92 protein-coding genes (1 of these 92 running past the window's edge) are annotated in these 115,343 nt (G+C 64.5%); 34 read left to right on the top strand and 58 right to left on the bottom strand.

All coding sequences use genetic code 11. The features are described from left to right. The 3 genes in view from V7E26_RS03565 to V7E26_RS03555 are tightly spaced (each overlapping or abutting the next) and all read right to left on the bottom strand, a layout consistent with a single transcriptional unit that may run on beyond the window. Positions 1-2,358: the 5' portion of an error-prone DNA polymerase gene (locus V7E26_RS03565; RefSeq protein ID WP_324413545.1), read on the bottom strand. 1,125 nt of this gene lie to the left of the window's left edge; 2,358 of the gene's 3,483 nt are visible here — the first part of the coding sequence; its start codon is at positions 2,356-2,358; the stop codon falls past the left edge of the window. Next, positions 2,355-4,079: a Y-family DNA polymerase gene (locus V7E26_RS03560; protein WP_442893348.1), complete on the bottom strand. Its 1,725-nt coding sequence runs from the start codon at positions 4,077-4,079 to the stop codon at positions 2,355-2,357. Before V7E26_RS03560 ends, V7E26_RS03565 begins: the two co-directional genes overlap by 4 nt. Beyond that, entirely contained in the window at positions 3,970-4,761 is a 792-nt protein-coding gene (locus V7E26_RS03555; RefSeq protein WP_324413542.1) for an ImuA family protein, read from the bottom strand. Before V7E26_RS03555 ends, V7E26_RS03560 begins: the two co-directional genes overlap by 110 nt. 163 nt (positions 4,762-4,924) lie before the next feature. Between V7E26_RS03555 and V7E26_RS03550 the strand changes: the two genes are divergently transcribed. Together V7E26_RS03550 and V7E26_RS03545 are read left to right on the top strand one after the other, a co-directional pair. Further along, on the top strand, positions 4,925-6,163 hold the full coding sequence (locus V7E26_RS03550) for a putative DNA modification/repair radical SAM protein (protein ID WP_324413540.1): 1,239 nt from the start codon (positions 4,925-4,927) through the stop codon (positions 6,161-6,163). 11 nt (positions 6,164-6,174) lie between these two features. Then, positions 6,175-7,638, top strand: a complete 1,464-nt coding sequence (locus tag V7E26_RS03545; RefSeq protein WP_324413538.1) for a UdgX family uracil-DNA binding protein — start codon at positions 6,175-6,177, stop codon at positions 7,636-7,638. 356 nt (positions 7,639-7,994) lie between these two features. Here the strand turns inward: V7E26_RS03545 and V7E26_RS03540 are convergent, their stop codons facing one another. Both V7E26_RS03540 and V7E26_RS03535 read right to left on the bottom strand, forming a co-directional pair. Next, positions 7,995-9,167: a M20 aminoacylase family protein gene (locus V7E26_RS03540; RefSeq protein WP_324413536.1), complete on the bottom strand. Its 1,173-nt coding sequence runs from the start codon at positions 9,165-9,167 to the stop codon at positions 7,995-7,997. A 148-nt stretch (positions 9,168-9,315) separates the two neighbouring features. Then, on the bottom strand, positions 9,316-10,488 hold the full coding sequence (locus V7E26_RS03535) for a M20 aminoacylase family protein (RefSeq protein ID WP_324413534.1): 1,173 nt from the start codon (positions 10,486-10,488) through the stop codon (positions 9,316-9,318). A 175-nt stretch (positions 10,489-10,663) separates the two neighbouring features. Between V7E26_RS03535 and V7E26_RS03530 the strand changes: the two genes are divergently transcribed. Further along, on the top strand, positions 10,664-12,283 hold the full coding sequence (locus V7E26_RS03530) for a GMC family oxidoreductase (RefSeq protein WP_324413532.1): 1,620 nt from the start codon (positions 10,664-10,666) through the stop codon (positions 12,281-12,283). A 49-nt stretch (positions 12,284-12,332) separates the two neighbouring features. On the opposite strand, the gene V7E26_RS03525 is transcribed toward V7E26_RS03530, so the two are convergent. Next, the gene (locus tag V7E26_RS03525) at positions 12,333-13,745 is read right to left on the bottom strand and encodes an amidase (protein ID WP_324413530.1); all 1,413 of its coding nucleotides are present in this window, start codon (positions 13,743-13,745) and stop codon (positions 12,333-12,335) included. Positions 13,746-13,962: 217 nt separating this feature from the next. Here V7E26_RS03525 and V7E26_RS03520 point away from each other — a divergent pair, with 217 nt between their 5' ends. The 4 genes from V7E26_RS03520 to V7E26_RS03505 all read left to right on the top strand — a co-directional run bounded on the left by V7E26_RS03520 (position 13,963) and on the right by V7E26_RS03505 (position 16,647). Next, positions 13,963-14,901: a metallophosphoesterase family protein gene (locus V7E26_RS03520; protein ID WP_324413528.1), complete on the top strand. Its 939-nt coding sequence runs from the start codon at positions 13,963-13,965 to the stop codon at positions 14,899-14,901. 15 nt (positions 14,902-14,916) lie between these two features. Continuing rightward, positions 14,917-15,240, top strand: coding sequence for a cupredoxin domain-containing protein (locus tag V7E26_RS03515; protein ID WP_324413526.1), 324 nt, complete (start codon positions 14,917-14,919; stop codon positions 15,238-15,240). A 91-nt stretch (positions 15,241-15,331) separates the two neighbouring features. After that, the gene (locus tag V7E26_RS03510) at positions 15,332-15,892 is read left to right on the top strand and encodes a sigma-70 family RNA polymerase sigma factor (RefSeq protein WP_324413524.1); all 561 of its coding nucleotides are present in this window, start codon (positions 15,332-15,334) and stop codon (positions 15,890-15,892) included. Next, positions 15,889-16,647 carry an anti-sigma factor family protein gene (locus tag V7E26_RS03505; protein ID WP_324413522.1) on the top strand — a complete coding sequence of 253 codons (759 nt, stop codon included), beginning with the start codon at positions 15,889-15,891 and terminating at the stop codon, positions 16,645-16,647. Before V7E26_RS03510 ends, V7E26_RS03505 begins: the two co-directional genes overlap by 4 nt. Before the next feature lie 257 nt (positions 16,648-16,904). Here the strand turns inward: V7E26_RS03505 and V7E26_RS03500 are convergent, their stop codons facing one another. Together V7E26_RS03500 and V7E26_RS03495 are read right to left on the bottom strand one after the other, a co-directional pair. Continuing rightward, complete coding sequence (locus V7E26_RS03500) at positions 16,905-18,377, bottom strand: amidase (RefSeq protein ID WP_324413520.1); 1,473 nt, start codon at positions 18,375-18,377, stop codon at positions 16,905-16,907. A gap of 41 nt (positions 18,378-18,418) precedes the next feature. Further along, positions 18,419-19,486, bottom strand: coding sequence for a Bug family tripartite tricarboxylate transporter substrate binding protein (locus V7E26_RS03495; RefSeq protein WP_324413518.1), 1,068 nt, complete (start codon positions 19,484-19,486; stop codon positions 18,419-18,421). Positions 19,487-19,545: 59 nt separating this feature from the next. Here V7E26_RS03495 and V7E26_RS03490 point away from each other — a divergent pair, with 59 nt between their 5' ends. Further along, on the top strand, positions 19,546-20,442 hold the full coding sequence (locus tag V7E26_RS03490; RefSeq protein ID WP_324413515.1) for a LysR family transcriptional regulator: 897 nt from the start codon (positions 19,546-19,548) through the stop codon (positions 20,440-20,442). A gap of 11 nt (positions 20,443-20,453) precedes the next feature. Here the strand turns inward: V7E26_RS03490 and V7E26_RS03485 are convergent, their stop codons facing one another. Beyond that, positions 20,454-20,861: a GFA family protein gene (locus tag V7E26_RS03485; protein ID WP_324413514.1), complete on the bottom strand. Its 408-nt coding sequence runs from the start codon at positions 20,859-20,861 to the stop codon at positions 20,454-20,456. Positions 20,862-20,985: 124 nt separating this feature from the next. After that, positions 20,986-22,377, bottom strand: a complete 1,392-nt coding sequence (gene hpnO / locus V7E26_RS03480; protein WP_324413512.1) for an aminobacteriohopanetriol synthase HpnO — start codon at positions 22,375-22,377, stop codon at positions 20,986-20,988. A 103-nt stretch (positions 22,378-22,480) separates the two neighbouring features. Here hpnO and V7E26_RS03475 point away from each other — a divergent pair, with 103 nt between their 5' ends. Continuing rightward, positions 22,481-23,155: a DUF2147 domain-containing protein gene (locus V7E26_RS03475; protein ID WP_324413510.1), complete on the top strand. Its 675-nt coding sequence runs from the start codon at positions 22,481-22,483 to the stop codon at positions 23,153-23,155. Here the strand turns inward: V7E26_RS03475 and V7E26_RS03470 are convergent. Then, positions 23,123-25,711 (bottom strand): MMPL family transporter, encoded by a 2,589-nt coding sequence (locus V7E26_RS03470; RefSeq protein WP_324413508.1) that lies wholly within the window; start codon positions 25,709-25,711, stop codon positions 23,123-23,125. The genes V7E26_RS03475 and V7E26_RS03470 overlap by 33 nt on opposite strands. A 447-nt stretch (positions 25,712-26,158) precedes the next feature. On the opposite strand from V7E26_RS03470, the gene ispH reads away from it, so the two are divergent. Next, positions 26,159-27,088, top strand: a complete 930-nt coding sequence (gene ispH / locus V7E26_RS03465; RefSeq protein ID WP_324413571.1) for a 4-hydroxy-3-methylbut-2-enyl diphosphate reductase — start codon at positions 26,159-26,161, stop codon at positions 27,086-27,088. Positions 27,089-27,155: 67 nt separating this feature from the next. Beyond that, positions 27,156-28,313 carry an adenosyl-hopene transferase HpnH gene (gene hpnH, locus V7E26_RS03460; RefSeq protein ID WP_324413506.1) on the top strand — a complete coding sequence of 386 codons (1,158 nt, stop codon included), beginning with the start codon at positions 27,156-27,158 and terminating at the stop codon, positions 28,311-28,313. Between the two features lie 110 nt (positions 28,314-28,423). On the opposite strand, the gene V7E26_RS03455 is transcribed toward hpnH, so the two are convergent. From V7E26_RS03455 to V7E26_RS03430, 6 genes are all read right to left on the bottom strand, one after another. Continuing rightward, positions 28,424-29,173, bottom strand: a complete 750-nt coding sequence (locus V7E26_RS03455; protein ID WP_442893347.1) for a phosphorylase — start codon at positions 29,171-29,173, stop codon at positions 28,424-28,426. Further along, positions 29,170-31,149 (bottom strand): squalene--hopene cyclase, encoded by a 1,980-nt coding sequence (shc, locus tag V7E26_RS03450; RefSeq protein WP_324413504.1) that lies wholly within the window; start codon positions 31,147-31,149, stop codon positions 29,170-29,172. The genes V7E26_RS03455 and shc overlap by 4 nt, the downstream gene beginning before the upstream one ends. A 67-nt stretch (positions 31,150-31,216) precedes the next feature. Further along, a complete protein-coding gene (hpnE, locus tag V7E26_RS03445) occupies positions 31,217-32,470 on the bottom strand; it encodes a hydroxysqualene dehydroxylase HpnE (protein WP_324413502.1) in 1,254 nt (417 codons plus the stop codon). Then, a complete protein-coding gene (hpnD, locus tag V7E26_RS03440; protein WP_324413500.1) occupies positions 32,470-33,309 on the bottom strand; it encodes a presqualene diphosphate synthase HpnD in 840 nt (279 codons plus the stop codon). Before hpnD ends, hpnE begins: the two co-directional genes overlap by 1 nt. Further along, a complete protein-coding gene (gene hpnC, locus V7E26_RS03435) occupies positions 33,306-34,184 on the bottom strand; it encodes a squalene synthase HpnC (RefSeq protein ID WP_324413498.1) in 879 nt (292 codons plus the stop codon). Before hpnC ends, hpnD begins: the two co-directional genes overlap by 4 nt. A gap of 179 nt (positions 34,185-34,363) precedes the next feature. Beyond that, positions 34,364-34,603, bottom strand: coding sequence for a cysteine rich repeat-containing protein (locus V7E26_RS03430; RefSeq protein ID WP_324413496.1), 240 nt, complete (start codon positions 34,601-34,603; stop codon positions 34,364-34,366). A 440-nt stretch (positions 34,604-35,043) separates the two neighbouring features. Here V7E26_RS03430 and V7E26_RS03425 point away from each other — a divergent pair, with 440 nt between their 5' ends. After that, positions 35,044-35,547: a hypothetical protein gene (locus V7E26_RS03425; RefSeq protein WP_324413494.1), complete on the top strand. Its 504-nt coding sequence runs from the start codon at positions 35,044-35,046 to the stop codon at positions 35,545-35,547. A gap of 81 nt (positions 35,548-35,628) precedes the next feature. Here V7E26_RS03425 and V7E26_RS03420 read toward each other — a convergent pair whose 3' ends face one another. The 7 genes from V7E26_RS03420 to V7E26_RS03390 form a co-directional block, all read right to left on the bottom strand. Continuing rightward, positions 35,629-36,687, bottom strand: a complete 1,059-nt coding sequence (locus V7E26_RS03420; RefSeq protein WP_324413492.1) for a hypothetical protein — start codon at positions 36,685-36,687, stop codon at positions 35,629-35,631. Between the two features lie 58 nt (positions 36,688-36,745). After that, the gene (locus tag V7E26_RS03415) at positions 36,746-39,136 is read right to left on the bottom strand and encodes an efflux RND transporter permease subunit (RefSeq protein WP_324413490.1); all 2,391 of its coding nucleotides are present in this window, start codon (positions 39,134-39,136) and stop codon (positions 36,746-36,748) included. Positions 39,137-39,492: 356 nt separating this feature from the next. Then, positions 39,493-41,508 carry an acyltransferase family protein gene (locus V7E26_RS03410; RefSeq protein WP_324413488.1) on the bottom strand — a complete coding sequence of 672 codons (2,016 nt, stop codon included), beginning with the start codon at positions 41,506-41,508 and terminating at the stop codon, positions 39,493-39,495. A 90-nt stretch (positions 41,509-41,598) separates the two neighbouring features. Then, positions 41,599-42,372, bottom strand: a complete 774-nt coding sequence (eutC, locus tag V7E26_RS03405) for an ethanolamine ammonia-lyase subunit EutC (RefSeq protein WP_324413486.1) — start codon at positions 42,370-42,372, stop codon at positions 41,599-41,601. Positions 42,373-42,378: 6 nt separating this feature from the next. Next, complete coding sequence (locus V7E26_RS03400; protein WP_324413484.1) at positions 42,379-43,968, bottom strand: B12-binding domain-containing radical SAM protein; 1,590 nt, start codon at positions 43,966-43,968, stop codon at positions 42,379-42,381. A gap of 152 nt (positions 43,969-44,120) precedes the next feature. Further along, positions 44,121-45,503, bottom strand: a complete 1,383-nt coding sequence (locus tag V7E26_RS03395) for an ethanolamine ammonia-lyase subunit EutB (protein ID WP_324413482.1) — start codon at positions 45,501-45,503, stop codon at positions 44,121-44,123. Between the two features lie 115 nt (positions 45,504-45,618). Beyond that, positions 45,619-46,218, bottom strand: a complete 600-nt coding sequence (locus tag V7E26_RS03390) for a hypothetical protein (RefSeq protein ID WP_324413480.1) — start codon at positions 46,216-46,218, stop codon at positions 45,619-45,621. Between the two features lie 481 nt (positions 46,219-46,699). On the opposite strand from V7E26_RS03390, the gene V7E26_RS03385 reads away from it, so the two are divergent. Continuing rightward, the gene (locus tag V7E26_RS03385; protein ID WP_324413478.1) at positions 46,700-48,406 is read left to right on the top strand and encodes a methyl-accepting chemotaxis protein; all 1,707 of its coding nucleotides are present in this window, start codon (positions 46,700-46,702) and stop codon (positions 48,404-48,406) included. Between the two features lie 9 nt (positions 48,407-48,415). On the opposite strand, the gene V7E26_RS03380 is transcribed toward V7E26_RS03385, so the two are convergent. From V7E26_RS03380 to hpaR, 7 genes are all read right to left on the bottom strand, one after another. Next, complete coding sequence (locus tag V7E26_RS03380; protein ID WP_324413476.1) at positions 48,416-49,294, bottom strand: transglutaminase family protein; 879 nt, start codon at positions 49,292-49,294, stop codon at positions 48,416-48,418. Beyond that, positions 49,291-51,798 carry a circularly permuted type 2 ATP-grasp protein gene (locus V7E26_RS03375; RefSeq protein WP_324413474.1) on the bottom strand — a complete coding sequence of 836 codons (2,508 nt, stop codon included), beginning with the start codon at positions 51,796-51,798 and terminating at the stop codon, positions 49,291-49,293. Before V7E26_RS03375 ends, V7E26_RS03380 begins: the two co-directional genes overlap by 4 nt. Before the next feature lie 70 nt (positions 51,799-51,868). Beyond that, the gene (locus V7E26_RS03370) at positions 51,869-55,126 is read right to left on the bottom strand and encodes a transglutaminase family protein (RefSeq protein ID WP_324413472.1); all 3,258 of its coding nucleotides are present in this window, start codon (positions 55,124-55,126) and stop codon (positions 51,869-51,871) included. Between the two features lie 163 nt (positions 55,127-55,289). Continuing rightward, entirely contained in the window at positions 55,290-56,816 is a 1,527-nt protein-coding gene (locus V7E26_RS03365) for a UxaA family hydrolase (protein WP_324413469.1), read from the bottom strand. Between the two features lie 111 nt (positions 56,817-56,927). Beyond that, a complete protein-coding gene (locus tag V7E26_RS03360; RefSeq protein WP_324413467.1) occupies positions 56,928-57,707 on the bottom strand; it encodes an HpcH/HpaI aldolase family protein in 780 nt (259 codons plus the stop codon). A gap of 51 nt (positions 57,708-57,758) precedes the next feature. Next, complete coding sequence (locus V7E26_RS03355) at positions 57,759-58,844, bottom strand: malate/lactate/ureidoglycolate dehydrogenase (RefSeq protein ID WP_324413465.1); 1,086 nt, start codon at positions 58,842-58,844, stop codon at positions 57,759-57,761. A gap of 210 nt (positions 58,845-59,054) precedes the next feature. Further along, entirely contained in the window at positions 59,055-59,594 is a 540-nt protein-coding gene (gene hpaR / locus V7E26_RS03350; protein ID WP_324413463.1) for a homoprotocatechuate degradation operon regulator HpaR, read from the bottom strand. 144 nt (positions 59,595-59,738) lie between these two features. On the opposite strand from hpaR, the gene hpaH reads away from it, so the two are divergent. The 7 genes from hpaH (at position 59,739) to V7E26_RS03315 (ending at position 66,837) form a co-directional block, all read left to right on the top strand. Beyond that, positions 59,739-60,545: a 2-oxo-hept-4-ene-1,7-dioate hydratase gene (hpaH, locus tag V7E26_RS03345; RefSeq protein WP_324413462.1), complete on the top strand. Its 807-nt coding sequence runs from the start codon at positions 59,739-59,741 to the stop codon at positions 60,543-60,545. A gap of 30 nt (positions 60,546-60,575) precedes the next feature. Continuing rightward, positions 60,576-60,974 (top strand): 5-carboxymethyl-2-hydroxymuconate Delta-isomerase, encoded by a 399-nt coding sequence (locus V7E26_RS03340; RefSeq protein WP_324413460.1) that lies wholly within the window; start codon positions 60,576-60,578, stop codon positions 60,972-60,974. Next, positions 60,967-62,502, top strand: coding sequence for a 5-carboxymethyl-2-hydroxymuconate semialdehyde dehydrogenase (gene hpaE / locus V7E26_RS03335; protein WP_324413458.1), 1,536 nt, complete (start codon positions 60,967-60,969; stop codon positions 62,500-62,502). Before V7E26_RS03340 ends, hpaE begins: the two co-directional genes overlap by 8 nt. 102 nt (positions 62,503-62,604) lie before the next feature. After that, a complete protein-coding gene (gene hpaD, locus V7E26_RS03330; RefSeq protein WP_324413455.1) occupies positions 62,605-63,588 on the top strand; it encodes a 3,4-dihydroxyphenylacetate 2,3-dioxygenase in 984 nt (327 codons plus the stop codon). Positions 63,589-63,592: 4 nt separating this feature from the next. Further along, positions 63,593-64,462: a fumarylacetoacetate hydrolase family protein gene (locus V7E26_RS03325; protein ID WP_324413453.1), complete on the top strand. Its 870-nt coding sequence runs from the start codon at positions 63,593-63,595 to the stop codon at positions 64,460-64,462. 29 nt (positions 64,463-64,491) lie between these two features. Next, a complete protein-coding gene (locus tag V7E26_RS03320; protein ID WP_324413451.1) occupies positions 64,492-66,126 on the top strand; it encodes a thiamine pyrophosphate-dependent enzyme in 1,635 nt (544 codons plus the stop codon). Between the two features lie 261 nt (positions 66,127-66,387). Beyond that, the gene (locus V7E26_RS03315) at positions 66,388-66,837 is read left to right on the top strand and encodes a hypothetical protein (RefSeq protein WP_324413449.1); all 450 of its coding nucleotides are present in this window, start codon (positions 66,388-66,390) and stop codon (positions 66,835-66,837) included. Positions 66,838-67,016: 179 nt separating this feature from the next. Here the strand turns inward: V7E26_RS03315 and alkB are convergent, their stop codons facing one another. The 6 genes from alkB to V7E26_RS03285 form a co-directional block, all read right to left on the bottom strand. Continuing rightward, positions 67,017-67,670, bottom strand: a complete 654-nt coding sequence (gene alkB / locus V7E26_RS03310; RefSeq protein WP_324413447.1) for a DNA oxidative demethylase AlkB — start codon at positions 67,668-67,670, stop codon at positions 67,017-67,019. A gap of 12 nt (positions 67,671-67,682) precedes the next feature. Then, entirely contained in the window at positions 67,683-68,423 is a 741-nt protein-coding gene (locus tag V7E26_RS03305) for a 2OG-Fe(II) oxygenase (protein WP_324413446.1), read from the bottom strand. A gap of 106 nt (positions 68,424-68,529) precedes the next feature. Further along, on the bottom strand, positions 68,530-69,216 hold the full coding sequence (locus tag V7E26_RS03300) for a DUF2848 domain-containing protein (RefSeq protein ID WP_324413444.1): 687 nt from the start codon (positions 69,214-69,216) through the stop codon (positions 68,530-68,532). Further along, complete coding sequence (locus V7E26_RS03295; protein WP_324413442.1) at positions 69,209-70,558, bottom strand: amidase; 1,350 nt, start codon at positions 70,556-70,558, stop codon at positions 69,209-69,211. Before V7E26_RS03295 ends, V7E26_RS03300 begins: the two co-directional genes overlap by 8 nt. 21 nt (positions 70,559-70,579) lie before the next feature. After that, the gene (locus V7E26_RS03290) at positions 70,580-70,900 is read right to left on the bottom strand and encodes an AtuA-related protein (protein ID WP_324413440.1); all 321 of its coding nucleotides are present in this window, start codon (positions 70,898-70,900) and stop codon (positions 70,580-70,582) included. 2 nt (positions 70,901-70,902) lie between these two features. Continuing rightward, positions 70,903-72,243, bottom strand: a complete 1,341-nt coding sequence (locus V7E26_RS03285) for an acyclic terpene utilization AtuA family protein (protein WP_324413438.1) — start codon at positions 72,241-72,243, stop codon at positions 70,903-70,905. 203 nt (positions 72,244-72,446) lie between these two features. On the opposite strand from V7E26_RS03285, the gene V7E26_RS03280 reads away from it, so the two are divergent. From V7E26_RS03280 to V7E26_RS03265, 4 genes are all read left to right on the top strand, one after another. Next, on the top strand, positions 72,447-72,860 hold the full coding sequence (locus V7E26_RS03280; RefSeq protein ID WP_324413436.1) for a Zn-ribbon domain-containing OB-fold protein: 414 nt from the start codon (positions 72,447-72,449) through the stop codon (positions 72,858-72,860). 5 nt (positions 72,861-72,865) lie between these two features. Beyond that, positions 72,866-74,005 (top strand): thiolase C-terminal domain-containing protein, encoded by a 1,140-nt coding sequence (locus V7E26_RS03275; protein ID WP_324413434.1) that lies wholly within the window; start codon positions 72,866-72,868, stop codon positions 74,003-74,005. Positions 74,006-74,134: 129 nt separating this feature from the next. Then, positions 74,135-75,049 carry an SDR family oxidoreductase gene (locus V7E26_RS03270; protein ID WP_324413432.1) on the top strand — a complete coding sequence of 305 codons (915 nt, stop codon included), beginning with the start codon at positions 74,135-74,137 and terminating at the stop codon, positions 75,047-75,049. A gap of 396 nt (positions 75,050-75,445) precedes the next feature. Then, a complete protein-coding gene (locus V7E26_RS03265) occupies positions 75,446-76,381 on the top strand; it encodes an SMP-30/gluconolactonase/LRE family protein (RefSeq protein WP_442893349.1) in 936 nt (311 codons plus the stop codon). A gap of 1,267 nt (positions 76,382-77,648) precedes the next feature. On the opposite strand, the gene V7E26_RS03260 is transcribed toward V7E26_RS03265, so the two are convergent. The 3 genes from V7E26_RS03260 to thiD all read right to left on the bottom strand — a co-directional run bounded on the left by V7E26_RS03260 (position 77,649) and on the right by thiD (position 82,728). After that, positions 77,649-78,530 (bottom strand): hypothetical protein, encoded by an 882-nt coding sequence (locus tag V7E26_RS03260; RefSeq protein WP_324413428.1) that lies wholly within the window; start codon positions 78,528-78,530, stop codon positions 77,649-77,651. Positions 78,531-79,007: 477 nt separating this feature from the next. Beyond that, positions 79,008-81,803 (bottom strand): phosphoenolpyruvate carboxylase, encoded by a 2,796-nt coding sequence (gene ppc, locus V7E26_RS03255; RefSeq protein WP_324413426.1) that lies wholly within the window; start codon positions 81,801-81,803, stop codon positions 79,008-79,010. 124 nt (positions 81,804-81,927) lie between these two features. Then, a complete protein-coding gene (thiD, locus tag V7E26_RS03250; RefSeq protein ID WP_324413424.1) occupies positions 81,928-82,728 on the bottom strand; it encodes a bifunctional hydroxymethylpyrimidine kinase/phosphomethylpyrimidine kinase in 801 nt (266 codons plus the stop codon). A 145-nt stretch (positions 82,729-82,873) separates the two neighbouring features. Here thiD and V7E26_RS03245 point away from each other — a divergent pair, with 145 nt between their 5' ends. The 3 genes from V7E26_RS03245 (at position 82,874) to V7E26_RS03235 (ending at position 85,345) form a co-directional block, all read left to right on the top strand. After that, a complete protein-coding gene (locus tag V7E26_RS03245) occupies positions 82,874-83,119 on the top strand; it encodes an Lrp/AsnC ligand binding domain-containing protein (RefSeq protein WP_029583462.1) in 246 nt (81 codons plus the stop codon). A 65-nt stretch (positions 83,120-83,184) separates the two neighbouring features. Continuing rightward, complete coding sequence (locus V7E26_RS03240) at positions 83,185-84,261, top strand: Ldh family oxidoreductase (protein WP_324413414.1); 1,077 nt, start codon at positions 83,185-83,187, stop codon at positions 84,259-84,261. Between the two features lie 304 nt (positions 84,262-84,565). Continuing rightward, a complete protein-coding gene (locus V7E26_RS03235) occupies positions 84,566-85,345 on the top strand; it encodes a J domain-containing protein (RefSeq protein WP_324413412.1) in 780 nt (259 codons plus the stop codon). A 30-nt stretch (positions 85,346-85,375) separates the two neighbouring features. Here the strand turns inward: V7E26_RS03235 and V7E26_RS03230 are convergent, their stop codons facing one another. From V7E26_RS03230 to V7E26_RS03190, 9 genes are all read right to left on the bottom strand, one after another. Beyond that, positions 85,376-86,302 (bottom strand): c-type cytochrome, encoded by a 927-nt coding sequence (locus V7E26_RS03230; protein ID WP_324413410.1) that lies wholly within the window; start codon positions 86,300-86,302, stop codon positions 85,376-85,378. Positions 86,303-86,464: 162 nt separating this feature from the next. Continuing rightward, positions 86,465-86,917 carry a c-type cytochrome gene (locus V7E26_RS03225; RefSeq protein WP_324413408.1) on the bottom strand — a complete coding sequence of 151 codons (453 nt, stop codon included), beginning with the start codon at positions 86,915-86,917 and terminating at the stop codon, positions 86,465-86,467. A 101-nt stretch (positions 86,918-87,018) separates the two neighbouring features. Continuing rightward, a complete protein-coding gene (locus V7E26_RS03220; RefSeq protein ID WP_324413407.1) occupies positions 87,019-89,328 on the bottom strand; it encodes a xanthine dehydrogenase family protein molybdopterin-binding subunit in 2,310 nt (769 codons plus the stop codon). Between the two features lie 52 nt (positions 89,329-89,380). Then, positions 89,381-89,542 (bottom strand): hypothetical protein, encoded by a 162-nt coding sequence (locus V7E26_RS03215; RefSeq protein WP_324413405.1) that lies wholly within the window; start codon positions 89,540-89,542, stop codon positions 89,381-89,383. A 37-nt stretch (positions 89,543-89,579) separates the two neighbouring features. Beyond that, positions 89,580-91,124 (bottom strand): murein biosynthesis integral membrane protein MurJ, encoded by a 1,545-nt coding sequence (gene murJ / locus V7E26_RS03210; RefSeq protein ID WP_324413403.1) that lies wholly within the window; start codon positions 91,122-91,124, stop codon positions 89,580-89,582. A gap of 36 nt (positions 91,125-91,160) precedes the next feature. Then, positions 91,161-92,312, bottom strand: coding sequence for a DegT/DnrJ/EryC1/StrS family aminotransferase (locus V7E26_RS03205; RefSeq protein WP_324413401.1), 1,152 nt, complete (start codon positions 92,310-92,312; stop codon positions 91,161-91,163). A 28-nt stretch (positions 92,313-92,340) separates the two neighbouring features. Beyond that, positions 92,341-93,357, bottom strand: a complete 1,017-nt coding sequence (locus V7E26_RS03200) for a Gfo/Idh/MocA family oxidoreductase (protein ID WP_324413399.1) — start codon at positions 93,355-93,357, stop codon at positions 92,341-92,343. Between the two features lie 165 nt (positions 93,358-93,522). Continuing rightward, the gene (locus tag V7E26_RS03195; RefSeq protein WP_324413396.1) at positions 93,523-94,935 is read right to left on the bottom strand and encodes a mannose-1-phosphate guanylyltransferase/mannose-6-phosphate isomerase; all 1,413 of its coding nucleotides are present in this window, start codon (positions 94,933-94,935) and stop codon (positions 93,523-93,525) included. 7 nt (positions 94,936-94,942) lie between these two features. Continuing rightward, the gene (locus tag V7E26_RS03190; RefSeq protein ID WP_324413394.1) at positions 94,943-95,932 is read right to left on the bottom strand and encodes an NAD-dependent epimerase; all 990 of its coding nucleotides are present in this window, start codon (positions 95,930-95,932) and stop codon (positions 94,943-94,945) included. A gap of 176 nt (positions 95,933-96,108) precedes the next feature. Between V7E26_RS03190 and V7E26_RS03185 the strand changes: the two genes are divergently transcribed. Continuing rightward, positions 96,109-97,068, top strand: coding sequence for a lysylphosphatidylglycerol synthase transmembrane domain-containing protein (locus tag V7E26_RS03185; protein WP_324413392.1), 960 nt, complete (start codon positions 96,109-96,111; stop codon positions 97,066-97,068). 23 nt (positions 97,069-97,091) lie between these two features. Further along, positions 97,092-98,114 carry a glycosyl transferase gene (locus V7E26_RS03180; protein WP_324413390.1) on the top strand — a complete coding sequence of 341 codons (1,023 nt, stop codon included), beginning with the start codon at positions 97,092-97,094 and terminating at the stop codon, positions 98,112-98,114. Here V7E26_RS03180 and V7E26_RS03175 read toward each other — a convergent pair. The 6 genes from V7E26_RS03175 to rfaD form a co-directional block, all read right to left on the bottom strand. Further along, positions 98,111-99,307: a glycosyltransferase family 4 protein gene (locus V7E26_RS03175; protein ID WP_324413388.1), complete on the bottom strand. Its 1,197-nt coding sequence runs from the start codon at positions 99,305-99,307 to the stop codon at positions 98,111-98,113. The two genes, V7E26_RS03180 and V7E26_RS03175, sit on opposite strands and share 4 nt — an antisense overlap. A 47-nt stretch (positions 99,308-99,354) precedes the next feature. Further along, entirely contained in the window at positions 99,355-101,271 is a 1,917-nt protein-coding gene (locus tag V7E26_RS03170) for an SDR family NAD(P)-dependent oxidoreductase (protein ID WP_324413386.1), read from the bottom strand. Between the two features lie 80 nt (positions 101,272-101,351). Further along, positions 101,352-102,614 carry an O-antigen ligase family protein gene (locus V7E26_RS03165; RefSeq protein ID WP_324413566.1) on the bottom strand — a complete coding sequence of 421 codons (1,263 nt, stop codon included), beginning with the start codon at positions 102,612-102,614 and terminating at the stop codon, positions 101,352-101,354. Between the two features lie 44 nt (positions 102,615-102,658). Next, positions 102,659-103,918, bottom strand: coding sequence for an O-antigen ligase family protein (locus tag V7E26_RS03160; protein ID WP_324413564.1), 1,260 nt, complete (start codon positions 103,916-103,918; stop codon positions 102,659-102,661). 17 nt (positions 103,919-103,935) lie between these two features. Next, positions 103,936-105,408: a D-glycero-beta-D-manno-heptose-7-phosphate kinase gene (gene rfaE1 / locus V7E26_RS03155; RefSeq protein WP_324413384.1), complete on the bottom strand. Its 1,473-nt coding sequence runs from the start codon at positions 105,406-105,408 to the stop codon at positions 103,936-103,938. Between the two features lie 18 nt (positions 105,409-105,426). Beyond that, positions 105,427-106,404 (bottom strand): ADP-glyceromanno-heptose 6-epimerase, encoded by a 978-nt coding sequence (gene rfaD / locus V7E26_RS03150; RefSeq protein ID WP_324413382.1) that lies wholly within the window; start codon positions 106,402-106,404, stop codon positions 105,427-105,429. A gap of 172 nt (positions 106,405-106,576) precedes the next feature. Between rfaD and waaF the strand changes: the two genes are divergently transcribed. Continuing rightward, positions 106,577-107,641 carry a lipopolysaccharide heptosyltransferase II gene (gene waaF / locus V7E26_RS03145; RefSeq protein ID WP_324413380.1) on the top strand — a complete coding sequence of 355 codons (1,065 nt, stop codon included), beginning with the start codon at positions 106,577-106,579 and terminating at the stop codon, positions 107,639-107,641. On the opposite strand, the gene V7E26_RS03140 is transcribed toward waaF, so the two are convergent. Next, on the bottom strand, positions 107,623-108,681 hold the full coding sequence (locus V7E26_RS03140) for a glycosyltransferase family 4 protein (protein WP_324413378.1): 1,059 nt from the start codon (positions 108,679-108,681) through the stop codon (positions 107,623-107,625). The genes waaF and V7E26_RS03140 overlap by 19 nt on opposite strands. A 114-nt stretch (positions 108,682-108,795) precedes the next feature. On the opposite strand from V7E26_RS03140, the gene galE reads away from it, so the two are divergent. The 4 genes from galE to V7E26_RS03120 all read left to right on the top strand — a co-directional run bounded on the left by galE (position 108,796) and on the right by V7E26_RS03120 (position 112,935). Beyond that, complete coding sequence (gene galE, locus V7E26_RS03135) at positions 108,796-109,809, top strand: UDP-glucose 4-epimerase GalE (RefSeq protein WP_324413376.1); 1,014 nt, start codon at positions 108,796-108,798, stop codon at positions 109,807-109,809. A 103-nt stretch (positions 109,810-109,912) separates the two neighbouring features. After that, positions 109,913-111,721 (top strand): ABC transporter ATP-binding protein, encoded by a 1,809-nt coding sequence (locus tag V7E26_RS03130; RefSeq protein WP_324413374.1) that lies wholly within the window; start codon positions 109,913-109,915, stop codon positions 111,719-111,721. 40 nt (positions 111,722-111,761) lie between these two features. Beyond that, positions 111,762-112,463: a fumarylacetoacetate hydrolase family protein gene (locus V7E26_RS03125; RefSeq protein ID WP_324413372.1), complete on the top strand. Its 702-nt coding sequence runs from the start codon at positions 111,762-111,764 to the stop codon at positions 112,461-112,463. A gap of 154 nt (positions 112,464-112,617) precedes the next feature. Continuing rightward, a complete protein-coding gene (locus tag V7E26_RS03120; protein ID WP_324413370.1) occupies positions 112,618-112,935 on the top strand; it encodes an EthD family reductase in 318 nt (105 codons plus the stop codon). Between the two features lie 333 nt (positions 112,936-113,268). Here V7E26_RS03120 and V7E26_RS03115 read toward each other — a convergent pair whose 3' ends face one another. Together V7E26_RS03115 and V7E26_RS03110 are read right to left on the bottom strand one after the other, a co-directional pair. After that, positions 113,269-114,735: a flavin-containing monooxygenase gene (locus V7E26_RS03115; protein WP_324413369.1), complete on the bottom strand. Its 1,467-nt coding sequence runs from the start codon at positions 114,733-114,735 to the stop codon at positions 113,269-113,271. Between the two features lie 185 nt (positions 114,736-114,920). Continuing rightward, positions 114,921-115,343 (bottom strand): adenosylhomocysteinase (locus tag V7E26_RS03110; RefSeq protein WP_324413368.1); only part of this gene is annotated, 423 nt, incomplete at its 5' end.

The raw sequence follows: 115,343 nt of genomic DNA, 5'->3' as shown, positions 1-115,343 counted from the left end.
CTGCGCGGGGGCGTAAAAGCCCATCGGCTGCGAGTTGAGCAGGCCGCAGCAGAAGGCGTCGGGGTGATAATGCTTCAGCCATGACGAGATATAGACGAGCTGGGCGAAGCTCGCGGCGTGGCTTTCCGGAAAGCCGTAGGAGCCAAACCCCTTGATCTGGTCGAAGCAGCTCTTGGCGAATTCGCCATCGTAGCCGCGCGCGATCATGTTGCCGATCATCTTGTCTTCGAACTTGCCGATGGTGCCGACATTGCGGAAGGTCGCCATCGCGCGACGCAGCCCGTTGGCTTCCTCGGAGGTGAATTTCGCCGCCTCGATCGCGATCCGCATCGCCTGCTCCTGGAACAGCGGCACGCCGAGCGTCTTGTGCAGCACGCGGTACAATTCATCCGCCGGACCTTGCCCGGGCGCCGGCGACGGGTAGCTGACTTTTTCCTTGCCGTTCCGCCGCCGCAGATAGGGATGCACCATGTCGCCCTGGATCGGACCGGGACGGACGATCGCGACCTCGATGACGAGATCGTAAAACGTCTTGGGCCTCAACCGCGGCAGCATGTTCATCTGCGCGCGGCTTTCGACCTGGAACACGCCGAGCGATTCGCCGCGGCACAGCATGTCGTAGACCGGCTTCTCGTCCTGCGGGACGGTGGCAAGCTCCCAGCGCTCGCCCTTGTGGCCGGCGATCAGATCGAAGCATTTGCGGATGCAGGTCAGCATGCCCAGCGCCAGCACGTCGACCTTCATCATGTGCAGCGCGTCGACGTCGTCCTTGTCCCATTCGATGAAGGTGCGGTCGTCCATCGCGGCATTGCCGATCGGCACATAGGTGTCGAGCCGGTCCTGCGTCAGCACATAGCCGCCGACATGCTGCGACAGATGGCGGGGGAACTCGATCAACTCGGTCGCGAGTTCGACGGCAAGCTCGACCATCGCATTCTGCGGATCGAGCCCGGCCTGGCGGACCTGCATCTCGTTGAGGCCCTTGCCCCAGCTTCCCCACACCGTGTCGGCCAGCGCGGCGGTGACGTCCTCGGTCAGCCCGAGCGCCTTGCCGACGTCGCGGATCGCGCTGCGCGGCCGATAATGGATGACGGTCGCAATGATCGCAGCGCGGTGGCGGCCGTAGCGGCGGTAGACATATTGCATCACCTCCTCGCGCCGCGAATGCTCGAAATCGACGTCGATGTCGGGCGGCTCCAGCCGTTCCTTGGAGATGAAGCGCTCGAACAGCAGATCGACCTTGGTCGGGTCGACCGAGGTGACGCCGAGCACGTAGCACACGGCCGAATTCGCCGCCGATCCTCTGCCCTGGCAGAGGATGTTCTGGCTGCGCGCATACTGCACGATGTCGTGCACGGTCAGGAAATAATGCGCGTATTTCAATTCGGCGATCAGATCGAGTTCCTTGCGCAGGGTGGCGCGCAGGGTGTCGTCGATCACCCCGCCGAAATAGGTGTCGACCCCGGCCCAGGTGAGGTCTTCGAGATGCTGCTGCGCGGTCTTGCCCGGCGGCACCGGCTCGTCCGGATACTGGTATTTGAGCTGGTCCAGCGAAAACGAGATGCGCCCGGCAAAGCGCATGGTTTCCGCGATAGCCTCGGGCAGATCGCGAAACAGCCGCGCCATTTCATGGGCCGGCTTCAAATGACGCTCGGCATTGGCCTCGAGCCGGCGGCCGATGGCATCGATCGTGGTCTTCTCGCGGATGCAGGTCAGCACGTCCTGCAGCCGGCGGCGGGCGGGATGGTGGTACAGCACCTCGTTGGTGGCGAGCAGCGGCACTTTTGCCGCAAGCGCGATATGATGAAGTTGCGCGAGGCGGCGCCGGTCGTCGCCGCGATACAGCAGGCTGGCGGCAAGCCAGACGCCGTCGGCGCGGCTTTCCTTCAGGCGTTGCAGAATTTCTTGCACGCTGTCAGCGTCAAAACGATGCGGCAGCGCCAGCACCAGAAGCTGGCCCTCGGCAAAGTCGATGAGGTCATCGAACCGCAGATGGCATTCGCCCTTCTCGATCCGCGTGATGTCGTTGCCGCGCTTGCCGCGGGTCAATAGCTGGCAGAGCCGGCCATAGGCGGCGCGGTCGCGCGGATAGACCAGGATGTCGGGCGTGCCGTCGATGAAGACGATCCGCGCGCCGATCAGCAATTTGGGTTTATGGGTGACCTCTGGATTGTCGAGCTCCTTGTAGGCGCGCACCACGCCGGCCAGCGTGTTGTGGTCGGCGATGCCGATCGCGGAAATGCCGAGCCGGCTTGCCTGATGCACATAGGCGCGCGGATCGGAGCCGCCGCGCAGGAACGAGAAATTGCTGGTGATGCCGATCTCGGCATAGTCAGGTATTGGCTTGACGCCTTTCATGCGAACAGCCCGTGCACGAACCATCTGACCGGCGCGGGTTCGCCTTCGTCGTCCGCCGGCTCGCTTTCATAGAGCCCATCGCGAAAGATCCAGAAACGCAGACCCGCTGCATCCTCGATGCGGAAATAATCCCGCGTCGGGCCGTCGCTATTCTGCTTCCACCATTCCATCGCGATGCGTTCGGGCCCTTCCACCCGCACCACCGCGTGCGTGACGCGCCGCCAGGTGAACTGGTGCGGCGGGCCGTCGGGCACGGTCGCGAACGGCACCTTGATCGGCTCCGGCCTGTCGAACAGCCGCAGCGGCCGCAGCGGCGGCTCGGCCTCGATGCGCTCCGGCCAGGCCGCCTGCGCGGCGGCCGCCAGATGATGCTGTGCGGCGACAGCCCGCACCGTGCGTTCAGGGATGTGGGTATCCTCGGGCAGATGCACGACGACGCGCTTGCCGCCGATCCGCGCGGCGATGCGGTCGATCAGCGCTGATAATTCGTCATTGTCATGGATGTTGGCGTCGAGGTCGCGCTGCTGCTGCACCACGATTTCGGTGCGGCTGGCGGAAAGCCTGATCAGATCGAAGCCGAAGCCGGGATCGAGCGGATCGTTGAGCGCCTCGAGCCGCTCGCGGAACAGGCGGTCGATCATCTCCGGCTTGGTTACCGGGCGTCCGGTTTCGACCGATATCGTCCGCACCGCGCCGTCGGTGCGGAAAAATCTCGCTTCCAGCTTGCGCGCGCCCTTGCCCTGTCTGTCCATCGCCGTGACCAACATGGCAGCGAGCGCCGAGAGGTTCATCGCGATCACGGTGTCGGTGGCGATGGGATCGGGAAAGCGTTTCTCGACGATGTAATCCGGCAGCGGCTTTCGTGGGCTGATCGGCCCGTCGCCCTGCCCCAGCGCCTGCTGCAGCAATGCCGTAAAGGACGCGCCGAACCGCGCGGTGATTTCATGCGGTGCGCGCGAGGCGACATCGCCGATGGTCTTGAGCCCGGCGCGGCGCAGGCCGGCGGTGATGGCGTCCTCGGTGCCAAGCGCCGTGACCGGCAAGGGAGCTGTCGCTTCCGCCTCCTCGCCATCGGCGACGATCTTTCCGCAAGCGTGCCGCGTCAGCGTGCGGGCGCAGACCGCGGTAGCCGCGATCGCGGCGCTGACGGCAAAGCCGCGACGGCTCAGCGCGCCGACGACGATCTGCAGCAGCGCCCGCTCGCCGCCGAACAGATGGGCGCAGCCGGTGATGTCGAGATAGAGCCCATGCGGCGGATCGAGCGCCACCGATGGCGTGAAGCGGTCGCACCAGTCGGCGATGTCCTCGAGCGTCTTGCGGTCGGCGACCTCGTCGGCGTCGTACACCGTCAGTTCGGGGCAGATCGCGCGGGCGTTGGCGAGCGGCAGGCCGATCGAAAGGCCGGCGCGGACGGCTGCCTCGTCGAGGGAATGAATCAGGATGGCGTTGTGCTGCCTGATGACGACGACGGTGGGATAGGCATCGAAAGATGCGATGCGGGTGGGGGAAGCTCTCTCCACACGAACAGCAGGACTCGCAGTGAGACCCCCACCCCGCCCCTCCCCCGCGAGCGGGAGAGGGAGCACAGCGGCCGTATCGAGAGAATTCTGCTCACGCGCTTCGTCTGAAAGCGCCATGAGCCGCCGCTTGATGCGGTCGACGGGCAGGCGTGGCAGCCACAGGCTGAGAATACGCCGCCGGTTCGTTGAAGTGACACCCATCGCATTTCCATTCCATGATCCAGCGGCCGACCGGGCCATGACGGTTACGAACGAGTTGCGCGTCGAACACCGGCGCACCCCAGGCATTCCACTGATCCGACGGCGGCGAATGCGCCGCGCGCACAATCCATCTGGTTTCCGCCGTCGAGGGCCGCGGCTCCGCCGCCACCCGCAGCAGCAAGGCGGTGACGCCGGAGGCCTGGGCGGCGAGCGTGAGCTTGCGGCTGGCGACGAGGTCGAGCTGGCGCGCCTCGCCCCAGACTTCCAGCACGACGGCGCCGAGCGCATCGCAGGCCAGCGCGTCGGCCGCCGTGCGCAGCGCGGCGTCGGTATCGGTGGCGCGCACGGTGACGAGCAGCCGCGGATCGAGGCCGAGTTCGCGTAGCCCGCGCATCGACAGCGCGCCGGCTTCGATTTCCGAAAAATCCTGCCGCACCCAGACCAGCGGCCGGCGCGGCGATACCCGTCCCGCGAGCCCTGCGATGAAGCCCGTTGCCGTCGCGCTCTGGTGGCCCTCGGCGAACACTTCATGGACCGCCGAGCGCGCAAGCCCGCCCTGCAACACAGAATCCGCGGCCGCATGGCCGAGCGCAACCTTGTTGAGGTCATGCGCCGCGCCCTGCTCCAGGCGCTCGATGCTTCCGCGCAACGTCGCAAGCGTGTTCGTGCGTGCGGTGCTCATCCGCCGCTCCTTCAGGAAATTGGGCCTTGCCGCTTCTTCCCGAGTGAACCCGCGGCTAGCTCATTTGTTCATGATATGTTCTAATATAAAGCTAACAGGCCACGCCGAGTCAATCGGGATTGTCACTCCGGTGATTCATGAGTGGAATCAAAGGGATTCAATGATGGACGTGCAACGCAAGCTGGAAATCCTGGCCGATGCCGCGAAATACGATGCTTCCTGCGCCTCTTCCGGCACGGAAAAACGGGATTCCAGCGACGGCAAGGGCCTCGGTTCGACCGCGCCCGGCATGGGCATCTGCCATTCCTACGCGCCGGATGGACGTTGCATCTCGCTATTGAAGGTGCTGCTCACCAACGCCTGCAATTACGATTGCCTATATTGCGTCAACCGCACCTCCTCGAACGTGCCGCGCGCCCGCTTCACCGTCGATGAAGTCGTGAAGCTGACGATCGACTTCTATCGCCGCAACTATATCGAGGGCCTGTTTCTCTCCTCCGGCATCATCCGCAGCGCTGATTACACCATGGAGCAGGTGGTGAGCGTCGCGCGCAAGCTGCGCGAGGAGCATCACTTCCGCGGCTACATCCATCTGAAGACCATTCCCGAAGCCGATGACGCACTGATCGCGGAAGCCGGCAGATATGCCGATCGTCTCTCCATCAACATCGAAATGCCCATGGAGAACAGCCTCGCCAAATTCGCGCCGGAGAAGGACGTGCGCGCGATCCGCCGCACCATGGGCCGGTTGCGGTTGAAGCTCGACGAAGCCAAGGAGAACAGCCAGACCGCGACGAAGGCAAAGCCGCCGCGCTTTGCGCCGGCCGGCCAGAGCACGCAGATGATCATCGGCGCTGACACAGCCGACGACAAGACCATCCTCGACACCAGCGCCAATCTCTACGGCTCCTACCGCCTGAAGCGCGTCTATTATTCCGCCTTCAGCCCGATCCCGGATGCCAGCCGCGCGCTGCCGCTTGTCGCACCACCGCTGGTTCGCGAGCACCGGCTCTACCAGGCCGACTGGCTGATGCGGTTCTACGGCTTTGACGCCGGCGAGATCGTCGACGAGGCCAAGGGCATGCTGCCGCTCGATATCGATCCGAAGCTGGCCTGGGCGCTGCGGCATCGCGACCGCTTCCCGCTCAATGTCGCAACCGCCAGCCGCGAGGAACTATTGCGCGTGCCGGGCTTTGGCACCAAGGCGGTCGACCGCATCATCGCAACGCGCCGCCTGACCTCGATCCGCCTCGCCGACCTGGCGCGATTGCACATTCCGCAGAAGAAGGTGCTGCCGTTCATCGTGCTCGGCGATTTCAGCCCCTCGCCGCGCCTGCTCGACGGAGCGGGGCTCATGGAACGATTCAAGCCGAAGGCAACGCAATTGGGATTTGGGTTTTGAGTAGCAACGTCATGCACCACATCACCCTCGACAGCGAGACCGATTTCGACGGCTGGCGCGAGGCGGCGCGGGCGCTGGCGCTGAACGATGTCAGGCCATCCGACGTGAGCTGGCGCGTGGCCGGCGGCGCGCCTGAACTGTTCGAGCCGACGGAACAGTCGCTCGAACCGCCGCACGGTCCGTCACCCCAAGCCACCTTCAACGTCCCGGCCAGATTCGTCGAACTGGCCGAGATCGCGATCTTGCATCGCAATCCGGAACGGTTCGCCCTGCTCTACCGTCTGCTCTGGCGGCTGCGCAGCGACCACGACCTGCTGGAGATCGCGACCGATCCCGACGTGGCCGAGGTCGCCACGATGGCGAAGGCGGTGCGGCGCGACGAGCACAAGATGCACGCCTTTGTCCGCTTCCGCGAAGTCGGCCGCGAGCACACGTCGCACTTCGTCGCCTGGTTCGAGCCGGAGCACCACATCGTCGGGCTCGCCGCCCCGTTCTTCGCGCGTCGCTTCGCCGACATGCCGTGGTCGATCCTCACCCCCGATGTCTGTGCGCATTGGGACGGCCACGCGGTCACGTTCACGCCAGGTGTCGCCAAAAGCGAAGCCCCGACCGCCGACCGGCTGGAGGAGACCTGGCGAAGCTATTACGCCAGCATCTTCAATCCGGCCCGGCTGAAGGTTCAGGCCATGCAGAAGGAGATGCCGCGGAAATACTGGCGGAACCTGCCGGAGGCTTCCCTGATTAAGCCCCTGATCGAAAGCGCGGAACGCACCGCCAGCGCGATGATCGCGAATGAAGCGACCGAACCGCACAAGCCACAGAAACGGCTGGAACCGGCCAACAAGGCGGAAGACATGGCACGCAAACGCGCCGACGATATTGAGGCACTGCGCGAGGAAGCCGCCGATTGCCGCGCCTGCCATCTCTACCAGCAGGCGACCCAGACCGTGTTCGGCGAGGGCCAGCAGACGGCGCGGATCATGCTGGTCGGCGAGCAGCCCGGCGACAAGGAAGACCTCGCCGGCAGACCGTTCGTCGGCCCCGCGGGGCAGATGCTCGACCGCGCGCTGGAGGAAGCCGGCATCGACCGCCGCAAGGTCTACGTCACCAATGCGGTCAAGCACTTCAAGTTCGTGCCGCGCGGCAAGATCCGCCTGCACCAGAAGCCGAATACGCTGGAAATCAAGGCATGCAGGCAATGGTACGAACGCGAACTGGCCGCAATCAAACCCGAACTGGTGGTGGCGATGGGCACCACCGCCGCGCAAAGCGTGCTGGGCAGGATCACCCCGATCAACAGGAATCGCGGGCACCTGATCGATCTCGCGGATGGAACCCGGGCACTGGTGACGGTCCATCCATCCTATCTGCTGCGACTGCCGGATGCCGATGCGAAGGCGCGCGAATACCGCCGCTTCGTCGAGGACCTCAAAATCGCCGCCGATGTGCTGCGAAAATCACTGCGTGCGGCCTGAATCCCGCCAATCCGCTCCTCGCAATTGCTGGTAAAATATAACAGGAAAAATTGACAATTCGATCCACAACCATTAATTGATATAAGACCTAATCGCATTCTCAAGGGAATGTGGGACGTCTGGTCACGCCATGACGCTCCCATATGGTCGACGCGCTGCGCGGTACCCCTCAGCCCCGGCACCGTGCAGCGCTCGACCCACTTCCCCCGTCAAACGCCTCTCAGCATCAGCCTACATCGCTGCTTCGTTCCGGCGCGATGTGCAAACCCAACAGAAAATAACGAAGGCCCGCATTGGAGATACGGGCCTTCTTTCACATGTCATCGAACTTCAGGTGCAATCGAAGTTGAAGAACCTCATGCCGCCGCGAGCTTGTTCTCGACCAGCTTGATCCAGTACGAGGTGCCGTAGACGATCGCTTCGTCGTTGAAATCATAGGCGGGGTGATGGAGGCCGGCGCTGTCGCCGTTGCCGCAGAAGATGAACGCGCCCGGCCGCGCTTCCAGCATGTAGGAGAAGTCTTCCGCGCCCATCAGCGGCGGCATCTCGTGGACGTTCTGCGCGCCGGCGACATCCTTGGCCACCCTTGTGGCGAACTCGGTCTGGTCGGGATGGTTCTTGGTGACGGGATAGCCGCGCTCGTAAACCAGGTCGATCCTGGCGCCGGTCATCCTGGCGACGCCCTCGCAGACCTCGCGCACCCGCCGCTCGACCGTCTCGCGGACCTCGGGGGTGAGGGTCCGCACGGTGCCGCGGAGTTCGGCGGTCTGCGGGATGACGTTTCGCGCGTTGCCGGCGTGGAACTCGCAGATCGAGATCACGGCCGAATCCAGCGGATCGATGGTCCGCGAGACGATGCCCTGCAGCGCGGTGATGAGCTGCGAGCCGACCAGGACGGAATCGATGCACTTGTTCGGACGCGCGGCGTGGCCGCCGAGGCCCTCGATCATGATGTCGATCGAGTCGGTCGCGGCCATCACCGGGCCGGAGCGGATCGCGAAGGAACCGATCGGAATCCCCGGACCGTTGTGCATGCCATAGACCTGCTCGATGCCGAACCGGTCCATCAGACCGTCCTTGATCATGGCGTCGGCGCCGGCCCCGCCCTCCTCGGCCGGCTGGAAGATCACGACCGCATTGCCGGCAAAATTCCTGGTTTCGGCGAGATATCGCGCGGCCCCAAGAAGCATCGCGGTGTGGCCGTCATGGCCGCAGGCGTGCATCTTGCCGGGGGTCTTGGAGGCGTGCGGCGCGTTGGTTTCTTCCTGGATCGGCAGCGCATCCATGTCGGCGCGGAGCCCGATCACGTTGATCTCGCCCTTGCCGGGCTGCTTGCCCTTGATGACGCCGACGACGCCGGTCTTGCCAAGGCCGGTGGCCACCTCGTCGCAGCCGAACTCCCGCAGGCGGTCCGCCACGAATGCTGCAGTGCGGTGGACATCGTAGAGCAGTTCGGGGTTTTCATGAATATCGCGACGCCAGGCCTGAATATCGGGTTGCAGATCGGCGACGCGGTTGACGATGGGCATGGGTTTTCTTGAGCCTCAGGTTTGGAATGCTGGAGCCTGTCTAGCATGCAAGCGGCGGTCCGCCCAATACGCTGCTTCACACTCCCATCCATCCGGGAGATTGCCCGACCGGGGGGTCACCTCCCGAGCGGCGGCTATTCCCTGGGGATCACGCGGCCAGCGTGTTCTCGACCAGCCTGATCCAGTAGGACGTGCCGAACACGATCGCCTCGTCGTTGAAATTGTAGGCGGGGTGATGCAGGCCGGCGCTGTCGCCATTGCCGCAGAAGATCAGCGCACCCGGCCGCTGCTCCAGCATGTAGGCGAAATCCTCGCCGGCCATCAGCGGCGGCATCACCTCGACGTTGGCATCGCCGGCGATCTCGCGCGCTGCCCGTGTCGCGACATCGGTCTGCTCGGCATGGTTGACCGTCACCGGATAGCCGTGGACGTAATCCAGATCGATCCTGGCGCCCGTGGCCAGCGCCACGCCGGCGACGACCTCGCGGACCCGCTCCTCGACCATCTTCCGCACCTCGCTGTTCAAGGTGCGGACGGTGCCCTTCAGTTCCGCGGTTTGCGGAATCACGTTGCGGGCGTGGCCGGCGTGAAATTCGCAGATTGAGATCACCGCCGATTCCAGCGGATCGACGCTGCGCGACACGATCGACTGCAGCGCCGTGATCAGTTGCGCGCCGACAAGAACGGAATCGATGGTGTTGTGCGGCTGCGCGGCGTGCCCGCCACGCCCCTCGATCCTGATCAGGACGGCATCGCCCCCGGCCATGATCGGACCGGGCCGCAATGCGAACGAGCCGATCGGAATGCCCGGACCATTATGCATGCCGTAGACCTGCTCGATGCCGAAACGGTCCATCAGCCCGTCCTTGATCATCGCAACCGCACCCGCGCCGCCCTCTTCGGCCGGCTGGAAGATCACGACCGCACGGCCGGCGAAGTTGCGGGTCTCGGCCAGATAGCGCGCCGCCCCCAGCAGCATGGCGGTGTGGCCGTCATGGCCGCAGGCGTGCATCAGGCCCTTGGTTCTGGAAGCGTAGGGCAGATCGGTCGCCTCCTCGATCGGCAGCGCATCCATATCCGCCCGCAGCCCGATGACCTTCACGTCCCCCTTGCCGGCAGGCCTGTTGCCGTTGATGACGCCGATGACGCCGGTGCGGCCGATGCCGGTAACCACCTCGTCGCAGCCGAACTCTCGCAACCGCTCCGCCACCAATGCCGCAGTGCGGTGCACATCGTAGAGCAATTCGGGATGTTCATGGATATCCCGGCGCCAGGCCTGGATGTCGGGTTGAAACTCGGCGACGCGATTGACGATGGGCATGGAGGTAACCAGCTTTCCGAACTTTGAGCGCTTCTGCCCTGTAGCATGCAAGGGACGGTCCACCCAACGGAACTGAGCGCCGGGGTGCCATCCTGCCATGGCCGGGCTTGTCCCGGCCATCCACGTCTGACTAATAACGAAGCAAGAGGAAGCATCTCAGGCGGAAACTCGAACAATGCCGAAGCGGCTTGAAGGCGATTTCGACTACATCGTGGTGGGCGCCGGAACGGCCGGCTGCATTATGGCCAACCGGCTGTCGGCCGACCCGAAGAAGCGGGTGCTGATCCTGGAGGCCGGCGGCAACGACAACTGGATCTGGTTTCACATCCCGGTCGGCTATCTCTTCGCGATCGGCAATCCCCGTTCGGACTGGATGTTCAGGACCGAGGCGGAGCCCGGCCTCAACGGCCGGTCACTGGCCTATCCCCGCGGCAAGGTGATCGGCGGCTGCTCCGCCATCAACGCCATGATCTCGATGCGCGGGCAATCCGGCGACTACGATCACTGGCGGCAGCTCGGCCTGACCGGCTGGAGCTATGACGACGTCAAGCCGCTGTTCAAGCGCCTGGAAGACCATTTCCTCGGCGAGAGCGAACATCACGGCGTCGGCGGCGGCTGGCGCATCGAGGCGCCGCGGCTGTCCTGGGAGGTGCTCGACGCGGTCGGTGATGCCGCCGAGGAAATGGGCATCAGGCGCATTCCCGATTTCAACACCGGCGACAATGAGGGCGTGAGTTATTTCCACGTCAACCAGAAGCGCGGCCGGCGCTGGTCCTCGGCGCGCGGCTTCCTCAAGCCGGTTCTCGACCGCGCCAACCTGCGGCTGGAAAAGAACGTGCTGGTCGACCGCCTGATCGTCGAGAACGGCCGCGCCGTCGGCGTGCGCTTCCAGCAAGGCAATGAAGTGGTCGAGGCCCGCACCAGGGGCGAAGTCATTTTGTGCGCGGGATCGATCGGCTCGACACAGGTGCTGCACCGCTCCGGCATCGGACCCGCCGACTGGCTGTCGCCGCTCGGCATCGAAATGGTGCTCGACAAACCGGGTGTCGGGCGCAATCTGCAGGACCATCTGCAGCAGCGCGCGATCTACAAGGTCGAGGGCGTGCGAACGCTGAACGAGACCTACTGGTCGCTGATCCGGCGCGGCATGATGGGGCTCGACTACGCCTTCCGCCGCCGCGGGCCCCTGACCATGGCGCCGTCGCAGCTCGGCATCTTCACCCGCTCCGATCCGCGCCGCGCGCGCGCCAACATCCAGTTCCACGTCCAGCCGCTGTCGCTCGACAAGTTCGGCGATCCCCTGCACCGTTTCCCCGCCATCACCGTCAGCGCCTGCAATCTGCAGCCGACCTCGCGCGGCACGGTGCGCATCCGCTCGGCGAAGCCTGATGAAGCGCCCTCGATCGCGCCGAATTATCTTTCGACCGACGACGACCGCCAGGTCGCGGCCGATGCGATCAGAACCACGCGGCGGCTGATGCAGCAGAAGCGGCTCGAGCGCTACCACCCGCAAGAATATCTGCCTGGCCCCGGCGTCGGCGACGACGAAACGTCATTGGCAAAGGCCGCCGGCGATATCGGCACCACGATCTTCCACCCCGTCGGCACCGCGAAGATGGGCACGGCCAACGATCCGATGGCCGTCGTCGACGAACGGCTGCGCTTTTACGGCATCGGCGGCCTGCGTGTCGTCGACGCCTCGGTGATGCCGACGATCACGTCAGGGAATACCAACACGCCCACGGCGATGATCGCGGAGAAAGGGGCCACGATGATCCTGGAGGATGGGCGCTAGGCCTTTTGCTCCCGCGCCGCCGAACCAGCCGCGACACGCCGGACGCCGTTCAGCGCACCGGATCAATCGGCGTAGCCAAACCGAGACGCGCCTCGATCGCCTCGGCCGCCTCCAGGCACAAATCCTCCCGAAGCCGGCGGCCGGTGACGAGCACACCGATCGGCAGGCCCGTCGCCTCATCGCGGCCAGCCGGCACGCAGGCCGAGGGCAACCCCAGCACGTTGGCGGGGACCACCGGCCGCATCAATTCCATGGTCGCCGCGGTGCCTTCGGGCGCGGCCGAGTCAAAGCCGTGCGCGAACGGCAACTGCGTCCAGGTCGGCGACAGCAGCAGCGGCCTCTCCGCCATGAAGGTCGACCAGGCGCGCGCGACGCCATCGCGTTCGACCATCAGGTGCGACCACGCCGTGGCGTCGGCCAGCGGCGGTACGCTCTGGTTGGCGGTGTTGAGGAAGGCGACCGCGTCAGCACCCATCATCGGCTGCAACAACCCCAGCACCGAATTGAAGTCGCCCATGATGAACCGCGCCCAGCAGCTGATGGCGTCTTCGTATCGCGGCGGGCAAACCTCTTCCACGACGTAGCCGGCATCGGCCAGCGCCTGCGCCGCGCGGCGCACCGTCGCTGCGACCTGCGGATGCGTGCTTCCACCGGGCGGCTCGGCCACCACAGCCACGCGGATCGGCCGGCCCAATGATTTGCCTTCGAAGGGAGCATCGATAGACCACGGATCGCGCGGATGCGCGCCCATCAGCACACGCAGGCCAAGGCGTACATCGGCCACGCGACGGGCCATCGGGCCCTGCACATTCATCAACTGCACGGCCAGCAGATGGTCTTCGACCGGGATGTAACCTGCATCAGGCACCCGGCCGGCAGAAGGACGGATCGAGGCGATGCCGCAAGCATTGGCCGGGTTGCGCAGCGAACCGCCGATATCGTTGCCGAGACCGATGGGACTCATGCCGCTGGCGAGCGCAGCCGCCTCGCCGCCGCTCGAGCCGCCCGCGGTACGCTCGGGATGCCAGGGATTTCGCGTGAGCCCATGCAACGAGCTCGTCGTGTGAATGCGCAGCGCCATGTCAGGCAGATTGGTGCGGGCAATCGGTATCGCGCCGGCGGCGCGCATTCTCTCGACAACCGGCGCATCGACCGGCGCCACCGCTTGCGCCAGCGCCGGCACGCCCCACGTCGTGGGCAGGCCGGCCATGTCGATGTTCTCCTTCACCGTGAAGGGCACTCCGTGCAAGGGGCCCATCTGTTCGCCGGCGGCCAGCATTCGATCTGCAGCGACCGCAGCGGCGCGGGCCTCATCCGCCAGCACCCGCACCACGGCGTTCAACGCCGGATTGACGGCATCGATCCGCGCCAGATGCGCATCCACCACCTCCGCTGAACTGAGCTGCCGGTCTGCAATGCGCTGCGCCAATTCAGTCGCTGAGAGTTGCCAAATCTCGGTCATCGTGAACTCCTGCATGGCCCGCATGGCCGTACACAACCATCCAGCGCCATGCCAGCGGATGCAAGGCAGGTTTGATTGCAACCGCAATAGAGCATGGTCTCTTTCGCTCACGAAAACGTCATCCCCTGCGACCGCTGACGCCGGACTTCCGGGAATAAACCCCGCCCCGCCCGATCACGTCCCTGCAAGCCCAATCACGGGCTCAGGGAGATTTGCCATGAGCGATCACGACCATCACGATGACGGCGTCAGCCGGCGCCGCGTGCTGGAATGCATGACCTGGGCAGGCACCGGCGTGCTCTGGACGGTTGCGGGCGGCGTGCCGCGTTCGCTCGGCATTGTCGATTCAGCGCAAGCGGCCGAGCCCGCCGGGATGACGTTCCTGCAGATCAGCGACAGCCATGTCGGCTTCGACAAGCCGGCCAATCCCAATGCGATCGGGACGCTGGAGGAAGCGATCAACAAGGTCAGGGCGATGCCGAAGAAGCCGTCGTTCATGATCCACACCGGCGACATCACGCATCTGTCGAAGGCCAAGGAATTCGACGACGCCGACCGCATCATCTCGCAGGCCAAGCTCGACGTGCATTACGTGCCGGGCGAGCACGATTTCATCGACGAGGAAGTCAAGCTCTACAAGGAGCGCTATGGCCGCGGCACCCAGGGCGCCGGCTGGTATTCGTTCGACGCCGGCGGCGTGCACTTCGTCGGTCTCGTCAACGTCGTCGACCTCAAGGGCGGCGGCCTCGGCAATCTCGGCAACGAACAGCTCGACTGGCTGGAGAACGACCTGAAGGGACGTTCAAAATCCACGCCGGTTGTGCTGTTCGCGCACATCCCGCTGTGGACGGTCTATCCGCAATGGGGCTGGGGCACCGAGGATGGCGCGCGGGCGCTGGAATACGTCAAGGGCTTCGGCTCGGTCACCGTGCTGAACGGCCATATCCACCAGGTGATGCAGAAAGTCGAGGGCAACGTCACCTTCCACACCGCGCGCTCGACCGCCTTCCCGCAGCCGGCGCCGGGCACGGCCCCCTCGCCGGGACCGATGAAGGTCGAGGACAGCAAGCTTCGCAGCCTGCTCGGCGTCGCCAGCATCAACTTCAAGCAAGGCGATCAGCGTCTCGCGATCATCGACGAACCGCTGCAGGGCTAACAGGGAATCACCGCAATGCATTCGATCAATCGCCGCGACTTCAGCCTGCTCGTGGTCGCGGCCGCGCTGCTCCCGGCCGGCACCGCGCACGCCGAGGATATCGCTGTTCATATCGACAATTTTGTATTCGAGCCGGCCCAGCTCACGGTGAAGGTGGGCCAGACCGTGACCTGGACCAACCGCGACGACATTCCTCACACCGTGGTGTGCGCCGGAAAATTCAGGTCGAAGACCATGGATACCGACGGCACCTTCTCGTTCACGTTCACGTCAGCGGGCGAATACAAATATTTTTGTTCGCTGCATCCGCATATGACGGGGGTGGTCAAGGTTGAGTAGCGTGGCAAACCCAGGCATCACCCCCCTGCCCGGCCGGTGGACGACGCCCGGCCGGGTAGAATCCTGTTCTGCAGCAGCCGGGCAAAAAGCGATGCCGATCAAAGCATCCGAACAAGATCCCGAAAAGGCGCGGCGGTTTCGCGAGGCCGCGCTGCCCTATCTGAACGACGCCTATACGCTGGCGCGCTACCTGCTTCGCAACGCCGCCGACGCCGAGGACGCGGTGCAGGAATGCTATTTGCGGGCGTTCAGGCATTTCGACAGCTATCGTGGCCCGGCGATGAAGCCCTGGCTGTTTGCGATCCTGCGCAATGTCTGCCGTGCCGAATATGCCCGCCGCGCCGCGACACCGACCAGCGCGGTCGAGGACGTGCCTGAGAGCGCCGAGCAGACGCCGCTGTGGCACGAGGCCGAGCAGACGCCCGAGACGCAGCTACAGCGCCGCTGGGACTCCGATACCATCCGCCGCCTGGTGGCGGCGCTGGCCGAACCGTTCCGCGAGACCTTCGTGCTGCGTGAAATCCAGAACCTGTCGTACCGCGAGATTGCCGATGTCGCCGAAGTGCCGGTCGGCACCGTGATGTCCCGTCTCGCGCGCGCCCGCGCCATGCTGCGATCGGCGTGGCTGGCGGAAGAGGAGCAACAGAAATGACCTGCGACGAGGCTGAAGTTCTGCTTCACGCACTGATCGACGGCGAGCTCGACGCCGGACACGCGCGCGAGGTGGAAGACCATATCGCCGATTGCCCGCGCTGCGCGGCGGCGCTGCGCGATTATCGCGAGATGAGCAAGGCTATCGCGGAAGCCGGGGTGGCGTACACCGCCCCCGCCGCCCTGCGTCAGCGGATCGAGGCGGCGTTGCCGCAGCCGCGCCAGGCACCGAACCGCCGCGCCGTGCTGCGCGGTTTTGCGATGGGCTCGGCAGTATCGGCTTTGGCCGCGACCGGCCTGGTCGCGATCGTACTGCGCAACGACGATATCGAGCGCATCCAGTCGGAGGTCGTATCGGCGCATCTGCGTTCGCTGCAGGCCGGACACCTCACCGACGTGGTCTCCACCGACCAGCACACCGTCAAGCCGTGGTTCAACGGCAGGCTCGACGTCTCGCCGCCGGTGATCGACCTCACCGCACAGGGCTTTACCCTGATCGGCGGCCGGCTCGATTATGTCGACGCCCGCGCCATCGGCGCCGTGGTCTATCGCCGCCGCCAGCACGTCATCAACCTGTTCGTGTCGCAGACATCGAGCACCGAACGACGCGCGGCGAAGACCGACACGATCCAGGGCTTCAACATCCGCCACTGGAGCGATCGCGGGCTCAACTTCTGGGCGGTCAGCGACATCGCAAAGGACGAGCTTGCGGATTTCAGCGAGAAATTCGAGAGCGCGATGCGCTCACCGGGATAGCGCAGCGCGGGTGCGCTGATGCACCCGCCCCTGCGCAACAGGCATCAAGCGACTTTCCTTATCGTGCCTTGCGATGGTGGCGTGGCGCGATCTGCTGTCGGTCGCGCGACGGCCCAACCTCGCTGTAATGGACATAGGCGTTCGGCAGAGCTGTGCGCGCGAGGCGCAGCGCTCTGAACCGGGGAGGATAATCGTCGGCCCGCCCTGACGAATAATCTCACTGATCCGCCAGCTCTTCCGACGTGTTGCGTCAAATCTCAAGCTGAAAATCTGCCGGGCGGAGCAACGAAGCGCCTCCAGCCTTTTTCAAGCAAGCCGGCAAAGGCGATCGTCGTCTTGTCCGCATATTGGGCTCCCATGATCTGCACTCCGATCGGCAAGCCATCGGATGCAACGCCGAGCGGCGCGACGCTGGACGGCAGCAGATACAATCCGGCGATGCCGGCCCAGAACATTTGATCTGTCTGGGGCACGGCGTGGCCATTGACCTCGATCGAGCGTTGCCAACGCTCGCCGCGCTGGTCGTGCTTCTGCGCCGGGCTGGCGGCCGGGGGGCAAAGAAACAGGTCCCACTCCGAAAAAAAACGCGACCAGACGCGCCGCATCCGATGCCGTGTTTCGTTGGCACTGAGGAATGCGCTGTGCGACATGCTCAGGCCGCGCATGGCGTCGGCGTAGTAGCTGTGATCGTCGCCAGGCAGGTTCGCTGCTTCGTGTCGCGCCTTCGCGGCAGCGGCCGGATCGATGCGGGTGCTGGTGGTTGCGCGCAGCATCTGAATATAGAGACTGTGGCCAAGGGTCAGGTCGAAGTCCGGTCGGGCCTCGAAACTAACGATTGCGCCTTCGCGCACCAGGAACGAGCCCAACTCGTGCAGGGCTGACACGATCGAGGTATCGACCTCGGACAATGGATGGTCGGTCATGATGGCGACGCGTAGCCCGCGGAAACCGGCGACGCGCGGCGGCGGCAAATCCAGTCTCCATGCCGCGTCGATCGCTTCCGGCCCGGCCATCACGTCAAGCGTCGTCATGAGATCGCCGGCCGAGCGAGCCATCGGCCCGATGACCGAGATGTCGGCGGCCGCGACCGCGCCGCCGAGGCCATGCCCGAACGGCGGGCAAATGCCCCAGGTCGGCTTGTGACCGAACACGCCACAGTAATGAGCCGGATTTCGGATCGATGAGCCGATGTCGCTGCCGACCTCCAGCGCGCAGAAGCCGGCCGCAAGCGCAGCCGCGGCCCCGCCCGATGATCCACCGGGAGACAAGGCAAGGTCCCAGGGATTGTTGGTCGTGCCGTAGATCGGATTATAGCTTTGATAGTCGGTGAGCATCACCGGCACGTTCGTCTTGCCGAGGATCACCGCACCTGCTTCGATCAGGCGATCAACGGCAAGCGCATTGGCCGAAGCGACCGAGTTTCGAAATCGCTCGCTTCCCCATGTTGTGGGGAGGCCCTCGACGTCGAAGCTTTCCTTGACCGTCATGGGGACGCCAAACAGCGGTATGGGGGCCTCGCCGCCGGTCTGGTCCAGAGCGAAGGCGCGCCGGCGTGCCCGCTCGAAGTCGCGGACCACGACGGCGTTGGTCAGATCATCCAACCGCTCGATCCGTTCGATATGGTGGTCGAGCAGTTCAAGACAACCGATTTTTCGCGCACGCGTGAGGGCCGCGAGCTCCAGGGCCGACTTGAAGTGCAGGTCCACAGCGCTCTCCGCAACAAAGCTCAAGACGTCTCGCTGCGTTACCCAGGTCGGGTCGTGGCAATCGTTCAATCAGGCTTGAGCGCAGCCTTTTGCAGCACCGGGGACCAGCGGCGATGCTCTGCCTCGATCAGGTCGGAAAACGTCGCCGCCGCGAGCTGGGCTGGGAGCAAGCCGAGCGCGTGAAGCCGGGATGCCGTAGCTGCGTCGTCCATGACGGCCTGAATTTCCCGCGCGAGGATCGCCGAAACTTCCGCTGACAGACCCCGTGGGGCAAACAATCCCATCCAGGATTCGCATTCGGCGCTCTTGAAGCCCGCTTCGGCAAGCGTCGGCGTCTCCGCCAACGCGTCGGTGCGACGGGCCGCCGTTCCGACGATCGCGCGCAGGGCGCGGTCGCTTACCTGAGGAGCGAGGATGGTTGGCCCGTCGATAATCAACTGTACGTCGCCTCGGATGGCCGCGGTAAGCGCCGCCGGTCCGCCGCGAAACGGGACGACGGTCGCGCTGAGCCCTGTTTCCTGCATCATCAGCACGGCCGCGACGTGCGGCGGGGAGCCGGATGCCGGGACGCCAAGCATGAGCTTGCCGCTCTCGCGCTTCGACAGATCGATCAACTCGGACAGCGAGGCGGCTGCAACCGATGGGTGGCTGGCGAGGACAAACGAGGAGGTGACCAGACGGGCGAGCGGCAGCAGATCCCGGCGCGGGTCGTAGGCAAGGCTTGGGAAGACGTAGCTGTTGAATACCGCTTGCGAAATGGTCCCAAGCCCGAGCGTGTAGCCATCCGGCGCGCTTCGCGCCAACTCCTGCATGGCCACGATACCGCCGGCACCAGGACGATTGTCGACCGCGATCGGCTGTCCAAGACGCCTGGCGAGCGCTTCGCCCACGACTCGCGCCAGCGCATCAGGCACGGAGCCGGCAGCGGCCGGGACAATCAGCCGGATGTTTCGCGTTGGCCACCCCTGAGCCAAAGACGGTGTCGCGACGGTCAGACCGATGCCGGAGGCAAGCGCGCCGGCGATCGCAGCTCTGCGGCTGATGGTTGGCTGCATGTGGGCCCCCTGTAGATGACGCAGGCAGGTTAGCCAGCGCTCAAGGGCCGAAAAAGATCGAAGTTCGAACTTGATCATTTCCGTTTTGCGAACAATCGTGAAGCCCCGCGCGCCCGCCGCAAAGGGGGATACACCAGGTGGACAAGCTCAAGGCTATCAAGTTCTTCTGCCGCGTCGCGGAGACCCGCTCTTTTGCCGCGGCGGCCAAGGACCTCGACGTGGTCCCATCCGTCGTCTCGAAAGCCGTCGTGCTGTTGGAGGCGGAGGTGAAGTTTCGGCTGCTCAATCGCACAACGCGACGTGTCTCGCTGACCGAAAACGGCGCCGTGTATTACGAGCGCTGCAAACGGCTCGTCATGGAGCTGGAGGAAGCGGAGATCATGACCCGCGCGGGCATGGATCGACCGACCGGGCGGCTCGTCGTCGGGGTCCATCCTGCCATCAGCCGAGTCGTGATGGCCCGTTCGGCGGATTTCATTTCCGACTTTCCCGGGATTGCGCTCGACACGAACGTGACCAGTTCGGTCTCGACCATGATCGACGACAAGCTCGACGTACTGATCGCGGTGGGTCCGATTAATTCGTCGGGCCTCGTCATGCAGACGATCGGAAGGACGAAGCTCTCGGCCTTCGCCTCGCCGGTCTATCTGCAACGCTTTGGCCGTCCCGACGCGCCGGACGACCTAGTCGATCACCACATACTCATTTCAGGTCGGCGCGATAGTCCGCCCTATACGCGATGGACGTTCAGCCGGGACGGCAGGCAGGAAACGATCTTCGTGACGGCAAACATCATATGCCGCGAGGGAGTACACATCCAGGAGGCCTGTCTGAGCGGGGCGGGAATCGCGCGGCTATTCGATGTCTCGGTCAAGGATCACGTCGGCAACGGCGCGCTGAGAGCTATTCTGCCGAGTTGGTCGCTGGGAGACATGCCGATAGCCGCCGTGTATCCGAGCCGCGACAGTATCTCCGCGAAGGTCAAGGCTTACGTCAGGTTCGTTCGCTCAGTGCTCGCCGCGGGAAGCCGATAAGAACTCCGCCGCTACGTCTGCGGCGGATAGCGTTCGAAGCTGGGCAGTTCGTGCGCGCTCTCCATCCAGCGCAGCCGCTCCGCCGTCTGGATATGGATCATGGCCGGCACAGCTTCGGGATCGTCATAGGTCGCGCTCTGGATGTCGACGATGCCGGGCAGGATGTTCGCGTTGACGTAGAACAGCCCGGTGCCGCAGTCGGCGCAGAATTGCCGCCGGCCATGTTCGGAGGATGCGTACAGCTTCGGCGTTCCCTTCGTCACCTTGAGCGCTTCTTCTGGATACATCGACCAGCCGACCATGGGCGCGCCGGCATGACGGCGGCAATCGGTGCAGTGACACAGCGCGTGAACGATGGGCTCGCCCGCGATCTCGTAGCGGATCGCGCCGCAATGACAGCCACCGGTGACGTTGACCATGCTCTCCTCCGAGAAGATTGTAGCCCGGATGGAGCGCAGCATAATCCGGGACCAACTCCCTCGGCGGCCGAGACGCTCCCGGATTGCGCTGCGCTCCATCCGGGCTACGACCTTGGTGTGTGGGCTACGCCGACTTCCTGACAGCGTTGTCGACCAGCGTCTTGCCGAGCGACCAGATCGCGCCGGGCACCTTGTGGCTGGCGGCGATGACGTCGTCGAACGCCTTTTCGATCCAGTTGCAGTCTTCTTCCGTCAGGACCAGCGGCGGCAGCAGCTTGATGGTGTGGCTGCCGTGGCCGGAGACCTGCGTCAGGATCTTGTGCTCCTTGAACAGCGGCACGGTGATGAGCTGGCAGAACAGGCCCTTGTTGGCGGTCTCCAGCAGATTCCACGACGCCTTCAGCTTCAGCGATTTCGGCGGGCCGAACTCGATGCCGATCATCAACCCCTTGCCGCGCACTTCCTTCAGCAGTTCATAGCCCGGAACCATCCGCGTCAGCGCGAGGCGAAGCTCGGCGCCGCGCTTGGCGGCCTGCTCGACCAGTCTTTCCTGCTTGATGACGTCGAGCGTCGCGATGCCCGCGGCCATCGCCAGATCGTTCTTCGAAAACGTCGAGCCGTGCACGACCGCGCGGTCCATCTGGCTGAAAATCTTGTCGAAGACCGACTTGCGCGTCAGCAGCGCGCCGACCGGCACATGGCCGCCCGACAGCGCCTTGGCGAGCAGCACCATGTCGGGCTCGACATTCCAGTGCTCGACCGCGAGGAACTTTCCGGTGCGGCCGATGCCGGTCTGGATTTCGTCGGCGACGAAGATCGAGCCGTATTTCTTGCAGAGCGCGGCGGCGCCCGGCAGATATTCATCCGAGGGCATGTTGACGCCCTTGCCCTGGATCGGCTCGACGATGAAGGCCGCGACCTGGCGCGAGGACAATGCCCGCTCCAGCGCCTCGAGATCGTTGAACGGAACCTGGGTGCATCCCGGCAGCAGCGGCTCGAAACCGCTGCGGAAGTTCGCATCGTCCATCAGCGACAGCGCGCCGTAGGACAAGCCATGGAACGAGTGGGAACAGGACACGATGCCGGGACGGCCGGTCGCGCCGCGCGCGAACTTGATCGCGGCCTCGACGGTTTCGGCGCCGGAATTGGCAAAGAACACCTTGTCCAGATATGGCACATGCTCGAGCAGGCGTTCCGCCAGCACGCCGGCGAGCGTGGAAACATCGAGTTGCACCAGATTGGGAAAATCGGCATCCAGCACGCTTTTCAGCGCATAACGCAGCGCCGGATGATTGCGGCCAATCGCAAAAACGCCAAATCCGCTGAGTAGATCGAGATAGCGGGCCCCCTCACGATCGAAGAGGTATTGACCTTGACCCTTCTGAAAGCCCACATCGTAGCCGATGGTCTTCAGCACCCGCACGAGCTGCTCGTTCAGGTGGCGTGCATGCAGGGAACTGCGCTGCGCCTGCCGGTCTGCAAACAGCCCGGAAACATCTAGATATGAGTCTGACATTGGCTACATACGTCGGTTGATGGCTGTCTCGTCAACTGAAAACACTGAATGCGGCGTTTTGACCCCCGCTTTGGCTCCATCTACTTAAACATAGGTTGCACCCATGTTGCACTGCCCAAGAACTGTCGCGCGTACAATAGTTTATTCGGGAATCTTTTTGGCCACAGGTCTTAATGCGGCGCTCGCCGCCGATCCGACCGGTGACTGGAAAGTAGCCGATGGCGTGGCCAACATCCGTGTTGCCCAGTGCAGCGGCAGCATGTGGGGTGTCGTCGCCTGGGAAAAGCAGCCGGGCGGCAAGGACAAGAACAATCCCGACGCAGCCAAGCAGAGCCGGCCGACGCTCGGCATGCCGATCCTGATCGACATGAAGAAGAAGGCCGGCACCGAGGCCTGGGAAGGCCAGGTCTACAACGCTAAGGACGGACAGCTTTACTCGTCGACGATCAAGCCGGTCGGCACCGATCAGCTCGAGATCCAGGGCTGCGTGCTCGGCTTCCTCTGCGGCGGCGAAACCTGGACCCGCGTCGGACCGCCGATTCCCTCGAGCCCCGTCAACAGCATGGCCAAGGGTGCGCCGAAGGGTACGCCCGGCGCCGCGCCGAAAAGCACGGCAGCGCCGGCGACGCCAGCCCCTGCGCCGAAGACCACCGGCAACGCACACCCCGCCCCTGCTGCGCCGAAGGCCGCGCCGGGCCAGAAGCAGGCCGCCGCGGCTCAGCCCGCCGATATCGGCGACATCTGCCTACTTCCCGACATCGCGCGGTTTGCCCATTAGCGCGGGCTGGAACAGCAGCACCGCCATCAGCGTGATGACGAACGACATCGCCAGCAATTTACCCATGCTGGCGGTGCCGGGATGGCTGGACAGCCAGAGACTTCCGAACGCGGTCGCGGTCGTCAGCGCCGAGAAGAAGATCGCGCGCGTCAGGCTCGACTGCAGCAGGTTGGTTCTGCCCTCTCGCCAGGCCACGACGTAGTAGATCTTGAAGGCGACGCCGACGCCGAGCAGCAGCGGCAATGCGACGATGTTGGCGAAGTTGAGCGGCAGCCCGATCAGGACGCAGACCTCCAGCGTCACCGCGCCCGCCACCAATAGCGGCACCATCGTCATCAGCACGTCGCTGATCCGCCGCAGCGTCAGCCACAGCAGCAGGCTGATCAACAGCAGCGCCCAGATGCCGGCGTGGATGAACGCCCGCACGATGGTATCGCCGGATTTGAGGATCGACACCGGCCCGCCGATCGCGTTCGGCTCGGCGGCCAGCACCGCATCCGCGAAACGACGGAGATTGTCGTTGTCGTTGGGATCGCCCTTCGGCAATGCCTCGACGCGGATCAGGCCGTCCTTCGACTTCCAGCTGTTCAGCAGTTCCGGCGGCAGCGTCTTCAGCGTCACGGGGCCGGCCTGAATCGTGTTCCTGAGCTGGTCGAACACGATCTTGAGCGGCGTGATGAAGACGGCCTGCGCCTTGTCGCGCGTCGCCTGGTCGCTGGCGGCAAGCCTGGACAGCGCATCCGCCAGCCGCCGCGAGGCCACCGCGCCCGGGCCCTTGCCCTCGCCGGCGGTCTTGCGCAGCGCTTCGACCGAACTCTTCAGCGCCTCGACGTTCTCTTCGTCCGTCGGCGCGGCGTCGACCGAGTCAGGGTTCAGCGCGGGTCCGACCACCTTCGCCGCCTTCGCGATCAATTGCAGCTTCGCCGGCTGATCTTCCGGCACGAAGCTGTCGATCGACATCACGCGCAGGACTTCCGGTACCTTCGAAAGCCGCTCCTCGATCTTCCTGGCTTCGGCCTCTGAATTGGTCAGCACGTTGATGGCATTGGCGCCGGTGTTGGGATCCTTGCGCAGGTCGAGGAAGGTCGCGATCGATTCGGCGTGCGGGTTGCGCAGGTTGATCGGGTTGAAGTCGAACTTCATGAAATAGAGCAGCGGCAGGCCGGCGATCACGAGAGCCAGCGTGCCACCTACGATGATGACGCGGTGGCGCTCGAGGAATTCGTCGACCGGCGCCAGGAAGGCGTAGCCGACCGGCTCGCTTTCGCCGGGCGGGTGCAGCAGCTTCAGCATCGCCGGCAGCACCGTGATGCTCGATATGAACGCGATCAGCATGCCGGCGCCGGCGATCTTGCCGAGCTCGGAAATGCCCTTGTAGTCGGTCGGCAGGAAGCACAGGAAGCCGGCCGCGGTCGCCATCGCGGCGAGCGACAGCGGCACCGCCGAACGGCTCGCCGCGCTCTCCAGCGCTTCGGCGAGATTTTCGTTCTTGAAACGCTCGGAACGGTAGCGGACGCTGAACTGAATGCCGAAATCGACGCCGAGGCCGACGAACAGCACGGCAAAGGCGATCGACAACAGGTTCAGCGACCCCACCATCATCAGGCCGACCGCGGTGGTGAGCGCAAGACCGATGAACAGATTGACGAAAACGGCGAAGATGATCTTCGCCGAATGCAGCGCCATCCAGAGAATCACGAGGACGATCAGCACGGTCGCAACGCCGTTGACGATCGCGCCGTCCTGCACGGTCGAATATTCCTCGTTGGCGATCGGAACCGGGCCGGTCAGCCGCACGCGCGCGCCGTACTGGCCGGCGAAATTGAGGTCGACCGCGGCCTGGCGGATCGCGTCGGTGGCGTCCTTGCCCGGTTCGAGCGCGTTGTAATCGAGCTTCGGCTTGAACTCGATGAAGGCGCGGCGGTCGGAATCGGTCAGAGGCTTGTCGCTGACGAGCTCGCGCCAGGAGAACGTCGCGGGCTTCCTGTTGACGACGTCCTCGACCGTCTGGCTGATCAGGTTGAAGGGGCGCTCGGCATTGTCGAGCTTGACCTGCCCGCGCTTGACGCCGGCAAGGCCGGTCTCCAGCGCACCGGTGAGGCCGCGGATCGAGGGATCGCCGGCCATGATTTCAATCAGCGGGCCTGCGGCCTCGAGCTGGCCCGCGACCTTGCCGACTTCCTCCATCGGCAGGAACAGCAAGCCGTTCTTTTCGAAGAACTCGCCGGAGCCGAGCGGCTGCACGGATTCGAAATGTGTGGTGTCGCCGGAAAGCTTTGTCGCGAGCGCCCTGCTCGCAGCGCTCGCCATCTCGGGCGTCGACGCCTCGACGACGGCGAGGATCAGCTTCTCGCGGTCGAAGGCGTGCTCGAACTGGTTGTCGCGCTTGCGCCAGTCGAGGTCGGGCGAGATCAGCGTGTTGATGTCGGTGTTGATGGCGAAATGCCGGGCGGTGTAATAGCACGCCCCCACCGCCAGAAGCAGGGAGACAACGACGACGAGAGTAGCAAACCGCGTACAGGTTCTGACAATCGAGACAACAATGCTGGTCAGCACTTCGTTTCTTTCTGAATCTCAAGGAGAGCTGGGCGAAAACGCCCGCTGTCTAGCGGAGTTCCCCGAGCCGATCTAATGTTGTTTTGGCGACTTCCCAGAGGGTTCATTGCGCGGCGGCCCAAGCCACGGGACGGGCAGCCAAGGGCGCCGGTATAGTCCTTTCCAGAGGGCGATAAAGTGACGAACCGGTGAGGAACCGCCATTCACGAAGTGCATAAGATGGTATTTAGTTACCATAATCTTGGTAACCATTGCGCGATGCATCTTTTCCAGCCGCACGATTTTTGACACATAGTCCTGCGCTTCCATCTACTTGGAGTGGGGATTGCCTGCGGTTCCGATCGTGGTGCGGATTTTGCTAATCCGAATGTGACCGGCTGCACGGAGACCCTCGGGCGGATTTGCGAATTATGTACCAGGTGCAACAACTTGCGTAATGGACATGCCATGGAAGTGTATTTAGCGCAGCCCCGCGGATTTTGTGCGGGCGTCGTACGCGCCATCGAAATCGTTGAGCGCGCGCTCGAGAAGTACGGTCCGCCGGTCTATGTCCGGCACGAGATCGTGCACAACAAATACGTCGTTGAGAGCCTCAAGGCCAAGGGCGCGATCTTCGTCGAGGATCTGTCCGAGGTTCCACCGCGGGCTGTGACCGTGTTCAGCGCCCATGGCGTGGCCCGGAGCGTCGAGGAGGAGGCAGCCGCCCGTGACCTGCCGGTCCTCAACGCCACCTGCCCGCTGGTCACCAAGGTCCACAACCAGGGCAAACGCTACATGTCCAAGGGTCGGGCCCTGGTCCTGATCGGGCATGCCGGCCACCCGGAGGTCGAGGGAACCATGGGTCAGGTTCCAGGCCCGGTCCTGCTGGTCCAGAGCGTGGACGACGTGGCGTCCCTGACGCTGCCGACCGACGCCCCGGTGGCCTATATCACCCAGACCACTCTGAGCGTGGATGACACAAAAGACATAATTTCCGCCCTTCAGGCCCGTTTTACAGATATTCAAGGCCCCGACATAAGAGATATCTGCTATGCGACACAGAACCGCCAATCTGCGGTAAGGGACCTCAGCAAGCTGGTGGACGTCATCCTCGTGGTGGGGGCCGCCAATAGTTCCAACTCCAACAGGCTTCGCGAAATTGGCACTGAGGTCGGGGTCCCGAGTTATCTCATTGCTGACGGAAGCGAGCTAAACCCGGACTGGTTGAAGGAAGCCAAAGCCGTCGGCATTACCGCAGGCGCATCGGCGCCCGAAGTTTTGGTCGACGACGTCATCGAGGCGTTGAGACGAATCGGACCCGTCAAGGTGTCGGTGCTTCCCGGCCGGGAAGAGAACATCGAGTTCCGGCTTCCAGCCGAACTGGCCAAGGCGGGCTGATCCAACTCATGATTCCAGGCCCGGGCTGCCCAGCCCGGACTCCAAGTCCAGAAAGAAATCCTCTCAAATGGCAATACCGTTCTTCAAGGAAATGCGTATCGGCGGCTATCTGATGAAGCAGAAGCTGCTTGGCCGCAAACGCTATCCGCTCGTGCTGATGCTGGAACCGCTGTTCCGCTGCAACCTCGCCTGCGTCGGCTGCGGCAAGATCGACTATCCCGATGCGATCCTCAACCGCCGCATGAGCGCGCAGGAGTGCTGGGACGCCGCCGAGGAATGCGGCGCGCCGATGGTGGCGATCCCCGGCGGCGAGCCGCTGATCCACAAGGAGATCGGCGAGATCGTGCGCGGCCTGGTGGCGCGCAAGAAGTTCGTCTCGCTCTGCACCAACGCGCTGCTGCTGGAGAAGAAGCTCGACCTGTTCGAGCCCTCGCCGTACCTGTTCTTCTCGGTCCATCTCGACGGCCTGAAGGACCACCACGACAAGGCGGTGTCGCAGAAGGGCGTGTTCGACCGCGCGGTATCCGCAATCAAGGCGGCGAAGGCGCGCGGCTTCACCGTCAACGTCAACGCCACGATCTTCGACGGCCATCCGGCGGAAGAGATCGCAAAGTTCCTCGACCTCACCACCGAGCTCGGCGTCGGCGTGTCGATGTCGCCGGGCTACGCCTATGAGCGTGCGCCGGACCAGGAGCACTTCCTCAACCGCACCAAGACCAAGAAGCTGTTCCGCGACGTCTTCGCGCTCGGCAAGGGCAAGAAGTGGAATTTCATGCACTCCAGCCTGTTCCTCGACTTCCTCGCCGGCAACCAGGAATATGAGTGCACGCCGTGGGGCATGCCCGCGCGCAACATCTTCGGCTGGCAGAAGCCCTGCTATCTGCTCGGCGAAGGCTACACCAAGACCTTCAAGGAGCTGATGGAGACCACGGACTGGGACTCCTACGGCACCGGCCGCTACGAAAAGTGCGCCGACTGCATGGCGCATTGCGGCTATGAGCCGACTGCCGCCACCGCGGCGCTCAACAATCCGCTGAAGGCCATGTGGATCGCGCTCAGGGGCGTTCGCACCTCGGGCCCGATGGCGCCCGAGATCGATCTTACCAAGCAGCGCCCGGCGCAGTACATCTTCTCCGAACAGGTGCAGAAGAAGCTTTCGGATATCCGCCGCGACGAGGCAGCGGCCGCTGCCGCGAAGCAGCAGAAAGCCTCCACCGCCGCCTGAGCGGTGTCCTGAAGCAAAAGAATTGGGCCCCGGTTCTGAAACGAACCGGGGCCCATCCTTTTCGTTTGACGCCCTTCAAGTTCGGAAAGCCTGTTACGGCCTCGCGCGGATCAGATCTCCGCGGTCGCGAGCGCGCTCTCGCCGCTGTGCAGGAAGCCGCGGCAGCCGCGCAGCGAGCGCAACGCGCGATTGAAATCGATTCCCGTCGACACCAGCGCGCGTAGTGTGGTCGGATTGCGGGCAACCCCGCGCAGCACCTTGCCGAGATCAATGTCGCCGTTCGGCTTGATCGCGTTCTTGGCGATCGCCGGAAGCGCGCGGCTGGCTGGATCGGAGATCACCCGCAGCGCGGCGAACGGCAGGCCGGCCTCGGCCGCATAGGCGGCGGCAATATGGCTTTCCATATCGACGGCCGCAGCACCGGTCTCCAGATGCAGCGCGGCCTTGCAGGCGGTCGCTGCGATCACCCGCTCCACGCCGGCGAGGCCGCCGCGGACCACGCGCCTGCGACGCAACGCCGCACGCGCGATCATTTCCTCATTCAGCGCCAGACCAGCGAGGAAGCGCGTATCGCCCGACAGGACCTCGGTCGCCACCACCACGTCGCCCGACTTCAGCGAGGGATCGAGCCCGCCGGCAACGCCGAACGAAATGACACCTCTGAACGTGGTGGAATCGAGCGTTGCCAGCAGCGCGCGCAACTGCCGCGGATCACTGGAGCTGCAGATGACGATCATGCCGGGCCCGGCCGCGATGCGGGCTTCCTGCACCAATCCTGTAACGATCAATACCGGCCGCGGATCGATTGAACTACGATCAATCAGATTATCCCCCGCGGCGGCCTCAGCCCCCAAAGTCACATCCCGACCCCTACCACCCTGCTGTTGGTGCTTCTCAAATTCCGGTACCGCGCCATTGCCCAGAGCGGAAAGAACTTCGAGTAGCCATGATAACGCAAATAAAACACCCTCGGAAACCCTGTAGCCGTGTAACGGGCCTCATCCCAAAGCCCTTTTTCCGTCTGTGTGGTTTTTAGGTACTCCACGCCACGCACCACTGCCGGGTTCTCGACCTCCCCGACCGCCATCAATCCAAGCAAGGCCCATGCCGTTTGCGACGAAGTCGACGGCGCGACCTCATATCCCTTGTAATCGAGTCGGTAGCTGACCGCATCCTCGCCCCAGCCGCCGTCCTTGTTCTGCACAGACAACAGCCAGTCCACGGCTTTGCGAATCATCGGGTCCTGATGATCGACGCCCGCGGCATTCAGCGCGCACAGCACCGACCAGGTCCCGTAGATGTAGTTGAGGCCCCAGCGGCCGTACCAGGACCCTTCGGCGAGCTGGGTGCGGCGCAAATAGGCAATGCCGTCCGCGAGCGCCTTGCTGGTCTGTGCGGTCTCGCCAAGCTGCGCCAGCATCGAGATGCAGCGCGCGGTGACGTCCTCGGTCGGCGGATCGAGCAGCGCGCCATGATCGGCGAACGGAATGTTGTTGAGGTAATATTCGAGGTTGTCGGCATCGAACGCGGCCCAGCCGCCGTCGACGCTCTGCAATCCAAGAATCCATTCCTTCGCCCGTGCGATCGCCTCGTCGTATTTTGCCGTGCCGTCCATCCGGCGCACGCGGTCCATCGCCATCACCACAACGGCGGTGTCGTCGAGATCGGGATAATGCGCATTGTTGTACTGGAACGCCCAGCCGCCCGGACGGACATCGGGCGCCTTCACCGCCCAGTCGCCCTTGAGGTCGAGCACCTGCCGCGGCTTCAGCCAGTCGAGGCCCTCTTTCATTTTCGCAAGCGTGTCCTCGCCGCCGGCTTCCGCCAGCGCGTGGCAGGTCAGCGCGGTATCCCACACCGGCGAGACGCAGGGCTGGCAATAGGCCTCGTGCTCGCCGATCACGAGCAGCTTGTCGATGCCCTTGCGGGTGATCGCGCGCGGCGGAAAATCCGGCCCCTTGCCGAGCGCGTCGTACATCATGACGATGTTGGCCATCGGCGGATAGATCGCGCCCATGCCGTCCTCGCCGTTCAGCCGTTCTTCGGTGAACTTGAGCGCGGCGTCGATCGCGCGCTGGCGCAGCTTCTTCGGAAACAGCGGCTCGACGACACGCAGCACCTTGTCGAGCGTAGAGAACAGCAAGTACCAGCCAAAGCTCTGGTGCGGCGCCTTCTTGTTCATGCCAACCGTCTTGGGATCCTGCAGGAACAATTCGTCAATGCCGACGCCCCTCGGATTCCTTGCCTGCGGCTTGAGCGCCGCCAGCACCATCAGCGGCACCATCGTGGTGCGCGCCCAGTAGGAAATCTTGTTGATGTGGAACGGCGACCACATCGGCAGCAACATGATCTCGATCGGCAGCACCGGCACGGCACGCCAGCTCAACACGCCATAGAACGCCAGCAGGAACCGCGTGAAGACGTTGCTGCCTGCCGCGCCGCCGCGCGCGCGGATCGCTTCGCGCGCCCGCGCCATGTGCGGCGCATCGATGGACTCGCCGATCATCTTCAGCGCGAAATAGGATTTGACGCTGGCGCTCATGTCGAACGGACCGTCCTGCACCAGCGCCCAGCCGCCGTGATCGCCTTGCGTGCGGCGCAGATAATTGGCGATCTTGGCTTCGAGCTCGCTGTCGACGGGTTCGGCGAGATAGTGGCGCAGCAGCACATATTCGGACGGAATCGTGCTGTCGGCCTCCAGCTCGAACACCCAGTGTCCGTCGGATTGCCGATAGCCGAGCAGCGCTTCGGTCGCAGAAGAGATGCTCTTCTGCAGCGCGACGGGATCGACTGTCGCGGTAGCATCGACTGCAATTGTCTTGTCTATTGAAAGCATGTGCTAAACATCCCTCTATTCGCGACCGGGTTCTGTGAAGCCGGTCACGCAGCTGTCCCGGCGGCTACTAACGCCTCGCCAGGACCAGATCGGCGGCGCGATCACCCGACCGCACCGATCCCTCGATTGTTGCCGGCAGCCCGGTATCGGTCCAGTCGCCGGCGAGAAACAGGTTTTTGAACGACGTCACCGGGCCCGGCCGCAGCGCGTTCTGCTCCGGCGTCGCCTCGAAGGTGGCACGGCGCTCGCGCACGATCTGCCAGGGCGGCAATGCCGGCTCGCCCGGCAGCCCCGCAGCCTTGCAGACGTCGTGCCAGATCGCCAGCGCAAGCTCTTCGCGCGGCATGTCGACGAGCCGGTCGCCATTGCTGATGGTGACGGAAAGACGCTGCGGAAAGGCGAACAGCCATTCCACGAGACCGCCGATGACGCCGAGGAACGGCGCGGCATCCTTGGGCGGATCGAAGCGGAAATGCGCATTGACGATGGCGCGGAATTTCGTCGGCGTCTTCAGGCCCGGCAGCAGCGACGCGGCGGGACGCGGCGGCACCGCGAGCACCACGACGTCATCGGCGCCGAGCGCGATGGTGTCGGTCCCGAATTTCAATTCGCCGACGGCCTCGCCCTTGCCGGTGAATTCACGCAGTTCGTGGCCGAGCTGGACCGAGGCGCCCTTCTCCTGCAGCAGCTTGATCGCGGGATCGACCAAGACCGCGCTGAGCCCGTCATGTGCGATCAAGGGACGGCAGGCATCGCCGCCGGCGAGCAGCGTCTCCCGCACGATTGCGCCGGCAAGGCCCGCCGAGCCCTCGGGCGGATCGACATTGAGCGCGGCGAGCAATAGCGGCTGCACCAGCCGCTGGTACAGCGCGCCGTCGCAGCGGATCGTCTTGCCCACCCGCCTGTCGGTGCCCGCCCAGATCAGCGGCATCAATCCGAGATAGTCCAACAGCCTGGTATCGGGGACACGGCGCGCCGCGTCGAACACCCAGAGCGGCAATTTGCCCTCGCCGAGGTCGAGCAGCCAGCGCTGGCCGGTCGTGATGTCGACGAACGGAAACTGCGCGGCCTTCGGCCCGACAAGCCCGGCCTCGGTGCCGATTGACCGGGCATAGGCCCGGGCATGACTGTTGCCGGACAACATGAGATGGTTGCCGTTGTCGATGGTGAGATTGGTGGCCGCGTCGAAATAGGAGCGGCAGCGGCCGCCGGCTTGCTGCGTCGCCTCGTGGACGTGCACACGGTAGCCGGCGTTGGCGAGCCGCACGGCTGCAGAGAGGCCGGAAATGCCGGCACCTATGATATGAGCGTTTTTCTGCATCAGATGATCGCGTAACGGAGAAGGATGGCGATCTTCGCCCATTTATGGACGCGGACCGGCTCGCGCGGCGAGGCAAAACCCCGCGCCAGCAGCAGGTCCAGAATCGCGCGGTAATATTTCGACATGATGCGCGGCGCGCGCACGAGGCGGCGCGAATTGCGTTTCATGATCTCGTCGGCCTTTTCGAAATGCTTTTTCGCCCGCTCGGCCAGCGGCAGACAAACCTTCGGCAGCGCGCGTTCGGCGATCACCTTCTGCGGATTGTCGCTGGTGATGCCGGCGAGCAGCAGGCTTTCGCGCGGCAGATAGAGCCGGCCGAGACCGGCGTCCTCGTCGATGTCGCGCAGGATATTGGTGAGCTGCAGCGCGCGGCCGAGATGGTGCGCGAGCAGGATGCCGTCGTCCTCGGGCATGCCGAACACCCTGACGGAGAGACGCCCGACGGCGCTGGCGACGCGGTCGCAATAGAGATCGAGGGTGGCAAGGTCGGGCGCGCGGATATCCTGCGGCACGTCCATCTCCATGCCGTCGACGATGGCGAGGAAATCCTCGCGCTTGAGGCCGAAGGTCTTCACCGAGGCGGCGTAGTCCCGCAGGCGCGGCGGCGGATTGCCCCGGTAGAGCGCGTCGATATCGTCGCGCCATTGCTGCAGCGCGGCCAGCCGCTCGGGCCGCGGGCCGTCGGAATCGGCGATGTCATCGACCTGCCGGCAGAAGCTGTAGATCTGGAACATCGCCTCGCGCTGACTGCGCGGCAGGATGCGCATCGCGGCATAGAATGAACTGCCGGACGCTGCCGTACCGTAATCTGCGTTGGCCGCCGCCGTCTGGATCGTCATGCGCCCGCCGCCGGTTTTGCCAGCGGACGCCGTCCCGCCGCGCGGCTGATCATCTCGCCCGCAACGGCACCGAGGCTCTGTCCGAGCAATTCGAGCTTGCTGAGATGGACGCGCTCGCTGAGCGGGTCACGCACCTTGAGCATGCCGACGATCTTGTCGGCGAAGGCCTGGATCACTGAAATCTCGAGCCCGAGCCGGAAATCCCTCACCTCGGCGCCGAGCGACTTGCTTTCATTGAGCAGCGTTTCGGTCCTGACCGCGAGAGCCTGCAGACATTGCAGCAGCGCCGGCGGCGACCTTGACTCGCCCAGCATCTCCACCGATGCGCCGGAGGCGGCCAGCGCGTCGCGCGGCAGATAGACGCGGTTGAGATTTTTGTAGTCCTTGGCGCAGTCCTGCAGGTGGTTGTTGATCTGCAGCCCCGCGCAAAGCGCATCCGACGCCGCCCAGGTCGAGGTGCTCTCGCCGTGGACGTCGAGCATGAAGCGCCCGACCGGCATCGCCGAATACCGGCAATAGTGGATGACGTCGTCCCAGTTTTCGTAGCGAAGCTTGGTGACATCCATGCGGAACGCGACCAGCACGTCGAGGGCATGGCGCGGAGCCATCGAACGCTCGGCCAGCGCCGCGCGCAGGCCGACCGCCTCCTTCTGGGTGTCGCCCTTGCCGAGCAGTTCCGCCTCCAGGAGGTCGAGATAGCGCAGCTTTTCGTCCGCACTCAGCGTCGCGTGGTCGGCGATGTCGTCGGCGGTCCTGACGAAATTATAGAATGAAAGGATCAGCGCCCGGTGACGCGGGTGGATGATCCACGACGCGACGGGAAAATTCTCGTCGCGGTGGGTCTTTCCGGATCGCAGGTCGCTCGCGGTGGTCATCAACTGGCTACATCATCAGGGATTGGCGGCATGCGCCGATGCTTGGGCGCATGCCGAGTGATTGCGGGCCCCATATAGGGGAATCCGCAGCCAAAACCAATGCTATATGGGCTGATTAGCCCCGCCCGTGACGCGCGTCATAGAGCCGGAAAATGGCCTTGTCGCGAGGATTAACGGACTTATTGGCCGTTGTTCTTGAGAACCTGGTTGCAGGCGGCGCTGATCTTGGGGCGGTGCTCCTTGAGGCACGCCAGGATGGTCAGGTCGCCCTGGTCGATGACCGGCCGACAAAACTTCTGCACGTCGCGGGTGCAGGCCTTCTGCTCCTCCGCCGTTCCGCTGCGCTGTTGCTGCGCGAAGGCGGCGGTCGACGAGACCGCAATCGACAACAAGGTGAGGGCGAGGAGAGATTTACGCATCTTGTTCCTTCATTTCGGCAGCAAGAAACCCTGTTCCCGATTAGCGCTCGGCATCGCCGGAACGGATTTGTCTGGATGGGCAGGCGCCGCGTAGCGCAGCAACGAGTAAAGGACAAGCATGGCAAATGCGGTCAAATTTACGGCGGCATCCCGAGCGACTTCAGCACGTTAAATAACCACCTGATATCTAAAGTGTATTTTTGCCACAGATGTCCCGTAATTGGATGTTGCGGGCAATGAGACGCAAAGTTAGATGCTGCTTCAGCGGAGCCGATGTGGGCAATTGATTCCATTCGGTCGCAGGTGCGAGTTTTTTTCTCGCCTGAACCGGTTGGAAACGGCACACCGTCATTTGAACCTAGGATACTGCGGGGACACTAAATCTTCGATGCGGCGAGACGTATCTTTGCAGAAGCGTCTATTTTGATGGGAAAATCACGATGAAACTCTTTGGTTCCAGCTTGCTCGGTCAGGCCATGGCAGCGGCCGGCGTCGGCGCCGCGCTGATGTTGTCGGCCACCGCCAGCCACGCCCAGGCCGGCGGGCCGTTTGCCGGCTTCGATGGAAACTGGAGCGGCACGGGGACGGTCGCGCTCTCCAACGGCACCACCGAGAACATCCGCTGCAAGGCCGACTACAAGGTCAACGCCAGCGGGCTTGGCCTGAAGCAGAATCTGCACTGCGCCAGCGACAGCTACAAATTCGACCTGTCGAGCGACGTCACCAGCCAGGGCGAGCGTATCTCCGGCAACTGGAGCGAAAAGAGCCGGAATATCTTCGGCAACCTGCAGGGCACTGCCGGCGGCGGCCAGATCGACGTGTTTGTCGAGGCCTCCGGTTTCGCCGCCAACCTCAATCTGCGCACCACCGGCAACAAGCAGGTCGTGCAGATCGACTCCAAGGGTGAGATCCGCGGCGTCAAGATCACGATGAACAAGACCTGATACGCCGCCCTTCCGGAACAGTTTGAAAGGCAGCGCTTCCAGGGCGCTGCCTTTTCCATTTTGCGATCGGCGATTGCCGGATCAGCCGAATTTCCACTGCCAGCAGGCATCGCCGCGATCGCGGCGCTCGACCACCTCGACGCGCATGAAGCGGTCGTGCGCGAGGGCGGCGCCGACCCACAATTCGTTCCAGGCGTCGAACACCGAAGGCGACAGCGCCTCACGCTCCGCCATCAGCCGCCACGAGGTCTGCCGTACGGTTGCGCGTGAGCCTTCCACCTGCAATTCCGCGTCATCGTCCTGACCGCGGGCCAGGCGAACGAAGGCCCTGGCAAAGCCCACCGCGCCCGCTTCGACGCCGCCCAACAGGGAGGCAACTTCGTCAAAGGTGTGCATGCCGACCAGCCGCGCCGCCGCTGCGGCGAGATGACCGCCCTCCTCCGGGCCGAGCAGGTTGATCGTCTCCGGCACGATCGAGGTGACGTACTCCATCGCATAATTGCGCAGCACCTTCTGCAGCCGCTCCTCCGGCCAGGTGTTCGCCGCGAGCTGCGGCGCAAGCTCGGCGCGGAACGGCGGACAGCGCTCGCCCGGCGAAAACTGCAGCCGCTCCTCGGGCGCGAGGTCGCGATCCCATTCCTTGTAGTATCCCTCGAGGCCCGGCTGGCCATCGACGGTCTGTCCGGTGCAGACGAAGCCGAGCCGGGGATTGCCGAGGACTATGCCGTTATTGGCGTGCCATCCGCGCAGCATCGCCCGCGATACTTCCGAGGGAATGCCGCAGATCGCCGTGCCCGACCAGATCCAGCGCGGCGGCGGATAGCGCACCCAGGCCTTGGTGTCGCTTTCATGAACGTACTCGACCTTCACGCCGCCGACCTGGTTCGACAGGTAGTGATATTGCGCGCAGGCGACCGCATGCGGCAGCCGGTCGAGGCCGAGCTTCTGCAGTCCCGGCAGGAAGCGCGCCAGTTGCTGCCGGCGGAAGGTGCGAAACACAACTTCCGCCGCGCGCGGCGCGCCGGCCCGCGAGGCCAGCATCAGGATCAGCCCGGTGAGATAGGAATGGTAGATGTGTTCGACCGCGCGGTAGGCGGCGGCATCGGCCGCCGGACGTTTGGCTGGTCCCGCAGACGTCATTCCCCACCCCCTTGCGGCGGCCGTTGATCGGCCGCCCTTGATCGTTCGGCAGCAGCAGCTAGCCGGCCGGCTTGTTCTCCGCCGCCTTGCCGTGGTCGACGCCGCGGATCTTTTCCGACAGGTTGATCAGGAACATCGAGGTCGGCCGCAGGATGAAGAGGTCGGCGACGAGGGCTGCGATCATCGAGAACGCGCTGAGCCAGCCGAACAGCCGCAGCGACGGCAGATCGGAGAATACGGTGACGACGAGGCCGCAGGCCAGCACCACCGTGGTCAGGATCAGCGCCGGACCGACCAGCACGGTCGCGCGCTCCACCGCGAGCGCCGAGGTGACGCCCGGCTTGCTCTCCAGCCGCAGGCGGTTGAGGAAGTGGATGGTGGCTGACAGTCCGAGGCCGAACGACACCGTGAGCGCGACGACGCTGGCGAATTGCAGCCCCTCGCCCAGGATCCACAGCACCGTGCCCGACGCCACCACGGGGAAGATGCCGGGCAGGATGCAGGAGAACATCACCACGACGGAGCGGAACGCGAGGCCGATGAAGATCGCGACCAGCAGGAACTCGATCGTCAGGCCGTGATTGAGCTTCGAGATCATGTTGGCGCTGTTGCGCGCCGCGATCGCCGACAGGCCGGTGACCGCAATCTCATAGCCGGGATGTTCGGCGCGCACCGTGTCGAGCGCCTTGTCGAGCTTGTCGACCACGGGAAGGATCTCGCTGGAATCGAGATCGGCAACGCGCCCCGACACGACGACGGCGTCCTGGTCAGCCGAGATGAAGCGGCGCACCAGATGCTCGGGGATCACGCTGACATATTCCTTCAGCGTCGCGACGTCGTTGCTGCCGGCCTTCTCCGCGAGCCAGCGGCGCAGCGTCTCCAGCGACCAGACGTTGCCGACGCCGGCCGACTTTTCGACCATGGCGTGAACTTCGGCGATCGTCTTCAACGTATCCGGCGCATAGAGCGAGGCACCCTTGGGGAATTCGATCAGCACGTCGATCGGATTGGCGCCGGTGAGCTTGGCGTCGAGACGGCTCGACGCCTCCACCGCCTGCCGCTTGTCCGGCACCTGATCGGCCAGACGATAACGCGGCTCCAGCGTGGCGTAGATGTAGCCGAGGCCGGCGACGAGGAGCAACGCGAGCAGGCTGAACAGCCCGGGGCGGCCGACCATGCGGACCGCGATCCAGTAGCAGAAGTTGCGCAGCGCCTGCACGCCGGCGTCGGCGCTCTGGAACTTGACCGCAAAGATCTTCTCGTTGCGGACGAACAGCACGCCGAACACCGGCACCAGCGAGAGCACGGCGATCAGCGCGATGATGGTCGCGGCGAGGCCCGCCTCGCCGAATTTGCGGATCAGTTCGGAATCGGAGAACTGCAGGGCGATGAAGGAAATGCCGGCGGTGCCGTGGGTCAGCACGCAGGCCGGGCCGACCACCAGCACCGCGTTGGTGAAGGCGGTGAACTTGTCCTGCCCCGCAATCAGACGGTCGCGCGCCGCGAACGTGAGCTGCATCGAGTCCGAGAAGCTGATCACCATGATGAGCGGCGTCATCACGTTCAGGAACATGTTGAGATTGAAACCGGCCCAGCCGAGGCCGCCGAGCGCAAGCAGGATCGCGATGATCGGCGGGAACGCCGCGACCACCATGAACGATATCTTGCGGAAGAAGATGATCGCGATGATGCAGCCGGCCAGGATGCCGAGAATGTTGTAGGTCAGGCCGTCGCGCTTCACCGCATTGCGGATTTCGAGCTGCATGACGGGAACGCCGGAAAGCTGCGCGTTGAGCCCGCTGCCGGCGAGATCGTCGGCCATGACCTTCCTGATCTCGCCCACCACCTTGCCGAGATCGTTGGAGGACACGATCTTCGGTTCCAGCGACAGCACGATCAGGGCCAGCGTGCCGTCTTCCGACAGCAGCTTGCCGCGAATGATCTCGTTGGCTTTGACGGTTTCGGCGAACTTGTCGTAGGCCTCGCCCTGCGGCAATTCAGGCGGGAACAGCGCGGCCGGCAGCTTGCCGGGCTCCGGCGCCTGGCGCGCGGAGAACAGCGAGACCAGGCCGCGCACGCCCTCGATCAGTTGCAGGTCCGTGACCATGTCACGGAGCTTTTCGAGGTTCTCGCGGGCCAGCAGCGTCTTGCCCTCGACCACGACCAGCACGTCGAACTCGGTCGCCGGAAAGCGCTTGGTCACGGCCTCGTATTGCTTGTAGTCCTTGGAGTCGGAGCGGAACAGCTGGCTCAGGGAGTCGTCGATCTTGATCCGCTGGATGCCGAACAGCGCCGCGACGATCAGCACGACGAGGATCACCATGGACATGATCGGCGCCTTGACGGCGATCAGGCCCATCCGCTCAAGTCCAAAGGCGATGCTCTTGCCCGGCGGCGGTTCTTCGATGGCTTCGACGTGGACGCGACTTTCGGAGTTCTTGTCGAGCATACCCTGTCCAGTTCTCACGTCGTCCGGTTCGATGCAGCGCTTGGTTTTATGCAGCTTGGTGGCGCGAATGCGGCTTTGACGGCCCCTGTTCGATGGGCTCTAGCCCTTGAAATCACGCGGTAAATTAACGGCCGCCGTTTTACAGGGCCGAACCCCGTCCGGCAAGCATGCGGGACCCGGCAAATGGCCCCGGACGTGACGAAAATCGGCTTTAAGTCTCTGATTTGCCACACCTGTAAACGACCGCCTCGCGGCGTTTCCACCCGTGGTGCCAATGCCGCCCGCAACGGACGGCACAGCCACGTCAGGTCACTTTTCGGGGAGGCGGAAAACCGCCGGCCCAGGGTGCGCGACCGTCAATCCTTTTTCCTCTCCGCCTCGGTCCCGGCGCGCAGCGCCGCCCTGAACGCGGCGTCGAACAGGCCGCGGTACTGAAGCGCATTGACGTTGGAGATATGCGCGGTGTCGCGGAAATTGGCCTGCCCGTCCCGCACCAGGTAGCAAGAGCCCTGCTCGCAGACGACGGACTGCGGGTCGACCATCACAAGGTGCGGATTGTCCCGGTACGGATCGAGCGCGCGCGCAACTTCTTTGCGGATATCGCTCCTGGTAATCGCAGGGCCCGCCTCGACCTTCCATTCGCCGATCGCCTTGCCCGCACGGATCTGGTTTTCGATCCAGCGTTGCGGCAGGTCGAAGCCGATGTCCAATAGCGGCATGATCACGACGACGGTCTTGCCCGACGAAAGCAACCGGTCCGCCAGCGCGGAAATTTCCGTCGCATTGTTCCAATTGCTGCCGAGCACGACAATGCTCGGCTCCGCCTGCACCAGCACGAAGTCGAGCGTGCTGCGATTGAATTGCCGGCACGGCGGCTGATCGCCCGCATTGACGGCGGCATCGTCGACGAAGGCCCGGCACGCGCTTTGGGTCGCGATCAAACCGTGGATGCCGTTGTCGCGTGCCGCCGACGAGATCGGTTCGAGATATTGATTGGCAAAGGAATCGCCCCACAGGATCGCGGTCGGCCGGCCCGCGGCTGGCGCGCTGCCGAAGCTGCAATACGTCTCGGCGACTATCTTGGTCGAGTTGGCGTTCCGGAAGCACTCGTCGCGCGGCGTGTTGGTCCGGCGCGCGAGTTCGGCGGGCAACAGATAATCCGGCAACCGGCCCGGAAAACCGTGATTGAGAAACGCCAGCGAGACGAAGCCGGCGAACACGGCAAACGAGACGCCCGAGACATTGAGCAGCCGGCGCTGTGTCCAGAACTCGCGCCGCGTCCGGACCGGCTGCTCGACGTAGCGGTAGGACAGCGCGCCGAGTGCCAGCGAGGCCAACACCATGATGATCTTCTGCGCAGCCCCGACCTCGTAGCCGCGCAGCGCGAGCCAACTCAGCGCGAATACCCAGATCGGCCAGTGCCACAGATAGATCGAGTAGGACCAGTCGCCGATGCGCTGCACCGCCGATAGTGCGAGCACGCTGCCTTCGCCCGCCCCCTGCCGCGCCGCGACGATCATGGATGCGCCGAGGATCGGCAGGATGGTGAGAACGCCCGGCCATCGCGCTTCGGGCAGAGGGTAGACGGTACATCCCGCGACCAGCGCCCAGCCGGCGAGCGCGATGACGGGCTGCTCCAGCCGGGAAGCTTTTACGCCTTGCGATCGGCGGCTGATTTCGGCGGCGGCGATCAATCCGCCCGCGAGCGGCTCCCAGGCGCGGGCACGCAGCGAGAAGAACGACGATCCCATCGCATCGTGCTGGCTTGCCCACAGGCACCAGGCCAGCGACAGCGCGGCGAAGACATACAGCGCGATCGTCACGGCGCCGAATGATGATTTGGTGCGGGCTGCGAGCCGCCAGACGAGCCACGCAATAAGGGGCATCCAGATGTAGAACTGCCACTCCAGCGACAGCGACCAGGTATGCAGCAGCGGCTTGGTCTGCGCGGCCATGGCGAAATAGCCGTTGTCGCTGTTGAAGGCGAAGTTCGACACGAAGGCCAGCGCCGACAATGCCTGCAGGAGATGCTTGAGAAATTCGGCCGGCAAGGTCACGAACCAGCCGATCACGACGGAGGCTGCGACCGCGACCGCCAGCGCCGGATAGATCCGGCGCATCCGCATCATGCCAAAGGCCCACAGCGAAAAGCGGCCGAGCCGCAGGTCGTTGAGCACCTTCGTCGTCATGAGATAGCCGGTGATGACAAGGAACACGTCGACGCCGACGAACCCGCCGGCGAATCCCGGGATCTGGAAATGGAAGCCGACGACGGCAATCACCGACAGCGCCCGCAGCGCGTTGATATCAAGCCGGAACCCGTCCGAGCCGGCGTGCCTGGCCGTCGACTGCAATGCCCCCGCCTTCTCCATCGCCTGTCCTGCCCGCTGCTCGCCCGCTTATATCAGGCGCGGATCGGCTCACAACGGCGGCGCGGCCACAGGTCCAAACGATTTCGGGTGTCAATCGGAAGGTTTGGCTGCGATCAGCGCGGTTCCGCTCTCGTCCTTCAGCGCCACGCCGGTGACCGCGCGCACCACGCCTTCACGCACCAGCCAGGCGATCTTGAAGGCGGCGTCATCATAGCTCAGCCCTGCGCCATGGACGTTGGACACGCAGTTGCGCTTCTCGTCGGTGAGGCCGATGCGCGGCGCAAAGGTCAGGTAGGCGCCGAGGCTGTCGGGCGCCGACAGGCCGGGCCGCTCGCCGATCAGCATCACCACCATCCGCGCCCCGAGCACGGCGCCGATCTCGTCGCCCAGCGCCACGCGCGCGCCTGATGCGACCACGACATGGCGGGGCTGGATACCCGCCTCCGCAAGGCGCGGCGCGAGATGACGGACCAGTTCAAGCGCGTGGACATTGACCGCCGCCGGCGACAGCCCGTCGCCGATCACGATCACGATCTCGCTTGCGCCGCCACCTCGCGTCTCCAGCGCGCGCCGCGAGTCCGAATCCAGCATGCGTCCGAGATCGGGACGGCGCAGATAATCGCGCCGATCGCGCGCCTGGCTGGAGACGGCGCTGACCTCGAAACCGAGACCGGCCAGGCCGTCCACCAGATGCTTCGCGTCGAAAGCGGCATGCACGGCATCGCGCGCGCGGGCATGGTCGAGTGTGAAGGCAAGCAGTGCCTCGGTCGGCATGCCCGGGCCGGACCGGCCGAGCCCGACGCGCGCCGGCGTCAGCTCCCGCAAGGCTTCGAGCGGACGGGACGGCGGCGCCGGCGTATTCATGGCGTGCTACTCGGCAGGAACCGAGGCCTCGCGCAGCCGGATCGAATAGTTCGATGCGTTCTGCTGGCCACCGGACGCCGCTCGCGCGAACATGATCAGGTGATGTCCGATCATCGCCGGACCGATCAGGCCCTCGATGTCTCCGCGGCGAAGACGGCCGAGCGCGAACTTCCAGAACACCCTTCTGTAGTCGCCGAGCACACCGACCTTCCAGAAGATGTTCCGGAGCATGATCAAGGCGCGCTTGATATTGGCCCAGCTCTTCTGCTCGGGGCTTATCGGCACCTTGATCCGCCGCGAATAGGTGTAGTCGCATTGATGCTGGTAGCGCGCGAACAGACTCGCGGGCTCGTAGGCGACCTCCATGCACTTGCGCCAGGACTCGATGACCTGATCGTAAGGCAGCAGGAACTCGACATTGGAGTCGCGGCCGTCGTCGTCATTGACCAGCCGGCCTTCCTTCTCGAGCCGATCCCACAGCGGCGTCTTCGGCAGCGCCTGCAGCAGATTGATCGTGAGCAGCGGGATCCGCGAGTCCTCGACGAACCGGAGCAGCGCGTTGCCGGTCTCCGGTTTGTCGGTGTCGAGCCCCATGATGATGCCGGAGACGACTTCCATGCCGTAGGAATTGATGGTCTGGATGCCCTCGAGGATCGGGACCATCATGTTGTGGTCCTTGTGCATCGCCTTCAATGCGTCGGGATCGGGCGTCTCGATGCCGCAGAACACGGTGACGAAGAACGCCTCGCGCATCTTCTCCAGAATCTCGGGCCGCTTGGCGATGTTCAGCGTCGCCTCGCAGGCCAGCCGCATCACATAGCCGGTCCGCTTCTGCCACTCGACCAGATGCGGCAACAGATCGAGCGCCGCCTTGCGATTGCCTATGAAATTGTCGTCGACGAAATAGACCGAACCCGTAACGCCGCACTCCCGGAGCTTGTCGAGCTCCGCGGTGATCTGCTGCGGCGTCTTCAGGCGCGGATTGCGGCCGTAGAGGCCGGGGATGTCGCAGAATTCGCACTGATAGGGGCAGCCGCTTGAATACTGGATGCTGCCGAGAAAATACTTTCTGACCTCGGCCAGCTCATAGGCGGGAATCGGGAACTCGGTCATCGGCAGGCGATCGCTGGTCGTCAGCACCATCTGCAGCGCCGGGCGCGACGGATCGCGCGCCAGCCGCGCGATCAGCTCGTTGGTGGCATCGCCGAGTTCGCCGACATGCAGGTAATCGAACGAGGGATAATAATCCGGACACGCGCTCACCGACGGCCCGCCGATCGCCACCGCGAGGTCGAAGGCATGCGCGCGGCGGCAGATGTCGTTCATCTGCTGGCGCTGGATGTGCATGCCGCTGACGAACACCGCTTCCGCCCACTCGAAATCTTCTTTGGTGGCGGGACGAATATTCTCGTCGACGAAACGAACCGGCCAGTCCGCCGGAAGATAGGCGGCGATCAGGAGAAGGCCCTGCGGCGGCATGAACGCCTGGACGCCATCAGTCAGGGGATAAGCGTGCTCGAATGTACCGAAAGACGACGTATAGCGCGGGAAGACGCACAGGATACGCCGTGCCGTTCCGATGCCTTCAGCTCTCATCAAATTTCCTCAAGGCTGGCATGAATTTAACCACGACATTGAAAGCTGGGCCAGCAATTCTTCAATATTGTGACAGTGGCTCCTAACTCGTTGCGGGTTCAATTGGTTTCAAGAAAATATGAAGGAGCTGGAGCCAGCGTCCTGGCCGGCGCTCAGGCGAGCAGCCGCGAGGCAAATTCGGGCAGCAGGCCCGCGTTGCCCGCAAGGCGGAACTCGGCGTCGGCAAGACCCGCGCGCACCAGCCAGTCGTCGAACTCCGGCGCCCGCTTCAAGCCGAAGAGGTCGCGGATATACAGCGCATCGTGGAACGAGGTCGACTGGTAGTTCAGCATGACGTCATCGGCGCCGGGCACGCCCATGATGAAGGTGACGCCGGCGGCGGCCAACAGCGTCAACAGATTGTCCATGTCGTCCTGGTCGGCCTCGGCATGGTTGGTGTAGCAGACGTCGACGCCGAGCGGCAGGCCGAGCAGCTTGCCGCAGAAATGATCCTCCAGCCCCGCGCGGATGATTTCCTTGCCGTCATAAAGATATTCCGGACCGATGAAGCCGACCACGCTGTTGACCAGCAGCGGATCGAACGCGCGCGCCACCGCATAGGCCCGCGCCTCGCAGGTCTGCTGGTCGACATTGTGATGGGCATTGGCCGACAGCGCCGAGCCCTGCCCGGTCTCGAAATACATCACATTGTCGCCGACCGTGCCTCGGCGCAGCGACAGTCCCGCCTCGCGCGCCTCGCCGAGCAGCTTGAGATCGACCCCGAAACTGCGGTTGGCGGCCTCGGTTCCCGCGATCGACTGGAACACGAGATCGACCGGCGCGCCCTGTCCGATCAGGCCGAGCGTCGTGGTGACGTGGGTGAGCACGCAGCCCTGCGTCGGGATCTGCAGCCGCGAGATGATGCCGTCGAGCAGCCGCAGCAGCCCGCCGATGACGGCCGGATCGTCGCTGGCGGGATTGATGCCGATACAGGCGTCGCCCGCGCCGAGCAGGATGCCGTCGAGGATCGAGGCGGTAATGCCCCTGGCATCGTCGAAGGGATGGTTCGGCTGCAGCCGCACGCTCATCCGCCCTTTCAGGCCGATGGTGTTGCGGAACGCCGCGGTGACCGCGCATTTGCTGGCAACCAGGATCAGGTCCTGATTGCGCATCAGCTTGCAGACAGCGGCGGCCATTTCCGGCGTCACCCCGCGCGAGATCCCGCTCAGCGTCTGGCGGGTGGCTGCATCCGACAACAGCCAGTCGCGGAAGCCGCCGACGGTCAGCGACGAGATCGGCGCGAAAGCCTGTGCCGCGTGGGTGTCGATGATCAGCCGCGTGACTTCATCGGCCTCGTAGGGGATCACCGCCTCGTTGAGGAACTGCTTCAGCGGCACATTGGCGAGCGCCATCCGCGCCGCAATCATTTCTTCCGCGCTTTCGGCCGCGACGCCGGCCAGACGGTCGCCGGAGCGCGGCGGCGTCGCCCTGGCGAGCAGTTCGCGCAGATCGGAGAATACGTAGGAGGTCGCACCTATGGCCTGGCGATAGATCATGTTTCCCGAAACCCGTATCAGCCCGATGCCAAGGCTACCCTATCACCATGCGCGCGACGATCCGGAACAAGAGTCGGGCATTTTCGAACAGGATGCTCACCGTCCGCGCAGCCTGCTAGTTCAGCGTACTGAAATTGCGGGTAAAGAAGCTGATCTCATAGACCAGCGCGGCGAACACGAACAGCACGTGGAATTTCACGTTGCGCGTTATCGAGGCGACGCCGCAGAGCAGGATGAATATGCCGACCGATATGAGATATTCCGGCCCGAAGGACTGCAGATGCGCCTCGCCCTTGATCCAGGTGTCGATCACATCGAGCGCTTCGGTGAGGGCCGCAAAGCCGAAGAACCAGCGGCGGCGGGACAGAAAGTAGTCCTGATAGCCTTTGTATTCCTCGAGATCCTGGGGGAAGAGCAGCGCGCTGAGGAAGAAATACATCGACGCGTAGGCGCACACGAAGAAGTACAAGCCGAACGTCCAGTGCGTGATGAGGTTGAGGCGAAATTCCCACCACCAGAACGTGACCACGTTCACCAACGCCCAGGCGACCCAGCCGAGATGAACCGACCAGATCCGGTAGCGCTTGGGATGCTGGACGATTGAGGCGATGCCGCTGACCAGACGCGTCACGCTGAGCCCGAGGATGATTCCGATCAGCACCCGTACGTGAAGATAGAGTTCGGCATTGCCCGGCAGGACGGCACTTTGGGTCATCAGTTCCAGTTCTCATTCCCGATTGAAGCGGCACGGCGGGTTTGACGAATCCCTCGCCTGCTCGTTGTCTAGCTCGATTCGGTGAAGGGACGCCTGACGACGGCGAAATGGGCGGGGTGAGAACCAATCCCTTCAGTTGCGAATAGCGACACCCGACTATTCCCGGTTGCCGACGCCACCGTCAAGGTCACTGCGTCGCAACATGGCCGAAGCCGCGACCTGCAATTGCGGCGATGCAGCGTCATCTCGCCATGGTCGCACGGAGATACCGATTTTTCCCGGCGAGACAATTCGCGCAAAGGTCTTAATGGACTGAATTATCTTGATTATTGATCCTTAGTTGCAGCCGTTCCAGTTTCGCGCGTTAAGACAATGTCCATCAAGATTCAGCACACTTTGCCCATATCGACGGCATGCGGCGCGCTTTGGCACGCCGACATGGCCGGATTTGCAATTCCCTCGCTCGTTTCCTGGTGGCGTCATGGCATCCCGTTTCTCGCTCGCAGCCAAGCTGTACTCGATCTTCGCGCTGTTCGCGGTGCTGGTCGCGGCCATCACGGCTTTGTCCCAGTACAACTCCAACCAGAACGCCGAACTCACCGAGCAGGTCTCGATCGCCAGCCGCGCCGCGCTCAATGTCGAGCGCATCAATTCGCTGGTCTATGCGGTCGTGATGGAATCGCGCGGCGTCTACATGTCGACCGAACCGGCCGTCGTGAAGAAGTACGGTGACGGGCTGCTCAAGTTCAACGCGCGCATCGTCGAGGTCGTCAAGAACTGGCAGGAACTGGTGCAGGCCGACGACGCCCAGCAATTCGCCACCTTCAAGAAGCGCATCGAGCAGTTCGTCGACTTCCGCAAGGAGCTGGTTCGTCGCGGCGTCGAGATCAACGCGGCGGCAGGCCGCGAATGGGGCGACAATGACGCCAACCGCGAGGTGCGCACGGCGCTGAACAAGGATCTCGAGGCGCTCTCCAAGGTCTATGCCGAACGCAGCAAGAAACTGGCGCAGCAGACCGATACCAATCATACGCTGGCCTTCGTGCTGACCTGCCTGGGCGTCCTGGCGCTGGCGGTGGTCGTCATCGGCGTGCTGATCATCGCCCGCTCGATCGCGCGGCCGCTCTCGGTCATCACCTCGACCATCAAGCAGGTCGCCGACGGCGCCGAAGGCGTCGAAGTGCCGCACACCGGCCGCGGCGACGAAATCGGTGCGCTGGCCCGCGCCATCAAGATTTTCCAGGAAGCGATGGAGCGCAACCGCAACCTCAATTCGCAGGTGCTGGAGGATTCCGAAGCGCGCGAGGAGCGCACCCGCCACATCGAGGCCTCGGTCGACGCCTTCCGCGAAGCGATCGGCGGCGTCGTGCGCGCCGTCACCGACAATGCGACGGTCATGCGCGACACCGCGCAGACCATCGCCAGCGTCTCTTCGGATGCCAGCGGCCGCGCGGTGGCCGCCTCCGGCGCGACCGAGCAGGCGTCCAGCAACGTCTCCGCCGTCGCCAGCGCCGCCGAGGAACTGTCCGCCTCGGTCGAGGAAATCGGCCGCCAGGTGCGCCAATCGGCCAGCGCTGTCGAGCAGGCCGGCCAGCGCACCGAAAAATCCGTCTCCGAAATCGAGGGGCTTGCCGCCGCGACCCAGCGCATCGACGGCGTGCTCAACCTGATCCAGGCGATCGCCGAGCAGACCAATTTGCTGGCGCTCAACGCGACCATCGAGGCCGCCCGCGCCGGCGACGCCGGCCGCGGCTTCGCCGTGGTCGCCCACGAGGTCAAGGCGCTGGCCGAGCAGACCGCGAAAGCGACCGCCGAAATCGGCCAGAATGTCGGGCTGATCCAGACCTCGACCAGGACCTCGGTCGAAGCCGTCCGCGAGATCGGCAATGCCGTGCGCGACATCAACGAGGTGACCTCGATCATCGCCAGCGCGATCGAGCAGCAGGATTCCGCGACCCGCGAGATTTCGTCGAACGCGCAGCTCGCCGCGCAGGGCAACGGCACGCTGGTGGTCAATATCAATTCGCTGAGCGAGTCGATCGGCACCACCAACACGGCGGCGGCTTCCGTCCTCACCGCATCCAGCGAACTGACGGCGACCGCCGAGACGCTGTCCCGCGAGGTCGAACAATTCTTCCGGAACTTGCGCGAGGACTCCTCAGAGCAGATGCGCAAGACCGGGACGTGACCGCGGCGATCACTCCACCAGCAGCACGTCGACGGCCACGCTGAGCTTCTGCTTGCGCGAGCCGACGATGATGCCGTCGACCGGCGAGACGTCGGAAAAATCGCGTCCGACCGCCAGGATGATGTGATCGTTCTCGACGATGAGATCGTTGGTCGGGTCGAATCCGATCCAGCCGAGCCCGGCGCCGCACCACACCGACACCCAGGCGTGGGTGGCGTCGGCGCCCTGCAGGCGCGGCTGGCCGGCGGGCGAGATGGTGCGCAGGTAGCCGCTGACATAGGCCGCCGGCAGGCCGAGCCCGCGCAGGCCGGCGATCATCACGTGGGCAAAATCCTGGCACACGCCGTGACGCTTCTCGAACACTTCGCGCAGCGGCGTCGAAATCACCGTGGCCTTCGGGTCATACCTGAAATCGCCGCGGATGCGGCGCATCAGATCGGCGGCACCTGCGACGACCCCCTTGCCCGGCGCAAAGCTCGCGGCGGCATAGGCCGTGACGGGCGCCTGCACTGATACCAGCGAACTGGCGAAGACGTAGCCGACCGGCGAATTGGGACCGAGGCTGTTGGATTCGAACGATGCGTCGCGGACGGCTTCCCATGCGGGGCTCGGCGCGGCGCGATCCAGCGCCTTGCGCGAGAGCGAGACGCGCGAGCGGGAATCGATCCGAAGGTTACGATGCGCCGCCTCGATCAGCACGTTCTCGGTATGGGTGCCGAAAAAATCCCGCCGCACGGTGCGTTCGGCCGGCCGCGGACGGATCTCCACCGTATGCGAGATCAGTTGCTGTCCGTCGCCGCTGCGCGGCTCCAGCCGCAGCGAGCAGCGCGCAAAACTCACCGCGCTGTCGTAGGAATAGGTCGTGACGTGACGGATATCGTAGATCACGCAAGGCCCGTCAGCTTCTCCGGCCGGCTCGCCTGCGGTCCGTGCGGGAAGTAATGCTGGCCGATGGCGTCGGCGAGGGTGAGCAGCGACTGTTCGAGCGAGAACAGGCTGGTGACGTCAAGCATCGCGGCCTCCGCCGTCGTCAGCGTCGCCTGCAATGCCACCGCCAGCCGCTGCGGCCGTTCGATCAGGCCATATTCCTTCAGGCTCGGAAGCGCGGCGATGTGCTCGTTCAGCGAGGCGACCTGGAACGCGACCGAGCGCGGATTGTAGGGATCGAGCACCGCGAGATCGCGCACCGGCGCGAGCGCAGGCCCGACCAGATAGCGCGAACGATAGGTGATCTGGCAGTCCACCAGCGTCAGCAGCATGTCGAGGTCTTCCTCGCCGGCCTCGTCATAGCCGAACTGCCGGGTGAACCGCACCGTGTTGATGGCGCGCTCGGCACGGCGGCCCATGTCGAGGAAACGCCAGCCGGCGGCGCGGTTCATGTTCTCCTGCGCAAGCCCCGCGATGCTCGCCAGTTCCTGCAGCGTCAGTTCGGCCGCGCTGACGATACCGTCGTCGTCATCGACCTGCAGCGCGAGGCGCTCCACCATCTCGGTGATGATCTGCCAGGCGTCGGGCGAAAGCCGCTCGCGCAGCGAACTTGCCGTCCGCTGTACTGATCTCACCAGCGAGAGCGCCGAGCCGAACTTCGCCTCGCTCTGCAACGCCTCCGCGATCACCCGCGCCGGGTTGGTCCGCGTCGTTTGCGAAATGGCGCCCCAGCTCACCAGGATCCGCTGGACACGCTCGACCGAATGCAGCGCCGAGGACATGCCATCGGCGGTGCGCGTCGAGGTGCCGAGCGCGCGGATCAGCCGCAGCGTCGCCTCGGCGCGCTCGAGATAGCGGCCGAGCCAGAACAGATTGTCCGCGGCGCGGCTCGGCACCACGCCGGCGATCCGCCTGATCCGCACGGCGTCGGCTGCCGGCAACAGCGTTGAGGACGCCACCGCCTTGTCGGACACCACCCAGACATCCGCCGCCCGGGCGCCATCGCCCATCGACACCGCGCGGGCATCGGCCTGTTCGGCGATCCGGCAGAAGCCGCCGGGCATGACGGTCCAGCCGTTCGGGGTCGCCGCGGCAAATACCCGCAGCACGAAGGGCCGCGGCGCGATCCGTCCCGCTTCCCACACCGGCGTCGTCGACAGCCGAACCAGCTCCTGACCGACATAATCGATGCCACGATCGGCGATCGCCTGCCGCAGCCGGTCGCGCTCGGCGGGTGGCAATTCGCCGGCCAGCACCGGGCCGTTATCGGAAAAGCCGGGAACGGCACGGCCATAGGCGCCCTCGATCGCGAAATCCCCGATCCGCGACAGCACTTCGTCACGCGCCGCCTTCTGTCCGCACCACCAGGTTGCGATATGCGGCATGGCCAGGGTCTCGCCGAGCAGGCGTCGGCACAGGCTCGGCAGGAAGCCGAGCAGCGCCCTCGATTCCAGGACGCCCGAGCCCGGCATGTTGGCGACCACCACGCCGTTCTTGCGCAGCACATCGATCAGCCCGGGCACGCCGAGATGCGAGGAGGCATCGAGTTCCAGCGGATCGAGGAAATTGGAATCGACCCGGCGGAGCAACACATCGAGCCGCTTCAATCCGGCGACGGTGCGGATATGGATGCGGTCGCCGGAGACGGCGAGATCGTCGCCCTCGACCAGCAGAAAGCCGAGATAGCGCGCCAGCGTGGCATGCTCGAAATAGGTTTCGCTGAAGGTGCCCGGCGTCAGCAGCCCGATCCGCGGCTCGTCCCGCTCGGCGCTGGCGCGAAGCGATTCCCGGAATGCCTCGAAGAACGGCGCGACGCGCTCGACGTTCATGGACTTGTAGAGGCTGGAAAAGGCCCGCGACAGCACCAGGCGGTTTTCCAGCGCATAGCCCGCGCCCGACGGCGCCTGCGTGCGATCATTGAGCACCCACCAGCGCCCGTCGGGGCCGCGGCCGACGTCGGCGGCATAGAAGTGCAGATAGCGGTTGCCCGGCGGTTTGACGCCGCAAACCGCGCGCAGATATTCGTTGCTGCCGGCAATCGCCGCCGCCGGCAACGCGCCATCCGCGACCAGCCGGCCCTCGCCATAGAGATCGCGCAGCACCATTTCGAGCAGCTGCGCGCGTTGCGCGATGCCGGTGGTGAGTTGCTGCCAGTCGGCCTCGTCGATGATCAGCGGCAGGTGGCTGAGCGGCCACAACCGGTCGGACGTCTCGCCCGGCGCGCGATAGGTGACGCCGGCCTCGCGCAGATGGCGATCGGCGGAAGCGAAGCGCCGCTCGATATCGACAGGGGAAAGCGCGGCAAAGGCATCGAAGAAGCGGGCCCAGGCCGGCCGCGGCGCGCCGTCGGGGCCGATATATTCGTCGGGGATGCCGGGCAGCCGCGCGTAGTCGCGGGTCCATTGCGCCATCCGGCGCTGGCCTGGCCGGGCCTTGCTTTCCTGGCTGTTGCCTTGACCTGTCATTCCGGCTCCCCTGGGCCCTCCTTCTGAATAGATCAGAATCGCCGCCGCGGTCTCGCACTTTCTGAAAGCGCTACGGCAAGAGCGGCGTCCTCAGGTCGAGCGTCAGGGGGAAATCGATGCTGCGCTCCTCAGGCGGCAGCTCAATCTTGCCCGGAGTGTGGCCATGATCCTGAAAACGGGCCAGCCGCCGCGCTTCCGCCTCATAGGAATTCACCGGCTTGGTGTCATAGTTGCGGCCGCCGGGATGGGCGACGTGGTAGACGCAGCCGCCGAGCGAGCGGCCATTCCAGGTATCGATCAGGTCGAATGTCAGGGGTGCGTGGACCGGAATGGTCGGGTGCAGCCCGGAGGCCGGCTGCCACGCCTTGAAGCGGACGGCAGCGACCGCTTCACCGGAGCGGCCGGTCGGCGTCATCGGCATCCGCCTGCCGTTGCAGGTCACGATGTGACGGCCCTCGACGAAACCGGTTGCCTTGACCTGCAGCCGCTCGACGGAAGAGTCGACATAGCGCACGGTGCCGCCGGCCGAGCCCTCTTCGCCGAGCACGTGCCAGGGCTCCAGCGCCTGCCGCAATTCCAGCGCAACGCCGCCATGATGGACGCGGCCGAACGCCGGAAAGCGGAATTCGAGCTGGGCCTGATACCATTCCGCCGAGAACTCGTAGCCGGATAGCCTGAGTTCATCGAGCACGCCGAGAAAATCCTCCCAGAGGAAATGCGGCAGCATGAAGCGGTCGTGCAGCGCGGTGCCCCAGCGCACGAACTTGCCCTGCTGCGGCTCGCGCCAGAGCTTTGCGACCAGCGCGCGGATCAGGAGTTGCTGCGCCAGCGACATCCTGGGATCAGGCGGCATTTCGAGGGCGCGGAATTCGACCAGCCCGAGCCGGCCGGTCGGTCCATCGGGCGAATAGAGCTTGTCGATGCAGATTTCGGCGCGATGGGTGTTGCCGGTGATATCGACCAGGATATGCCGGAACAGCCGGTCAGCCAGCCAAAGCGGCGCCTCGATGCCGGGCGGCGGCACGTGCGAGAGCGCGATCTCCAGTTCGTAGAGGCCGTCATGCCGCGCCTCGTCGATACGTGGCGCCTGGCTGGTCGGGCCGATGAACATGCCGGAGAAGAAATAGGACAGCGAGGGATGACGCTGCCAGTACAGCACGAGGCTCTTCAGGAGATCGGGCCGGCGCAGGAACGGCGAGTCCGGCGGCGTCGAGCCACCGACCACGACATGATTGCCGCCGCCGGTGCCGGTGTGGCGGCCGTCGACCAGAAAGCGGTTGGCGCCGAGCCGAACTTTCGCGGCGTCCTCGTACAGGCCGAAAGTGATATCGACCGCCTCGCGCCAGCTCTGCGCCGGCTGGACGTTGACCTCGATCACGCCGGGATCGGGCGTCACCTTGATCACCTCGATGCGCGGATCGTAAGGCGGTCCATAGCCCTCGACACGAACAGCGATCTGCATCTCCTCGGCGGTCGCCTCCACCGCCCCAACCAGTTCGAGATAATGTTCGACCTTCTCGACCGGCGGCATGAATAGGCACAGCACGCCATCGCGGATTTCGACCGCAGTAGCGGTGCGCACCGGTTTGGGCTTTGCCTTCGCTTTCGCGCTCTTTGATTCCGACGCCTCGCTCCCGGCCGCAAGCCCCTCCCGTCCTTCCATCGGATCCTGCTCGACGAGGTAGGGATACTCCTCCGGCGGAACGTGCGGCAGCGACGCCATCGGTAGCCGCAGTCCGAGCGGTGAATCCCCCGGGATCAGGAACAGATGGCTGCGCCGAACCTGCCAGCGCTCGCTGATCCAGCCGGCAGCATCGGCCTCCGCGTGCTGGATCGGCAACACGAAACCACAGGGCTTGTCGAGTCCCTGATCGAACACCCGCGCCATCCGCGCGCGCTCTTCCGCATCGGCCAATTTGGAATCGCTCGGGTCTACATTGACCGGCAGCGCGGCTTCCTTCTGAAGCCAGTGCGCGGGATCTTCATGGGCCGACATTACGTAGGCGGCATCGAGGCCGAGCCGCGTTGACACCGCTGCCATGAAGGCTCTGGCCTGTTCGCTCGACGCCTCGCGCGGATCGCCAATCTCTGCGATCAGTTCGGCATTCTTCCAGATCGGCACGCCGTCCTTGCGCCAATAGAGGCCAAAGGCCCAGCGCGGCAGGCCTTCGCCCGGATACCATTTGCCCTGTCCGTAATGCAGCAGTCCGCCCGGCGCGAACCGCGCGCGCAGCTTGCGGATCAGTTCATCCGCCAGCGCCTGCTTGGTCGGGCCGATGGCGGCGATATTCCATTCCGCCGATTCCAGATCGTCGACGGAGACGAAGGTCGGCTCGCCGCCCATGGTGAGGCGCACATCATCGCGCCGGAGATCAGCATCGACCTGTTCGCCGAGCGCATCGAGCCGCGCCCAGGACTGGTCCGAGAACGGCCGCGTGATCCGCGGCGCCTCGCGGATGCGTTTGACGCTCATCTCGAAGCCGAAATCAACATTGGCGAAACCGGCGCTGCCGGAAATCGGCGCCGCCGAGCGATAATGCGGCGTGGCGGCGACCGGGATATGCCCCTCGCCGGTCAGCATGCCCGAGGTGACGTCGAAGCCGATCCATCCCGCCCCCGGCAGATAGACCTCGCACCAGGCGTGCAGATCGGTGAAATCATTCTCGACCTCGCGCGGGCCCTCGACCGGATCGATATCGGGACGGAGCTGGATCAGATAGCCGGAGACGAAGCGCGCGGCGAGGCCGAGATGCCGTAGCGTCTCGATCAGCAGCCACGCGGAATCGCGGCACGAGCCGGAGCCCCGCGCCAGCGTCTCTTCCGGCGTCTGAATGCCCGGCTCCATCCGGATGACATATTTGATCTTCCTCGCGAGTTCGGCGTTGAGCTCGACCAGGAAATTGACGGTGCTGTCGGCCTCGCGCGGAATCTCCTTCAGGTAGGACGCGAACAACGGCCCCTGCTCCGTCGTGACCAGATAGGGCGCAAGCTCGGTCTTGAGATCGGCGATGTAGTCGAATGGAAAGGAATTGGCGGAAGGCTCGACAAAGAAATCGAACGGATTGACCACCGTCATCTGCGCGGTGAAATCGACTTCGATCTTCAGCTCGCTTGCCTTCTCCGGAAAGACAAAACGCGCCAGCCAATTGCCTTGCGGATCCTGCTGCCAGTTAACGAAGTGGTTGGATGGCGTAACCTTGAGCGAATAGCTCAGGATCGGCGTGCGCGTATGCGGCGCCGGGCGCAGGCGCACGGTCTGCGGGCCGAGATCGATCGGTCGATCGTATTTGTAGTGCGTGACGTGATGCAGTGCGACGTAGATCGACACGGACCGGAAACTCCAGCGGCTTTTTTAAGCAGAACACCGGTTCCGGGTGGGATCAAGCACTAACAACGGGCAGACAGTGCCTAGCGTGCAGGCGAGTGGCGAATGGCGAATGGAAAGCCGAGCCACCTTATTCGCCATTCGCTACTCGCTATTCGCTGCCCCCTCACATCGTCGCGCCCAGCACCCACGGCGCGAACTCGGCGCCACCGAAGTCAAAGCTTTCGCTCTTGGTCGGCTGGCCCGATGCCGTCTTCAGCATCAGCTCGAAGATGCGCTGGCCGCATTGCTGCACGGTCTCCTCGCCGTCGAGGATGGTGCCGCAATTGACGTCCATGTCGTCTTCCATCCGCTTGTACATCGGCGTGTTGGTCGCGAGTTTGATCGACGGCGCCGGCTTGCAGCCGAACACGCTGCCGCGGCCGGTCGTGAAGCAGACGAGATTGGCGCCACCGGCCACCTGCCCGGTTGCCGCGACCGGGTCGTAGCCGGGCGTATCCATGAACACGAAACCCTTCTTGGTGATCGGCTCGGCGTAATTGAGCACGTCGACGAGGTTGGTGCTGCCGGCCTTGGCCATCGCGCCGAGCGACTTTTCCAGGATCGTGGTGAGGCCGCCGGCCTTGTTGCCGGGGCTCGGGTTGGCGTTCATCTCGGCACCTTCGCGCTGGGTGTACTCCTCCCACCAGCGCATCAGGCCGACGAGCTTTTCGCCGACCTCGCGGCTGACCGCGCGGCGCGTCAGGAGATGCTCGGCGCCGTAGGTCTCGGGCGTCTCCGAGAGGATCACGGTGCCGCCATGACGCACGAGCAGATCGCTCGCAGCTCCCAGCGCCGGATTGGCCGACACGCCGGAATATCCGTCGGAGCCGCCGCATTGCAGGGCCACCGTGAGTTCGCTCGCCGGCACGGACTCGCGCTTCACCTTGTTCGCGTCGGTCAGCGCTTCCTTGACGAAGGCGACGCCGGCTTCCACCGTCTTGCGGGTGCCGCCGACTTCCTGGATGTCCATCGCGCGCAGGCGTCCGGCGAGTTTCTGCTCCTCCATCAGCCCGCCGATCTGGTTGACCTCGCAGCCAAGTCCGAGCACGACCACGTGCGAGAAATTCGCGTGCCGCGCGTAGCCGCCGAGCGTCCGCCTGAGCAGCGCCAGCGGCTCGTTCTGCGTCATGCCGCAGCCGGTCTTGTGGGTCAGCGCCACCACTCCGTCGACATTCGGATAATCGGCCAGCGGGTTATCGCCGGTGAACGGATTCTTCTTGAACATGTCGGCGACGATGCCGGCGACATGGGCGCTGCAATTCACCGAGGTGAGGATGCCGATATAGTTGCGCGTCGCGATGCGGCCGTCGGCGCGGCGGATGCCCTCGAACGTCGCGGGAAGATCGAAATTCGGCACCGGCTTGACGTCGACGCCATAGGCATAGTCCTTGGCGAAATCGCCCATGCCGCAGTTCTGCGTATGGACGTGCTGGCCCGGCGCGATCGGCACGGTGGCAAAGCCGATGATCTGGCCGTAGCGGCGCACCGGCTCGCCCACGGCAATCGGCTTGATCGCGACCTTGTGGCCCGCCGGGATACGCTCGACCGTCGTGACCCCCTCGGCCACCATTAAGCCCTTTGGCAGGCTCGCGCGCGCGATCAGCACGCCGTCGTCGGGATGCAGGCGGATCACGGGGGTCGGAGTGGTCATGGGGGTGTCTCCTCAAGATCGGCGAATAGCGAATGGGGAGTAGCGAACAGCAGATACCATTGCGCTGCTCCCCACCCTGTTCGCCATTCGCTACTCGCTATTCGCGCAAGCTTACGCCTTGCCGGCGGAATCCTTGCGGGTCTGGTTCACTTGCATCTTGCAGTAGGTCGACATCAATCCGACCTCGTTTGACAGCGTCACCAGCTTGAAGCCCATGTTGATGGCGCGCACCGCGCCTTCGGCGCCGGAGCAGTGGATGCCCGGGTTGAGGCCGCGCTTGCCGCACTCCTTGATGATCTTTTCATAGATCTTCAGGATCTCCGGCTCGTCGCGGTCGAGCTTCGGCACCAGGCCGTAGGAGAAGCCGAGGTCGGACGGGCCGATATAGACGCCGTCGATGCCCTCGACGTCGAGGATCGCTTCCATGTTCTCGACCGCCGTCCTGGTCTCCATCATCGGCAGCAGAACGATCTCGTCATTGGCCGTCTGCTGGTAGGAGCCTGCGCTGCCGTACATGCCGGCGCGGATCGGACCGTTGGAGCGGACGCCCTTCGGCGGATATTTGGCGTAGGAAACGAGGTTCTTGGCTTCCTGCGGGGTGTTGACCATCGGGCAGATCACGCCATAGGCGCCGCCGTCGAGCACCTTGCCGATGATGCCGGGCTCGTTCCAGGGCACGCGGACCATCGGCGTCACCGGATGCTTGTCCATGGCCTGGAAGCACTGGACCATCGAGAGGTAGTCCTGCACGCCGTGCTGCATGTCGACGGTGACGCTGTCGAAGCCGCACTGCGCGACCATTTCGGCCGAAAAGCCGGACGGGATCGCGAGCCACGCGTTCACCACGGCCTTGCCGGAAGCCCATACTTTCTTGACGTTGTTGGTTGCCATTGATTGCCTTCCCTTTGTGATCTTTTCGACTGTTGGAGTTGGTGGGGTGAATTAGCTGGCCGCGCGCTGGATCGAGGTCTCGCTGACGCCGACCTCGCGGGCGGTGTTGACGATCGCCGCCCAGGTATCGTCAGGCAGCGGCACGCCGTTCCTGGTGCGCTCGGCGCGCGTCTTGCGTTCGGGATCGCCCGGAACCAATACGCTCTCGACGCCGGCGATCGGTTTGGTCTGCCGGATGAAGTCGGTGTAGCGCGAGATCTCGCCGTCGAAGAAGTTGCTGGTGTCGATCACCTTGGGATCGATAAAGAAAGACAGCATGCCGTTGGCGAACTGCCGCCCGCCCGAGGTGGCGCCGGTGCCGGTCAGCGCGCCGCCGAGCAGTTCGCAGATGAAGGCAAGGCCTGAGCCCTTGTGCTCGCCGAACGCGCGGATCGCACCGGTCCCCTTGGTATGATCGCGCGGACCATCTGGCGTATAAGGACCGTAAAGAACTGACGGCTCCTCGCTGAGCGTGCCGTCCTGATCGACCAGCGCGCCGGTCGGCAGCTTCTTGCCGCCGCGACTGGCGACCAGCACCTTGCCTTCCGCGACGACCGAGGTCGCGAAATCGAGCACGATCGGATCCTGTCCCTTGCGCGGAATGCCGACGCAATAAGGCGCGGTCGAGAGCCGCTTCTCCACGCCGCCGAACGGCGCGACCAGCAACGAGCCGGCGGCGTTGACGAAGTGCACCGAGACCAGCCCTTCGGCCGCGGCCATCTCGGCCCAATCGCCGACACGGCCGATATGTCCGGCATTGCGCAGCGCCATCGCCGACAGCCCGGCCTTCTTGCACTTCTCGATCCCAGTCCGCACCGCGAACGGCGTCACGGTCTGGCCATAGCCGAACTTGCCGTCGACCACGGCGAGCGAGGGCGTATCGACGACGATCTCGGGCGTCTGGTTGGGAATGACGTTCCCGGTCTTCTTCCAGCGGATATAGACGGGAACGCGGATGACGCCGTGGCTGTCATGTCCCGTGAGATTGGCCGTCGTCAGGTAGGTCGCGATGCGTCTGGCTTCCTCGGGCGAGGATTCCGCATGTGAAAAAACCTCGGTGACGAAATCGATCAGATTGTTGACTTTTATTGTGACCATGTCCGGATTTCAGCCTGTCCTTGCCCGGGACGCCCTGCCTTTCGGCGGCATGCCCTTCGCTTCCCACGCCGGTTTTGCTGACCAGCTTGAGCGGCACTTTGAACGAAAAATGTCGCGCGTGTCTACTCGCGTCGACCGCATTAGCCAATTGATTGCAATCATTTGCCCGCCCGCTATGCGCGGGCTCGGTAGCATCATGCAAATTTGCGCTTACTCATCCTCGACAGTAGTGTCGCCATCACCCGCTACCTCCATCGCAGCGAGGCTGTGTTCCAGTTCGCCCAGCATGTCCTGCAGTTCGGCGAGTTTGCGCGCGCCGTAGCGATTGGTGATCTCGGCGTAGATCGCCTCCGACGTCGGCGCGACAGCCTCGATCAGCTTCAACCCCCTGGACGAGATCGAGACCTCGCCGCGGCGCAGATCCGCCTTGGCGGTGCGCCGCTCGATCAGGTCGCGCGCTTCGAGGTCGCGCAGGATGCGGGACAGGCTCGGTCCCAGCAGGAAGGCGACGCGCGCCAGCTCGGTCACCTCGATGGTGTCGACCGCCGTGAGCGCGCGGAGAATCCGCCACTGCTGTTCGGTGAGGCCATGGTTGCGCAGCGATGGACGGAACCGCCGCATCACAGCTTCGCGCGCGCGCAGCAGCGACATCGGCAGCGAGCGGGAGAATTCGCGCATCGGCCCGCGGCGAGGCTCCGGCGTTCCCTCCTGCTCCGCGCGCGATCCGTTCGGCGATTTCTTCCCTGCCATCTTCAGTCGTCCCACATCAGGAATCGTGATTGCACGAACGATAAAGTTTTGCGGCGCAACAAGCAGCAAATCAGTTTGCGTCGGATAACTTAACATGTTAAACAAATTTCAGCACGCGCTTTTTCCGCGCATCCGGACGCAGCCATGGCCCTTTCCCGAGACGAAATCCGAAGCGCTGCCGAGCGGCTCGATCGCGCCGAAAAGACCCGCACGCAGATCCGCCAGCTTTCGCTCGAACACCCCGGCATCACGATCGAGGACGCCTACGCCATTCAAAAGGCCTGGGTCGAGATGAAGGTCGCGCAGGGCCGCGTCGTGAAGGGCCACAAGATCGGCCTGACGTCGAAGGCGATGCAGAGCGCGCTCAATATCGACGAGCCTGATTCAGGCATCCTGCTCGACGACATGTTCTTTGCCGATGGCGGGCTGGTGCCATCAGATCGTTTCATCGGTACCCGCGTCGAGGCCGAGCTTGCCTTTGTGATGAAGTCGCGGCTGTCAGGGCCTGACTGCACCATGTTCGACGTGCTCAACACCACCGACTTCGTGGTGCCGGCGCTGGAGATCCTGGACACGCGGGTCGAGAGGGTCGATCCACAGACCAAGGCGACGCGCAAGATCTTCGACACCATCGCCGACAACGCAGCCAATGCCGGCATCGTGCTCGGCGGCCGCCCGATCCGGCCGCTGGATGCCGACCTGCGCTGGATCGGCGCGCTATGCTTCCGCAACGGCCAGCTCGAGGAAACCGGGCTTGCGGCCGGCGTTCTCAACCATCCCGCCACGTCGGTGGCCTGGCTCGCCAACAAGATTGCGCCGAACGGGCTGGCGCTGGAGGCTGGACAGGTGGTGCTGGCGGGGTCGTTCATCCGGCCGATCGAGACGCGCAAGGGCGACACGATCCAGGCCGACTATGGTCCCTATGGCTCGGTGAGCTGCTACTTCGCCTGAGGCCTTGAGAAATGTTTGAGGGAGCGCAACGTGCCGCACTTCACGATCGAATATTCAGGCAATCTCGATGGCCACGTCGACATGGGCGCGGTCGTCGAACTGGTTCGCAAGGCCGCGGTCGAGACCGGCATCTTCCCGCTCGGCGGTATCCGAGTCCGCGCCATCAGATGCGAGCACTATGCGATCGCCGACGGCCGGCAGAACTATGCCTTCCTCGACATGGTGCTGCGCCTCGGTGAAGGCCGCGACCTCGCCACCCGCAAGAAGGCCGGCGAGCATATCTTCAAGGTCTTGTCGGCCCATCTCGATCCAGTGTTTGCCAAAGAGAAGTTCGCATTGTCGTTCGACATGCAGATCAACGACAAGGACACAAGCTGGAAACGCAACAACATCCACGAAGCGCTGAAAGTGGAGACGATCAATGGATAAAGCGACGCCCAAGGACAGCTTTCAGGCCAACCGCGACCGCGTTGGCCCCCTCCTCGCCAAATTGAAGAGCGAGGGCATCGGCCACATGATCGACGGCAAGACGGTGCCGTCGGCCTCGGGCCAGACGTTTGAGACGAAGTCGCCGGTCGACGGCGCAGTGCTGGCGTCCGTCGCGCGCGGCAATGCCGAGGACATCGATCGCGCGGCTGATGCGGCGAGCCGGGCCTTCAAGGCCTGGCGCGAGGTATCGGCGGCGGCGCGGCGAAAACTGCTGCATCGGGTAGCCGACGCCATCGAAGACAATGCCGATGACATCGCCGTGCTCGAATGCATCGACACCGGACAGGCTCACCGCTTCATGGCCAAGGCCGCGATCCGGGCGGCGGAGAATTTTCGCTTCTTCGCCGACAAATGCGCCGAGGCCCGCGACGGCCTCAACACGCCTTCCGATGAGCACTGGAACATCTCGACCCGCGTGCCGATCGGCCCGGTCGGCGTGATCACGCCGTGGAACACGCCGTTCATGCTGTCGACCTGGAAAATTGCGCCGGCGCTCGCCGCCGGCTGCACCGTCGTGCACAAGCCGGCGGAATGGTCGCCTGTCACGGCGGACCTGCTGGCAAAACTCGCCAGGCAGGCCGGCCTGCCCGACGGCGTGCTCAACACCGTTCACGGCATGGGCGAGGAGGCCGGCAAGGCGCTGACCGAGCATCCCGCGATCAAGGCGATCGGCTTCGTCGGCGAGAGCGCGACGGGTTCGGCGATCATGGCGCAGGGCGCCCCTACGCTAAAGCGCGTGCATTTCGAGCTCGGCGGCAAGAACCCGGTGATCGTATTCGACGATGCCGATCTCGACCGCGCGCTTGATGCGGTCGTCTTCATGATCTACTCGTTGAACGGCGAGCGCTGCACTTCGTCGAGCCGCCTGCTGGTGCAGGCGAGCATCGCGGAGAAATTCATCGAAAAACTTACCGCACGGGTGAAGGCGCTGAAGGTCGGACACCCGCTCGACCCGGCGACCGAAGTCGGGCCGCTGATCCACGAGCGGCACCTCGCCAAAGTCTGCAGCTATTTCGACGTTGCGAAGAACGACGGCGCCACCATCGCGGTCGGCGGCAAGCCGCATGACGGCCCGGGCGGCGGCCATTACGTGCAGCCGACGCTTGTCACCGGTGCCAACTCAAAAATGCGGGTGGCGCAGGAGGAAGTGTTCGGGCCGTTCCTGACCGTGATCCCGTTCAAGGACGAGAAAGACGCGATCGAGATCGCCAACGGCGTGCAGTATGGCCTGACAGGCTATGTCTGGACCGGCGACATGGGCCGCGCGCTGCGCGTGGCCGACGCGCTGGAAGCCGGCATGATCTGGCTCAACTCCGAGAACGTACGGCATCTGCCCACCCCGTTCGGCGGCATGAAGGCCTCAGGCATCGGCCGCGACGGCGGCGATTACTCGTTCGACTTCTACATGGAAACCAAGCACGTCTCGCTCGCGCGCGGGACGCACAAGATTCAGAAACTGGGAATCTAATTTCACCGTCGTTCCGGGGCGCGAAGCGAACCCGGAACCTCGAGATTCCGGGTTCGGTCCTGCGGACCGCCCCGGAATGACGAACCAAACAAGGGAACGCGCATGCCGGTGCCGACACACATCTTCGACCCGCCCTTCAACATCATCCGCTGCAGCCATGCCGTGCTCGAGGTCGTCGACCTCAACAAGAGCCGCGCGTTCTACGAGAACACCGTGGGCCTGCATGTCGAGGACGCCGACGACAGAGTAGTGTATCTGCGCGGCAGCGAGGAGCACCAACATCACTCGCTGGTGCTGCGGAAAGCCTCCACCGCGGCCTGCAGCCGGCTCGGCTTCAAGGTCGGCAATGACGGCGACCTCGACAAGGCCGCCAGCTTCTTTTCCGAGAATGGCATCACCTACGCCTTCGTCGATCAGCCATTCCAGGGCCGCACCCTGCAATTCACCGATCCCATCGGATTCCAGCTCGAACTCTATGCGACCATGGAGAAGCGCCCGCATCTGCTGCGCCGTTACGACCTCTACAAGGGATGCCACCCGCAGCGGCTGGACCATTTCAACGTGTTCTCACCCGGGGTGCAGAACACCGTCGATTTCTACGCAAGGCTCGGCTTCCGCCTGACCGAATATGGTGAGGAAGACGGGCCGAACGGCCGCATCGCCGCCGCCTGGATGCACCGCAAGGGCAATGTCCATGACTTCGCCATCACCAACGGCCGTGGCCCTCGCCTGCACCATATCGCCTATTGGACGCCGACCGCGATGAACATCCTGCATCTCTGCGACGTCATGGCCTCCAGCGGATACCTCAAGAACATCGAACGCGGTCCGGGCCGCCATGGCATTTCGAACGCGTTCTTCCTCTATGTCCGCGACCCCGACGGCCACCGCCTCGAGCTCTATACCAGCGACTATTTCACCGGCGACCACGACCACGAACCGCTGCGCTGGTCGCTGAAGGACCCGCGCCGGCAGACCCTGTGGGGGGCGCCTGCGCCGCGCTCCTGGTTCGAGGAAGGCACGCCCTTCACCGGACAGAAGGTGCGCGAGCCGGCTTTTGTCGCCGACGTCACCATTGCGGATTGATCAGATGACCACTCCCCGTCTCGCGACCTATTCCATTGGCGGCGTCACCAGATACGGCGCCGTGACCGATACCGGCGTCGTCGATCTCTCGGCGCGGTTCGGAAAGGACTATCCGACACTGCGCGAAGCGATCGCCGCCGGCGCGCTGACGAAGCTCGTGGACGAGGGTGCACGGCATCAACCGGATCACGCACTCGATGCGATCACCTGGCAGCCGCCGATCCCCGCGCCGGAAAAGATCATCTGCATCGGCGTCAACTACCCGGACCGCAACGCCGAATACAAGGACGGACAGGACGCGCCGAAATATCCGAGCATGTTCATGCGCACGCCGCGCTCGTTTGTCGGCCACAACGCGCCGCTGGTCCGCCCGCGCGCATCCGCGCAGCTCGACTACGAGGGCGAGCTGGTGCTTGTCATCGGCAAGGCCGGCCGGCATATCAAGGAGAGCGATGCGCTCGGCCACATCGCCGCCGTCACGCTCTGCAATGAGGGCACCATCCGCGACTGGGTTCGGCACGCCAAGTTCAACGTCACCCAGGGCAAGAATTTCGATTCCACCGGCAGCCTCGGTCCGTGGATCGTGCCCTTTACCCAGGAGAGCCAGATCGCGGACATTCGGCTGACCACCAAGGTCAATGGCGAGACGCGGCAGGACGACCGCACCGGGCGGTTGATCTTCGGCTTCCGATACCTCATCAACTATCTCTCGACCTTCACCACGCTGGTGCCGGGCGACGTCATCGTGACGGGGACGCCGACCGGCGCCGGCGCGCGGTTCGACCCGCCCCGCTATCTCAAGCCCGGCGACGTCATCGAAGTTGAGGCCGAGGGCGTCGGTGTGCTCAGAAACGGCGTGATCGACGAAGCCTGACAATTCCTCAGGAGTGAGTGGGTAGAGTAATGACAGCAACTTCCGGCGGCGAAGCGATCGTCAATGGCCTGGTCGCGCATGGCGTCGACACCGTGTTCGGCCTGCCCGGCGCACAAATCTACGGCCTGTTCGACGCCTTCCATCAGGCGCAGTTGAAGGTGATTGGCGCGCGGCACGAGCAGGCCTGCGGCTACATGGCGTTCGGCTATGCGCGCTCATCCGGCAAGCCCGGCGTGTTCAGCGTGGTGCCCGGCCCCGGCGTGCTCAATGCCAGCGCTGCGATGCTCACCGCCTTCGGCTGCAACGAGCCGGTGCTCTGCCTGACCGGCCAGGTGCCGACAGCTTTTCTCGGCAAGGGCCGCGGCCATCTGCACGAGATGCCGGACCAGCTTGCGACGCTGCGCACCTTCGTCAAATGGGCCGAGCGCATCGAATATCCCGATGCGGCGCCTTCAGCGGTGTCGCGCGCGTTCCAGGAAATGCTGTCGGGGCGCCGCGGCCCGGTGTCGCTGGAAATGCCGTGGGATGTGTTCACGCAGCGCGCACAGGTCGGCCGCTCCCAGGTGTTCGATCGCCTGCCCGCGCCGCAGCCCGATCCCGACCGCATCAAGGCCGCCACCGCGCTGATCAAGGACGCGAAGCGGCCGATGATCTTCGTCGGCAGCGGCGCGATCGACGCGCGCGAAGAAATCCTCGAACTTGCCGAAATGATCGACGCGCCCGTGGTGGCGTTCCGCAGCGGCCGCGGCATCGTCTCCAACGCGCATGAGCTCGGGCTGACCATGGCCGCCGGCTACAAGCTCTGGCCGACCACCGATCTGATGATCGCAATCGGCACCCGTGCCGAGCTGCCGGCATCCGGCTTTCGCTGGCCCTATCAGCCGAAGGGATTGAAATCGGTTCGCATCGACATCGACCCGGCCGAGATGCGCCGGCTCGTATCCGACGTCGCTGTTGTCGCCGACGCCAGGGCGGGAACGGCCGATCTCGTCGCCGCCGTGAAGAAGGCCGGTTACAACAGGACCAGCGGCCGGCGCGGCGAGATCCGCGAGGCGACCGCGGCAGCGCAGCAGGAGATCCAGAAGGTGCAGCCGCAGATGGCGTACCTGAACATCCTGCGCGAGGTGCTGCCGGCGAATGCCATCGTCACCGACGAGCTGTCGCAGGTCGGCTTTGCCTCCTGGTACGGCTTTCCGATCTATGAGCCGCGCACCTTCATCACCTCGGGCTATCAGGGCACGCTGGGCTCGGGCTTCCCGACCGCGCTCGGCGCCAAGGTCGCCAATCCAGACCGGCCCGTGGTCGCCATCACCGGCGACGGCGGGTTCATGTTCGGCGTGCAGGAACTATCGACCGCCGTGCAGTTCAAGATCGGCGTGGTGACGCTGGTGTTCAACAACAATGCCTACGGCAATGTGCGCCGCGACCAGCGCCAGCATTTTGACGGCCGCGTGGTGGCGTCCGACCTGGTCAATCCGGATTTCGTGAAGCTGGCGGAATCCTTCGGCGTGGCTGCGGCGCGCGTGACTTCGCCGGAGCAGTTCAAGCCCGCGCTGGAAAAGGCGCTGGCGGACGGCGGGCCCTGCGTGATTTCGGTGGAAGTGCCGACGGATTCGGAAGTCAGCCCTTGGGCATTCATCCACCCACCGAAGCCGCAGGCGTAACGACCCAATCCCGCCGTCGTCAGTTTCTTCAACCATGCAACACCGGGCCACGCAATCGCGTGTGGCACAAAGTGTACCTCACTTCGTCACCTTCGAATTATGACAGTGCAAGCCAAGCGGCAGTGTCGATCTCGTTCATGAAGATGAATGGGAACTCGATGGGAAGGTTTGCATCTTATCGCACAGACAAACCTTGCGCGCCGGGTTTGCCGAGCGCACACTTGCCACCTCAATCATAAGAACTTGCGGAGGATGCAGACCATGCCACAGGTCAAGCAGGCTTCGAAGCAGAAACGCATAGCCAAAGCTGCTGTGACGGTGCTGGGTGCCACCGGACTGGGTTCGCTGCTCGGTAACACATCAGCATCCACGATGCCCGCTGCCGATATCGGGCAATCTGACAATACCCCGCCCAATCAGCGCTTCGTTCTTAGCGAAGAGGAAATGGCCGACGTCAGTCTCGCCACGTTCCATCTCATCGATAAGCAAAACGTTGGCAGCGGCGTGCAGCTAGCCCGCGCAGGTGGCTGCCGTGGCTGCGCGGCCCGTGGCTGCCGTGGCTGCGCGGCCCGTGCCTGCCGTGGCTGCGCGGTCCGTGCCTGCCGTGGCTGTGCGGTCCGTGCCTGCGCGGTCGGCTGTGCGGTCGGCTGTGCGGTCACCTGCGCGTCCGGCAGCTGTTGCGCATCTTGGGGATTTTGCCGCGTGTGCTAAGTCCCACGACCTAACGGCCATCGTCCATATCCCGCCGGTGCACCTGGTCTTCACTTGGCCGGCGGGCGCTTCTCGACTCGCTCGCTCAAGCGCGGCGATCGGATCTGCTCGTACTTGCTAAGCGACATTTCCCATGGCGCGGGATGCTTGCAAATTCTCTCCTTGCGGGAGAAGGAAAATCAGCGCGCCTTGCGAAAAGTCAGGTTGATCCGCTGGCGTCCCATGACGTGATGCTCCCCGTCAGCGAGCGGCGCGACGCCGTGAAAGAACAGCCGCGACGGGCCGCCCCAGACCACCACGTCGCCATGTTCCAGACGGTAGCGCACAGTCTTGTCGGCACGCTTCGGGCCGCCGAACAGGAAGATCGCGGGCAGCCCCAGTGACACCGAGACGATCGGTGCGCCAAAGTCGAGCTCATCCTTGTCCTGATGCAGCGACAGCTTCGCGCCCGGTACGTAGCGGTTGATCAGGCAGGCCTCCGGCGCGAAGCCATTGAACCCGGCATCGCCAGCAGCGTCGGCCGCCAATCTGCGCAGCACCGGCGGCATCGCCGGCCACTTCTGCGCGGAGTCGGGATCAATGGCGTCATAGCGGTAGCCACTGGAATCCGACACCCAGCCGACGCTGCCGCAATTGGTCATCGCGACCGACATGCGGTGGCCGCCCGGCGTGATCAGATGCCGGAACGGCGCCTGCTTGACGACCGCGCGGAGTGCCGGAAGGAGTTCGGCTTCGAACGGCCGCGCAAAGCCGCGCAGCAGCACCGCACCCTCCGCCATCGCCTCGCGCGATGGACGCGCGTCGCCAACGCTCTCGAACAAGTCCGCAGTCAATTCAGGCCGCGCTCATTTCGCATCGTGGAAGATCACGCCGACGGTGTGACGGTGGCCGGATCTGATCCGGCTGACGCCGTGGCGCAGGTTAACGCGATAGGGCCCGCGCGTCCCCTGCACCGGCCTGTGATGGACAGCAAAGGCGACCGCATCGCCTTGCCTCAACGGCACCACCTCGGGCCGCGACTGCATCCGCGGCCGCTGCTCCGTCAGCACGAACTCGCCGCCCTCGAAATCGCGCCCGGGCTCCGACAGCAGGATCGCGACCTGCAGCGGAAACACGTGTTCGCCGTAGAGGTCCTGATGCAGGCAATTGTAGTCGCCCTCGCCATATTGCAGCAGCAGCGGCGTCGGCCGCGTCTGTCCGGCGTCGTGACAGCGCTTCAGGAACGCCTCGTGACGGTCGGGGTAACGGATGTCGATTCCCATCGTCTCGTTCCAGCGATTGGCCGTGCCGCACAGCCGCGCATAGAGCGCGGGCCGCAGTTCCGCGATCAGGTCGGGCAGCGGATAGGCAAAATACTTGTATTCGCCGCGGCCGAAGCCGTGTCGCCCCATCACGATGCGGCTGCGGAAGTTCCTGTCGTCCGGATAGAGCGCGGCGAGCGCTGCGCATTCTTCCGGCGACAGCAATCCCTTCAGCACGGCGCAGCCCCCGGCGTCGAGATCAGAGGTTACCTGCGCCCAGTCGATGGCGTCGACGCGGGCGGCGATGGCGGGCGGACGGTCGATATTTCTTGCGGTTGCTCTCATGGCGGACAGTCTCGCAATTGAGCCTGGGCGAAGCCACCCGATTTCCGAATGCTCCGTCGTTGTCCCGGCTCGCGCTTCGCTTGGCCGGGACGACAGGCGGAGAAACCTACCCCAGCACCGGCATCGTGATCACGTCATAGCCGTGGCTGATCTTCCGCTTCATCACGGGGTCTTCCAGCTCGAAATCGAAGCGATCGGCCGGGCGGATGCCGCCCTTGGCCGCAAACGTGCCGCCGAACATGGCGCAGCCGTCGGGCAGACCCTTGCCGCCGAAGCCGCGCGCGATCAGGTCGTTCACTGGCAGCATCGCGTCCAGCGTGCCTTCCTGATACAGCACGCGGGCGCCGCCGATGGTGGCCCAGGAGCGCAGGATCATCCGGTCCCAATGGCCGATGACGTCCTCCAGCTCCCACAGCGTTGAAGCGACAGGCTTGTCGCACATCTGCTTGGAGACGGTGACGCTGTAGCTCTCCACCTTGCGATCGGTATGGTCGGAGCCGCAGCCGACGAAGGTGCGGCCCTGCCAGCCGATCAGCACGAACTCGACCTCGCCGCTGGAATCTTCGCCGGAGACATCGATACGGTCGGCGAGCGTAATCCGCCGCGCCGAGCAGCGATAGTAGATCGGCGTCGTCGCCGGGCGCGCGATGCCGATCACTTCAAGCTCGGCGATGTGCTTGTCGCGTGCCACCGGATCGCGCCCGGTCCAGCCGGCGATCACGGCCTGATCGATCGCCAGCGTCAGCGGCGTCAGCATACCCTTGTCGTCGACGTTGAAGGTCAGATCAAACACGGATGACATCCTCCATTCCGGCCGCCAGTTCGAAGATACGGCGGTCCGAACCGCCTGCGGCCGCCAGCATCAACCCGACCGGCACCTCGCCGTCGCGATGCGCCGGCAGCGAGATCGCGCAGCCGTCGAGCATGTTGATCAGCGTGCAGTTGCGCAGCGAACGCAAGTTCTGCTTGGTGAAGGCGTGGTCGTCGGCGAGGTCGGCAATGACAGGCGGGGTGTTGGCGGTGGTCGGCAGCACCAGCGCGTCATAGGGCGCGATCCGCTTTTCGGCGCGCGCGATGAACGCGCGGCGCGCGCCGAGAATATCGATGTAATCGGCCGCGCTGATGCTTTCGCCGCGCTGGATGCGGACGCGAACGCGGGGATCATAGACGTCGCCCTTGCTCGTCAGCAGGTAGCGGTGCCAGGCAAAACTCTCCGCGGCGGCGAATCCGCCCTTGGTGTTCATGACCAGCACATCATTGAATTCCGGCACCTCGATCCGCTCGATCAGCGCGCCCTGGCGCGACAGCGCGGCGAGCGCACGCTCAAACGTCTTGGCGACCTCGTCGTCGAGATCGTCGAGCGCAATCGTGATCGGCACCGCAAGCCGCATGCCCTTGACCGGACGCGGCTGCAGCGGCTGCACGGCTTCATCGGCCAGCACGGCGTCGAGCACCGCGCAGCAGGCGACGCTGCGCGCCAGCGGCCCAAAGCTGTCGAGCGAGGACGACAGCGGCACGCCGCCGTCGAGCGGCACGCGGGCCTGCGTCGGCTTGTAGCCGACGATGCCGTTATAGGCCGCCGGAATCCGGCAGGAGCCGCCGGTATCGGTGCCGAGCGCGCCATAGGCCATGCGATCGGCAATCGAGACCGCCGCGCCGGAAGAAGAACCGCCGGGCACGTGGCCAACGCTGCGATTGAACGCGCTCTTCGGCGTGCCGTAATGCGGATTGATGCCGATGCCGGAATAGGCGAATTCGGTCATGTTGGTGCGGCCGATCACGATGAAACCGGCGCGCCGCAGCCGCGCTACCACGAGCGCATCGGCATCCGCCGGCGCCGAATCCTCCAGCGCACGGGAGCCGGCGCGCGTCACCTGCCCCTTGATGTCGAACAGGTCCTTGATCGAGACGGGAATCCCGGCATAGGGCGACGGCGCGGCATTGGCCTTGCGCAAATGATCCATCGCGTCGGCGGCCGATAGCGCGGCGTCCTTGTCGACATGGATGAAGGTCCGGTCGCCCTCCCCGGCGGGATCGGCAATTCGTGCGAGACATTCCTCGACCAGTTTTCGCGCGGTGGTGCGTCCGGCATCGAGATCGGCGGCCAGGGTGGCGAGTGTCGGGTTAGCAGGCATGATTGTCGATCGCTCTCTTTGTTATTCGCTTTGTGGCGCTGTTAGGATATCGAGATCGAGCAGCGCCGAACTCAACGATTTGCCGTGCGCATCGAGCGCCAGCGAGCGTGTCACGCCGCCGCCCAGCGTCTGGCCCATCACGAAGTTCAGCGCCGCGAGGTTGGGCAGTTCATAGCGAACCACCTCGCCCTGGACAACGCCGGCGAAATGCGACTTCACCCGGGCGGCCGTCACCTGTTCGAGCAGCAGCGGGTAGTGCTTCGCGTCATAGGCGATGACCGAGATGTTGGAAATGTTGCCTTTGTCGCCGGTGCGGGAATGAGCGATCTCGCGCAACTTCATCGTTACGCTCCCACGAACCGGACTTGCGGCTTTGCCAGCTCGCGCGGCAGCAGCACGGAGGCCACCGCCACAACGTCGCGCGCGGATTTCCAGGCGCCGCCGCCCGCGGCCGGGCCGTTGGTATAGAGCGTCTCGACTTCGTTGCCGATCCTGACCGCCTCGCGCAGATTCTCGGTGCGCCCGGAAACGCGCACGCGCACCTCATAGGGTTCGTTGGCGCACGCGGAGACTTCCGGCCCGTGCAGGGCATCGACGCCGACCAGTTCGAAGCGCAATTCGCTGGCCGCGACATTGGTCAGCTTCAGCCGCTCGCGGACGATATCCAGCGCCAGCCGTCCGCGCGCCAGCGCGCCGGGACCGGCATAGGAGATCTGTCCCTCGCCGATATAGCTGTCGACATAGCCGACCGAGACCTTCAGCGTATCCGTGCGCCTGGCGCCGCGCCCGCCGCTGACGCGAACACGATCGGGTCCGATTTCCTCGACCCTCACCTGCGAGAAATCCGCTACCACGTCAGGTTGGAAATATTTCTCGGGGTCATGCACCTCATACAGCAACTGCTCCTTGCAGGTCTGCGCCGTCACCGCGCCGCCCGAGCCCGCAACCTTGGTGACGACAAGGCTGCCGTCCTCGCCGACTTCACCGATGGGAAAGCCGAGTCGCGCAAGATCAGCCACGTCCTTGTAGCCGGGATCAGCGAAATAGCCGCCGGTGATCTGGCCCGCGCACTCCAGCAGATGGCCGGCGACCGTCCCCTGTCCGAGCAGATTCCAGTCGTCCATCGCCCAGCCGAAGGCATGGATCATCGGCGCCAGGAACAGCGCCGGATCGGAAGCCCTGCCGGTGATGACGATATCGGCGCCTGCGCCGAGCGCCTGCGCCATCGGCTCGGCGCCAAGATACGCGTTGGCCGACAACAACCGGTTGCCGAGCTGCTTGATGGTGCCGTCAAACTCCATGATCGGCAAATCATCCGCCTTGCAGGCGTCGAGCACGTCGTCGCCGACGATGGCCGCCACTTTCAGCGACGGCAGCCCGAGCGATTTGGCGATCTCGGCGGTCTTGCGCGCGGCGGCTTCCGGATTGGCCGCGCCCATATTGGTCACGATCCTGATGCCCTTGGCGGCGCAGACCGGCAGCACCGCGCGCATCCGCTCCTCGAGCAACGGATCATAGCCGCTGTCGGGATCTTTCATGCGCGCCTGCTGCGCCAGCGCGACCGTTCGCTCCCCGAGGCATTCGAACACGAGGTACTGGATGTCGCCCTTCTCGGCGAGTTCGATCGCAGGCTCGATGCGATCGCCCGAATAGCCGGCACCGGACCCTATTCGTATCGTTCGCACATTATCTCCCTGTCACCGCAAGCACGGGACTGCCCGCTATCAGACAAATACCCTAGCGCGGAAAATTGCTGGCATACAAGCGCTCGCGGGCGCGGGAATGCGGCCATGCAATCACCGCCGTCGCAGGACCGTTGACGGCCCACAGTCAATGTCGCATCAAGATTGCAACAGCAAACGCCGACCTCCCAAGGAGACTTGCCGACATGGCCGAGCCCGCCCGCGCCAGACCGAAGCCGACACCCGAAACCCAGCACTTCTGGGATGGAACACAGGCCGGCGAACTGCGCCTGCAGCGCTGCGACGCCTGCGCCAACGTCTATTTCCCGCCGCGCCCGTTCTGCCCGTCCTGCGCCTCGCGCAAGGTTTCGGTGTTCAAGGCGAGCGGCAAGGGCAAGCTCTACAGCTATGTCATCAACCACCGCCCGGCGGCCCCCGGCTTCACCCCACCTTACGCCATCGCGGTTGTCGAACTCGACGAGGGTCCGCGCCTGATGAGCAACATCATCGATTGTCCGCAGACGCCGGAGGCGCTGGAGCTCGATTTGAAGCTCGAGGTCGCGTTCGAAAAGCTCGACGACAAGATCACCCTTCCCCTGTTCCGTCCGGCGAAGGGTTAAGCACCATGCGCAGAAACCAGGTCGCCGTCGTCGGCGCTGCCGAGACCACCGAACTCGGCGTCATCCCCAACATGTCGCAGATCCAGCTCCACGCCGATGCGGCACTCAACGCCATCGCGGACGCCGGACTGAAACTGTCCGATATCGACGGTATCGCCACTGCGGTAGAAAGCCCGCAGCAGATCGCCCATTACCTCGGCATCACGCCGACCTGGGTTGACGGTACTTCCGTCGGCGGCTGCTCGTTCATGCTGCATGTCCGCCATGCCGCTGCGGCGATCGAGGCCGGTCTCTGCAAGACCGTGCTGATTACCCACGCCGAAAGCGGCAAGTCGATGATCGGCAAATTGCCGCGCTCGACGCCGGCGGACAGCCTCAACGGCCAGTTCGAAGCGCCGTTCGGCGTCTACGGCCCGCCCAGTATGTTCCCGATTCCCGTGCTGCGCTTCATGAAGACCTACGGCATCACCCATGAGCAGCTTGCCATGGTCGCCGTGGTGCAGCGCGAATGGGCCGCGAAGAATCCGCGCGCGACGATGAAGGACCCGATCACGGTCGCCGACGTCCTCAACTCGCGGATGATCGCCTATCCGTTCCGCCTGCTGCAATGCTGCCTCGTCACCGACGGCGGCGGCGCGCTGATCCTCACCTCGGCCGACCGCGCCAAGGATTTCCCGAACAAGCCGGTCTATATCCTCGGCACCGGCGAGAGCGTGGAGACCCCGATGGTCAGCCAGATGGAGACGTTCAACTCCTCGCGCGCCTTCAAGGTCGCCGGTCCGCTCGCGTTCAAGGAGGCCGGCATCACCCACGGGGATGTCGACCATCTGATGATCTACGACGCCTTTGCGCATCTGCCGCTTTACGGCCTCGGCGATCTCGGCTTCATGCCGCACGAGGAAACCGGCAAGTTCATCGCCGACGGCAACACCCGCCCCGGCGGCAAGCTGCCGCTCAACACCAATGGCGGCGGCCTCTCCTATATGCACTCCGGCATGTATGGCATGTACGCGCTGCAGGAGAGCATACGGCAGATGCGCGGCATCGCACCGGCGCAGGTGCCGAATGCGAAGGTCTCGGTGTGCCACGGCGTCGGCGGCATGTTCGCCGCGTCAGGCACGATCATCTTTACGAACGAACGCTAACCACCTCCGTCATTCCGATGGTGCGAAGCACCAGACCCGGAATCTCGAGATTCTCCGATGTGCAATAGCACATCGTAGTTCGATGCTTCGCATCGCCCCGGAATGACGGACACAACAGGAGAACCAACAATGGCAAAATCACTGCAAGACAAGGTCATCATCGTCACCGGCGCGGGCCGCGGCATCGGCCGCGAGATCGCGCTGCTCTGCGCCGCCGAAGGCGCCAAGGTCGTCGTCAACGATCCCGGCGGTGCCGCCGACGGCGCCGGTTCGAACGCGGCGCCCGCGGAAGAGGTGGTCGAGGAGATCAAGAAGCGCGGCGGAACGGCAGTTGCCAATTTCGAGTCGGTGGCGGAAGCGATCCCCGCCAGCAAGATCGTCAAGACCGCGACCGATCATTTCGGCCGGCTCGACGGTGTGGTCAACAATGCCGGCATCCTGCGCGACATGATCTTCCACAAGATGAGCGTGGAAGCGTTCGAAGCCGTCATCAAGGTGCACCTGATGGGCTCGTTCTACGTCTCGCACGCCGCGGCGCGGCTGTACCGCGAGCAGGAGAGCGGCTCCTTCGTGCACTTCACCTCGACCTCGGGCCTGATCGGCAATTACGGCCAGGCCAACTACGCCGCCGCCAAGCTCGGCATCGTCGGCCTGTCGAAGTCGATCGCACTCGACATGGGCCGCTTCAACGTGCGCTCGAACTGCGTCTCGCCGTTCGCCTGGACCCGCATGATTGGCACCATCCCGACCGAGACCGATGCCGAGAAGGCGCGCGTCGAGAAGATCAAGCAGATGGGCCCCGAGAAGATCGCGCCGGTCTGCGCCTATCTGCTTTCCGATGCCGCCAAGGATGTCACCGGGCAGATCTTCGGCGTGCGCATGAACGAGATCTTCCTGTTCGGCCAGCATCGTCCGGTGCGCTCGGTGCACCGCGGCGAAGGCTGGACCCCGCAGACCATTGCCGAACACGGCATGCCGGCCCTGAAGGGATCGTTCTCCAAGCTGGATCGCTCAGCGGATATCTTCACCTGGGATCCGATCTGAGGATTGCTCGCAGCCCGGGTGGAGCGCATAGCGAAACCACCCGGGTTACAGCTTCAACCTTGCGCCGCACCACTATCTCCGATTGTTTCTCCGTCACTCCGCCCGCTTTATGCCGGAATGCGGGCAGATGTTTTTCCTCCCAACAAAAACATACGGGAGGAAATCATGACAACACCACTGACCCTTTCCGATCCCCAACAGCAAGGCGGCGGCCTCGACCGTCGCAAGATACTGACCGGCGCGGCGGCACTTGCCGCCTCGGCCGTCACGATGAAGACGGCGTCGGCCGCCTCCGTCGCGCCGCTCGGCCAGACCGGTGCGCCGACCACGGCATCGCAACCGCTGCCGCTCGGCCCGCTTCCTGGCGCCCGCTATCCGGACGCTCGCCTGGAGTCGATGAAGAAGCCGAAGGTCTCGTTCGGACCGACAGGTTTCCCGGCCTTCGCCGGCACCATGGCGGTCGAGCGCGTGGCGACCGGATTCCGCTGGGCCGAAGGTCCGGTCTACTTTCCGGCCGGGCGTTACGTGCTGTTCTCGGACATTCCCAACAACCGCATCATGCGCTTCTCGGAGGATGACGGTCACGTCAGCGTCTATCGCCAGCCATCGATGAATTCGAACGGCAACACCATCGATCGCGAAGGACGCCTGATCACCTGCGAACATTCCGGCCGCCGCGTCACCCGGACCGAACTCGACGGCTCGATCACCATCATCGCCGACAAGTACAACGGCAAGAAACTGAACTCGCCGAACGACGCGGTCGTCGCCGCCGACGGTTCGATCTGGTTCTGCGACCCCGCCTACGGGATCGGCGGGTACTACGAGGGCATCAAGGCCGAGGCGGAGCAGGACAAGAAGAACGTCTACCGGGTCGATCCGAAGTCCGGCGACATCAAGGTGGTGGTCGACGACTTCGTCGAACCGAACGGCCTTTGCTTCTCGCCCGACGAGAAGAAGCTTTACATCTGCGACACCGGCTTCACCGACGGGCCGGACAATCCGTCGCATATCCGCGCCTTCGACGTCGATCTCGCGGCCGGAAAGCTTTCGAATGGCAAGGTGTTTGCGGAAATACCCAAGCCCAGCATTACCGACGGGCTGCGCTGCGATCGTGACGGCCGCGTCTGGTGCTCGGTCGGCTGGGGCGATCCGAACGAGGACGGCGTGCGCTGCTACACGGCGGACGGCGATCTCCTCGGCAAGATCCACATCCCGGAAACCGTCGCCAATCTGTGCTTCGGTGGCCAGCAGCGCAACAGGCTCTATATCTGCGGCTCGTCGTCGCTATATGCCGTCTACACCAGTGCGCAGGGTGCGATGAAGCCGTGAGGTCGGCGCGGTGGGCGCGAACAATTGTTGGACCTTCCGCCACGAGTCTTCCCCGCGTACGCGCGCGCACGCGGGGACCCAAGGACTATGTGTTGACTATGTGTTCGTGCCCGCGCCAGATCCTGCGAGGCAGTGCCTCACGCTTTCGGATGCATCTTTAGCTTTTGGCACGCCACAATGCCGGTTCGCGTCGATATCTCGGACGAATTGATCCGAGAAATCAAAGCGAGATTCAAATCTTCCAGCCACGCCTCACCAACCAAGCAACCGCTACGGCGCAACCGAACGAAACCAAACCGGCGTAAGGCCAAAAACGGTCGCGCGCGGCGCTAGATTCTGAAACTACTTCACCTGCCACCGGCACGTTGGCGGCGTAGAGGCCTTTTACCAAGGTCGGGGATCACCGCATTTGTAACCTGGGCCATTGATGAAGCGCGCGGCGGCTCGCGCGTCAGCATCGGCCCTCGCGGCCAACCTAACGCTGTTAGGTACCCAGGACTGTGGGTATTCAGCGACATCGCAGAGAAACTCAACCTGCACCTGGTTTGGCGAATGGAAGCGATTGGCGGTCCCATCCGTTTGGTAAAGAGCGCCAAACGCATACGCGCCAATGCCATGAAAATAGAAATAGTCACAACCACTTGCTGTACACGCACCCAGCGGACCACATCGGTGACCGCCACAAGAACCATTGTCCCAGTTGTATTTCCTCAGCCATCCATGCCAACCCTCATGCATGAAGTCCCCCGCTCGAGAGCCCGGGTTCGCGTTCGCAGAAGTGGCATTATAAAGGGCACAGTGTGTTGCGAGCTCGTCTGGGCCAAACACTTTAGGATTGAAGCTTCCGAAACAACAACTATCGTCTCGAGCTGTATGATAGAGACCAGAGTGAAATTGGCTGCTGGGCGCTTCAGCCAGTTGCCTGTAGTCTGTAGTTCCGTGAAATGAGCAGCAGTTCAAATCTGCGAGACCGTAGGTAACGAGATAAGCCGCGTTCCAGTGCTTCGGAAATTCAAGCTGACGATTGCATGCATCCGACCAGCCGCGAGCTTTCCAATCGGATTCGCGTTGATCATAGGCCCTATAAGACCAAAGAAAGAAATCTTGCCAGCATGCGTGCGTATTCCACAAGTCAGTATCGGCTGTGCTTGCATTGGTTTGATTGCAGACGGCCCAGGAGCTGTTGCCCAGCCCCGCGAAAGGAACAGCCACAACTGCGGCCAGGATAATTTTTCTCAACATCTCAGTCGCCCTCCACACTAGGACATTAGAATGGCGGTGGAACAGGACGCGTCTGATCCTTTTCCTTTTCGATCTCACGTTGGCTTGGTGCTGGTGGGATAAGCTCGGGATGCGCTTTTAGATACGCCTCCAATTTCGGATTGAATGTTTCTGCCGTTTCACCTGATTTGCGCACAATTCGATCGAGAAATACCCGTTCATTCTCGTGAACGATAGGTACGAGGGTTTTGAGCGCTTCCGCTCGATCGCTTTGATTCCATAAGTAGGCCGCAATTGCTTCCGCTCTAACGATACGCGAAGGATGTTCCGCAACCGTTTTGAGGACCGTATTGGTTGCGCTAGAGGTGCCAAGATATGCAAGTCCATCAACCGCCTTGGCCTGCAACATTGCGAGGGCCGTTCGCTCGAGTATCTCGCCCTCGACTACCGTTCCTTTGTCGGGCAGCGGCTGAGAGACAAACCTCGTCAGGCAACCTTCGGCGATCTTGCTTCGCATCTCCCCCAGCAGACCAAGAACAACAAGGGCCTTTGCATGGTCACCAACTTGGTGATCAAACGCCTGTTCGCACATCGTGTTGACGACGTCGGAATTTTCCCGTGCTTCTGCCAACGCCTTTCGGATGCGTTCGCCATCAATCGCCGCCGCGGACGACGCCCAATCAATGAAGGCTATTGTGTTTTTTTTCGCGACCTCCCCTGCCCCCTCTAGCGCAGGCATCGACCTACGTTTCAGCTGCTCAATGATAACAGAGGGTGGTGGTCCGCCGCCCATCGATGGTGGAGCCTGCAACGTTGTTAGCGGGTTTTGTTCTTGCCTTACAACCGGGCGCTCGCCGGCTACCGCCGCGCTCGCCAAGGCGATGGTCAGCAAATTTAGAAAGCCGATTGAAGATATGTTCTGAGGCATTGGGCCGATCCTTCCTCAGTGGTTCGAGTTTGTACACTCGATCGCACGACGCACAGGAACGGGTTGTGTAGGCTAACGCGAGCAACGATGAGTGTCAAATCAATCAAGAAGTTAAAAATAGACTTGGTTGCTTGGTTTCCGTATCAGACTACCTTTAGTTGCAAGAGGGCCGGAATAAGCCGCTGGGTCCCCGCAAATGGCGCTGAGTTACGCGCCAGCTGGCATTTCAAATCGAGGCCTCGGTCGGCGAACTCTTTCTTGCTGCAAACGGCGTGCACGGCGCTCACGAACGGCTCGGAAAAACGCGCCCTGGCCGCCTTCAGATCCGAGCATGCAGCGGCAGGATGATCTGGCCGCGAGCGTCGTAATAAAGCCAGCACGAACAACCGTGCTCGAACCGACGCTCGGACCACGGCACGACCACATAGCGGTGCGAAGCCTTGGCTGAGCCTCGCTACTCGCCATTCGCGCCTCACCTCACCCGCTATTCCGCAGCCCCGCCGATATGCCGTTGATCGTGAGTTGAATCCCGCGCAGCACCTGTTCGTCCGGGTTCTGCGCGCGGTGCTCCTTCAACAGTTCGACCTGCACATGGTTGAGCGGGTCGAGATAGGGAAAGCGGTTGCGGATCGAGCGGTCGAGCAGCGGGTTGCCCTGCAACAGCCGCTCGTTGCCCATGATGTCGAGCAGCGTCTCGATCGAAGCGTGCCATTCGCGACGGATGCGCCCAAAGATGCTCTCGCGCAATGTCTCGTCCGGTACCAGCTCGGCATAGCGCGAGGCGATCGCGATCGAGCTCTTGGCCAGCACCATGTCCATGTTCGACAGCAGCGTGCGGAAGAACGGCCATTCGCGATAGAGCTCCTGCAGGAACGGCATGCCCTGCTCCGGATGCTCCGCGATCCAGGCCTCCACCGCGGAGCCAAAGCCGTACCAGCCGGGCAGCATCAGCCGGCACTGCGCCCAGCTGAACACCCAGGGAATGGCGCGAAGGTCCTCGATCTCGCGGGTCTTCTTGCGCGAGGCCGGGCGGCTGCCGATGTTGAGCGTCGAGATCTCGGTGATGACGGTGGAGCCCCAGAAATAATCGGCAAAACCTTCGGTCTCGTAGACCAGTCCGCGATAGGCCTTGAACGCCAGCGCCGACAATTGCTCCATCGCGGTCAGGTACTCGTTGCGTGGCGCGCTCTGGCGCGGATGCAGCAGGCTCGCCTCCAGCGTCGCCGCCGCGAGGATTTCCAGGTTGCTGCGGCCGACCTCGGGATTGGAATATTTGCTGGAGATGATCTCGCCCTGCTCGGTGATGCGGATCTGGCCGTTCACCGCGCCGCCCGGCTGCGCGATGATCGCGTCATAGCTCGGCCCGCCGCCGCGGCCGACCGACCCGCCGCGGCCGTGAAACAGCCGCAGCCGGACATGGTGGCGCTCGAACACCTCGACCAGCCCGATCTCGGCCTTGTAGAGCTCCCAGCCTGAGGTGACGAAGCCGCCGTCCTTGTTGCTGTCGGAGTAGCCGAGCATCACTTCCTGAATGCCGCCGCAACTGTCGACGAGACGGCGGTAGTCGTGCAGTGAAAGCATCCGGTCCATGATGCCGGAAGAGGCCTGCAGGTCCTCGATGGTCTCGAACAGCGGCACGATGTTGATGGCGCTGCGGCCGGACGGGTTGATCAGCCCGACCTCCTTGAGCAGCACCGCCACCTCCAGCATGTCGGACATGCCCTTGCACATCGAGATGATGCACTGGCGGATCACGTCGGGTCCGAACCGCGCATGCGCCTCGGCGGCGGCGCGGAACACAGCGAGTTCGCCGAGCGTCTCCTCGCTGTACTTGATGAAGGCCGAGCTGAGCGGCCGGGCGCTGCGCAGTTCGGAGAGCAGCAGGTTGACCCGCGCCTCCTCGCCCAGGGCCATGTAGGACATGCCCGGAATCGCCGCATCGAACAATTCGGTCACGGTGCGCTCGTGCACCTCCGAATTCTGCCTGATGTCGAGCCGGGCGAGATGGAAACCGAAGCAGTCGACGGCGCGGCGCAGCAGCCGCAAGCGGCCGCGCGCGATCACGCCGGAATTGTTCGCGATCAGGGAGCGATCGAGCACATCGAGATCGGCCTTGAACTCCTTCACGCTGGCGTAAGTCGCGGCCTCGCCGACCGGACGGCGGGTGATTTCGACTTCCAGCCGCGCCGCAGTTGCGGTCAGCCTGGCATAGATGCCCGAAACCGCGAGACGATACGGCTCGCCGCTCCGATGCGGCGAGGTGTCGGGCGAGCGCTCGGCCAGCGCGCGCAATTCGTCGGAGACGTCGGCGAGGTGCGCCGCGAGCGACAGTTCGGAGCCGAGGATATGCAGCTGCTCCAGATAGAAGCTCATGATGCGGCTCGACTGCAGGCGCAGTGTGCCGCGCATGACGTCGGCGGTGACGAAGGGATTGCCGTCGCGGTCGCCGCCGATCCAGCTTCCCATGGTCAGGAACGAGGCCAGCTCGCCCGGCCCGCTGCCGTCTTCCTGGTTCAGCCGGTCTTCCAGCGCGCAGTGCAGCCGCGGCACCTCGTGCAGGAAGGTGTAGTCGTAGAATGACAGGCCGTTGGCGACCTCATCGAGCACGGTCAGCTTGGTCCGCCGCAGCAGATTGGTCTGCCACAGCGTCAGCACGGCGCGGCGCAACTGCTCGTCGCACGCCTCGGCCTCCTCCGGCGTGAGCTGCACCCGCTCGCGGCGGTCGAGCAGCCCGGCAATCTCCATCTCGCGGTCGATCGTGCTCTTGCGTCGGACTTCGGTCGGATGCGCGGTCAGGACCGGACTGACCTGCGCATCCCCGAAAAAATGCCGCAGCTCGGCGGCGCCGATGCCGGCGGCCCTGGCGTGCGCCAGCGTCTGCGTCAGCGTGCTCGGTCGCGGCCCGGCCGGCCCCCGGCCGCGCATCTGGCGGATGTTGTTCTGGTCCTCGGCGATGTTGGCGAGGTGCGAGAAATAGCTGAAGGCGCGGACGATCCGCACGGTGTCGGCGGTCGACATGCTGTCGAGGATGGTTTCCAGCTCCCGCCGCGCCAGCTTGTCTTCATCCCGGTGGAACCGGATCGAGGTCTGCCTGATGCGTTCGACCAGATCGAAGACATCGGCGCCCTCCTGGTCGCGGACGGTATCGCCGAGAATGCGCCCGAGCAGGCGGATATCGGTCCGCAGCCGGGCATCCTCCTCCAGCGCCAGCGCTTCGTCGCTGCGATTATTGGACCGGATTTCGGTCTGGGACGGCATGGTCTGGGAAGACATCGGCGCGCACCCTCACAAACTGCCCGGCAGTCGGAAGTGTGCAACTTTTCTGCCGCAGTGCAAGATAAACATAAGGGCACCGCGGCATCGGTCCCCGCCAAAGGCGACGACGATAATGCATGCGTCAATAGAACTTGTGAAAATGATGGACCGGGCCGTGCCCGTGTCCGACGCTGAAGCGGTCGGCGGCGGCGATGGCGGCGGTGAGCCATGCCTTGGCGTTGCGCACGGCGGTTTCCATGCCTTCGCCCTTGGCAAGCCCTGCCGCGACGGCCGAGGACAGCGAGCAGCCGGTGCCGTGGGTATTCCTGGTGGCGACGCGCTTTGCGGTCAGCGCGATCGTGCCGCTTGAGGTGCACAGATAGTCGGTGCTTTCAGGACCGTCACCGTGACCGCCCTTGATCAGCACGGCGGCGCATCCGAGCGCGAGCAGGCGCCGTCCCTGATCTTCGACCGCGGCCGGGTTGTGCGCGATCGGCTCATCGAGCAGGGCGGCCGCTTCCGGCAGGTTCGGCGTGATCACCGAGGCCAGCGGAATCAGCCGGGTCCGCAGCGCATCGACCGCCTCGGCCGCGAGCAGACGGTCGCCGGAAGTTGCGACCATCACGGGATCGAGCACGACGTGCTTCGGCGACCAGCGCCTGAGGCCGGCGGCGATGGCGTCGATGACAGGCGGATGCGCGACCATGCCGATCTTGACGGCGCCGATGTCGAGATCGGCAAACACCGCATCGATCTGCGCGGTGACGAACTCCGCCGGCACCTGATGGATACCGCTAACCCCTTGCGTGTTCTGCGCCGTCAGCGCCGTGATCACGGAAGCGCCGTAGACGCCGAGCGCGGCGAATGTCTTCAGATCCGCCTGGATGCCGGCACCACCGGAGGAATCGGAGCCCGCGATGGTTAGCGCGATCGGAGTCGTCATTGCAGGTCTCGTGAAAATACTGCGTTCGGGGCCACGTCCTGGCCCGGTGGCTTGTCCTAACGCGCCCTCCAGTCAGCAGCAAGCTGGCTTGCCATAACCTGCGGTTTTTGGCCTATTGGGGCCAACAAATCCGGAGACTACAGCGATGGTTCCCTTCTTCGTCCAGTTCAAATGCAAGCTCGGCCAGTCCTACGCCGTGGCCAATGCGCTCGCGGAAGCGGAGATCGCCTCGGAGATCTATTCCACCGCCGGCGACTACGATCTCCTGGTCAAGTTCTACGTCGACAACGACACCGACATCGGCCATTTCGTCAACGAGAAGGTGCAGGTCATTCCGGGCATCCAGGACACCCACACCATCATCACCTTCAAGGCCTTCGGCACCGGCTAGCAGCGGGCAACCCCGCCCGCGCCCCTCGACTTTCCGGCGCGCGGTCCCGCCCGCGCCTTCACGGAGTGCCCGTCCTGTCCGACACAACAATCACCTTCGACCGGCTGAAGAACTTCATTCAGCAGGCGCTCACTGCCGCAGGTCTGCCGGAGGCCGACGCCGCCACGGTCGCGGCCCTGATGGCGCAGGCCGATCTGCAGGGCTCGGACGGGCACGGCGTCAGCCGCCTGCCGCAATATGTCAGGCGGATCAAGGCCGGCGGCTTCAACGTCCGGCCCAACATCCGCATCGTGCAGGAGCACGCCGGCACGGCCGTGCTGAACGGCGACAACGGCATGGGCCACCTCGTCATGAAGCGCGCGGCCGAGATGGCCGTCGAGAAGGCGCGTACGACCGGCATCGGCTGGGTCAACTCGCAGTTCTCAAACCACGCCGGCCCCGCCTCGCTCTACGCCACGATGCCGCTCGCCCACGACATGATCGGGCTTTATTTCGCCGTCGGCAACGCCAATCACCTGCCGCCCTGGGGCGGGCTCGACATGCTGCTGTCGACCAATCCGATCGCGGCGGCGATTCCGGCCGACGAAGAACAGCCCATCGTGCTCGACATGGCGACCACGGTCGCGGCCTATGGCAAGGTGAAGACCAAGGCGCTGCGCGGCGAGACCATGCCGGAGGGCTGGATGATCGACCGCGAAGGCAAGCCGCTGACCGACCCGAAGCGCGCCGACCAAGGCATGCTGCTGTCGCTCGGCGGCATGGAGGCCGGCTACAAGGGCTATGGGCTGGCGATGATCATCGGCCTGCTCGCCGGCACGCTCGGCGGCGCCGCGATGGGCCGTGACGTGATCGACTTCAACCACGACGACGGCAGTGTCACCAACACTGGACAGGCGGTCGCCGCGATCAATGTCGCCGCCTTCGGCGACGTCGCGACCTTCAAGCAAAGCGTCGATGCGCTGGTGCGCGATTTCCGCGGCAGCCAGCGCATCCCGGGCGTCGAGCGCATCTGGGTGCCCGGCGAACGCAGCCACGAGACGCGGCTCAAGCGGACCAGTCACGGAATTCCCGTCGCGCCGGCGCTGCTCCGCGGACTGGACCAGGTCGCCGACGATCTCAGGATTTCGAGGCTGGTGAGCTAGACCGCGTCTACCGCCTGCCAGCGTCATCAAGCTGCAACGATCGCGGTGCTCTTATGGCCGCGCGTCAAATCGGCAATGAACGGCTTGTCGCGCGCGGCGGATTCCGGAGGCCCCGGTCCCCGCCTTGCTCCGCCCCAGGTCGCGGTTTCGAGGGCAGCAGATGGTTAACGCCGTTAACCATGGCATGGTTTTGCCATCAGAGCATCATCCTACCGCCTTGAAATTTTTCATTAGCTAGAGCGTCGTCAATCGGAAGTTCCGCAGTCGGGAACGTTCCGAGGGGGAAACAGTCGCGAGTACCGCCATGGGGACGCTGTACGATTTGCTCGAAGCGCTTCCGCGTGATGACGCCGAGGCGTTGCGGACCGCGTTCCGAAGGGCCGCGAAGGCGACGCATCCCGATTTGAATCCCGACAATCCTGATTCTGAAGTGAGGTTCAGGGAGCTGGTCCGCGCCTATGACATCCTGACCGACAAGGAGCAGCGCGCGACCTACGACCACCTGCTGGCCATTGCGCTGCAGCCGACCCCGGCCGCGAAAACGACCCACACCTACGAGACCATGCACAAGGTCGCTTCCAACACCATGGCGGCCACGATCATCCTGGCCGTCCTGATGGGCGCCTACACCCTGTTCGGATTGTATTCGATACCCCCTGTTGCTGCAGAGATGCCCGACGGGCCTCAACAGGTCGCCGCGCTACGGTCCGACACCCCTGCTCTGGAGAAAGATGTTTCGACCGTTGGAATAGCCTCGATGGCCGGCGTCTCCTCGGCAAAAGAAGCTAGCGCTGCACCGATCGGCCGTTTCGAACCGGTCCCGGCCTTCGCCACGTATAATCTGGGTGTACAGTATTATCCGCGCTTCGCCGCCGCCTTTTTCGATCGCGGATTCGTGCCGTACCGCACGGGAGATCATCTCGACCGCCCGCATACCGACATGACCTCGGCAAAACGCTCCACGGAATTGAAGCGGACGAGGAACGCCGCGCGGCCCTCCGCACACGCGCCGCACAAGCCGTTGGTGCTTGTTCCTTCATTTCCGGGAAGGCGACAGCCGGTGACCGCCGCCTTGTCGCCCTGACGACACGCGAAGCCGCACCATCAACGCCGATCAGCTTTCCTTGGCCTTCTTCGGACGAGGCGGTCCATCGACCGGCGGCAACGACTTCAGGTATTCGGCGATCGCCGCACGATCCTCCGCCGACAGTTGCGACATGTTCCTGATCACGCGCACCATCGAGCCGCCGGCAGTGTCGCCGTCGGGCGTCTGCCCGGTCTCGAGGAAATAGGCGATGTCCTTTGCGCTCCAGTCGCCCAGCCGCTTCTGCGTGATGTTGGGCACCCAGCCCTCGCCTTCCGGATTGGGCCCGCCGGCGAAGCGTTGCGCGTCGACGATGCCACCGAGGAAATTGCGCGGGCTGTGGCACTCGGCGCAGTGGCCGAGACCGTTGACGAGATAGGCGCCGTGATTCCATGACGGCGGGCGCGAGGCGTCCGCCACCAGGGGCTTGCCGTCCATGAACAGCAATTTCCAGATGCCGACGTTGCGGCGGATGTTGAATGGAAACGGCAGCTCATGATCGCGCGGCTTGCCGCTCACCGCCGGCAGCGTCTTCAGATAGGCGAAGAGATCGCGCACGTCATCAACACTGGCGTGCTGGTATGACGCGTAGGGAAACGCCGGAAAATAATGCGCGCCATCCGGCGACGTGCCCTTCAGCACAGCGGTGACGAAATCCGCCTCGCTCCAGCGGCCGATGCCGTAAGTCGGATCCGGCGAGATGTTGGGGACATGGAACGTCCCGAACGGCGAAGGCATGGCAAGCCCGCCCCCGAGCTTCAGCCGGTCGGGCTGGTTGGGAACGGCGTGGCAGGAGGTACAGCCACCGGCGTTGAACGCTGCGAGGCCGTTGGCAAGGTTCGCCGTGCGCGGCGGCAGCGAAGCCGGCGCGACGACCGCCGGAATCGTCAGCAACCAGAAAATGCCAAGGCCCAGGGCGCCAAGCAAAATCAAGCCGAGGAGAATTCGTCGCAGCATTCACCGATCCGTTATCAGTCGTTTCACGTGACCAGTATGGACGTAGTTGTCGCGGTGGGCTCCCACGAAGTGGAGGCGTTAAGGATCGCCCCGACACGAAAGAGGCGAACGCTGGCTAAGCGTTCGCCCCTTTCGTTTGCTGCCATTGCGGCGGCTGCACTACTAGCCCTTGACGCGGAATTTTTCGTGGCAACCCATGCACTGTTTGTTGAGTTCTGGAAATTCCGCCTTCAGGCTGTTGACATCCTTGATATTGGCCTTGGCCTGACCGACAGATTTCACGAAGGCCGCCGCGTGGGCTTCAAAATCCGCCCGCTCTGTCCATATCTTGGGCGACGCGGAATACTCGCCCTTCGTCGGCTTTAGCCCCTTGATGCCAGCAGGAAATAATGACGGGAAACGCTTGGCGACGTCATCGAGCTCGGCCAGCGCCTTGTCGACGGCCGCTTGATCGTAAGGCTTTTTGTCCCTGGCCATGTCCGAAAGCGCAATCGCGCCCGTGAGGTTGGACTTCATGGCAAGCTGGGTCTTGTCGACCTGCTCCTGCGGCGTCTGCGCCAAGGCCATTCCGACGCCTAGCAACAGGGTTCCCGTCAAAGCGATAGTTCGATGCATCGGCAAATCTCCGTGTCCAGTGCTACGCCGCGCGCCAACAGGCGCGACGTACCTCTCTTCAACACCGCCGTCGGTATTTCATTCCGCGAGCAGCGCAATCGTCAGAGACTATGCCGTTTCTGTGCCTCGCGGATCGCGATCCAGACCCGTTCCGCGGTCGCCGGCATATCGATGTGGTCGATCTTGTACTCGCGCCACAATCCCTCCACGATCGCATTGACCACCGCGGGGCACGAGCCGATCGCACCCGCCTCGCCCGCGCCCTTGACGCCGAGCGGATTGGTCGTGCACGGCACGTTATGGGTCTCGAAGTGGAATGACGGGCCGTCGGACGCGCGCGGCACGGCATAGTCCATGAAGGTGCCGGTGACGAGCTGGCCGTCGGAAGAACTGTACACCGCCTGCTCCATCAAGGCCTGCCCGATGCCCTGCATCGCACCGCCATGCACCTGTCCGGCGAGCAGCAGCGGATTGAGCGTCACACCGAAATCGTCGACGATGACATAGTTGACGATCTTGATGATGCCGGTTGCCGGGTCGATCTCGACTTCGGCGAGATGCGTGCCGTTCGGATAGGTGCCGTCGGCCTGCGCGAAGGTTGCGCTCGCATTCAGTTTCGACGGATCGGCGCCCGGACGTTTGGCGAGATCGGCAAAGCTGATCGAACGATCGGTGCCGGCGATGCGCACGACGCCGTTGCTGATCTCGAGGTCGCCGGCGCTGGTCTCCAGCGCCTCTGCCGCGATCTCCTTCAGCTTGTTGCCTAGCTCGCGCGTGGCGCGCTCGACGCTGACGCCGCCGGTCGGGATCGACGCCGAGCCGCCGGTGCCGAGACCGGTCGCGATCTTGTCGGTGTCGCCCTGCAGGACGTGCACGCGCTCCGGCGGCACGCCGAACTGCTCGGCAACCAGTTGCGCGTAGGCGGTCTGGTGGCCCTGCCCGCTCGACTGGGTGCCGATCAGGATGCTGATGTCGCCATTGGGATCGAGCGCGACGTTGGCGGTCTCCTCGCCCATCGTGCCGCAGACCTCGACATAGCTGGACATGCCGATGCCGCGCACCAGGCCGGCCTTCTTCGCCGCCTTGGCGCGCTTGGAAAACTCCTTCCAGTTCGCGACCTCCATCGCGCGCTTCATGTGCGCGGTGAAGTCGCCGGAATCGTAGACCTTGCCGGTGGCGGTGGTGTACGGCATCGCCTTCGGCGGAATGAAGTTCTTGCGCCTGATCGCATCCGGCGCCATGCCGAGTTTTCGCGCGGCCGCGTCGACCAGACGTTCGATCACATAGGCGGCTTCAGGACGGCCGGCGCCGCGATAGGCATCGACCGGCACGGTGTTGGTGAACACGGTTCGGACGCGGCAATGGAAGGCCTGGATATCGTAGAGGCCAGGCAGCATGCCGGCGCCGCCATGCGGGATGTACGGCCCGAAGGTCGAGAGATAGGCGCCCATGTCGCCCATCAGGTCGACGTCCATGCCGAGGAATTTGCCGTCCTCGGCGAGCGCCATCTTCGCGGTCGTGACGTTGTCTCGGCCCTGCGCGTCGCCCATGAAGTGATCGGAGCGGTCGGCGGTCCACTTGATGGTCTTGCGCAGCTTCTTCGCCGCAACCGAAATCAGCGCGTATTCGCGGTAGGGAAACAGTTTCGTGCCGAAGCCGCCGCCGACGTCGGGGCAGATCACCCGCATCTTCTCCATCGGGATCTTCAGCACCATGCCGCACAGGATTTCGCGCAGGCGATGGCTGCCCTGGCTGCCGATCGTCAGCGTCAGGTGATCGCGCTTGGCGTCATATTCGGCGACCGCGGCGCGCGTTTCCATGAAGTTGGTGATGACGCGCGGATTGACGATCGTGATTTCCGCGACCGCATGCGCCTTGGCAAAGGCGGCTTCCGCCGCCTTCTTGTCGCCGATCGAGACGTCGAACAGCACGTTGCCGGCCTTGTCGGGCCACACAAGCGGCGCGCCCGGCTTGACGGCGTTGACGACGCCGACCACGGCCGGCAGCGGCGTCCATTTGACGTCGATCGCCTCGATCGCGTCGCGGGCCTGATCGATCGAATCGGCGACCACGAAGGCCACGGCGTCGCCGACATGGCGTACCTCGTCCCTGGCTAGGATCGGATATGGCGGGCCGGTGAAGGGATCAGTTTCCAGGTTGAACAGGCAGGGCAGATCGCCGAGTTCGGCCACTTCGGCCGCGGTCAGAATCAATGCCACGCCCGGCATTCCGCGAGCCTTGGTGACGTTGATGGTGAATTTGGCATGCGCGTGCGGCGAGCGCAGCATCAGCGCGTGCAGCGCCGGCGCCGGCGAGTGATCGTCGGTATAGCGGCCCCTGCCGCGAATCAGCGCGTCGTCCTCCTTGCGAAGAACGCTTTGACCGACGCCGAATTTGATGGGAGCAGCCATCTCTTCTCCAATTCCCTGTTCCAGCGGCCGGCATATTGCAGCGGTTACCGGCTCAGCGCAAACCGCTTTCGCCCGAATAGCCAATGCGCTGGCGCAACCGAATCGCCGCGCAGCGCAATGCTTTTCGCGCTTGCACAAAAAACCCGCGATCCGCGGGCTCGATTCGGCAGGAGATGACCGTGCGGGCAACGCGATCGGCGGCTTGCGCAATCATCGCAAGAACGGCCCAGCAATAACTTATTTCATTACAATCACTTAGAAGACGGCCTCCGCTCGCGGACCAGCGCGAACAGCCAGCCTTGCCCGAACAGAAGCAGGATCGCCACCCCGTACACGAAGGCGCCAGCCACGATCAGCAGCAGCAGCGCGGTCTCGTCACGAAAGGCGTGCATCTGTGCGAAATAGAAGCTGGCGAATCGCGCAGTGCCCCACAGCGCGGCCGCCAGGATGACGCCCGCCGCCGCAAATTTGGCGAGCGACGTCATCCAGCTCCGGTCCAGTTCGAGGTGGCCCGCGCGCACCGCGAAGCCGAGCACCAGCAGCAGATTGACCCAGGCCCCGATGGCGGTCGCAAGCGCCAGGCCGATCTGCGCCAGCGGGCCCATCAGGGCGACCTTGAGCGCCACGTTGACGGCAACCCCCGTCAGCGCCGCCTTGACCGGCGTCGCGGTGTCGTGGCGGGCATAGAAGGTCGCGACCGCGCTGCGGATGGTCACGAACGGAATCAGCCCGATCGCGTAGGCCGCCAGTGTCATCCCCGCGGCCGCCGCATCCGCCTTCGAGAAAGCGCCGCGCGCAAACATCGCGCGCATGATGACATCGGGCACGGTCAGGAAGGCGGCGACGAACGGCACCGAAAACAGCATTGAGAATTCGAACGCGCGCCGCTGCGCGGCCGATGCGCCGGCGACATCGTTCGCAGTGAGGCGCCGCGACATTTCCGGCAGCAGCACGGTGCCGATCGCGATCCCGATCACGCCGATCGGGAGTTGGTTGAGACGGTCGGCGTAATACAGCGCCGAGAGCGCGCCGGCCGGCAGGAAGGTCGCGATGATGGTGTCGGCAAACAGCGCGATCTGCGTCCCCATCGAGCCGATGGTCGCAGGCCCCAGCGCCCGGAAGAACGCGCGCACGTCCTCGTCGAACTTGATGGCGGCGAATTTCGGCAGGATGCCGGTCCTGGCCGCGTCGCCGGCCAGCAGCAGGAATTCGAGCACGCCGGCGAGCAGGACGCCCCATGCGGCGGCGTAACCCGCGCCGGGAAACAACGCGGCCAGCGCCAGCGTCGCCATCATCGACAGATTGAGAAAGATCGGCGCCGCGGCGGCGCTGGCGAAGCGATGCATCACGTTGAGCATGCCGCCATAGAGCGTCACCAGCGTGATCAGCAGGAGATACGGAAACGTGATCCGCGTCAGTGAAATCGCCAGCTCGCCGCGCGCCGGGTCATCCTTGAAGCCCGGCGCCAGAATGGCGATCACCTCCGGCATGAAGTACCAGGCGATGACGAGCAGGACGATCTGGACGGCAAACAGCAGCGTGAAGATGCGGTCCGCGAACAGCCTGGCCGACGCTTCGCCCTTGCCCTGCAGATGCGCATAGGCCGGCACGAAGGCGGCGTTGAAGGCGCCCTCGGCGAAGATCGCGCGAAAATGATTGGGCAGCCGCAGCGCCACGAAGAACGCGTCCGCCACCGGACCTGCGCCAAGAATCGCGGCGAGCATGATGTCGCGCGCGAATCCGGTCAGCCGCGATAGCAGCGTATATCCGCCGACGGTGAAGATGCGTCCGAGCATGCGCCGCTTCTAGCGCATATTCCCTAAACCGCGAAATCAGGCGGAAAGCGCGCCGCGCACCGCCTCGATGATCCGGTTCTGCGTCGGCTCGTCGAGATAGGCATGGATCGGAAGGCTGACGACGTCGGCGGACAGGCTCTCGCACACCGGCAATCCGCCATCCGCGACCGGGAATTCGCGATAGGCGGTCTGCTGATGGATCGATTTCGGGTAATAGATCGCGGTCGGAATCCCCTGCGCCTTCAGGTCGGCCACGAAGCGGTCACGATCCGTGCCCTTGGGCAGGCGGATGGTGTAGCACGCCCAGATCGAGTGGCAGCCGCTGGCGACACGCGGCACGGTCACGACATTGCCGAGGCCCCGGGCATAGCGCGCCGCGACGGCGTTGCGCGCCGCGATCTCGTCCTCGAAGATCTTCAGCTTCTCGATCAGAATGGCGGCCTGCACAGTGTCGAGCCGCGCGGTGAGGCCGATTCGGACATTGTCGTATTTGTCCGAGCCCTGGCCGTGGACGCGGATGCTGCGCAGCGTTGCGGCCAGCGCATCGTCGTCGGTGAAGATCGCGCCGCCGTCGCCGAAGCAGCCGAGCGGCTTGGCCGGGAAGAAGCTGGTTGTGGTGGCGAGACCAAAGGTGCCGAGACGGCGGCCCTTGTAGCTGGCGCCGAAGCTCTGGGCGGCGTCGTTGAGCACGAACAGGCCCTCGGCCTCCGCGATCGCGTCGATCGCGTCGTGGTCGGCCGGCTGTCCGAACAGGTCGACCGGAATGATGGCGCGGGGCTTCAGGCCGCGCTGCCGCGCCGTCGCGATGCCGCGCTTGAGCGAGGCAGCATCGATGTTGAACGTCGCCTCGTCGACATCGACGAAAACGGGCGTCGCGCCCGTCAGCACCACCACCTCACCCGTCGCGCAGAAGGTGAAGGACGGACACAGCACGGCATCGCCGGGGCCGATACCTTTGGCCATCAGCACCATCAGCAGCGCGTCGGTGCCGCTGGCGCAGCTCACGACATGCTTGGCGCCGCAGAATTTCGCGAGCGCCGCCTCCAGTTCCGTGACCTCCGGCCCGTTGATGAACTGGCAGTGATCGAGCACGCGGGCAACGGCTACATCGACCGACTTGCCGAGCCGCCGGCGCTGCGCGGCGATATCGGTGAAGGGAATGGGTTCTGGGCGCATGTGCTGGTTCATGGAGCCTTGCTCGGTTCTTTCAGGAGATTCAGCCGGCGATGCGGCGCGGTCCCTTGCGCGCGGCGGAGGCCGCGGGCTTGGCGGGCTGTTCGAGACAGCGGATGGCGATTTCGAGACTGGCGACGCCCTCGTCGCCCGAAACGGCCGGCACGCTGCCGGAGCGCACGGCATCGAGGAACGCGATCAGTTCGGCACGCAGCGGCTCGTCATGGCCGACCGGCAGATGGCGCATCGAATAGCTGCCGTCCGGCTTGAAGCCGAAGCATTCGGTCACCTGCCGCGTCAGCAGGTCGCCCATCACATATTTGCCGCGGGTCGCGACCGTGACGTTGCGCGCCTTGAACGGCGTCAGCCAGTTGGTGTTGATGTGGGCGAGCACGCCGGAGGCGGTGCGGAACTGCAGCAATGCGATGTCCTCGCGCTCGGCGACGGCGCTGGAGAGCTGCGGCTGCACCTCGACGATGTCGGACTCGGTGAACCAGCGGATCAGGTCGATATCGTGCACGGCGAGATCGATCACGACGCCGACATTCGACATCCGCGGCGGAAACGGTCCGACGCGGGTGATGCCGATCGACAGGATGTCCTCGCCCGAGATCGCCTGCTTGATCGCGGCGACCGCCGGGTTGAAGCGCTCGACATGGCCGACCATCAGCGTCACGCCGGCGCTGCGCGCGGCATTGACGATGTCCCGCCCCTCCTCGACCGTGGTAGCGACCGGCTTCTCGACCAGAATGTGGATGTTGCGCGTGATGCAGGCCAGCGCGATCTCGTGATGCAGATGGGTCGGCGCCGCAATCGTGATGGCGTCGACGCCCTCGTCGAACAGCTCGTCCAGTTCGGTGAAGGCACGGCAACCGGCAAGCGCCGTGGCGCGCGCGCGATGCTCCGGCAATGGGTCGACGATGCCGACCAGCGTCACGCCAGGCAGGCCGGCCAGCACGCGGGCATGGTTGCTGCCCATCACGCCCGCGCCGACGACGCCGACGCGTAAGGTGTCTTTCGCATCGGCCTTGGCGTCAGATGCCGACCCTTTTGAACTCATGATATGTAGACCCCAAGCAGATTCGGCGCCGGTAGTTCCCCGGGCGGTTCTCTAGCACGCCGTCACAGACGTGGCGAACGCGATCAGCGGTTTTCGGACACGTTTTGATTCAAACGGTTACAGCCGCAACAGCGGTAGAGCCAACCGGTAGAATTACGGTCTTTCTCAACTGCGCCGGTAGTCGTCCTCGATGCGGATGATGTCGTCCTCGCCGAAATAGCTGCCGGTCTGGACCTCGATCAGCTCGAGCTGGATCTTGCCGGGATTCTCCAGCCGGTGCACCGCGCCGATCGGGATGTAGATCGACTCGTTCTCGTGCACGGTCTTGACGAGTTCGTTGACCGTCACCTGTGCGGTGCCGCGCACCACGATCCAGTGCTCGGCGCGATGATGATGCTTCTGCAGCGACAGCCGCCCGCCCGGCTTGACGATGATGCGCTTGACCTGGTGGCGGTCGCCATTGTCGACCGACTGATAGGACCCCCAGGGCCGATGCACCCTGATGTGGTCCTCCGTCACCTGCGGCGCCACCGTCTTCAGTTTCGCGACCAGCCGCTTCAGGCCGTTGGCGTCCTTTTGCCGCGAGACGAGCACGGCGTCCTGGGTTGCCACCACCACGAGATCGTCGACGCCTTCGAGCGCGACCAGCGCGCGGTCGGTCGCGACGTTACAATTGCGGGAGTCCTCGAATACCGCCGCACCGCGCGCCGCGTTGCCCTCGCCGTCCTTGTCGGACAATTCCCACACCGCGTGCCAGGAGCCGACATCGGACCAGCCGCACGCGACCGGCACGACCGCGGCGCGAGAGGTCTTCTCCATCACCGCATAGTCGATCGAGATCGACTTCGCCGATCCGAACGCCGCCTCGTCGAGCTTGACGAAACCGAGATCGGTGCCGGCTTTCGCCACCGCATCGGTGACCGCGCTGACGCTTTCCGCATCGACGTTGCGATACTCGTCCGACAGCACGGCGGCGCGGAACATGAAGTTGCCGCTGTTCCAGAGATAGCCCGACTTGACGTAACCGGCCGCGGTCGCAGGGTCCGGCTTCTCGACGAACTTGGCGACGGCGCGAACCTTGCCCGAGATGATCTCGCCGGGATTGATGTAGCCATATTCGGTCGCGGCGCGTTCGGGCTGCACGCCGAAGGTCACGATGTGGCCGGCTTCCGCCGCAGCCAGTCCCTCGCGGCAGGCGGCGAGGAAGGCCGGCGTGTCGCGGACCACGTGATCGGCGGCAAGCGCCAGCACGATCGCATCCTTGTCGCGCGCCTGCGCGAAAGCTGCGCCGGCCGCGATCGCAGGACCGGAGTCGCGCCGCATCGGCTCGAGCAGCACGTCGGCCTCGATCCCGATCTCCGCCAGTTGCTCCAGCACCATGAAGCGATAGGCGTTGTTGGTGATGATGATGGGACGCTCGAACAACGTCGCGTCCGACACCCGCAACAGCGTGTCCTGGAACGTCGAGCGCGCCCCGAACAGCGGGATGAACTGCTTGGGGTGAACTTCGCGCGAGGCCGGCCACAGCCGCGTTCCCGCGCCGCCGCACATGATCAGGGGAATAATTCGTCGGGTCATCAACGCCTCAAATCCTGTGGTAATCGCGATACCAGGCGACAAATTCGCGGAGCCCGTCCTCGATCGGGGTCTGCGGCCTGAAGCCGGTGTCGCGCATCAGTTCCGCGACATCGGCGAACGTCTCGGTCACGTCGCCGGGCTGCATCGGCAGCATCTCCCTGACCGCGGTGCGGCCCAGCTCCCGCTCCAGAATCGCTACCACATCGGTCAGCTCTTCCGGATGATTATTGCCGACATTGTAAATTTTCGCTGGCGGTCCGGCGCCCTCGCCGCCATCGCGCGGCGGCTGGCCGATCAGTTGGACGACGGCTAGGGCCGCGTCCCCGACATAGGTAAAATCGCGCCGCATCCTGCCATGGTTAAAGAGCCGGATCGGGGTGCCCTCCACGATCGCCCTGGTAAAGAGGAAATACGCCATGTCCGGCCGGCCCCAGGGGCCATAGATGGTAAAGAACCGCAAGCCCGTCACCGGAAGGCGGTAGAGGTGGCTGTAGGAATGCGCGATCAACTCGTTGGCCTTCTTGGTCGCGGCATAGAGGCTGATCGGACGATCGGTCCTGTCGTCCACCGAAAACGGCTGCTTGGTATTGGCGCCGTAGACCGACGAGGACGAGGCATAGACCAGATGGCCGCATCCATGATGCCGGCATCCCTCCAGCACGTTGACGAAGCCGGCAAGATTGGCGTCGACATAGGCATGCGGATGATCGATCGAATAGCGCACGCCGGCCTGCGCCGCCAGATGCACCACCCGCGCAAAGCGACGTCCGGCGAACAGGCGCTCGACGGCCGCGCGATCGGCGAGGTCGATCTGCTCGAACGCGAAACCCCGCTCCTTCTGCAAGATATCCAGCCGCGCCCGTTTCAGCGCCGGATCGTAATAGTCGTTGAGAATGTCGAGCCCGACCACCGCGCGGCCTTCGGCCAGCAGCCGGCGGGCGACATGAAAGCCGATGAAACCCGCCGCTCCCGTGACCAATATTGCCTGATCCGACATCGTTTTCCTGAACGTGGTCCCGGCGTGCCCTGCCGTTGGCGCCTCTTTACCCGCGTTGTCGAGGTGCCCGCAACATCTACCGGCCCCGCTATTGCCAGAACGGCTCGAAAACCATACCAAGGCGCCCGAATTGCATCGCTTTTTGCACCCTTCCCACACAACCCGGCACGGGCGAGATGCGCCGAATCCTGCTTTCGACATTGAAGATACTGGTCTCGGCGGCGCTGCTCTATTTCTCGCTGCGCAAGGTCAATCTGGCCGACCTCGTCGCTCGCATCGACGTCTCCAGCCTTGGCTGGCTCGGCGTCGCCATCGCTGTCACATTCCTGCAAATCTTCATCGGCGTGTTGCGCTGGCGCGAGATCAGCGCCGAATGCGGCGCGCCGCTGCCGACCCGGCAGGCGATGCGCTTCAACGTGATCGGAACCTTCTTCAACCAGACGCTGCCCTCTTCGATCGGCGGCGACGCGGTGCGGCTATGGCTGGTGGCGCGCAACGGCGCCGGCTGGCGCGCGGCCACCTATTCCATCTTCGTCGACCGCGCCATCGGCCTGATCGCGCTCGCGGTGATCATTGTCGCGAGCCTGCCCTGGAGCTACCGCCTGATCACCGATCCCAACGGCAGGTCGGCGCTATTGCTCGTCGATTTCGCCGCGCTCGCCGGCGGCCTCGGCTTTCTCCTGCTCGGCAGGTTGAATTGGCCGTGGCTGAAGCACTGGTGGGGCACCCATCACATCCACGCCTGCTCGGTCATCGCCAACCGCGTGCTGTTCGGCCGCGAGCACGGCCTGAAGGTCGCGGTGCTTTCGCTGTTGGTGCACGTGCTCGCCGTCGTCATCGCCTGGTGCGTGGTGCAGTCGATCGCCGCGCCCGTGATGTTCGGCCAGATATTCCAGCTCGTTCCGCCGGTCATGCTGATCACCATGCTGCCGATCTCGATCGCCGGCTGGGGCGTGCGCGAGGCCTCCATGGGGCTGGCGTTCGGCTATGCCGGCCTGATGACCAATGAGGGCGTCAACATCTCGCTGCTCTATGGCGCGGTATCCTTCATCGTCGGCCTGGTCGGCGGGGTGGTATGGATTCTCAGCGCCGAGAAAGCCGCGCAAGGCCAGGCACCGATCGAAGTTCCCAAATAATCCTAACGCTCCGCGCAGGTGGAATGACCGATTCGCAATTATTGCTGTCGTTGGCCGCGGCGGTACCGGCGGCGCTGCTGTCGGCCGTTCTGACCTGGGCGATCCGGCCGCTGATGATGCGGGTCGCGCTGGCAAGGCCGAACGCACGCTCTTCACATCGCGTTCCGACGCCGCAGGGCGCGGGCATTGCGGTGATCGCGGCCACGCTGATCTCGGCTGCCGCGGTCATCGCACTGGCCGGCACGGCGCGGACGGCCATGCCGTTCGCCGTGTTCGGCGCGACGCTGTTCATCGCGGGCGTGGGCTTTGCCGACGACATCAAATCGATCCCGGTCGTGCCGCGGCTGTCGCTGCAGGCGCTGGCGGTTGCCGCCGTCATCCTCGCCGCGCCGGAAGCCTCGCGGATCGCGCCCGCCTGTCCGCTCTGGATCGAGCGCGGTCTCTTGTTGCTCGTCGGCCTATGGTTCGTGAACCTCGTCAACTTCATGGACGGCCTCGACCTGATGACGGTGGCCGAAATCGTCCCGATCACCGGCGCGATCATCCTGCTCGGCACCGTCATCGACTTTCCGGCCGCGGCGACCATCGCGGCCACCGCGTTGTTCGGCGCGATGCTGGGCTTCGCCCCCTTCAACCGCCCGGTGGCAAAAATCTTCCTCGGCGACGTCGGCAGCCTGCCGATCGGCCTGCTCGCCGGCTGGTTCCTGCTGCAACTCGCCTGGCATCAGCACCTGACGGCTGCGCTGCTGCTGCCGCTGTATTATCTCGCGGACGCCACCGTCACGCTGCTGCGGCGCATCGCCAGGCGCGAGCCGTTCTGGGAGGGGCATCGCAGCCACTTCTACCAGCGCGCCACGGAGAACGGCTTTTCGGTGTTCCGCGTGGTCAGCGAGGTGTTCGCGCTCAACCTCGTGCTGGCTGCGCTGGCGATCGGTTCCGCCATGACCTCATCGACGGCGATCTCAATCCTGCTCTTCGTCATCGGAGGCATCGCGACGGCCCTCCTGATGCACCGCTTCTCGCGCCGGCGGGTTGCCGCCGGCTAATCCCTGTGGGCGAGTTCGCGGATCAGGCCGGCATAGCCGGCCATCGCGGCGTTGAAATCGAAACGCCTGGATATTTCGGTTGCGCGTTCGGCCCGCTCCGCGTCGTCCGTGCTTGCCGCACGGCGTATCGCGTCAGCCAGTTCATCCGCCCTGCCCGGTGTCACGACCCAGCCAACGTCGTGCTCGGTCACCGTCAAGGCCGCCTCGGCATCCGCTTCGGAGACCAGGATCACCGGGCGGCCGATCGCCAGGAGATTGTAGAACCGGCTCGGCACCGATACGCCGGCGACGTTCTTGCGGTACGGAATGATCCAGGCGTTGGCCGCCGACAGGAACGTCTCCAACTGGTCGTCCTCGACACGCTCGACCAACGTGACGTTGGGAAGCTTCGCGTCGGCCTGCATGCCCTTCAGCTGGTCGAACCCCACGCCCCAGCCCGACAGCAGGAAGTGGATATCGCTGGTGTCGCGCAACAGGCGCGCCGCCTCGAACACGATGACGGGATCGTGCGTAAAGCCCAGGTTGCCCGACAGGCCGACGACGTAGCGAGCCGACAGCGAGCGGCGATACGGGTTGTCAGGCGAGATGGCGCGAACGCCGGGCGCCAGCGTCGCCCAGTTCGGAATGAAGCGGATCTTGTCCCTGGTCATGCCGTCATAGCGCAGCAGCAGATTTTCGGTGTCGCGGCCGATGATGACGACGGCGTCGAGCGCGCGGAACATCGGCGCATTGAGCGCATGCATTGCCCTGGCCAGCAGCGATTCCGGTTTCAGGAGGCCCGCCATGACGAGAACGTCGGGATAGAGATCGTGCATGATCAGCACCGATCGCGCGCCCTTCAGCTTCGCAGCGGCGGCAAACGCATAAGGCAGCATGAAGGGCGCCGGAACGGTGAGCGTGACGTCGCCGCGCCGCAGCCTCCTGAGCATCGCGACGAAGGTCCGCGCGGTGAACATGAGTTCGGCCAGCGCGCGCTTGAGCAGCGCGGCCTTGCCGGGCATCCAGTTCCTGACCTCGACGATTTGCAGCTCGGCGGCGGACGCCGCCGCGGCCGAGCCCGCCGTGCCCGACAGCACCAGAACCTCCGTTTCCTGCGCCACGCGCTGCGAAATCGCCGCCACGATGGCCGCCGTCGTGCTCGGATCCGGCGGATAGTGCTGGCTGACGACGACGACCTTGCCGGATTTCTGCATGATGGCTTTCGAAGCGGCCCGCACGGCTGGCGGGCGACCGGACTGGATCAGGCGGCGTGCGATCCGAATTCAGGCACGGCATCCTTGAGCACCACGCCGATGGTGGAACGGTCGTCCCGTGCGATCGCCTCCTCGAGCGCCGCGAGCCATTTGCGCAATGTCTGCATCGGCGGTTCATTCGGCTTGGCCGCCATGATGCCGGCGACGCCGATCTCCATCGGCGGCTCTTCGCTGGCGAACAGGATCTCGTTCAACCGCTCGCCCGGCCGTATCCCGGTGAACACGACCTCGATGTCGACGCCGGGTTCGAGGCCGGACAGGCGGATCATCCGCTCGGCAAGCTCCACGATCTTGATCGGCTGTCCCATGTTGAGGACGTAGACTGAGACGTCCGGCCGCGCCGGCGTCAGCGCATGCGTCGCCGCCGTCAGCACGAGATCGCAGGCTTCGCGGATCGTCATGAAGTAGCGGACCATGTCCGGGTGCGTGACCGTCACCGGGCCGCCGGCCTCGATCTGCGCCTTGAACTTCGGCACCACCGACCCGTTCGAGGCCAGCACATTGCCGAACCGCACCGAGATCAGACGCATATGAGGTTTGCCGCCCGATTGCATCATCAGGTCGTGATCGAGCGCCTGGCAATACATTTCGGCGAACCGCTTGGTGAGGCCGAGCATCGAGACCGGTTCGATCGCCTTGTCGGTCGAGATCATCACCATGGCTTCGGCACCAGCCGCGCGCGCGGCGTCGGCGACGTTGACGGTGCCAAAGATGTTGGTCTTGACGCCCTCGCTCCAGTCGCGCTCCAGGATCGGCACATGCTTGAGCGCCGCGGCATGGAACACGATGTCGGGCTTGAACTCCTTCATCAGGTTCATCATCCGGTCACGATCGCGGATATCGGCGATACGCCCCTCGATCTCGGCATTGGCGGCGTTCGCCGTCAGCGCCTCCGTTACCGCATAAAGCGCCGGTTCCGAATGTTCGATCACCAGCAATCGGGCAGCCCCGAAGGTCGCAACGCGATCGCAAATCTCCGAGCCGATCGAGCCGCCGCCGCCGGTGATGATCACCGCCTTGCCCTTCACCAGCGTTTCAAGCCGGGCGTAATCGATCTTGTGGCTGGGCCGCAGCAGGAGGTCCTCGACGGCGACGTTGGTCAGCCGCGGAACATCGCCGCTTTCGAGCGACGGCAGGCGGCTGACGAACAGGCCGAGGCGCTTGGCCCGCATCAGAATCCCTTCGGGATGCGCCTCGGGCTCGAATGCCGAGGGCGTCATCACGACCCGCGAGATCGGCTTTCCCCGCCGGGAATAATCGCGGATCACATCATCGAGGTCGTCGATCGCCCCGAGCACCGGCACGTTCCGTATCGACTGCCCGCGGTCGGCGGCCGACGGCGACAACACGCCGACCGGCCAGAGCTGCTTGACGGCACCGCTCTCGATGGCGCGCAGCAGCACCTCCGCATCGGCGGCGCGGCCGATTAGCAATGTCGCCGATGCGCCCTCGGTCTGGGCATGGCGGCGAACGCGGGTGTAACGGAAATAGCGGTAGCCGAAGCGGAGCGCGCTCAGCGTGAAGATCTGGAGAAACCAGTAGAGAACGATGGTGATGCGGCCGAACAGCACCGGCGCCTTGGCGCTCGACGCCCCGAAGATGAAGGCGTAGTCCAGTATGACCAGCGCCACCGCCAGGACGGTCGCGACCCGCAGGATGTTCAGCGCATCGGGAAGTGAAATGAAGCGCCATTTCGTCGTCGTCAGGTTGAACACGTAGCAGATTACGACGCTGAAGGCGACGAACAGCGGCAGGATGCGCAGCAGCAGCGGCAGGCGGGAATAGAACGCATCGCCGCCGTCGAACCTCAGATAGAAGGCCGCCAGCAGGGCAATCGCCGTCGCCAGCGCGTCATGCGCCGCGATCAGGTAGTTGCGATGCGTCAGTTGCGAAACAGGCGTCATTCCAATGGCCGGCAGCGGAAACGGGGATTATCGCAGTTCCTCGACCGCTGATATCTTATCTGCGCCGTGCATGCCAGCGATCATGACCGGTCTGTACCCGAAGAATCCGTACGTCGGGCTCGCAGCACCGTGCCGCCAGCCACCCCAACGCCCAGCACATACATCCAGCCTTCATGAAAATCGAACAGATGCGAGTTGAACAGTGAACTGAAGATGTTCTGCAGCACAACCATCAACCCGATCCAGGCCGCCATCCCCTCGCCGCGAAACAGCGAGAAATGCGCAAACCACATCGCATAGAGGATCACGACCCCGAACATGCCCCACTGGACCGCGACGTTGAGGGTCTGGTTGTGCGGGTTCCCGATCACGTGTCCCTGCGCCAGCCCCGCAGGCCCGGTCGCCGCCGCCTCGAACAGCCCGCGCGTTGATCCCGTGCCGTGGCCGATGACGGGCGCCTCAGCGAAGAACCGTAACGACTTCTCCCAGAATTCGAGCCGCAGCCCGATCGATGTCGGCTCGTTGAGTTCCTTGTAGAGCCGGTAGTCCCGCGTGAACCTCTCCGTCGTCGTCCGCAGATGGGGCGATGCCGTCCAGGCCAGCGCACCGAGCGCGATGGCAGCAAGGCACAGAAGCAGATTGGTCTTCCATCGCAGATGCGCCATGGCGAACACGGCCAGCATGACCGGCAGCGTCACCAGCGCCGTGCGCGACACCACGACGAACGCCATGTTGAGGATGAAGTTGGCCGCGACCGCCGTCAGCAGCAGCGCCTCGCGGATCTTGCCGTCCCGCAACAGGGTGATGATGGGGTAAGCGAGCACGACCGTGCACAGCACGAACTCCTGGCTCTGGTCGATGTAGTTCTTGACGAAGATGCCATACGTCGCGGGATCGCCGGGCTCCTTCAACGAGAGACCGGGTTGGATCGCGACGATCCAGGAGGCGGCCGTCAGCAGCGTGCAGGACGCCAGGAACGCGACCAATACCCACAGGCCGCGCGTCGAGCGCTCGAAATGATAGAACAGGAACGGCAGAAAAAGCAGCTTCGTCGCGGGACTGAAGGCATAGAGGCGCGCGCTCCAGGATGCGTCCGACCACAGCGTACCGATTGCGGCGAGCGCAACCAGCGCGATCGGCAGCAGGCTGATCGGCCGCTGCAACGAGCGCAGGAACGGGCGCAGTTCCAGCGTGGCGGCCAGGGCAGCGAGCCAGACCAGCATGCCGATGCCGACGCCGCTGGTCGACCATGGCAGCAGTGCCGTTACCAGGACGGCAACAAGATCGACGTTCAGGATGCGCGCGAACGGATCGTGCCGCGCCGAGGCCATGACCGACAGCATCTCGCCGAGCGAATTGATCTCGCGGCGCTGGGGTTCGGCGCCCATCATGCCTGTTCCGTGCTTGTGCTGCGTTGGCGTTCCGCGCGCACCATGCCGCCGGCAATGCCGACGCCCAGCACATACATCCAGCCTTCGTGGAAATCGAAGATGTGCGAATTGAGAAGCGAGGTGAAGATGTTCTGCACCACGACGAGCAATCCGATCCAGACCACCAGGCCTTCGCCGCGAAACAGCCGCAGATGCACGAACCACATCGCATACAGCAGGATGACCCCGGCGACGCCCCACTGAACCGCAACGGCAAGCGTCTGGTTATGGGGGTTGCGGATGACCTGGGCCGTGGCGGCCGTGCTCTTTCCGCTGGCGGCCTTCTGGAACAGGCCAAGCGTCGAGCCGGTGCCATTGCCGAAGACCGGCGCAGCGGCGATGAACTGCAGCGACTTCCGCCAGTATTCCAGCCTCAGCCCCACGGACGAGGCCACGTTCTGCTGCTTGTAGACCCGGTACTCGCTGACGATGGAGTCCGCCCTCTGCTGCAGTTGCGGCGAGACAAAAAATGCCAATCCCGCCAGGACGAGCAATCCGCAGGCGATCATCAGGCTGGTTCGCCATTTCAGGTGAAGCAGCGCGAACACCGCGATCATGACCGGGATCGTGACCATCGCCGTGCGCGAAACGATCACGAAGGACATGTTGATGAGAAAGCCGAGCGCGAGCGCGACCAGGAGCGCCGCCAGCCACAGCCTGTTCGCCTGCAGCAGTCGGATGATCGGATAGGCCAATGCCACCGCGCACAGCGCGAATTCCTGGCTCTGGTCGATATAGTTCTTGACGAAGATGCCGCGCTCCTGCTGGCCAGGCGGCTTCAGCGAAAGGCCGGGATCGATCAGGACAAGCCAGGAAACCAGCATCAGCAGGGTGCAGGAAACCAGGAACGCAATGAAGACCCACATTCCGCGTTTCGAGCGCTCGAAATGATAGAACAGGCCGGGCAGCACCAGAAGTTTCAGCAGCGGGCCGACGGACCAAAGCCGCGCGCTCCATGTCGCGCCCGACCAGAGCGTGCCGATGACGGCGAGACCGGCGAAGGCAACCGGCACATAGCAGATCGGTTGCTTCAGCAATCGCCCGAAGGCCCGCCAGTCCGTCACCCACGCCACGGCGCCGAGCCAGCACGGCACGAAAATACTGGGCAGGCTTGTCGACCACGGCAGCGTCAGCGCGGCCAGGATCGCGAAAATATCCGCGATGGTCATCCATGTCGCGCGGTCGCGCCAATACCGCCGTATCCCCGGCCGGGGCATCGACGCCGCATTCACGCTCACGCCTTGTCTCCCCGCGCGCGGCCGACCAGCGACGTCGTGCTGTGGCCGGGCAGAATGTCGACCAGCACGACCTGGCCGCCATTGGCCTCGACGATCTCATGGCCGACGACCTGCTCGCGGGTGTAGTCGCCGCCCTTGACCAGCACGCTCGGCCGCACCCTCGTGATCAGGTTGATCGGGGTGTCTTCCTCGAAGATCGCGACGAGGTCCACCGCCTCCAGCGCCGCCAGCACTTCGGCGCGCGCCCGTTCGTCCTGCACGGGACGGCCCTCGCCCTTCAGCCGCTTCACCGAGGCGTCGCTGTTGAGGCCGACGATCAGGCGGTCGCAGGCGCCGCGCGCCGCCGTCAGCACCTTGACGTGACCGGGATGCAGGATGTCGAAGCAGCCATTGGTGAAGCCGACCCGCAATCCCTGCCGGCGCCAGTCGGCGAGATGCGCATCGAGATCGCCACCATCAGGCACGATCTTCTCTTCGGCCGCCAGCGAGGCGTGCGGCAGGATTTTTCGCCGCAGTTCCGTCTGCGTCACCGTCGCAGTGCCCTTCTTGCCGACAGTGACGGCAGCCGCCGCGTTCGCGATCCTCAGCGCAGTCTCCCAATCGGCTTTGGCCGCCAGCGCCAGCGCCAGCGCTGCAGCTACCGTGTCACCGGCGCCCGAGACGTCGCGCACCTTGACCGGCAGCGCCGGCACGCGGATCGCATCGCCGCCGCGCAGCACCAGCGTCATGCCGTGCTCGCTCTGCGTCACCAGCATCGCCTCGCAGTCGGCGAGAACCATCGCGTCCTGCGCCGCGCCTGCGATGTTCTCATCGGTATCGGCGCGGCTGCGGGTCGCCTCCGCAAATTCCTTGCGGTTCGGCGTCAGCAGCGTGGCGCCGCGATAGATCGCAAAATTGGCGCTCTTGGGATCGACGATCACGCGCTTGCCGAGCTTTTTCGCGGCATCGATGATGTTGCGAATGACACGCGCCGTCAGCACGCCCTTGGCGTAGTCGGACAGCAGCACGATGTCGGCGCGCGCTAGCTGCGGCAGGATCGCGTCGATCAGCCGCTGCTCGGTCCCCGGCGAAGCAGGCGCCGCCAGTTCCCAATCCGCACGCAGCATGTGGGTGGAGAAATGCTCGGAGACGAACCGCACCTTGCGCGTGGTCGGCCGTGAAGCATCCGACACCAGCACCGCCTCGATCAGATTCTCCTGCGCCAGGTCGGCCTTCAGCCTGGCGCCCGCCTCGTCCTCGCCGACCAGGCCGGCAAAGATGCAGCGCGCGCCGAGGGACGCGATGTTGCGCGCGACGTTGCCGGCGCCGCCGATATTGCTCTCGCTGCGCTGCACCGCGATGACCGGCGCCGGCGCTTCCGGCGAAACCCGCGACACCTCGCCATAAACGAACTCGTCGAGCATGAGGTCGCCGACGCAGAGCACCGTCTGACGGAGGATCGCCTGGCTGAGGGCATCGAAATCGAACATCTGTCTATCCGTTGCCCGTCAGCGAAAGCGATCGCTGCGATCGAGGAAATTCTTCACATAACTTTCGACCGCGTCTTCGAGCGCGGTGAAGCCGCCATTATAGCCGGCGCGCAGCAGCCGATCGACTTCGCTCTGGGTGAAGTACTGATAGCTGCCGCGAATGGCCTGGGGCATGTCGATGTACTGGATATTCGGCTTGGTGCCGAGCGCGGCATAGGCCGACAGCATCAGGTCGCGGAAGCTGCGCGCGGTGCCGGTGCCGACATTGAAGATGCCGCTGACCGAGGGCGTCGAAAGCAGCCACATCGTCACGCGCACGACGTCGTCGACATAGATGAAGTCGCGCCGCTGGTCGCCGTCGGCCATGCCTTCGCGGTGCGACTTGAACAGTTGCACGGGATGGCCTGATTTGATGTCATCGAAGCGCCGCGCCAGCACGCTCATCATCGTGCCCTTGTGATATTCATTGGGGCCGAACACGTTGAAGAATTTCAACCCGGCCCATTGCGGCGGCAGCCGTTCGCCGCGCGCGGCGCGCTCGGCCACCGCCATGTCGAACAGATGCTTGCTCCAGCCATAGAGGTTCATCGGCCGCAGCCTGGACAGGGCATCCATGGACGCGTCGTCGCCAAAGCCCTGCCCGCCGTCGCCATAGGTCGCCGCCGAGGACGCGTAGATCAAGGGCGTCGTGTTCGCCGTGCACCAGTCCAGCAGCCGCATCGACAGGCGGAAATTGGTCTCGATGACAAGATCGCCGTCGGTCGCCGTGGTCTCGGAGATGGCGCCGAGATGGATGATGGCCTCCAGCCGGCGGCCTTTCAGCCACTCCATCAGTTCCGCCGGCGGCACGAAATCGGCGAGCCGGCGCTTGGCGAGGTTGCGCCACTTGCCGTCCTGCCCGAGCATGTCGCACACGGCCACGTCCCGGCCGGCGTCATTCAACGCAGCCACGACGTTCGACCCGATAAAACCGGCGCCCCCGGTCACCAGCAGCATGCCATCCCCTGTCCTGATTACCCGGCAAAGCTTTGCCCCAGTCCCGTCCGGCAGGCAACTTTGTTGCTTGGGCGAAGATTGGGCGAATCAAACACCGATCGGCCGACTTTACCTGCCGCGGCAGAGCGGTTACCGACGGAGCCGCAACCGGTTAGGGGCGGCACAGCAAGATATGAATTCGAATTCACACAAGGGGATCGAAATGCGGGATAGCGCCGATACCAGGCCGATCCTGATCGTGCCCTATATGTGGATCGGCGATTTCGTCCGCGGCCATACGGTGGTGCGGGTTTTGAAGGAACGCTGGCCGAATCGCCCGGTCGACCTCCTGGTCACCACCCTCTGCGCGCCCCTGGTCGATTATATGCCCGGTGTCCGGGCGGGCATCGTCTTCGACCTGCCCCGCAGCCGGCTGGCGCTGTCCAAGCAGCGGGATCTCGCCGCCGAATTGCGCAGGCGTGGCTATGGAACCGCCCTCGTCCTGCCCCGCACCTGGAAGGCTGCCATTGCCCCGGCACTGGCCGGCATCCCCGAGCGTGTCGGCTTCTTCGGCGAGGGCCGGTTCGGGCTGATCAACCGGATGCGCTGGGGCGAGAAGGCCCTGCCCCGCTTCATCGACAAGAACGCCGCGCTGGCGCTGCCCGATGGCGCGCCGTTGCCGCCGGAATGGCCGGTGCCGCAGCTTGTGGTGCCGCCGGAAGAAGCCGCCCGCTGGCGGCAGGCAAGCGGGCTCGGCACCGCGCCCGCCGTGGCGCTCGGCCCCGGCTCGGTCGGCGCCTCGAAGCGATGGACCTATTATCCACAAGCCGCCCGGCTCCTGATCGAACGCGGCCTCGACGTCTGGGTGGTCGGTGGTCCCGGCGAAAAGGCGCTGGCGCAGGAGATCGTCGCCGCGACCGCCGGCAAGGCCCGCGACCTCACCGGGTCAGACCTGCGCAACGGCGTTCTGGCGATGGCGGCCGCCGGCGTCGCGATCTCCAACGACTCCGGCCTGATGCACATCGCCGCCGCGATCGGCACGCCGACCATGGGCATATTCGGCCCGACCAGCCCCTATCTCTGGGCGCCGCTGAACGGCCTTGCCGCAACCGTGCTGCAGACCAAATCGAAACTGCCGTGCCAGCCGTGCCAGCGCACGGTATGCACCATGAACGACCATCGCTGCATGCGCGACATCTCAGCGTCGGAAGTGGCCGACATCGCCCAGCGCGTGATGGCTCAACCCAGCTTGCGATAAACCGCGGCGATCGCGTTCGCTTCCGCCTCCAGGCTGAATTTCTCCACGACGCGCGCCCGCGCCCGCTCGCCCATTGCGCTCGCCGCTGCCGGATCGCGCATCAACGGCTCCAGCCCGGCAACCAGCGCATCGGCATCGCCGGGCGGGATCAGGACGCCGGTCACGCCGTCCTCGACCACGAATTCTGCCGCACCAGCGCGGGCCGCCACCAGCGCCGCGCCCGCCGCCATCGCCTCGATCAGCGTCAAGCCAAAACCCTCGTTGCGCGAGGTGAAGGCATAGATCGTGAGCCGCTGGTACCAGCGCTGCACTTCCTCGATCTCGAGTTCGCCCGTGATGACGATGCGCGATTGAAGTCCGGCGGCCTCGATCTGCCGCTTCAGACTGTTGGCAAAACCCTGCTGCTCCGGCACCACGGCGCCGACGATGACGGCGGTAAAGTCAGGATAGCGCGGCAGCAGCCGGCACATCGCCTCGACAAGGACATCGGTGCCCTTTTGCGCGCGCACCCTGCCGAAGCAGCCGATTGCGTAGCGGCCGGGCAGATTGCTGTCAGCAAACGCGGCGGCGCGATCGGGCGGCGGCGCATAGCGCGCCGTGTCGACGCCGTGCATCACCACCGTCGCCTCGCGTTTCAGAAACGACGCCGACAGTTCTGAGGTCGCGATGACGGCATCCATCTGCCGGATCAGCCAGCGCGTCAGGCGCTTGTGATGGCGCTGTGCGGCCGAGGTGAAGACGAGCCTCAGGGGCCAGCCGAGCGCGCGCAGCAATGCGCCCGCGATCATCTCGTCATTGCGCCGCGCATGCCAGATCAGGGGCTCGCGGCGGCGCCAGAGCTTCAGCAGATCGACAAATCCCATCCGGGCGATGCCGTCAGGCGCATGCGGTCCGAGCCAGGCCGCGCGGTACATCCGGGCGAGCTTCGGCGCCACCATCCGGTTGGTCGCGGTGACGCCGGAATAGCGCCTGTGCAGATTCGGCACGATCAGCCGCAGATCCCTGGCCAAGATGTCGTCGATCGGCACTTGCAGCTCCATTTCGGCGAATTCCTATACGCAACATTAAGCATAGTGGCCAGTTCACCGGCGCCGAAACCCGCTCTTCACCGCCAACCCCTAGCCTCTTCCGCAGATAAGCGGGAGAGCTAACCCATGACAGTGCTCGTCACCGGTGGCGCCGGTTATATCGGAAGTCATATGGTTCATGCGCTGGTGGACGCCGGCGAAAGCGTCGTCGTGATCGATGATCTGTCCACCGGATTTTCCTCCGTGCTGCCGCGCACCGTGCCGCTGTCGGTCGGCGATGCCGGCGACGAAACCCTCGTCGGGAACGTGATCGCGCAGCACCGCGTCGAAAGCATCATTCATTTCGCCGGCTCCGTCGTGGTGCCGGATTCGATGCGCGATCCGCTCGGCTATTACCGCAACAACACCATGACGACCCGCAGCCTGATGAATTCGGCGGTCAAGGCCGGCATTTCCCGCTTCATCTTCTCGTCGACCGCGGCCGTCTACGGCAATCCGGACCAGGTGCCGGTGTCGGAACATGCGCCGACCCGGCCGATGTCGCCTTACGGCTCGTCCAAGCTGATGACCGAAATCATGCTGCATGACGTCGCCAGCGCGCACGACATGAACTATGTCGTGCTGCGTTACTTCAACGTCGCCGGCGCCGATCCGGACGGCCGCTGCGGCCTTTCGACCGTCGGCGCGACGCACCTGCTCAAGATCGCCGTCGAAGCGGCCACCAGCCAGCGCGCCAAGGTCGACGTCTACGGCACCGACTATCCGACGCCGGATGGAAGCTGCATCCGCGACTTCATCCATGTCAGCGATCTCGCGCAGGCGCATCTCGCCGCGCTGTCCTATCTGCGCGGCGGCGGCGGCTCGATCACGCTGAATTGCGGCTACGGCCGCGGCTATTCGGTGCTGGAAACCATCGAGGCGGTACGCCGTGTCTCCATGCGCAATTTCGCGGTTTCCTACGCGCCGCGCCGTCCCGGCGACATCATGACCATGGTCGCCGATACCAGCCGCATCCGCTCGGTGCTGGACTGGAAGCCGCGCTACGACAATCTCGATACCATTGCCCGCGACGCGCTGACCTGGGAGAAGCGGCTGTTCAGCGAACGCGGCGGCCATCCGAAGCGGGCAGAATCGGCCTGAAATCAGGCGCTTATTTGGCTTGAAAAACCCCGCTTTAGCAGGCAAGGAGGCATCGCACGAGCCCTGACGCGCCGGGCCTTCAGGCGCCGTCAATGGAACGCGGATGACCGAACTTCCGAAGAAAATCACCGACGACCCCTATGGCGCGGCGATCCTGATTCGCCGCCTGTTCGCCGAACAGGGGCTCGCCTATTGGCGGCGCTATCTGCTCGCCTTTTCGCTGATGGGCGTTGCGGCGGTGACCACCGCCGGATCCGCCTATTTGCTCGGCGAGGTCATCAACAAGGCCTATGTCGACAAGGATGTGCGCGGGATCGCGCTGCTGTCGCTGGTCACCATCGTCATCTTCACGATCAAGGGCGCGGCGACCTACGGGCACACCGTGATCCTTTCGCAGATCGGCAATGCGATCCTCGCCAACAACCAGCGGGCGCTGTTCGCCAAGCTGATGAGCGAAAATATCGCGTTCTTCTCCGAGCGGCATTCCTCGGAATTCCTGGCGCGGCTGACCGCAGGCGCGACCGCGGTGACGCAGGTGCTCAATCTCCTGATCAATGCCATCGGCCGCGATCTGCTGTCGCTGATCGCGCTCGTCGTCGTCATGGTGATGACCGATCCACTGATGGCGCTGCTCGGCTTCGCGGTAGCGCCGCCGGCGATGATCGTGCTGCGCAAGCTCGTCAAGCGCATCAAGGGCCTTGCGCACAACCAGTTCTCCGGCACCGCCGACATCATGGAGACGATGCAGGAATCGCTGCAGGGCATCCGTACCGTGAAGGCCTTTACGCTCGAACAGGCGATGCGCGAGCGCATCGACGCCAGCATTGCCGCGGTCGAGCGCAACGCCAACAAGATGGCGAGGGTTTCCAACCGCTCGAGCCCCTTGATGGAGACCCTCGGCGGCTTTGCGATCGCCGGCGGCCTGATGTATGGCGGCTACCGCGTGGTCGCGATGGGCGCACCGCCCGGCCAGTTCTTTTCGTTCCTGACGGCGTTCCTGCTGGCGTATGAGCCTGCCAAGCGACTGGCGCGGCTCAACATCGAGCTCAACAGCAACCTGATCGGCGCGCGCAAGCTGCTCGAAATCGTCGACAGCCCGCCGAGCGAGCCCGACGACAGCAGCAAGCCGGCGCTGCAGCTCACTGATGCGCGGGTAGAGTTCCGCGACGTGACCTTCGGCTACCGGCCGAGCGAACCGGTGCTCAATCGCATGAGCTTCGTCGCCGAGCCCGGCAAGACCACCGCGCTGGTCGGCCCGTCCGGCGGCGGCAAGTCCACCGTGCTCGCGCTGCTGCTGCGGCTCTACGAGGTAGGCCAGGGCGAGATCCAGATCGACGGCCAGAACATATCGAACGTATCGCGGCGATCGCTGCGTCGGCAGAGCGGCTATGTCGGGCAGGACGTCTACCTGTTCCGCGACAAGATCGGCGCCAATATCGCCTTCGGCAAGGAAGATGCCACGCAGGATGAGATCGTCGCGGCCGCGAAGGCAGCCTGCGCGCATGATTTCATCATGGGCTTTCCGCTCGGCTACGACACCCCGGTCGGCGAACACGGCACCCAGCTATCCGGCGGCCAGCGCCAGCGCATCGCGGTGGCGCGGGCGTTGATCCGCAACGCACCGATCATCCTGCTGGACGAGGCAACTGCCGCGCTGGATTCGGAATCCGAGAAGGCAGTGCAGGAGGCGATCGACCATCTCTGCCAGAACCGCACCACCATCGTGATCGCCCACCGCCTGCACACCATCATGCACGCCGACGCCATCCTGGTGGTCGAGGGCGGCGAGATCGTCGAGCGCGGCCGGCACGACGATTTGCTGCGGCGCGGCGGCCGCTACGCCTCGTTCTTCCGCCTGCAGCAGCGGGACGCCGGCCACCCAAGTCTGGCGCCGGTCAGCGCAACGGCGTAGAGCTAGTCCCGAATTTCCAACCGTAACTGAGACCCTTTTCATGAACGCAGCCTCCTACGTCATATCAGCTCCTCCGCAGCCCTCGCTTCCCGTCGTCGGCGAAACCGGCATCTATCCGGTCCGCCGCATCTGGTGCGTCGGGCGCAACTATCTCGAGCACATCCGGGAGATGGGCAATGACGAGCGCGCCCCGCCGTTCTTCTTTGCCAAGCACGCCGACATGCTGGTGCCCGATGGCGCCACGATCCCCTATCCGCCGCTGACCAAGGACCTGCATCACGAGGTCGAGCTGATCGTCGCGATGAAGAGCGGCGGCCTCAACATTCCGGCCGAGAAGGCGCTGGACCATGTCTACGGCTATGCCGTCGGCATCGACCTCACCCGCCGCGACCTGCAGATCGCCTCGCGCAAGAAGGAGCGCCCGTGGGAGATCGGCAAGTCGTTCGACTATTCCGCGCCCTGCTCGGCGATCCAGCCGGCCTCCAGGATCGGCCACCCCACCAAGGGCAAGATCTGGCTGACGGTGAACGGCAAGGAGACGCAAAAGGGCGACCTCACCGAGCTGATCTGGAACGTGCCCGAGATCATCTGGCAGCTCTCGCAGCAGGTGCGGCTTGCCGCCGGCGACATCATCATGACGGGCACGCCCGCCGGCGTCTCGCAGCTCCAGCCCGGCGACAAGCTCGAATGCGGCGTCGACGGCGTCGGCACGCTGAAGGTGAACATCGGCAAGCCGGAATAACGATCGGCGCAACAGCCGTGAGACAGGAAGCCCCGGATAGGATCCGGGGCTTTTTCGTTCGGCCGCAGGACGCCTCCCGGTTGAAAGTTTCGCAAAACTGCCGCAGATTTTGATTATTGCCGAAGCATAACGGCCAACATCGGAGGGCACGTCCATGATCAAGGTCAGCGTAATGTATCCCAACACCCCCGGCGGGCGCTTCGATCACGATTACTATCGCGACAAGCACATGCCGCTGGTGAAGGCCCGCATGGGCGACGCCTGCAAGTCCTACACGGTCGACAAGGGCCTCGCCGGCGGCGCGCCGGGCGCCCCGCTGACCTATGTCGGCATGTGCCACATCTTCTGCGACTCGATCGAGGCCTTCCAGGCCGGCTTCGGCCCCCACGCGCAGGAGATCATGGCGGACATTCCGAACTACACCGATCAGACGCCGGTGATCCAGATCAGCGAAGTCGTCGTCGGCCCGTAGCGCCAGGCTCGGAATGGCGGGCGGGTTGGCGAAAGCGTAACCCGCCGCTTTCGCGTGCGCGACCTCGGGGAGTGCTGTCGCGAGATTTCGAATGCATTCTCGGTGTCATCGCCCGGCTTGACCGGTTGAATCCGCCCAGTATTCCAGAGACAGCCGTGATTGAACCGATAGGCCGCGGCGTACTGGTCCCCCGCCTTCGCGGGGAATGACGGCGTTCGTCGGCTAGACAGAAAATGCCCAGCCTCAGCCGCGCAGCGCCTGCAGGCCCTTGAACGTGAGGCGCTTGGGATCGCGGACGCCGGCGACCGGACGCAGCCAGCGCGAGTTCCAGCATCAAGAATACTGCATCACCCCATCGTCGACCTTGCCGTAGCGCAAGGTCACGATGTCGAGCGCGTAGTTCTGGTACAGCCGCCACGGCCGCTTCGAGCCCTGCTTGGGTAGTTTGGCGATCGAGCGCTGCACATAGCCGGACGAGAAATCCAGCGACGGCAGTTCCGTCACATCAGGATCGACATTATGCGGCATGCACTGCTTGTAGCCGTGACGGTCCATGTAGTTGATCAGGCGGCAGACATATTCGCAGGTCAGGTCGCATTTCAGCGTCCAGGAAGCGTTGGTATAGCCGAACGCCGAGGCCATGTTCGGGATGTCCGAATACATCATGCCCTTGTAGTTCAGCGTGCGTGCGAAATCGACCGCGCGGCCGTCGACACTGACTTCGAGACCGCCGAGCACCTGCAGCACAAGCCCGGTCGCGGTGACGATGATATCGGCCTCGAGCTCGCTGCCGTCCTTCAGCTTGATCCCGCCTTTGGTGAAGGTATCGATCTCGCAGGTCGCGACGGAAGCCCGCTTGTCGCGGATCGACTTGAAGAGGTCGCCATCCGGCACCAGGCAGAGCCGCTGCTCCCAGGGATTGTAGCGCGGCGTAAAGTGCTTGCCGACGTCGTATTCCGGCCCCAGCGCCATCTTGACGCCGCCGAGGATCAGCTGCCTGGCGCGCTCCGGCTTGCGGCGGCAGAGCTGGAAGAAATACATGCCGAGCAACACATTGCGCCAGCGGATCAGGTGATAGGCGAGATTGGCGGAAAACTTCTTGCGCAGCTTGTTGGCGAGCGCGTCCTCGGCCGGCCGCGCCACCACGTAGGTCGGCGAGCGCTGCAGCATGGTGACATGGCCAGCGGTCTTCGCCATCTCCGGCACCAGTGTCACCGCGGTCGCACCCGAGCCGATCACGACAACGCGCTTGCCGGAATAGTCGAGATCTTCAGGCCATTTCTGCGGATGGACGATCTTGCCTTCGAAGTCCGCCGTGCCCAAGAATTCCGGCGTGTAGCCTTCCTCGTATTTGTAATAGCCCGAGCACATGAACAGGAAATTGCAGGTGAAGCCGACCGTCTCGGTCGCGCCCTCGCCAACATTGCGTTCGACTTCCACCGTCCAGCGCGAATCCGGCGTCGACCACGAGGCGCGTTTGACGCGGTGGCGAAAGCGGACCTTCCTGTCGATGCCGTTGTCTACAGCGGTCTCGCGCACATAGTTCAGGATCCGCGGCCCGTCGGCGATCGCCTTCGGCTCGGTCCAGGGACGGAACGAATAACCGAGCGTGTACATGTCGGAGTCGGAGCGGATGCCGGGATAACGAAACAGATCCCAGGTGCCGCCGATGCAGTCGCGCCCCTCGAGGATCACGAAGCGTTTGCCGGGGCATTTCTGCTGCAGGTGATAGCCCGCGCCGATGCCGGACAACCCGGCGCCGACGATCAGGACGTCGAAATGCTCTGCCGTATCGGTCATGACGTTCTCCCTGCGGCGCGATCTAACGGGCTGCAGGCAGAAATTGCAACTCGCATTGTGCGCTTACCGCTGCGATACGTGATGTATCGAAATATCGAAGGTTTATAGCCGGCAGCAAAAAGCCCCGGATCGCTCCGGGGCTTTCGGTATCTACTGCAGGACTGCATCCAGCCCGTCCGAAGAAATCAGTACCGGTAGTGATCCGACTTGAACGGGCCTTCCTGGCTGACGCCGATATAGTCGGCCTGGTCCTTGCGCAGCTCGGTCAGCTTGACGCCGATCTTGGCGAGGTGCAGGCGCGCCACCTTCTCGTCCAGCGTCTTCGGCAGCACGTAGACCTTCTTGTCGTACTTGCCGCTCTTGTTGTTGGCGAACAGTTCGATCTGCGCCAGCGTCTGGTTGGTGAACGAGGCCGACATCACGAAGGACGGATGGCCCATCGCGTTGCCGAGGTTCACCAGACGGCCTTCAGACAACAGGATGATGCGGTGCTTGTCGGGGAATTCGATCTCGTCGACCTGCGGCTTGATGTTGGTCCACTTCAGGTTACGCAGACCCGCGATCTGGATCTCGTTGTCGAAGTGGCCGATGTTGCAGACGATGGCGCG

It is taken from the genome of Bradyrhizobium sp., from assembly GCF_036735945.1.
Taxonomy (GTDB): Bacteria; Pseudomonadota; Alphaproteobacteria; order Rhizobiales; family Xanthobacteraceae; genus Bradyrhizobium.
The sequence above is the reverse complement of the archived record's forward strand: the minus strand, read 5'-3'. Positions and strand labels throughout refer to the sequence as shown.

Bases quoted from the DNA above. Each gene is read 5' to 3' on its own strand.
- V7E26_RS03560 (WP_442893348.1), bottom strand. From the start codon at position 4,079: ATGGGTGTCACTTCAACGAACCGGCGGCGTATTCTCAGCCTGTGGCTG.
- V7E26_RS03555 (WP_324413542.1), bottom strand. From the start codon at position 4,761: ATGAGCACCGCACGCACGAACACGCTTGCGACGTTGCGCGGAAGCATC.
- V7E26_RS03550 (WP_324413540.1), top strand. From the start codon at position 4,925: ATGGACGTGCAACGCAAGCTGGAAATCCTGGCCGATGCCGCGAAATAC.
- V7E26_RS03545 (WP_324413538.1), top strand. From the start codon at position 6,175: ATGCACCACATCACCCTCGACAGCGAGACCGATTTCGACGGCTGGCGC.
- V7E26_RS03540 (WP_324413536.1), bottom strand. From the start codon at position 9,167: ATGCCCATCGTCAACCGCGTCGCCGATCTGCAACCCGATATTCAGGCC.
- V7E26_RS03535 (WP_324413534.1), bottom strand. From the start codon at position 10,488: ATGCCCATCGTCAATCGCGTCGCCGAGTTTCAACCCGACATCCAGGCC.
- V7E26_RS03530 (WP_324413532.1), top strand. From the start codon at position 10,664: ATGCCGAAGCGGCTTGAAGGCGATTTCGACTACATCGTGGTGGGCGCC.
- V7E26_RS03525 (WP_324413530.1), bottom strand. From the start codon at position 13,745: ATGACCGAGATTTGGCAACTCTCAGCGACTGAATTGGCGCAGCGCATT.
- V7E26_RS03520 (WP_324413528.1), top strand. From the start codon at position 13,963: ATGAGCGATCACGACCATCACGATGACGGCGTCAGCCGGCGCCGCGTG.
- V7E26_RS03515 (WP_324413526.1), top strand. From the start codon at position 14,917: ATGCATTCGATCAATCGCCGCGACTTCAGCCTGCTCGTGGTCGCGGCC.
- V7E26_RS03510 (WP_324413524.1), top strand. From the start codon at position 15,332: ATGCCGATCAAAGCATCCGAACAAGATCCCGAAAAGGCGCGGCGGTTT.
- V7E26_RS03505 (WP_324413522.1), top strand. From the start codon at position 15,889: ATGACCTGCGACGAGGCTGAAGTTCTGCTTCACGCACTGATCGACGGC.
- V7E26_RS03495 (WP_324413518.1), bottom strand. From the start codon at position 19,486: ATGATCAAGTTCGAACTTCGATCTTTTTCGGCCCTTGAGCGCTGGCTA.
- V7E26_RS03485 (WP_324413514.1), bottom strand. From the start codon at position 20,861: ATGGTCAACGTCACCGGTGGCTGTCATTGCGGCGCGATCCGCTACGAG.
- hpnO (WP_324413512.1), bottom strand. From the start codon at position 22,377: ATGTCAGACTCATATCTAGATGTTTCCGGGCTGTTTGCAGACCGGCAG.
- V7E26_RS03475 (WP_324413510.1), top strand. From the start codon at position 22,481: ATGTTGCACTGCCCAAGAACTGTCGCGCGTACAATAGTTTATTCGGGA.
- ispH (WP_324413571.1), top strand. From the start codon at position 26,159: ATGGAAGTGTATTTAGCGCAGCCCCGCGGATTTTGTGCGGGCGTCGTA.
- hpnH (WP_324413506.1), top strand. From the start codon at position 27,156: ATGGCAATACCGTTCTTCAAGGAAATGCGTATCGGCGGCTATCTGATG.
- shc (WP_324413504.1), bottom strand. From the start codon at position 31,149: ATGCTTTCAATAGACAAGACAATTGCAGTCGATGCTACCGCGACAGTC.
- hpnE (WP_324413502.1), bottom strand. From the start codon at position 32,470: ATGCAGAAAAACGCTCATATCATAGGTGCCGGCATTTCCGGCCTCTCT.
- hpnD (WP_324413500.1), bottom strand. From the start codon at position 33,309: ATGACGATCCAGACGGCGGCGGCCAACGCAGATTACGGTACGGCAGCG.
- hpnC (WP_324413498.1), bottom strand. From the start codon at position 34,184: ATGACCACCGCGAGCGACCTGCGATCCGGAAAGACCCACCGCGACGAG.
- V7E26_RS03430 (WP_324413496.1), bottom strand. From the start codon at position 34,603: ATGCGTAAATCTCTCCTCGCCCTCACCTTGTTGTCGATTGCGGTCTCG.
- V7E26_RS03425 (WP_324413494.1), top strand. From the start codon at position 35,044: ATGAAACTCTTTGGTTCCAGCTTGCTCGGTCAGGCCATGGCAGCGGCC.
- V7E26_RS03420 (WP_324413492.1), bottom strand. From the start codon at position 36,687: ATGACGTCTGCGGGACCAGCCAAACGTCCGGCGGCCGATGCCGCCGCC.
- V7E26_RS03415 (WP_324413490.1), bottom strand. From the start codon at position 39,136: ATGCTCGACAAGAACTCCGAAAGTCGCGTCCACGTCGAAGCCATCGAA.
- V7E26_RS03410 (WP_324413488.1), bottom strand. From the start codon at position 41,508: ATGGAGAAGGCGGGGGCATTGCAGTCGACGGCCAGGCACGCCGGCTCG.
- eutC (WP_324413486.1), bottom strand. From the start codon at position 42,372: ATGAATACGCCGGCGCCGCCGTCCCGTCCGCTCGAAGCCTTGCGGGAG.
- V7E26_RS03400 (WP_324413484.1), bottom strand. From the start codon at position 43,968: ATGAGAGCTGAAGGCATCGGAACGGCACGGCGTATCCTGTGCGTCTTC.
- V7E26_RS03395 (WP_324413482.1), bottom strand. From the start codon at position 45,503: ATGATCTATCGCCAGGCCATAGGTGCGACCTCCTACGTATTCTCCGAT.
- V7E26_RS03390 (WP_324413480.1), bottom strand. From the start codon at position 46,218: ATGACCCAAAGTGCCGTCCTGCCGGGCAATGCCGAACTCTATCTTCAC.
- V7E26_RS03385 (WP_324413478.1), top strand. From the start codon at position 46,700: ATGGCATCCCGTTTCTCGCTCGCAGCCAAGCTGTACTCGATCTTCGCG.
- V7E26_RS03375 (WP_324413474.1), bottom strand. From the start codon at position 51,798: ATGACAGGTCAAGGCAACAGCCAGGAAAGCAAGGCCCGGCCAGGCCAG.
- V7E26_RS03365 (WP_324413469.1), bottom strand. From the start codon at position 56,816: ATGACCACTCCGACCCCCGTGATCCGCCTGCATCCCGACGACGGCGTG.
- V7E26_RS03360 (WP_324413467.1), bottom strand. From the start codon at position 57,707: ATGGCAACCAACAACGTCAAGAAAGTATGGGCTTCCGGCAAGGCCGTG.
- V7E26_RS03355 (WP_324413465.1), bottom strand. From the start codon at position 58,844: ATGGTCACAATAAAAGTCAACAATCTGATCGATTTCGTCACCGAGGTT.
- hpaR (WP_324413463.1), bottom strand. From the start codon at position 59,594: ATGGCAGGGAAGAAATCGCCGAACGGATCGCGCGCGGAGCAGGAGGGA.
- hpaH (WP_324413462.1), top strand. From the start codon at position 59,739: ATGGCCCTTTCCCGAGACGAAATCCGAAGCGCTGCCGAGCGGCTCGAT.
- hpaE (WP_324413458.1), top strand. From the start codon at position 60,967: ATGGATAAAGCGACGCCCAAGGACAGCTTTCAGGCCAACCGCGACCGC.
- hpaD (WP_324413455.1), top strand. From the start codon at position 62,605: ATGCCGGTGCCGACACACATCTTCGACCCGCCCTTCAACATCATCCGC.
- V7E26_RS03325 (WP_324413453.1), top strand. From the start codon at position 63,593: ATGACCACTCCCCGTCTCGCGACCTATTCCATTGGCGGCGTCACCAGA.
- V7E26_RS03320 (WP_324413451.1), top strand. From the start codon at position 64,492: ATGACAGCAACTTCCGGCGGCGAAGCGATCGTCAATGGCCTGGTCGCG.
- V7E26_RS03315 (WP_324413449.1), top strand. From the start codon at position 66,388: ATGCCACAGGTCAAGCAGGCTTCGAAGCAGAAACGCATAGCCAAAGCT.
- V7E26_RS03305 (WP_324413446.1), bottom strand. From the start codon at position 68,423: ATGAGAGCAACCGCAAGAAATATCGACCGTCCGCCCGCCATCGCCGCC.
- V7E26_RS03295 (WP_324413442.1), bottom strand. From the start codon at position 70,558: ATGCCTGCTAACCCGACACTCGCCACCCTGGCCGCCGATCTCGATGCC.
- V7E26_RS03290 (WP_324413440.1), bottom strand. From the start codon at position 70,900: ATGAAGTTGCGCGAGATCGCTCATTCCCGCACCGGCGACAAAGGCAAC.
- V7E26_RS03280 (WP_324413436.1), top strand. From the start codon at position 72,447: ATGGCCGAGCCCGCCCGCGCCAGACCGAAGCCGACACCCGAAACCCAG.
- V7E26_RS03275 (WP_324413434.1), top strand. From the start codon at position 72,866: ATGCGCAGAAACCAGGTCGCCGTCGTCGGCGCTGCCGAGACCACCGAA.
- V7E26_RS03270 (WP_324413432.1), top strand. From the start codon at position 74,135: ATGGCAAAATCACTGCAAGACAAGGTCATCATCGTCACCGGCGCGGGC.
- V7E26_RS03265 (WP_442893349.1), top strand. From the start codon at position 75,446: ATGAAGAAGCCGAAGGTCTCGTTCGGACCGACAGGTTTCCCGGCCTTC.
- V7E26_RS03260 (WP_324413428.1), bottom strand. From the start codon at position 78,530: ATGCCTCAGAACATATCTTCAATCGGCTTTCTAAATTTGCTGACCATC.
- ppc (WP_324413426.1), bottom strand. From the start codon at position 81,803: ATGTCTTCCCAGACCATGCCGTCCCAGACCGAAATCCGGTCCAATAAT.
- thiD (WP_324413424.1), bottom strand. From the start codon at position 82,728: ATGACGACTCCGATCGCGCTAACCATCGCGGGCTCCGATTCCTCCGGT.
- V7E26_RS03245 (WP_029583462.1), top strand. From the start codon at position 82,874: ATGGTTCCCTTCTTCGTCCAGTTCAAATGCAAGCTCGGCCAGTCCTAC.
- V7E26_RS03235 (WP_324413412.1), top strand. From the start codon at position 84,566: ATGGGGACGCTGTACGATTTGCTCGAAGCGCTTCCGCGTGATGACGCC.
- V7E26_RS03230 (WP_324413410.1), bottom strand. From the start codon at position 86,302: ATGCTGCGACGAATTCTCCTCGGCTTGATTTTGCTTGGCGCCCTGGGC.
- V7E26_RS03225 (WP_324413408.1), bottom strand. From the start codon at position 86,917: ATGCATCGAACTATCGCTTTGACGGGAACCCTGTTGCTAGGCGTCGGA.
- V7E26_RS03220 (WP_324413407.1), bottom strand. From the start codon at position 89,328: ATGGCTGCTCCCATCAAATTCGGCGTCGGTCAAAGCGTTCTTCGCAAG.
- V7E26_RS03215 (WP_324413405.1), bottom strand. From the start codon at position 89,542: ATGATTGCGCAAGCCGCCGATCGCGTTGCCCGCACGGTCATCTCCTGC.
- murJ (WP_324413403.1), bottom strand. From the start codon at position 91,124: ATGCTCGGACGCATCTTCACCGTCGGCGGATATACGCTGCTATCGCGG.
- V7E26_RS03205 (WP_324413401.1), bottom strand. From the start codon at position 92,312: ATGAACCAGCACATGCGCCCAGAACCCATTCCCTTCACCGATATCGCC.
- V7E26_RS03200 (WP_324413399.1), bottom strand. From the start codon at position 93,357: ATGAGTTCAAAAGGGTCGGCATCTGACGCCAAGGCCGATGCGAAAGAC.
- V7E26_RS03195 (WP_324413396.1), bottom strand. From the start codon at position 94,935: ATGACCCGACGAATTATTCCCCTGATCATGTGCGGCGGCGCGGGAACG.
- V7E26_RS03190 (WP_324413394.1), bottom strand. From the start codon at position 95,932: ATGTCGGATCAGGCAATATTGGTCACGGGAGCGGCGGGTTTCATCGGC.
- V7E26_RS03185 (WP_324413392.1), top strand. From the start codon at position 96,109: ATGCGCCGAATCCTGCTTTCGACATTGAAGATACTGGTCTCGGCGGCG.
- V7E26_RS03180 (WP_324413390.1), top strand. From the start codon at position 97,092: ATGACCGATTCGCAATTATTGCTGTCGTTGGCCGCGGCGGTACCGGCG.
- V7E26_RS03175 (WP_324413388.1), bottom strand. From the start codon at position 99,307: ATGCAGAAATCCGGCAAGGTCGTCGTCGTCAGCCAGCACTATCCGCCG.
- V7E26_RS03170 (WP_324413386.1), bottom strand. From the start codon at position 101,271: ATGACGCCTGTTTCGCAACTGACGCATCGCAACTACCTGATCGCGGCG.
- V7E26_RS03165 (WP_324413566.1), bottom strand. From the start codon at position 102,614: ATGCTGTCGGTCATGGCCTCGGCGCGGCACGATCCGTTCGCGCGCATC.
- V7E26_RS03160 (WP_324413564.1), bottom strand. From the start codon at position 103,918: ATGCCCCGGCCGGGGATACGGCGGTATTGGCGCGACCGCGCGACATGG.
- rfaE1 (WP_324413384.1), bottom strand. From the start codon at position 105,408: ATGTTCGATTTCGATGCCCTCAGCCAGGCGATCCTCCGTCAGACGGTG.
- rfaD (WP_324413382.1), bottom strand. From the start codon at position 106,404: ATGCTGCTGGTGACCGGGGGCGCCGGTTTTATCGGGTCGAACGTCGTG.
- waaF (WP_324413380.1), top strand. From the start codon at position 106,577: ATGAATTCGAATTCACACAAGGGGATCGAAATGCGGGATAGCGCCGAT.
- V7E26_RS03140 (WP_324413378.1), bottom strand. From the start codon at position 108,681: ATGGAGCTGCAAGTGCCGATCGACGACATCTTGGCCAGGGATCTGCGG.
- galE (WP_324413376.1), top strand. From the start codon at position 108,796: ATGACAGTGCTCGTCACCGGTGGCGCCGGTTATATCGGAAGTCATATG.
- V7E26_RS03130 (WP_324413374.1), top strand. From the start codon at position 109,913: ATGACCGAACTTCCGAAGAAAATCACCGACGACCCCTATGGCGCGGCG.
- V7E26_RS03125 (WP_324413372.1), top strand. From the start codon at position 111,762: ATGAACGCAGCCTCCTACGTCATATCAGCTCCTCCGCAGCCCTCGCTT.
- V7E26_RS03120 (WP_324413370.1), top strand. From the start codon at position 112,618: ATGATCAAGGTCAGCGTAATGTATCCCAACACCCCCGGCGGGCGCTTC.
- V7E26_RS03115 (WP_324413369.1), bottom strand. From the start codon at position 114,735: ATGACCGATACGGCAGAGCATTTCGACGTCCTGATCGTCGGCGCCGGG.